Source organism: Psychrobacter sp. SWN149 (assembly GCF_015864565.1).
In the GTDB taxonomy this organism is placed as follows: Bacteria; Pseudomonadota; Gammaproteobacteria; order Pseudomonadales; family Moraxellaceae; genus Psychrobacter.
In genome coordinates this window covers 1-93,236 of the sequence record NZ_JADYWX010000009.1, presented here as the reverse complement: position 1 = coordinate 93,236, position 93,236 = coordinate 1, and the positions used below count along the sequence as shown (strand labels likewise).

Annotated in this window: 83 protein-coding genes and 1 rRNA gene; 51 read left to right on the top strand and 33 right to left on the bottom strand. The window is 44.2% G+C overall.

Annotated features, from left to right (window positions below):
• From rrf to I6E86_RS13245, 7 genes are all read left to right on the top strand, one after another.
• Positions 1–111: ribosomal RNA gene (gene rrf / locus I6E86_RS13275) — 5S ribosomal RNA — on the top strand; the annotation flags it as partial.
• Between the two features lie 367 nt (positions 112–478).
• On the top strand, positions 479–1,537 hold the full coding sequence (locus I6E86_RS13270) for a TRAP transporter substrate-binding protein (protein ID WP_197177857.1): 1,059 nt from the start codon (positions 479–481) through the stop codon (positions 1,535–1,537).
• Between the two features lie 18 nt (positions 1,538–1,555).
• The gene (locus tag I6E86_RS13265) at positions 1,556–2,083 is read left to right on the top strand and encodes a TRAP transporter small permease (protein WP_197177856.1); all 528 of its coding nucleotides are present in this window, start codon (positions 1,556–1,558) and stop codon (positions 2,081–2,083) included.
• Positions 2,080–3,369, top strand: coding sequence for a TRAP transporter large permease (locus I6E86_RS13260; RefSeq protein WP_197177855.1), 1,290 nt, complete (start codon positions 2,080–2,082; stop codon positions 3,367–3,369). Before I6E86_RS13265 ends, I6E86_RS13260 begins: the two co-directional genes overlap by 4 nt.
• Positions 3,370–3,513: 144 nt before the next feature.
• A complete protein-coding gene (locus tag I6E86_RS13255; RefSeq protein WP_194365218.1) occupies positions 3,514–3,732 on the top strand; it encodes a dodecin family protein in 219 nt (72 codons plus the stop codon).
• 162 nt (positions 3,733–3,894) lie between these two features.
• Positions 3,895–4,944 carry a 5'-nucleotidase gene (locus tag I6E86_RS13250; RefSeq protein WP_197177854.1) on the top strand — a complete coding sequence of 350 codons (1,050 nt, stop codon included), beginning with the start codon at positions 3,895–3,897 and terminating at the stop codon, positions 4,942–4,944.
• 38 nt (positions 4,945–4,982) lie between these two features.
• Positions 4,983–5,585 carry a rhomboid family intramembrane serine protease gene (locus tag I6E86_RS13245; RefSeq protein ID WP_197177853.1) on the top strand — a complete coding sequence of 201 codons (603 nt, stop codon included), beginning with the start codon at positions 4,983–4,985 and terminating at the stop codon, positions 5,583–5,585.
• 129 nt (positions 5,586–5,714) lie between these two features.
• Here I6E86_RS13245 and I6E86_RS13240 read toward each other — a convergent pair whose 3' ends face one another.
• The 4 genes from I6E86_RS13240 to I6E86_RS13225 all read right to left on the bottom strand — a co-directional run bounded on the left by I6E86_RS13240 (position 5,715) and on the right by I6E86_RS13225 (position 10,835).
• A complete protein-coding gene (locus I6E86_RS13240) occupies positions 5,715–6,263 on the bottom strand; it encodes a hypothetical protein (protein ID WP_197177852.1) in 549 nt (182 codons plus the stop codon).
• Positions 6,264–6,422: 159 nt separating this feature from the next.
• Entirely contained in the window at positions 6,423–8,291 is a 1,869-nt protein-coding gene (locus I6E86_RS13235) for a sodium:solute symporter family protein (RefSeq protein ID WP_194365222.1), read from the bottom strand.
• A 4-nt stretch (positions 8,292–8,295) separates the two neighbouring features.
• Positions 8,296–8,556: a DUF4212 domain-containing protein gene (locus tag I6E86_RS13230; RefSeq protein ID WP_194365223.1), complete on the bottom strand. Its 261-nt coding sequence runs from the start codon at positions 8,554–8,556 to the stop codon at positions 8,296–8,298.
• A 641-nt stretch (positions 8,557–9,197) separates the two neighbouring features.
• Positions 9,198–10,835, bottom strand: a complete 1,638-nt coding sequence (locus I6E86_RS13225) for an electron transfer flavoprotein-ubiquinone oxidoreductase (protein WP_197177863.1) — start codon at positions 10,833–10,835, stop codon at positions 9,198–9,200.
• Between the two features lie 546 nt (positions 10,836–11,381).
• Here I6E86_RS13225 and I6E86_RS13220 point away from each other — a divergent pair.
• From I6E86_RS13220 to I6E86_RS13205, 4 genes are all read left to right on the top strand, one after another.
• Positions 11,382–12,101, top strand: a complete 720-nt coding sequence (locus I6E86_RS13220) for a DUF1285 domain-containing protein (protein WP_197177851.1) — start codon at positions 11,382–11,384, stop codon at positions 12,099–12,101.
• A 341-nt stretch (positions 12,102–12,442) separates the two neighbouring features.
• A complete protein-coding gene (gene murI, locus I6E86_RS13215; RefSeq protein ID WP_227680664.1) occupies positions 12,443–13,336 on the top strand; it encodes a glutamate racemase in 894 nt (297 codons plus the stop codon).
• 160 nt (positions 13,337–13,496) lie between these two features.
• On the top strand, positions 13,497–14,498 hold the full coding sequence (locus I6E86_RS13210; RefSeq protein WP_197177849.1) for a DUF4062 domain-containing protein: 1,002 nt from the start codon (positions 13,497–13,499) through the stop codon (positions 14,496–14,498).
• 240 nt (positions 14,499–14,738) lie between these two features.
• Positions 14,739–15,038 (top strand): hypothetical protein, encoded by a 300-nt coding sequence (locus tag I6E86_RS13205; protein ID WP_194365227.1) that lies wholly within the window; start codon positions 14,739–14,741, stop codon positions 15,036–15,038.
• A 115-nt stretch (positions 15,039–15,153) separates the two neighbouring features.
• On the opposite strand, the gene I6E86_RS13200 is transcribed toward I6E86_RS13205, so the two are convergent.
• The 4 genes from I6E86_RS13200 to msrA all read right to left on the bottom strand — a co-directional run bounded on the left by I6E86_RS13200 (position 15,154) and on the right by msrA (position 18,967).
• Positions 15,154–16,614, bottom strand: coding sequence for a lytic murein transglycosylase (locus I6E86_RS13200; RefSeq protein WP_197177848.1), 1,461 nt, complete (start codon positions 16,612–16,614; stop codon positions 15,154–15,156).
• Between the two features lie 278 nt (positions 16,615–16,892).
• Complete coding sequence (locus tag I6E86_RS13195) at positions 16,893–17,588, bottom strand: DUF1499 domain-containing protein (protein ID WP_265090697.1); 696 nt, start codon at positions 17,586–17,588, stop codon at positions 16,893–16,895.
• Between the two features lie 77 nt (positions 17,589–17,665).
• Positions 17,666–18,325, bottom strand: coding sequence for a thiopurine S-methyltransferase (gene tmpT / locus I6E86_RS13190; RefSeq protein ID WP_197177846.1), 660 nt, complete (start codon positions 18,323–18,325; stop codon positions 17,666–17,668).
• A gap of 120 nt (positions 18,326–18,445) precedes the next feature.
• Entirely contained in the window at positions 18,446–18,967 is a 522-nt protein-coding gene (msrA, locus tag I6E86_RS13185) for a peptide-methionine (S)-S-oxide reductase MsrA (protein WP_197177845.1), read from the bottom strand.
• A 272-nt stretch (positions 18,968–19,239) separates the two neighbouring features.
• On the opposite strand from msrA, the gene cmoA reads away from it, so the two are divergent.
• The 3 genes from cmoA to I6E86_RS13170 all read left to right on the top strand — a co-directional run bounded on the left by cmoA (position 19,240) and on the right by I6E86_RS13170 (position 22,374).
• A complete protein-coding gene (gene cmoA / locus I6E86_RS13180) occupies positions 19,240–20,025 on the top strand; it encodes a carboxy-S-adenosyl-L-methionine synthase CmoA (RefSeq protein WP_197177844.1) in 786 nt (261 codons plus the stop codon).
• A gap of 50 nt (positions 20,026–20,075) precedes the next feature.
• Positions 20,076–21,134 carry a tRNA 5-methoxyuridine(34)/uridine 5-oxyacetic acid(34) synthase CmoB gene (cmoB, locus tag I6E86_RS13175; protein ID WP_197177843.1) on the top strand — a complete coding sequence of 353 codons (1,059 nt, stop codon included), beginning with the start codon at positions 20,076–20,078 and terminating at the stop codon, positions 21,132–21,134.
• 112 nt (positions 21,135–21,246) lie between these two features.
• A complete protein-coding gene (locus tag I6E86_RS13170) occupies positions 21,247–22,374 on the top strand; it encodes a DUF1176 domain-containing protein (protein ID WP_197177842.1) in 1,128 nt (375 codons plus the stop codon).
• Between the two features lie 46 nt (positions 22,375–22,420).
• On the opposite strand, the gene I6E86_RS13165 is transcribed toward I6E86_RS13170, so the two are convergent.
• Positions 22,421–22,639 carry a DUF2788 domain-containing protein gene (locus I6E86_RS13165; RefSeq protein ID WP_194365234.1) on the bottom strand — a complete coding sequence of 73 codons (219 nt, stop codon included), beginning with the start codon at positions 22,637–22,639 and terminating at the stop codon, positions 22,421–22,423.
• A gap of 601 nt (positions 22,640–23,240) precedes the next feature.
• Between I6E86_RS13165 and argS the strand changes: the two genes are divergently transcribed.
• The 3 genes from argS to I6E86_RS13150 all read left to right on the top strand — a co-directional run bounded on the left by argS (position 23,241) and on the right by I6E86_RS13150 (position 27,181).
• On the top strand, positions 23,241–25,070 hold the full coding sequence (argS, locus tag I6E86_RS13160; protein WP_197177841.1) for an arginine--tRNA ligase: 1,830 nt from the start codon (positions 23,241–23,243) through the stop codon (positions 25,068–25,070).
• An 87-nt stretch (positions 25,071–25,157) separates the two neighbouring features.
• On the top strand, positions 25,158–25,955 hold the full coding sequence (locus I6E86_RS13155) for an SPOR domain-containing protein (RefSeq protein ID WP_197177840.1): 798 nt from the start codon (positions 25,158–25,160) through the stop codon (positions 25,953–25,955).
• A gap of 131 nt (positions 25,956–26,086) precedes the next feature.
• The gene (locus I6E86_RS13150; RefSeq protein ID WP_227680660.1) at positions 26,087–27,181 is read left to right on the top strand and encodes a PTS transporter subunit IIC; all 1,095 of its coding nucleotides are present in this window, start codon (positions 26,087–26,089) and stop codon (positions 27,179–27,181) included.
• Between the two features lie 98 nt (positions 27,182–27,279).
• Here the strand turns inward: I6E86_RS13150 and I6E86_RS13145 are convergent, their stop codons facing one another.
• The 3 genes from I6E86_RS13145 to clpP all read right to left on the bottom strand — a co-directional run bounded on the left by I6E86_RS13145 (position 27,280) and on the right by clpP (position 30,677).
• Complete coding sequence (locus I6E86_RS13145) at positions 27,280–28,266, bottom strand: SDR family NAD(P)-dependent oxidoreductase (protein WP_227680659.1); 987 nt, start codon at positions 28,264–28,266, stop codon at positions 27,280–27,282.
• Between the two features lie 352 nt (positions 28,267–28,618).
• On the bottom strand, positions 28,619–29,893 hold the full coding sequence (gene clpX, locus I6E86_RS13140; RefSeq protein ID WP_194365238.1) for an ATP-dependent Clp protease ATP-binding subunit ClpX: 1,275 nt from the start codon (positions 29,891–29,893) through the stop codon (positions 28,619–28,621).
• Between the two features lie 109 nt (positions 29,894–30,002).
• Complete coding sequence (gene clpP, locus I6E86_RS13135; RefSeq protein WP_413786491.1) at positions 30,003–30,677, bottom strand: ATP-dependent Clp endopeptidase proteolytic subunit ClpP; 675 nt, start codon at positions 30,675–30,677, stop codon at positions 30,003–30,005.
• Between the two features lie 862 nt (positions 30,678–31,539).
• Between clpP and I6E86_RS13130 the strand changes: the two genes are divergently transcribed.
• From I6E86_RS13130 to I6E86_RS13100, 7 genes are all read left to right on the top strand, one after another.
• On the top strand, positions 31,540–32,625 hold the full coding sequence (locus I6E86_RS13130) for an urease accessory protein UreD (protein WP_197177838.1): 1,086 nt from the start codon (positions 31,540–31,542) through the stop codon (positions 32,623–32,625).
• A 140-nt stretch (positions 32,626–32,765) separates the two neighbouring features.
• A complete protein-coding gene (gene ureA, locus I6E86_RS13125; RefSeq protein ID WP_057761815.1) occupies positions 32,766–33,068 on the top strand; it encodes an urease subunit gamma in 303 nt (100 codons plus the stop codon).
• 50 nt (positions 33,069–33,118) lie between these two features.
• A complete protein-coding gene (ureC, locus tag I6E86_RS13120) occupies positions 33,119–35,308 on the top strand; it encodes an urease subunit alpha (RefSeq protein ID WP_197177837.1) in 2,190 nt (729 codons plus the stop codon).
• 107 nt (positions 35,309–35,415) lie between these two features.
• Complete coding sequence (gene ureE / locus I6E86_RS13115) at positions 35,416–36,054, top strand: urease accessory protein UreE (protein WP_197177861.1); 639 nt, start codon at positions 35,416–35,418, stop codon at positions 36,052–36,054.
• Positions 36,054–36,827: an urease accessory protein UreF gene (locus I6E86_RS13110; RefSeq protein ID WP_197177836.1), complete on the top strand. Its 774-nt coding sequence runs from the start codon at positions 36,054–36,056 to the stop codon at positions 36,825–36,827. The genes ureE and I6E86_RS13110 overlap by 1 nt, the downstream gene beginning before the upstream one ends.
• A 57-nt stretch (positions 36,828–36,884) precedes the next feature.
• Complete coding sequence (gene ureG / locus I6E86_RS13105) at positions 36,885–37,574, top strand: urease accessory protein UreG (protein ID WP_197177835.1); 690 nt, start codon at positions 36,885–36,887, stop codon at positions 37,572–37,574.
• A gap of 71 nt (positions 37,575–37,645) precedes the next feature.
• Entirely contained in the window at positions 37,646–38,398 is a 753-nt protein-coding gene (locus tag I6E86_RS13100) for a HupE/UreJ family protein (protein WP_197177834.1), read from the top strand.
• Between the two features lie 259 nt (positions 38,399–38,657).
• Here the strand turns inward: I6E86_RS13100 and tig are convergent, their stop codons facing one another.
• Both tig and rdgB read right to left on the bottom strand, forming a co-directional pair.
• The gene (gene tig / locus I6E86_RS13095; protein ID WP_197177833.1) at positions 38,658–40,001 is read right to left on the bottom strand and encodes a trigger factor; all 1,344 of its coding nucleotides are present in this window, start codon (positions 39,999–40,001) and stop codon (positions 38,658–38,660) included.
• Positions 40,002–40,409: 408 nt separating this feature from the next.
• Positions 40,410–41,072: an RdgB/HAM1 family non-canonical purine NTP pyrophosphatase gene (gene rdgB, locus I6E86_RS13090; protein WP_227680657.1), complete on the bottom strand. Its 663-nt coding sequence runs from the start codon at positions 41,070–41,072 to the stop codon at positions 40,410–40,412.
• 539 nt (positions 41,073–41,611) lie between these two features.
• Here rdgB and I6E86_RS13085 point away from each other — a divergent pair.
• On the top strand, positions 41,612–42,241 hold the full coding sequence (locus I6E86_RS13085) for a superoxide dismutase (RefSeq protein WP_197177832.1): 630 nt from the start codon (positions 41,612–41,614) through the stop codon (positions 42,239–42,241).
• A gap of 88 nt (positions 42,242–42,329) precedes the next feature.
• Here the strand turns inward: I6E86_RS13085 and I6E86_RS13080 are convergent, their stop codons facing one another.
• The 6 genes from I6E86_RS13080 to I6E86_RS13055 all read right to left on the bottom strand — a co-directional run bounded on the left by I6E86_RS13080 (position 42,330) and on the right by I6E86_RS13055 (position 48,078).
• Positions 42,330–43,070 carry an SDR family oxidoreductase gene (locus tag I6E86_RS13080; RefSeq protein WP_197177831.1) on the bottom strand — a complete coding sequence of 247 codons (741 nt, stop codon included), beginning with the start codon at positions 43,068–43,070 and terminating at the stop codon, positions 42,330–42,332.
• A gap of 209 nt (positions 43,071–43,279) precedes the next feature.
• Positions 43,280–43,792, bottom strand: a complete 513-nt coding sequence (locus I6E86_RS13075) for a hypothetical protein (RefSeq protein ID WP_197177830.1) — start codon at positions 43,790–43,792, stop codon at positions 43,280–43,282.
• A gap of 227 nt (positions 43,793–44,019) precedes the next feature.
• The gene (locus I6E86_RS13070; protein ID WP_197177829.1) at positions 44,020–44,796 is read right to left on the bottom strand and encodes a hypothetical protein; all 777 of its coding nucleotides are present in this window, start codon (positions 44,794–44,796) and stop codon (positions 44,020–44,022) included.
• Positions 44,797–44,877: 81 nt separating this feature from the next.
• On the bottom strand, positions 44,878–46,047 hold the full coding sequence (locus tag I6E86_RS13065; protein WP_197177828.1) for a metal-dependent hydrolase: 1,170 nt from the start codon (positions 46,045–46,047) through the stop codon (positions 44,878–44,880).
• Between the two features lie 95 nt (positions 46,048–46,142).
• Positions 46,143–46,961: a DUF72 domain-containing protein gene (locus tag I6E86_RS13060; RefSeq protein WP_197177827.1), complete on the bottom strand. Its 819-nt coding sequence runs from the start codon at positions 46,959–46,961 to the stop codon at positions 46,143–46,145.
• A gap of 70 nt (positions 46,962–47,031) precedes the next feature.
• Positions 47,032–48,078 (bottom strand): polyprenyl synthetase family protein, encoded by a 1,047-nt coding sequence (locus I6E86_RS13055; protein ID WP_197177826.1) that lies wholly within the window; start codon positions 48,076–48,078, stop codon positions 47,032–47,034.
• A 728-nt stretch (positions 48,079–48,806) separates the two neighbouring features.
• On the opposite strand from I6E86_RS13055, the gene fadB reads away from it, so the two are divergent.
• The 4 genes from fadB (at position 48,807) to I6E86_RS13035 (ending at position 54,074) form a co-directional block, all read left to right on the top strand.
• A complete protein-coding gene (fadB, locus tag I6E86_RS13050) occupies positions 48,807–50,966 on the top strand; it encodes a fatty acid oxidation complex subunit alpha FadB (protein ID WP_197177825.1) in 2,160 nt (719 codons plus the stop codon).
• 231 nt (positions 50,967–51,197) lie between these two features.
• The gene (fadA, locus tag I6E86_RS13045; RefSeq protein ID WP_197177824.1) at positions 51,198–52,370 is read left to right on the top strand and encodes an acetyl-CoA C-acyltransferase FadA; all 1,173 of its coding nucleotides are present in this window, start codon (positions 51,198–51,200) and stop codon (positions 52,368–52,370) included.
• 305 nt (positions 52,371–52,675) lie between these two features.
• Positions 52,676–53,251 (top strand): isochorismatase family protein, encoded by a 576-nt coding sequence (locus tag I6E86_RS13040; RefSeq protein WP_197177823.1) that lies wholly within the window; start codon positions 52,676–52,678, stop codon positions 53,249–53,251.
• A gap of 193 nt (positions 53,252–53,444) precedes the next feature.
• Entirely contained in the window at positions 53,445–54,074 is a 630-nt protein-coding gene (locus I6E86_RS13035; protein ID WP_197177822.1) for an HD domain-containing protein, read from the top strand.
• A gap of 97 nt (positions 54,075–54,171) precedes the next feature.
• Here I6E86_RS13035 and asd read toward each other — a convergent pair whose 3' ends face one another.
• Entirely contained in the window at positions 54,172–55,005 is an 834-nt protein-coding gene (asd, locus tag I6E86_RS13030) for an archaetidylserine decarboxylase (protein WP_197177821.1), read from the bottom strand.
• Positions 55,006–55,118: 113 nt separating this feature from the next.
• On the opposite strand from asd, the gene dtd reads away from it, so the two are divergent.
• From dtd to phoR, 3 genes are all read left to right on the top strand, one after another.
• A complete protein-coding gene (gene dtd / locus I6E86_RS13025) occupies positions 55,119–55,571 on the top strand; it encodes a D-aminoacyl-tRNA deacylase (protein WP_197177820.1) in 453 nt (150 codons plus the stop codon).
• Positions 55,572–55,682: 111 nt separating this feature from the next.
• A complete protein-coding gene (phoB, locus tag I6E86_RS13020) occupies positions 55,683–56,387 on the top strand; it encodes a phosphate regulon transcriptional regulator PhoB (protein ID WP_197177819.1) in 705 nt (234 codons plus the stop codon).
• Between the two features lie 176 nt (positions 56,388–56,563).
• Complete coding sequence (gene phoR, locus I6E86_RS13015) at positions 56,564–57,652, top strand: phosphate regulon sensor histidine kinase PhoR (RefSeq protein WP_197177818.1); 1,089 nt, start codon at positions 56,564–56,566, stop codon at positions 57,650–57,652.
• Positions 57,653–57,737: 85 nt separating this feature from the next.
• Here the strand turns inward: phoR and I6E86_RS13010 are convergent, their stop codons facing one another.
• The gene (locus I6E86_RS13010) at positions 57,738–58,328 is read right to left on the bottom strand and encodes a M23 family metallopeptidase (protein WP_197177817.1); all 591 of its coding nucleotides are present in this window, start codon (positions 58,326–58,328) and stop codon (positions 57,738–57,740) included.
• A gap of 197 nt (positions 58,329–58,525) precedes the next feature.
• On the opposite strand from I6E86_RS13010, the gene I6E86_RS13005 reads away from it, so the two are divergent.
• Positions 58,526–59,248, top strand: a complete 723-nt coding sequence (locus I6E86_RS13005; protein WP_197177816.1) for a putative quorum-sensing-regulated virulence factor — start codon at positions 58,526–58,528, stop codon at positions 59,246–59,248.
• Positions 59,249–59,281: 33 nt separating this feature from the next.
• On the opposite strand, the gene I6E86_RS13000 is transcribed toward I6E86_RS13005, so the two are convergent.
• A complete protein-coding gene (locus I6E86_RS13000) occupies positions 59,282–60,247 on the bottom strand; it encodes an alpha/beta fold hydrolase (protein WP_265090696.1) in 966 nt (321 codons plus the stop codon).
• Positions 60,248–60,551: 304 nt separating this feature from the next.
• Between I6E86_RS13000 and I6E86_RS12995 the strand changes: the two genes are divergently transcribed.
• Positions 60,552–61,235: a TIGR00730 family Rossman fold protein gene (locus tag I6E86_RS12995; protein WP_197177815.1), complete on the top strand. Its 684-nt coding sequence runs from the start codon at positions 60,552–60,554 to the stop codon at positions 61,233–61,235.
• 166 nt (positions 61,236–61,401) lie between these two features.
• On the opposite strand, the gene I6E86_RS12990 is transcribed toward I6E86_RS12995, so the two are convergent.
• Positions 61,402–63,018, bottom strand: a complete 1,617-nt coding sequence (locus I6E86_RS12990) for an FAD-dependent oxidoreductase (RefSeq protein WP_265090695.1) — start codon at positions 63,016–63,018, stop codon at positions 61,402–61,404.
• Positions 63,019–63,569: 551 nt separating this feature from the next.
• On the opposite strand from I6E86_RS12990, the gene I6E86_RS12985 reads away from it, so the two are divergent.
• Positions 63,570–64,004, top strand: a complete 435-nt coding sequence (locus I6E86_RS12985; RefSeq protein WP_197177814.1) for a hypothetical protein — start codon at positions 63,570–63,572, stop codon at positions 64,002–64,004.
• Positions 64,005–64,142: 138 nt separating this feature from the next.
• Here the strand turns inward: I6E86_RS12985 and I6E86_RS13860 are convergent, their stop codons facing one another.
• On the bottom strand, positions 64,143–65,234 hold the full coding sequence (locus I6E86_RS13860) for a GNAT family N-acetyltransferase (RefSeq protein ID WP_197177813.1): 1,092 nt from the start codon (positions 65,232–65,234) through the stop codon (positions 64,143–64,145).
• Between the two features lie 789 nt (positions 65,235–66,023).
• On the opposite strand from I6E86_RS13860, the gene I6E86_RS12975 reads away from it, so the two are divergent.
• Positions 66,024–66,302, top strand: a complete 279-nt coding sequence (locus I6E86_RS12975; RefSeq protein ID WP_194365264.1) for a type B 50S ribosomal protein L31 — start codon at positions 66,024–66,026, stop codon at positions 66,300–66,302.
• 117 nt (positions 66,303–66,419) lie between these two features.
• Here the strand turns inward: I6E86_RS12975 and I6E86_RS12970 are convergent, their stop codons facing one another.
• The 4 genes from I6E86_RS12970 to I6E86_RS12955 form a co-directional block, all read right to left on the bottom strand.
• Positions 66,420–67,241 (bottom strand): SGNH/GDSL hydrolase family protein, encoded by an 822-nt coding sequence (locus tag I6E86_RS12970; protein ID WP_197177812.1) that lies wholly within the window; start codon positions 67,239–67,241, stop codon positions 66,420–66,422.
• Entirely contained in the window at positions 67,235–68,632 is a 1,398-nt protein-coding gene (locus tag I6E86_RS12965) for a nicotinate phosphoribosyltransferase (RefSeq protein WP_197177811.1), read from the bottom strand. Before I6E86_RS12965 ends, I6E86_RS12970 begins: the two co-directional genes overlap by 7 nt.
• 135 nt (positions 68,633–68,767) lie before the next feature.
• Positions 68,768–69,835 (bottom strand): bifunctional nicotinamide-nucleotide adenylyltransferase/Nudix hydroxylase, encoded by a 1,068-nt coding sequence (locus I6E86_RS12960; RefSeq protein WP_197177810.1) that lies wholly within the window; start codon positions 69,833–69,835, stop codon positions 68,768–68,770.
• 181 nt (positions 69,836–70,016) lie between these two features.
• Positions 70,017–71,006 (bottom strand): alpha/beta fold hydrolase, encoded by a 990-nt coding sequence (locus I6E86_RS12955; RefSeq protein ID WP_197177809.1) that lies wholly within the window; start codon positions 71,004–71,006, stop codon positions 70,017–70,019.
• Between the two features lie 632 nt (positions 71,007–71,638).
• Between I6E86_RS12955 and nfuA the strand changes: the two genes are divergently transcribed.
• Together nfuA and I6E86_RS12945 are read left to right on the top strand one after the other, a co-directional pair.
• Positions 71,639–72,322 (top strand): Fe-S biogenesis protein NfuA, encoded by a 684-nt coding sequence (gene nfuA, locus I6E86_RS12950; protein ID WP_197177808.1) that lies wholly within the window; start codon positions 71,639–71,641, stop codon positions 72,320–72,322.
• A 175-nt stretch (positions 72,323–72,497) separates the two neighbouring features.
• Positions 72,498–73,820 (top strand): O-acetylhomoserine aminocarboxypropyltransferase/cysteine synthase family protein, encoded by a 1,323-nt coding sequence (locus I6E86_RS12945; RefSeq protein WP_197177807.1) that lies wholly within the window; start codon positions 72,498–72,500, stop codon positions 73,818–73,820.
• Positions 73,821–73,961: 141 nt separating this feature from the next.
• Here I6E86_RS12945 and I6E86_RS12940 read toward each other — a convergent pair whose 3' ends face one another.
• Positions 73,962–74,975, bottom strand: coding sequence for an adenosine kinase (locus tag I6E86_RS12940; protein WP_197177806.1), 1,014 nt, complete (start codon positions 74,973–74,975; stop codon positions 73,962–73,964).
• Between the two features lie 48 nt (positions 74,976–75,023).
• Positions 75,024–75,989, bottom strand: a complete 966-nt coding sequence (rsmI, locus tag I6E86_RS12935) for a 16S rRNA (cytidine(1402)-2'-O)-methyltransferase (protein ID WP_197177805.1) — start codon at positions 75,987–75,989, stop codon at positions 75,024–75,026.
• A 137-nt stretch (positions 75,990–76,126) separates the two neighbouring features.
• Between rsmI and I6E86_RS12930 the strand changes: the two genes are divergently transcribed.
• From I6E86_RS12930 to hisC, 8 genes are all read left to right on the top strand, one after another.
• A complete protein-coding gene (locus tag I6E86_RS12930) occupies positions 76,127–76,612 on the top strand; it encodes a YraN family protein (protein ID WP_197177804.1) in 486 nt (161 codons plus the stop codon).
• Positions 76,613–76,827: 215 nt separating this feature from the next.
• On the top strand, positions 76,828–77,622 hold the full coding sequence (locus I6E86_RS12925; RefSeq protein ID WP_227680656.1) for a BON domain-containing protein: 795 nt from the start codon (positions 76,828–76,830) through the stop codon (positions 77,620–77,622).
• Positions 77,623–77,824: 202 nt separating this feature from the next.
• A complete protein-coding gene (locus I6E86_RS12920) occupies positions 77,825–78,826 on the top strand; it encodes an alpha/beta hydrolase (RefSeq protein WP_197177802.1) in 1,002 nt (333 codons plus the stop codon).
• A gap of 154 nt (positions 78,827–78,980) precedes the next feature.
• Positions 78,981–79,232, top strand: coding sequence for a BolA family protein (locus I6E86_RS12915; RefSeq protein WP_010200621.1), 252 nt, complete (start codon positions 78,981–78,983; stop codon positions 79,230–79,232).
• A gap of 104 nt (positions 79,233–79,336) precedes the next feature.
• Positions 79,337–80,605 (top strand): UDP-N-acetylglucosamine 1-carboxyvinyltransferase, encoded by a 1,269-nt coding sequence (gene murA, locus I6E86_RS12910; protein WP_197177801.1) that lies wholly within the window; start codon positions 79,337–79,339, stop codon positions 80,603–80,605.
• A 110-nt stretch (positions 80,606–80,715) separates the two neighbouring features.
• Positions 80,716–81,408, top strand: coding sequence for an ATP phosphoribosyltransferase (gene hisG / locus I6E86_RS12905; protein WP_197177800.1), 693 nt, complete (start codon positions 80,716–80,718; stop codon positions 81,406–81,408).
• A 251-nt stretch (positions 81,409–81,659) separates the two neighbouring features.
• Positions 81,660–82,955: a histidinol dehydrogenase gene (hisD, locus tag I6E86_RS12900; RefSeq protein WP_197177799.1), complete on the top strand. Its 1,296-nt coding sequence runs from the start codon at positions 81,660–81,662 to the stop codon at positions 82,953–82,955.
• 75 nt (positions 82,956–83,030) lie between these two features.
• Positions 83,031–84,161 carry a histidinol-phosphate transaminase gene (gene hisC, locus I6E86_RS12895; protein WP_197177798.1) on the top strand — a complete coding sequence of 377 codons (1,131 nt, stop codon included), beginning with the start codon at positions 83,031–83,033 and terminating at the stop codon, positions 84,159–84,161.
• 98 nt (positions 84,162–84,259) lie between these two features.
• Here hisC and I6E86_RS12890 read toward each other — a convergent pair whose 3' ends face one another.
• A complete protein-coding gene (locus I6E86_RS12890) occupies positions 84,260–85,972 on the bottom strand; it encodes an anthranilate synthase component I family protein (protein ID WP_197177797.1) in 1,713 nt (570 codons plus the stop codon).
• A 3-nt stretch (positions 85,973–85,975) separates the two neighbouring features.
• Positions 85,976–87,211: a beta-ketoacyl-ACP synthase II gene (locus tag I6E86_RS12885; protein ID WP_197177796.1), complete on the bottom strand. Its 1,236-nt coding sequence runs from the start codon at positions 87,209–87,211 to the stop codon at positions 85,976–85,978.
• A gap of 493 nt (positions 87,212–87,704) precedes the next feature.
• Here I6E86_RS12885 and I6E86_RS12880 point away from each other — a divergent pair, with 493 nt between their 5' ends.
• The 5 genes from I6E86_RS12880 to I6E86_RS12860 all read left to right on the top strand — a co-directional run.
• A complete protein-coding gene (locus I6E86_RS12880) occupies positions 87,705–88,805 on the top strand; it encodes an EcsC family protein (protein WP_197177795.1) in 1,101 nt (366 codons plus the stop codon).
• Between the two features lie 556 nt (positions 88,806–89,361).
• Complete coding sequence (gene rpsL, locus I6E86_RS12875; protein ID WP_011281154.1) at positions 89,362–89,736, top strand: 30S ribosomal protein S12; 375 nt, start codon at positions 89,362–89,364, stop codon at positions 89,734–89,736.
• A gap of 233 nt (positions 89,737–89,969) precedes the next feature.
• Positions 89,970–90,443 (top strand): 30S ribosomal protein S7, encoded by a 474-nt coding sequence (gene rpsG / locus I6E86_RS12870; RefSeq protein ID WP_194365283.1) that lies wholly within the window; start codon positions 89,970–89,972, stop codon positions 90,441–90,443.
• A gap of 343 nt (positions 90,444–90,786) precedes the next feature.
• A complete protein-coding gene (gene fusA, locus I6E86_RS12865; RefSeq protein WP_194365284.1) occupies positions 90,787–92,913 on the top strand; it encodes an elongation factor G in 2,127 nt (708 codons plus the stop codon).
• Between the two features lie 223 nt (positions 92,914–93,136).
• Positions 93,137–93,236: GTP-binding protein (locus tag I6E86_RS12860; protein ID WP_227680485.1), on the top strand; the 100-nt coding region annotated here is incomplete at its 3' end.

Genomic DNA, 93,236 nt, shown 5'->3' with positions numbered 1-93,236 from the left:
ACGACAATAGCGCGATGGCCCCACCTGATCCCTTCCCGAACTCAGAAGTGAAACATCGTTGCGCCAATGGTAGTGTGGATTCGTCCATGTGAGAGTAGGTCATCGTCAGCTCTCTATACTTGAATACCCCCCAACGCTCATGCGTCGGGGGGTTTTCTTTGGCTGGTATTTTCTAATTTTGATTGCCTTTATGCTCTTAAATTTATGATTTTGAGTTGTCAATCAAGCTATGTATTTTGTAGCTTCTCTGATTGAAATATTTGCTTAAACCTTATATGATTTTATGAATATATTTTCTATTGATATCATCAAAATGATTTGACTTATATCATTATAGCTGTTAATTTTAAACTAGGTTTTTATTACAGGTATGTAAAATATATATTAAAACCTTGTAAATGATTGAATCTAGTATGGATTAAATTATTTACTTATGAGGTTTTACTCCTATTCTCATAATTATCAAAAGGAATTGATAATGAAGTTAGCTCCTCTTTTTTCAATTGGTGCTTTAGCCGCTATTAGTCTTTTCGGTTGCTCTAACCAGTCTGCTGACACTGCTGATGGTTCATCAGCCACCTCTCAAGAAACCACTGTATTGCGCTTCTCACATTTTTGGCCTGCTACCTCATCTATTAGTACAGAGGTCTTTGAACCTTGGGCTAAGAAAATAGAAGAAGATTCTAAAGGTCGTCTAAAAGTTGAGCTCTATCCATCAGCTGGTCTTGCTAAAGCAGATGTTACCTATGAGTCTGCTGCCAAAGGTACGATCGATATTGGCTCACAAGCCCATGGCTATACCAACGGTCGTTTCCCTTTAACTCAGATCACTGAGCTTCCAGGATTGTCAAACTCAGCCAGCCAAATGGGCTGTATGCTGCAGACTCTTTATGATGATGGGACGCTCGCTAGTGAGTATGAAGACTCTCATTTGCTATTTATGTATGGTGGAGGCCCTGGTGCGCTTCACACTACGGATAAGCTAATTCGTACACCTGCGGACATGAAAGGCATGCGCATTCGTCGTCCTTCCGCAGTCGCTGGTGACATTATAGAAAGTGCTGGTGCTTCACCAGTAGGTCTACCGGCAAATGATATGTATACCTCTCTACAGCGCGGTGTCGTTGACGGTTTGAGTTTCCCTTGGGAGGCGGTAACAGCCTTTAAGATTGACGAGATTACCAAATACCACACCAATATTCCTTTCTATAGCTCAGCACTGATGGTGACTATGAATAAGGATAAATATAACAATTTGCCTGATGATTTGAAAAAAGTTCTGGATGAAAATTCAGGAATGGCGCTTGCTAGCAAAGTTGGTGAGGTATTTGATAAACATGACAAAATGGCTATTCAAGCTGCTAAAGATAAAGGTGATGAAATTATCGAAATTCCTGATCCGCTTAATGATCCAGACTGGAAAGGGCCACTTGAAAAAGGAACGCAAAAATACCTAAGTGATGTCAAAGCTTTGGGTCTAGATGCTGATGGTGTTTATGCAAAAGCAAAAGCTGCTAGTGCTGCTTGTAAGGTATAACCCATTGGGAGGTATCACGTGGCATTTCTAGTCAAAATCAGCCAAACAATCTCACGCCTATGTCAATTTATTGGCGGCGTGAGTCTCATCATCATTGTCCTCACTACTATGCTCGACGTCGTCGCCCGTTATATCTTTAAACTTAGCGGCGGTGAGTTTGGTTTTACGGTTAAGGGCAGCGTCGAGATCGTCTCCTACTTTATGCTATTTGCATTGTTGGCCGCCTTTGCAGCCTTCGTTGAACGCTCACAAATCATCGTTGATGTGTTCACTCAGAAGATGCCTCAGTCTATCAAAGGCTACATGATGGGAGTATTCATGATGGGCTTCTTTATCATTGGTATTGTCTTTTCGTGGGGGCTTTATGAAAGTGCTGTTGATGCTGTCGAGTATGGCAAAGTCACCCAAGATTTGCGCATTTCTATGATGCCTATTTATGCCCTTAGTGCCTTTCTAAGCATTTTGCTTGCCATTCGCTCATTGATCGAATCTATCAACATCTTTAAAACAGGCGAGTTCTTTGACGCCGAGGAGACAGGCGCATGAGTCCAGAAATTATCGGCGCTATTGGCTTAATTGTCATGATCTTTCTCGTTTTGTTCCGTGTACCAGTCGCTCTTGCCATGTTAGGCGTTGGACTTGTCGGCTTTGGTGCTGTCACAGCCCCCAGTGGTGCTCTGCAAATGCTCAAAGACATTCCCGTTGATGTCTTAGCCAAATACGACTTTAGTGCCATTCCGCTGTTTATTCTCATGGGGGTGTTTGCTACCCATTCAGGTATGGCAGGTAAATTGTTTGAAGCCACTCGTACCATCTTTGGTGGAGTCAGGGGCAGTCTTGGTATTGCTGGTATCGGCTCGTCCGGTATCTTTGCCTCTATTTCAGGATCATCGCTCGCCACTGCTTCTACGATGACCAAAGTCGCGCTGCCACAAATGGAGAAGTATGGCTATCAGCCAGGGTTTGCCTGCGGTATTTTGGCCGCTGGTGGGACGCTCGGCATCATGATTCCGCCCAGTATCGCGTTACTGGTCTATGCCATCTTAACTCAGCAATCAGTAGGTGACATGTTCATCGCAGGGTTCTTACCCGGTATGCTGGGTATGGTGATGTATTCCATCACGGTGATGGTTATGGTGCGCTGGAAACCGCATCTAGCAAGACGTGGTGAGCCAACCACTTGGAAAGCAAAGTTTTTATCATTGACGGGTCTAATACCTTTTAGCTTTATCTTTATTGTGATTATTGCCGGTATCTTCTTTGGTCTATTTACGCCAACAGAAGGCGCGGCCGTCGGGGCGTTTGTCTCTTGGGCATATGCGTTTGCCAAAGGCATGCGTTTAGATGGTTTAAAGCAGTCGTTGATTGAGACGCTAGCACTCTCTGCGGTGGTATTTTTTATGCTACTGGGCGCAGAGGCATTGGGGTATTTTATCTCAGTATCACGTTTGTCTTATTCACTGGCTTCTTGGATTGGTGGGTTGGCAGTCAGTCCGATGATTGTGCTGATCTGTATTTTGATTATGTACTTCCTATTAGGGCTGTTTATGGATGCCCTAGCGATGCTAGTGATTACGATTCCTGTGGTCTATCCGATTATTTTGGCCTTAGGTTTTGATCCAGTATGGTTCGGTATCATTGCAGTATTGACGGTAGAGCTTGGATTAATCACGCCGCCGATGGGGATGAATATCTTTGTGATTAAAGCAATGGCGCCGCACATTAAGCTTAGTGATATGTTTCGAGGAGTGGCACCATTCATTGTGTCCGATGTGATTCGTCTGGTCATATTGGTGATGTTCCCTGCTATTTCGCTTGTGTTATTGGGATAAGTCATACATAAAATAACATAGAATCATTGTTGTGCATTCGGTATAGCGCTAGAATAATTGAGAGATAAAATGTTGAGTCTACGTTTTTATCATCATTTTATTTTAAAAAAACTATTCTAAAATCACATGGATGCGAAAAATATTATGACTATTGCTAAGAATGTTGAGATCAGCAGTACTTCTGAAACCAGTTTTGAAGATGCTATTCAACAAGGTATTGCGAGAATATCTAAGACCGTTAAAAATGTTGAAGGCGCTTGGATAAAAGAGCAAAAAGTAGGTGTCACTGATGGAAAAATCAGTAAATACCATGTCATTATGATTGTAAGCTTTGTCATTGATGACGGTACTGATATCAGCTAAATATTGATTAAGATCAAAAAAGACTGCCATTGCAGTCTTTTTTTTGCACAAAAAATGTGTATTAGCGGTCTTAATATGAGTGCGAGTAGCTACACGGCTAACTCATATATATAGTAAAATAAATTCTATAATTCTCATTACTTATCATAGAAGCACACATTTATGGCTGTCGATTTCAGCAATACACTCATCGTTGCAATTTCTGCGACGGCACTTTTTGATCTCACAGAGTCAGAAAATCATTTACTAGAACTATTAAAGCAGCGACCTGCAAGCGCAATAAAAGAGTTTCGTGACTACATGATAGAGCGTGAAAATGAGTCTCTGAGCATCGGCGCTGGCTATCCGTTAATCAAGGCCCTGCTAAACCTAAACAATTATTGCGAAGATAGTAAGCGAGATTTAGAGCTTGAAGCACCTCTCGTGGAAGTCGTGATTGTCTCAAAAAGTAGTCCAGATACTGGCATTCAGGTGCTTAATGCAATTCTAGACCGTAATATCAATATTTCACGTTCGGCATTTATTTCAGGCAGTCCGGTTGCCCCTTACATAAAAGACTTCAATGTCGATTTGTTTTTGACCACCAATCGTGAAGATGCGCAGCAAGTGGCTGATGCCAATATTTGCGCTTGTGCGATATTGAATGCGACCCCTGTTAATACTTATGAGCTGGATACCGATCAGCTACGTATCGCTTTCGATGGGGATGCAGTGCTGTTTGATGATTCAGGTGAGCTGCTCTATAAACAAAAAGGCCTGCGTGCTTTCCATGATCGTGAGTCACAGATGCGTGATTTGCCAATAGAAAAAGGGCCTTACGCTGAGTTATTGATTAAATTATCTAACTTACAAAAGCGTCTGCCTGCTGGTTTGCAATACTCTCCAATCAAAATCGCGCTTGTAACCGCTCGTAATGCACCAGCAGATCTGCGAGCGATCAAAACGCTGCGTGAGTGGGGTGTAAATGTGGATATGGCGTTTTTTTTGGGAGGATTAGAGAAAACAGCCGTGCTGAGAACGTTTGCGCCGCATATCTTTTTTGATGATTCTATTCAGCATATTGATGCTGCACGTCACTTTATCCCGACCGCACTGGTGCCTTATCATTCGACGTCTTTGCTGCATAGTAATAGTTATTTGAATGCGGATACAGACGCGTCACCTTTATCGTTTATACCCGCTGTGCGCCCACCATTTGCAGTAAATCATTAGCAGACATATAACATTAGAGCAAAGGAATAGGACGGTCTATGAATTGGCAGCAGTTGCTTAGCTTAGTGATGGCAAGACTGAAGCAAGTCGTTGGCTTGTACGCATTTGTACTCATACCAATGTGGGGCATGTTTTTATTGAATGAAGTGCTTCTGTTTGGACTGTGGAATATTTTTGGTATTGTCCCGCGAGCATTAGATGTGGGGAGTATGATAGGGGTATTTGCGTCATGGACGATGCATGGCAACTTGTCCCATTTGACTGGCAACACTGTGACGCTGTTGCAGATTTTATTTTTGTTTGGGCTGTTTGAAAAAAATGCCTATCGTACTGTGATTAAATTGGTGGTCGCATCAGGTTTAGTCACTTGGGTGCTTGGCTCACCTTCTTCTATTCATATTGGTGCATCAGGGCTGTGTTTTGCGATGCTCGGTTACATGATAGGAGGGGCTATATTTGCACGGCGTTGGGGTTATTTAATCGCTTGTATCGTTATGGGGGCAGGGTATTGGCTCACTATCAAAGAAGGCTTAATGCCGCAAGAAGGTATCTCTTTTGCCGCCCATTTCGGTGGTTTATGTGCGGGGCTACTGCTAGGTGCCAATTCTAAGCACACTTATACGACAACGTCTCATCAATGAAAAGCAAAGCATACAAATAAGGCGGTATTTTCAGATTTTTTATTCATCTAAAATACCGCTTTATCATCACATGTTTCTTTGAAGACTTTACTACTGATGGATTGCCTGTTCTAAATCTCTCTTAATTCGTTAGCTTTGTTTATCAGTGCAAATACTGATAAATAGCGGATCATCTGTTACTAGGTCTCGCCATGCAGTCGTTTGTTTCACATGTTCATCAATGGATAGCGTATTGCCTTTCTCAGGTATCACGTAGTCTGCACGTGCAGGAATACTACAATCGATAACTTGAGGGACTGTCTCTACGGCTCTTCGTCTTTCAAATAGATATAAATTGAATAAATGTATATCTGGATTATCGACTTGCACACTCGCATTTCCAATATCGGCAGCGATAAACCGTAATATTTGCGGCTTAGCGTAAGACCATGGGCGGAACCACTCCGTGCTTTCTGCTGTTTTGACAACTTCTACGCCTTCTGGTAGCTTCTCCACTTGTTGACCATACCAGCTGTACTCCTGATTTATCTGAAACGCAAACATACCAATAGCAGCAAATAAGGGGATCAGCCATTTAGGAGCGCGTTTGCCTGCCAGTTTGCTGAGGTGAGTTATGATAAGTGCTAATCCAGCCATGCCAAATGCGGCAGCGATGGTAGCGATAAACTCAAAAAGCATAAAATATTCCTTAATGCGTGAGATATGTTTAATTGAACTTATTGAATAAAGGAAGAATCTAAAATATCGTTATTATAGCGACCAGATAAAAAAATCACTCACAAGCAGTGACTGCCTGTGAGTGATATATTAACAGAAGATATATCCTCAGTTGCAAGCTTAGTGGTCGACTGCACCGCCAGCGCCACGTGGAGAACGTACGCTTTCAACCAACTCTTGGATATGTGCTGGTGGTGGCGCAGTAGCATAAGAGACAGCAAATGCTACGATGAAGTTAAGTAGCGCACCAATTGCACCAAATGATAGTGGTGAGATACCAAATAACCAGTACTCTTCGGTATCAGGGAAGTTAGCAGTACCACTGATAAAGAACCAACCTTTGAACATAAAGATATAGACAAGAACGACGATTAAACCAGTCAACATCCCTGCAATAGCACCAAGATTGTTGATACGCTTAGAGAAAATACCCATCATCAGCACAGGGAATAATGAAGAGGCTGCAATACCGAAGGCTAAGGCAACAACCTGTGCAGCAAACCCTGGTGGGTTAATACCTAAGTAGGTCGCAACGACAATCGCCACACCCATCGTAATACGAGCATATTTTAGCTCTTGTTTATCAGTGATATTTGGGTTTAGGTTACGTTTGATTAAGTCATGACTAATCGCTGATGAAATAGCAAGGAGTAGTCCAGCTGCTGTTGATAGAGCTGCTGCCAGACCACCTGCTGCGATAAGACCAATCACCCATGATGGCAGATTCGCGATTTCTGGGTTAGCAAGTACTAAGATATCAGCGTTTACATCAAGCTCGTTACCTGCCCATCCGGCATCAGCAAAACGACCATCAAGCTCTGCATCATGTGCAATGCGAGCTTTTTCTACCGCTGCAGTTGCAGTAGCAACATCGCCACCGTCAGCTTCAGCCGTATTAAGGGCTATTTGAGCGGCACCAAGTCCACTGTCGCTATACAACTGGATACGACCATCATTATTGAGATCGTTATACTTAATCAGACCAGTTTCTTCCCATGTTTTCATCCAGTCAGGACGCTCATCATTGAGAATAGGCTGATTTTCGACACCTTGTGGATAGATAGTATCTACTAAGTTTAAGCGTGCCATCGCACCCACAGCAGGCGCTGTGAAGTACAGTAGCGAGATAAATACCAGTGTCCAACCTGCGGTCCAGCGCGCATCAGCCACTTTAGGAACCGTAAAAAAGCGAATGATAACGTGTGGTAAACCTGCAGTACCGATCATGAGCGTCAAGGTGAATAGCACCATGTTTAGCTTGTTAGGCACATCAGCCGTATAGGATGCAAAACCTAAGTCAGTAACCACTTGATTCAGCTTGGTCAAGATAGGAACACCTGATTCAACATGATTTGAGAACAAACCAAGGCCTGGAATAGGGTTGCCCGTTAATTCAAGTGAGATGAAAACAGCAGGAATGGTATAAGCAATCATTAGAACGACATACTGTGCAACCTGCGTGTAAGTAATCCCTTTCATACCGCCGAGTACTGCATAAAAGAATACAACGACTGCAGCGATAATCAGACCAGTGGTACTCTCAACTTCTAAGAAACGCGAGAATGCAACACCAGCACCGGTCATCTGACCGATAACGTAAGTGGTCGATGCGGTAATCAAACAGACCACAGCAATCATAGCTGCTGTCTTGGAATAAAAGCGATCACCGATAAAGTCAGGAACGGTGAACTTACCAAATTTACGTAAGTAAGGGGCTAAGAGCATCGCTAGTAGAACATAACCGCCTGTCCAACCCATCAAATAGGTAGAAGCGCCATAACCACCAGCAGCAATAAGACCTGCCATTGAGATAAATGACGCTGCACTCATCCAGTCAGCAGCGGTTGCCATACCGTTAACGACTGGATGGACACCGCCGCCTGCAACATAAAACTCACTGGTCGAACCAGCACGGGCCCAAATCGCGATACCGAAATACAGAGCGAAGGATAGACCCACAAATATAAGATTAACTACAAATTGACTCATGGGGCTATTCCTCGTCTACGCCATATTGTTTATCTAACTTATTCATACGCCATGCGTAAAAGAAAATCAGAATAATAAACACTCCGATGGATCCTTGTTGGGCAAACCAAAAACCCAAGTCGGTACCACCGATCTTGATGCCAGCCAAGAGGGGACGTAATAAGATAGCAAAGCCGTACGAGCATAGCGCCCATACGATTAAGCAGCCTCTAATGAGACGGATATTGGCACGCCAATAACCGGATGGATCGTTATGATTTTCCATGGGACAACTCCTTTTGTCTTACCCAAAAAATACCAACAATATAAAAAGAACAGCGATTATTTCTTATCACTAACGAACAGCATAAAAAATAAATAGGTACTGCTTTATATGGTGAAAACGATGATGTGTCATGATCTATTTATCTGTCGTTTTTGCTAACGATAAATGTGTGTTTTGGCAGCATGCTGCGCACATAGATAAAAGGTGTTGAATGGTAAAAACAGTGTCTATCGAGGAAGGTAGGCATGACTATCCTATGTCTTTTTATGCTCTTGTCTTCCTAACAAGAAACTTTGCGCTTTCAACGCTTTAAATCATTGTACTGATTACAAATTATAAAACGGCATAAGTGAATATAGGATTTATCTGAGTACTAGTCAACAAATTTCATTGAAAACCATTGCATATTCATTTCAGAGAAAATACCGATAGGTGGTTTGGTGGATGATATTTAAAGTATCAGATGCACTAAAACGATACGACAAACCTCTGTTTTATACCACTGAACCATCATTTAATATATTTTGTAGCATGTAAAATATGAAGCATATTTATTTAACAAATAAAGGTATCGGTACAAAAAAACCGCCCTTATTATTAAGAGCGGTTTTTTATTGACTTCTATTTATCCAAATCGTGGCTTACATGTTTGGATAGTTAGGGCCACCGCCACCTTCTGGCGTTACCCAAGTGATGTTTTGTGACGGATCTTTGATATCACAGGTTTTACAATGTACACAGTTTTGCGCATTGATGACAAACTTGGCACCTTCAGCGTCTTTGACCACTTCATAGACACCTGCTGGGCAATACAAACGCGCAGGCTCAGCATATAGTGGCAAGTTGATTGAGATAGGCACGGTTGGATCAGTGAGCTTCAAATGCGTTGGCTGATCTTCTGCATGGTTGGTGTTAGAGATAAACACTGATGACAGTTTATCAAAGACCAGCTTACCATCGGGCTTGAGATACGTTGGCTGATAAGCATGGTTGGCACGCTCTAGCTGATCGTAATCTGGGATATTGTCATGTAGGGTAAATGGCATTTTACCTTTTAACAAGTTGTGCTCGATAAAGGTGAAAGCACCGCCCATGAACAGCCCCATGCGATGTATCGCAGGCGAGAAGTTGCGCGACTCATAGTTGTCTTGATATAGCCATGATTCTTTGTACCTGGTGCTATAGGCAATGACTTCATCGTGCTGACGACCGGCTTGTAGCGCCTCAAAGATAGCTTCGGCTGCGAGCATGCCTGACTTCATCGAAGTATGTGTGCCTTTGATTTTTGCAGGGTTCAAGAAACCAGCATCATCACCCACCAATACGCCACCTGGGAAGGTGAATTTTGGCAGTGAGTTTAGACCACCTTTGGTCAAGGCACGTGCGCCGTAAGAAATGCGCTTACCGCCTTCTAAAACATTTTTGATAACAGGGTGTGTTTTTAGACGCTGCATTTCATCAAATGGCGAGACATATGGGTTGTGGTAAGACAAGTCGGCCACCAGACCAAAGCTGACTTGGTTGTTTTCATCAAAGTACAACCACCAGCCACCTGTTGAGCCAGTTTCGGTTAATGGCCAACCGAGACCGTGCATGACCACGCCTTGCTCATGCTTCGCAGGATCGACATCCCACAGCTCTTTTAGACCGATACCATAATGCTGCGGATCAGAGTCTTTATCGAGATCAAAACGGCTGATGAGACGTTTACCCAAATGACCACGGCTGCCTTCGGCAAAAACAGTGTACTTGGCAACCAGCTCATAACCCGGCTCAAAGCTAGGCTTGGCCTCGCCATTGGCAGCCACACCCATATCACCCGTCAACACACCTCGTACTGAACCATCGTCATTGTACAAAATGTCATCTGCAGGGAAGCCTGGGAACATCATGACTTCTAACTCTTCTGCCTGTACGGCCAACCAGCGAACGACATTGCCTAATGAGACAATATAGTTGCCTTCATTGTGCATCGGCCCCGGAATTAATGAGTCAGGTACTTTGGTCGATCGAGTAGCAGAGTTTAGGTAATAAAAACGATCTTCAGTCGCTGGCACGTTAAGTGGTGCGCCTTTTTCTTTCCAATCTGGAATCAGCTCATTGAGGGCACGTGGCTCGATGACAGCACCTGATAAAGTATGGGCACCGAACTCAGAGCCTTTTTCGACCACACAAACCATAAACTCATCATTGCCCGCTTCAATAGCCAGCTGGCGCAGACGAATGGCAGTAGATAGACCGGCAGGTCCGCCACCAACGATAATGACATCGAACTCCATTGACTCTCGTTCGATCTCAGGCTCTGCGGCTACTGGCTCTACGACTGGCGTAGCGGCAACTGGTTTTGATGTCTCTGTCGCTGTTGTGGCGTCAGTTGTCACAGGGTTGCCATCAGTGACTGGCGTTTGATTGTCTTGCTCTTGCATACCTACTCCTAAACTTTTAGTGGCTTATCTCAGGGCATCATTAGCTTAACAACCGAATAATAGACTTGCGGTGCTAATGTCGCTCAGACATATGGCTGCCCGATAAAACTGTCTTTACGGTATTGGTTGATACGTTACTGCTGAGGATAATTTATTCAAAGATATCAACACATAACATGCGTCATCAATAAAACACCCGCTTGACCATTTCAATAAAAAATCGTTACTCATTATAAAAGAAAAGTCCTACAAACACGATACGCATTTATGAGTATAGGTGCTAAGGTAATATCAAGGCAATAAGGGTGTTTAGGCGATAGGGTTTTATCATACCCGAAACTAAAATTTATAGTAATAATAGATTTGCCAAACTTTGAATAATAAATAAAGGATTGAGTGATGAGTAACAACAATAGTAAGGTAAATAAAATTAATAAAAATACGGCTGAGCCTATGATGGATATGCCTTCTAGCTTAACTAATGTAGATGCATTGAGCCAGTATCTAAAGTCTACTGCTGGGACACGTGAAGGTCGCGCGATTCCACCACTTGAAAAATGGCATCCTAAAGAGATAGCTGACATGGATTTGACCATCAAGGCAAATGGGGAATGGTGGCATGAAGGCGGGCACATGACCCGTGAGTCATTAGTCAGCTTGTTTGCGACTATCTTATGGAAAGAAGACAATAATGGCGCGACTGAATACTTTTTAAAAACACCCGTACAAAAAATTCGTATTCAAGTAGAAGATGCGCCGCTCTTGATTAATGATGTCGGTATCGTAAAAGAGAATGATGTAAGTTGGTTGGAGTTCACAACGAACACAGGCGACGTGGTGCGCTTGGATGATGAGCATCCCATTACATTAAAAGCGTATGAGCCAGAAAATCAGGATAGTATAGAAAACATCAGTGCCAGTGAAGGTGCACAAGATACGGCCACTGAAGCGCAAGTACGCCCTTATATGCCCGTTAGAAATGGGTTGGATGCGCTTATCGGCCGCAATACTTTCTATCATTTGGCAGAAATTGGTGAATTGACAGAAGATAATGGCATGACCATACTGACGCTACAGAGTGGCGGGCAGTCTTATACTTTGTCAATGCCAGCTCACTGAAGACTAAAATTGGCGGTCTTTGAGTCCTTGTACTATAGTCAATCCTCTATAAAAAAGTTACAGCGTTAACCTCACTTGAAGTATTACATATACATCTGCGCTCGGTTACCTTGTACCTCTTTTAAACTGAATCAACTATATCAATAGTATTCACCTGTTTAAGCGGTAAAATTTTGACTGTAGCGATTAAAGGCTTGATGGATGAATGGTTTGAGAAAATTGATGGTTTATATATATAACATGGCGGCACAATAAAGATGGATATGACCGCAACTCATACGATAAAGAAAATGAAAGCAAGTTTAGATATCTTTAGCAAGGATTCTGTTGACGCTAATTCAATGGATAGACTTGGTCGTAATACGATAGTAACTGACAAAGACCGCAATGCCCCCATTGGCTTGTTTGATTCGGGTATCGGCGGCTTGTCCGTTTATCTACATTTAGCGCAGCAGCTCCCCAATGAGTGTTATGTGTATTATGCAGATACCCTAAATGTGCCTTATGGTGATCGGGATAGTAAGGATATCGAGACCCTGACGCTCAAAGCCGTAGAGTGGCTATATCAGCAAGGTTGTAAGATGGTTATCATCGCATGCAATAGCGCGTCAGCCTATGGCTTGGAGACAGCAAGGAGATGCTATCCACAGCTGCCTATTGTCGGTCTTGTACCCGCACTAAAGCCTGCGGTACTGGCTAGCAAAAGCGGCCATGTAGCAGTCCTTGCGACTAAGGCGACGTTGAATGGGTCACTGTTGAATGATGTCATCGTCAATGTAGCCAATCCTAATGGTACGGTGGTGGCTAAATACTTTGATCCCAAACTGGTACCTTGGGTTGAGTCAGGTATGTCAGAAGATGATGACACGGCTCAAAACCTACGCCATCAGCTACAAGTGTTTGTAGATGAGGGTGTGGATCAGTTGGTACTGGGCTGTACGCATTATCCTTTCTTTAAGACATTCTTATTAAATGAAATTATCCAAAAGCAATTACCCATACAAATCGTTGATTCTGGGCAGGCCATTGCTGAACGAGTCAAACAGCTGCTGATATTGAATCAGCTATCAGCCCCCTTAAATGATGCAGAGGGAACCCATGACGAAAAGTGTCAGACGGGTAATAAGATTAGATTGCCATTAACTTTTCATGCGACCAAGTATAGTGATAAACTAGGCGCGTTAGTTGAGCGCTTGCTTGGCGAAGAGACGTCATTGCACTACTATTCTGAATAATCATTCCCAAATGTACTGATATAGATGCCTGTATCGTCGTATTTGTCTAGCCAAAATAAACTGAGTGCATCTGGTTGATAGTGTGCTAGGCTGTGCAAAACGATACACTTGTACTCCGTTTCATACTTTTCTATGTCATAAGTCAAACCTAGAGGTAATTGTGCCAAATCGCCGCTATCATATTCATGTCATATGCGCTGACAACGATCAGTTGTTGGTTTTAGACAGCTTGGCGATATTTTTTCAGGCACGTGCATTTTTGACTTATGATGTCTCTAGCAAATTGTCAAAAGCCTCACTATACGGTCGTCAATGTATCGACGCTTGTGACTATGCTGTGATGATTATTGGAGACAGTTATGGAACTGTCCAAAAAAACGGCGTGAGTCAGATGCATTTAAGTTATCTGAATGCCAAAGCAAAGACCAAACCCTTATTTATCTTAGTTAAAAATCACTATCAAGAATCAGGCCTTAGCCGTCAGCTACAAGAGTTCATCAAGTCAGTCACTAGGCAAGAAAACCAAATATATTACTATGATACAGAAGATGACATTGAGCCGTTGATGGTGCAGGCTTACTACAAAGCAGTGGCCAATCATAAAGTGATGGGCGGCTGGGTGAGAGCCGACGAAGAGCTCATTAAGCTCAGCAGAAAATCCATTATTGAAAAAGCGCTGGATTCTGCGCCTACTGACATAAAAGCAGACAAAGACAGTGGTGACGATGAGAGTTTCGCGTCAGATAATGTCAGTCAACCAATTGCATTGCTGAAATCCTTTGACATTCAGTATAGCGCCCAAGCGTATGAAGGTGGCAACTTGACCGATGTGACTCGAGCAATGACCCTATCTTGGCAAGAAATACTAGATGCACTCATGAAAATTCCTTCCACTTTTTCCAGTTATGGACTGCAAAATACGGTTAATCGTTTGATCACTGAAAAAGCAGAAACAGACATTAAAAAAGACATGCCCAATGTCCATGCGGTTGCCCGTTGCCAAATCTCTCAATCCGATATGAACAGTTTACAGCGCCAGCTGGTGAGTGCCAACTGGATACAGCTCATGACCTATGGCACGCGGGTCTCACAAGAGCTATGGAAATTGACATTCTATGCAAAAAACTTATCCAAACTCAGTACGTCTCCACCCCGAGAATAACCCTCAGTATCTATTACCATCTCTCCAATCAGTTAATGGACGATCTGCTATAGACCATGATATCTAAGTCAAGGCTACGTTTTGTAATACAAAGCATACGTGTCAGCGGTTGTGAATCGATTCAAGACCCGTAATAATATGGGTTAGTAAATGATCGACAGAAAACAGACAAAATATGAGCGTATAAAAAGTATTCCTATAAAAAGTATAATGACATTCATTAATGAAGGAGAGCACACCATGAGCAATGCTAAAAATGATGCACTACTAACAGAACTTAATGGCTTAGAGAAAACCATGCATGATTCTGAGCAGTTTCATACATTAGAAGAGCAAGTGGCAGATATGAAACGCCGCGGTATCGATCCTAGCCAAGCATACAAAGATTTGGATAGTAAAGCTGAGAGTGAAGATTGGGGTGATGCGACGTGGAAAGAAAACGGTAAGTGGGAACCGAAAACGGCTGCTGACTTAGATGATAAAGCCCGCGAAAACTGGGATGGTGACAATGGCAAGCCAAATCCACCACCTATCGTTTAAGGGGTTACTCTAGCCTTTGACAGTCCATATGATTTATCGCATAAATCAAAATATAAAAAGGCCACGCTATGATTAGCGTGGCCTTTTTATATGCTAAAGATAAGATTAGTTAACCCTATGAACCTTCATCGATACGGACGAGCTTTATGTTTCCATTAGCATCAGTCACACGGCGATAGCGTGTATTGCCAGACGTTGATGGTTGAATAGTGGGTTGCGCCGAGTAGGTATTAGGGGTCGTTGTCTGTCGCTGGATTAGCTGTCCCATACGGTCGGCAGAGGCAGGGTTTAACGGTTGGCTATTTGCAGGCTGGCCATATTGAGTTTGATTTGGCGCTGCATTTCCAACGATTGCACGATAGAATTTTTGCCCTGCACGACCATCAGCGGGGAATATACCTTTGCTAGATTGGTACTGCTGGATAGCAGTACGGGTATTGTCGCCGATGATGCCATCGACTCCACCAATATCATAACCGGCATTTAATAATGCTTGCTGAATTTCTTTAGATTGCTGGCGGCTGATACCAGGGTCATCTGTTGGCCATGCCGTGACAAAGTCAGTTTTGCTACTGTCTTCGCGGGTGATTAGGTCTGATAAATGAGCGATGGCCAGTGCATAATTTTCTGAGGCATTATACGAGTAGAACGTATCAAAGTTTTTTCCGACCAAAAATGCAGGGCCTTCGATACCTGCAGGTAGTAATAACCCTGCGCTGCTCAAATCAGAAGGCAGCGAGCCTCCATTTGCAAGGGTTAGACCTTGATTACTCCAATAACTCATCGACTTTTTGTTTTTACGGTCAGAGGCTGCCCAAAACCCATCAGGCAGTTTGACTTCATAGCCCCAAGGCTCGCCAGTACGATAGCCACGGTTGTCCAAAAAATTGGCAGTAGAGGCAAGCGCATCAGGCACGCTATTGACCAAATCACGGCGGCCGTCGCCATCGAAATCAACGGCTAGCTCCAAGAAGGTACTTGGCATAAACTGCGTTTGACCAAAAGCGCCTGCCCAAGAGCCTGTCATGTCATTTGGCGCGATATCACCATTTTGAACGATTTTGAGTGCATTGGCGTATTCGCCTTGGAAGTAACTCTGACGACGATCAAAACAAGACAGTGTCGCTAAAGACTCAAACAAAGGCTTTTTGCCCAAGGTCTGACCAAAGTTAGACTCAACGCCCCATACCCCTAAGACGTGTTCAGCCTTTACGCCGTAACGCGATTCGATTTGGCGTAGCGTGTCGCCCCATTGACGCTTGGCGCGGACACCGTCTTCGACGCGCTCTTTATCGACCAGTGATGATAGGTAGTCCCAAACGTCTTTTTGAAACTCTGGCTGATAATTGAGCGACTGAATCACGCTAGGATCAGGCTGACTTGGGCGATAGTTATTAAAGGTAAAGCTGTCAACATCGCGAAACTTGCTAGAGTTCTTTAATCCATCTAGGCACTGTTGTAGCTCACTATTAGATAAGTCAGGTGCTGGGGGCTGAGCGGCTTGAGCGGTGCTGGCAAGGCTGAATCCAACTGCTAGGCTAAGCAGGGATAAAGTAGAAAATGGCGTCATACGCATGGGAATATCCTATAAGTGTTAAAAATACTGGTGCAAAAAAATAAATCAAGCATTCAATACGGTGGTCAAGCTTTAGAGTACCCAATATTTGGTACAAAGAAAAGATATCGCAGGGCTCAGACTATAAATCATTACTCTAGGTTGATATATGCGTGAGGTTGAGATTGGGTTGGACAATGTGATGTCTGTGCAATGCTTAGACATGCATGCCCTTGTGAACTCTCAGTACAATAAATAGGCTATGCTTTGTCTGTAATGAACTGATTATATAAAGTTCATTATTTATTCAAAACCCCATCCAACTCATCCATCAACGCATGAATACGCGCCGCATTTTTACCCAAATCGCTACCACCAACGCGTGATTTGCTGCGGATATCGACCAAGCGTTCGCTGCCATTGTCAGTCACACGAACCACCACATCATCTTTAAAGCCAAACCAAACAGTTGTATCCGTCGCTTCGATAATGCCTTTGTCAGCATCAGTGTTTACAAGCTCCCAACCCAAATTATTAATGGCTTGTTCGGTCGCCTTGACCAGCTCAGGCTGTGATTGAGAGTAAGTAAGCGTTTTCAGCTCTGGATAAGCCTCACGTTGCTGTTCTGCGACCTCGATGCCAGCGTATTCTACTGGGTTTGGCGCATCAGCGCGTAGGGGAGCGATGGCGACAAATGATGGCGGGTTGACTAAATCGGTTGAAATGTCATGGATAGGCGGTACGTCTTTGGCTTTGCTCATCATGCTAATAGGAACAATGATAGCAATCGCAGAACACACGACGGCTATGACCGCACTGCCAATTGTGATGGTTTTACGCTTGAGTATCACTTGTAGCGCAAACAGTACCAGTGCTGCAATACCGGTATAAACACCAAATTTGAATCCAGCAAATGCAGTGCCCAATTCGACAATACCATATTTATAAAGAGGGCCTGCCAGTGCAACCAGCAAAAACGCGATTAAACTTATCATACTTACTAAAACTTTCATTAGAACGCTCCGTTATTCTTTAATAACTGCTCAATCGCTGTGCCTATGTTCTCAGCATTTTAGTTAGGGTTTAACAGCCAAACATGCTCTGTGACCGTTAAATCAGGTATTGATCCTATCGAAGTAGGCTCACTCGCGAGTTTGCTGATTTGATAATGCTCGCCATAATACTGCTGTACTTGCTCATCACTGATAGAGAAGGGTGGTCCGTTTTTTTTACTTTGGTCATAATTGAGCGTGATTAATAATTGCGGAGCATCGCCACTAATTTTATGTATCTGCTCGCTATACGCTACCCGCATATCCGCAGGCAGCGCAATCAATGCCGCTTTATCATAGACGGCATCGATATCACCGATATCTTCAGCCGTTAGCGCAAAGATATCAGCGACCCATAAGGTAATAGTTTGACCTGATAACTGGCCTTGATAATATTTGAAAGTAGAAGTAGTGATGTGCTCATGTACGGTAGGTACAATATTTTGTTCAGCAAAAAATGCTTGTACTGCTGATTCAATCAGTTCAACACCAATCACATCGTAGCCTTGCGCTGCTAGCCATTGTATATCAATAGATTTACCACACAAAGGGACAAAGACACGACTGCCAGCTGGCAGCTGCAAATCTGGCCAACACTTTATGAGCAACAGATTGACGGCAGATTGGTTAAAACCAATGCGACCTTCTTGCCAGCGTGATTGCCAAAATTTGGGGTTCATAGATTATTCCTAACATATCACTGTCATAGATCATTGGTCACCATCATACCGCTAAACGCAATAAAAAAGCCAAGCGTATAAACCCTTGGCTTTTAAAACGTATAAGATGGCTTTCAGTGTTTAATCCACCATATATTGACTGAACTCTTTGCGCAATTTGATAAGCTTTGGCGGTATGGCAAAGTTGCAATACCCTTGTCCTGGATTTTTATTAAAGAAGTCTTGATGAGTCTCTTCTGCTTTATAAAAATCAATGGCAGGATGTACTTCTGTGACTACGTTCACGCCCATGTCGCGTAGTTTATTGATGGTACGGTCAACCGTTGGTTTTTGATCTTCGTCAGTGTAGAACACCACACTACGGTATTGACTGCCCACATCATTGCCTTGACGGTCTTTGGTGGTGGGGTCATGAGTGACAAAGAAGGCATCTAAAATCACTTCGAGCGGTACGATAGAGTCATCAAACTCGACTTTAATCACTTCGATGTGCCCTGTCGTTCCGCTACAGACATCTTCGTAATTGGCAGAGACAGCGTCACCGCCCATGTAGCCTGAGACGACAGATTGTACGCCTTTAACGGATAAAAACACGGATTCGGTGCACCAGAAGCAACCGCCGCCTAAGATAATGGTTTGCATAATTTTTCCTATTATTATAGATATGAGTTAAGGGCTATATTTGGTAGTAATGTGTTCGTTTTTCAATGCTTCTTTTAAACGCCTCACTACCTTCAGCCCTATTTATTCAGCTTAGCAGGTGAGCCAAACACGATAAGTAACAAACAGTAATGTTATAATGGGCTTTTGCTACGTTTCTTGGTTTGCAATCAATAATGACGAGCGAAACTACCAAGCAAAAACCACCACATATTTCCTAATTTAAGTTCTATTATCCAAAAACGAGCCACCCCATGAGCCAATCCAAGCCTACTACCAAACATGACACCCTATTTGACAAACCGTTTACCACACCGCTGGATAAAGCGTCGCGCTTTTCTTTTGATGAGCAAGTAGTGGCTTGTTTCCCAGATATGATACGCCGTAGTGTGCCCGGTTATGGTCAAGTGCTGGCCATGCTACCCATATTTGCTCGTCGTCACTGTAAGTATCGCCAGCAAGATGATAATGGACAACGCGTTAGCCGCATTTATGATTTGGGCTGCTCGCTTGGCGCCGCGAGTATGACGTTGGCAGGCGAATTTGACCCGCAGGACTTGCAGATTAAGGCGATTGATATCTCACCGGCGATGACGACAGAGGCGACCACGTTACTGAGTGAGAACTATCCTGAGCACGATATCGAAGTAATTACTGCAGACATTCGCGATGTGACGCTTGAGCCATGCGATATGGTGATTTTGAATTTGACGCTACAGTTTTTGCCAGCGGCCGATAGAGTCGCGGTACTAGAAAAGATTTATGCGGCATTAAGTGAAGGCGGTATATTGGTATTAACCGAAAAAACCCACGCGTTTGATGAGCAGTATGATGCATGGTTGGTTGAGCGTTATTATGACTTTAAACGTGCCAATGGCTACACCGAAATGGAAATCAGCGGCAAACGCAATGCATTAGAGAATGTCCTTATTACTGATACCTTAGATGAGCATCATGCACGTTTGGCGCAAGTTGGTTTCAAACGTCATCTGACGTGGTTTCAGTTTTTGAACTTTGTTTCTATTGTGGCGTTTAAATAATCCTTACTTTTAACACAGTTATTTCTCAATCAACACGGTATCCTGCTTTTATGCTCAACGACACTATTATCAACGCCGAACGCGAACTGTATTTAACCTTGCTAGAGCTGGCGCAACAGCAGCCGATCGCTTATGAGTGGCTTAAGCAATTACCCACTTGGCTAAATGCGATCAAAGACAAAGCCAATTATGCACATGCACCTGCCTATCAAGCGTCAGTCGCTCGTTTGCCAAACTTGACCGTCAATAATGTCGATCTAAACAGTAATACATTGACGATTGAGGCAGATCTAAATGAGTCTCAGCGCAAACAAACAACAGCACTATTAAAGCAGTTGATGCCATGGCGCAAAGGGCCATTTCAGATTGGCGGTCAAATCGGCGATGATGAGTCAGGTATTAAGATCGATACCGAGTGGCATAGTGATTGGAAATGGAAACGTGTTGCGCCGCATTTAAGTAGATTGGACGGTCGCCGCGTATTGGATGTGGGCGGTGGCTCTGGTTATCACGGCTGGCGCATGGCAGGTGCTGGCGCGGATACGGTTATTATTATTGATCCGTCATGTTTGTTTTATCATCAGTTTATGGCGATTCGTCATTTTGTTGGTGCGGCAGATGCTCATGCTCATACCCATGACAGGGGCCGTTATCGCACGCATTATATTCCTGTACCGCTAGAAGCACTGCCTGAGCACAGCCAGTTGTTTGATACCGTATTTAGCATGGGCGTGCTTTATCATCGCCAGTCGCCTTTTGAGCATCTGCAGCAGCTCAGAGGTCAGTTGGTCAAAGGCGGTGAATTGGTACTTGAGACGTTGGTGATTGAAGGCGATGCCAATACCGTACTGGTACCACACGACCGCTATGCGCAGATGAATAATGTGTATTTCTTACCGTCAGTGGCAGCATTAATTGGTTGGCTAGAAAAAGCTGGATTCTCAGAGGTGCGCTGCGTCGATGTAGCGGTCACCTCGACGGAAGAGCAGCGCAAAACGGAATGGATGACCTATCATTCGCTAGCAGACTTCTTGGATCCTGATGACTCGACTAAGACCATGGAAGGCTATCCTGCTCCCATGCGCGCAACACTGATTGCCAAAAAATAGCTTTTCAGGGTAGTAGAGATACCATCAGTCAGCATAAACAGTCGCCAAAATAAATGACAGTCATAACAGATATCAGTCGATACCAGCTGCAATCAAACAAGGGTGAGAGATTATGAAAACAGTAATGGCTTTGATGACGATTGGTTTGTTTTCGCTACCCGCTGTGGCATCAGATGCGTATGGCGATCCCTTTGAAGGCTGGGGTTTTGTCAAAGATGATTGGCAAGTGGTTTGCGACAACACGCTGACCTGCCGAGCAGCAGGATATGCAGGTGAGGAGCAGTGGGATACGCCAGCCACTATTTTAATGACTGCTATACCCAAAAAGGCTTTGCCCACGGGTCTGGTTCAGCTTTTACCAGAGGCTTCAGAGAAAAGCCAAAACAACGTTACGCTTTGGCTAAATGGTAAAAACTATGGCCGCCTGCAACCAAGTTCGGACGGCGGTCTATACGATTTAACAGCTAAGCAAACTAACAGCTTGATCAATAGTGCTCGCTTGAATACTAAAATAGAGATAAAAGCAAGTAGCGACAGTTGGACGGTCAGCGACAAGGGTATGGGCGCTGTGCTGCTAAAGCTGGATGAGGTACAAGGAAGAGTGGGCACACCGATCGCATTGGTCAGTAAAAACAGCATGCACAAGCAAACACCCAAATCTGCCAAGCCAAAGCCAATTATCAAAAAAGCATTTTCGTATTCAGAAAAAGACAATAAGACATTATCTGCAGCAAAACAGGCGTACTTTCAGGCCAATATAAACAGATGGATAAATATTGATGATGAGCAGTTTGTAGGATCTGAAAATACGACGGGGAACTGTGAGCTTATAAATCCTAAAAGTGAGACTTCTATAAACTTTGCAAAATATGCTGGCAACAGTTCTGGTTGGGACTTTATCCCTATTGATGCCACTCATACTTTAGCTGTCCATAGCTGCTGGATGGGTGCTTACAACGCAGCTAGCGGATATTGGCTTATAGACAATGCAAAACCTCGTAACCCTCAGCTAATTACCACCGCAGGCAATGATTATTTTGAAGGTGAGATTTCGGCCAATCATAAAGATAGAGGCATTGGCGACTGCTGGAACAGCAAAACATGGGTGTGGAATGGTACCACCTTTGCAAAAATGGCAGATGCTAGTACAGGCATGTGCAAAGGCTTTGCGGGTGGCGCATGGGACTTACCCACTTATGTGAGCGAAGTCATTGAAGGCAATCGCACAAGTGATAAATAGCCATAGGCTTTATATAGTCGTTTCAATGTAATTTATAAAAGATTAACTATATCAGCCATCTTTTAAACGCTACTTCTAGTAATATTTTTAGTAGAAAGCCCACAAACCCTGCACCCAGCGCTAAAAATATCCAAAAGGTACCAGCGCGCCCAGCTTCAGATTTTTTAGAGATATCCCATACGATAAAGAACAGAAAAGTGATAAAAATAGGCAACAAGACATATAGTCCCCAACTGGTGACGGTACTGGCAGCAATCGCAAACATGGCATAATCCTATGTAGTAGTCACGCATCTTCTATATTTAGAAGCGTCATACAAACGGTGATTATAACGCGGAAGTACGCATGTATAAACTACTGCCCAGTACGAGGCAACAGTAACGCTACAATTGACAAGACAATCAAATCGCTAATGCTTGAGGGTTAACATCGTCTTAGGTTTATGTATTCAAAAAAAGGCGTCAATAAGGCTTTTCCTTGTTCTAGGGCGTGTCTTCAATTCAAAAATGGTAATAAAAATGAGATAAATTGCCGTCAAACAAGGAAAATAGCGCAGATAATATCGGGATATTAACCAGATATTTGACGATGTTTGGCAAGACTTAGCCATTTTTAGCCCATTGAGATGACTATCGAGTGAATTGAAGACACGCCCTAGCTGCTAAGACGAATTGCCATAACGATAAGATTTTAGTGCTAATTTTGGCGCAAATAGTGCAATAACGTGCAAAGATTGTTATATTTACAGGTTACTTATCTTTTTACACCCTTCTATCCCTACAATGTCGGTTGCGATTATCATCAGCCGTTATCGACTGCTCGCATTCATACCGTTTTGTTGTTTATTTAATTGAGTTCAAATCCTTATGTCACAAGCCCAAATTGATACGCTTGCATCACTATTCAATGATGCGATTAAAACCTTACAAGCAGATGGCACGCTACCAAGCGATTGGCAGAATAACAGCCAAATCACTCGTACCAAAGATCTAAGCCACGGCGATTTTGCCAGCAACATCGCCTTGACTGCGGCGAAAGCGGCCAAAGCCAATCCACGACAGCTTGCCGAAAAAATCGTCAGCGCACTGCCTGAGAACCAAGATATTCGCCAAGTAGAAATCGCAGGGCCAGGATTTATCAATGTGTTTTTAAATGCAGAAGCCAAGTTTTCGGTATTAGACGATATTTTCACCTTACAAGATCGTTTTGGTTTGAGTAATCAGTTTGATGGTCAAAAAGTCCAAGTTGAGTTCGTCTCTGCCAACCCAACGTCGAGCTTGCACGTCGGTCATGGGCGCGGTGCGGCGTTTGGCATGAGCGTGGCCAACTTACTAGAAGCAATCGGCTACGATGTCACGCGTGAGTATTATGTCAATGACGCGGGCCGTCAAATGGATATTTTAGCGACCAGTACGTATCTGCGTTATTTAGAAGCCAATGGCGAACAAGTGACCTTTCCGGTCAATGCTTATCAAGGCGACTATGTCAGCGATATCGCCCAAACGGTCAAGTCACAACATGGCGATAGCTATGTGCACAGCTTTGCAGATATCGCAAAAGATGTGCCAGAAGATGCTCAGTTTGAAATCAATGCTGACGGCGAAAAAACGCTGGTCTCTGGTGATAAAGAAGCGCATATTGATGGGCTAATTGCCAATAGTAAAGCGTTGCTTGGCAATGGCTATGAGCTGTTTTTAAATGCTGCATTGAGCAGTATTTTGGCGGACATCAAAGACGACTTAAATGACTTTGGCGTGAGCTATGAGTGCTGGTTTAGCGAGCGCTCTATCGAGAGCGAGATTGCGCCTGTCCTACAGATATTGGACGAAAAGGGCTACTTATACGAAAAAGATGGCAATATCTGGTTTAAATCAACTGATTTTGGTGATGAAAAAGACCGTGTTGTACGCCGTGCCAATGGTCAGTCAACGTATTTTGCTTCTGACATTGCCTATCATAAAAATAAATTCGATCGCGGCTTTGATAAAGTCATTAACGTGTGGGGCGCCGACCATCATGGTTATGTCCCACGTGTAAAAGCAGCGTTAACCGCACTGGGTATTGATGCCGAACGCTTAGACGTGGTGCTCGTACAGTTTGTAGCACTATGGCGCGGTTCTGAAAAAGTACAAATGTCATCGCGTTCTGGACAGTTTGTGACTCTGCGTGAGCTGCGAGCAGAAGTCGGCAATGATGCTGCGAGATTCTATTATGTGGCACGTAAGCCTGAAGTGCATGTGGACTTTGATTTAGAGCTTGCCAAATCACAGAGCAAAGACAATCAAGTGTATTACATTCAATATGCGCATGCGCGTGTTTGCCGCGTGCTAGAAAAACTGGCAACCTATGACTTAACAGTAGATGATGCCGTTGGTTTGGCACATCAAAACCTGCTCATTGCACCAAATGAAGATGAGCTGATTAAACTGTTGGCAGGCTATCCTGCGACACTGTTACGTGCAGCGACCGGTTATGAGCCACATGTCTTGACCAACTACCTAAAAGAGCTAGCGGCATTGTTCCACGGCTGGTATGACAGCAATCGGATTTTGCCGATGAGTTTGACCTCTGGTGACACGCCAAGTGCTGACGAGCTGGACTTAATGCAAGCCCGTCTACGCTTGTCTAAAGCCACTAGGCAAGTACTGGCAAATGGGCTTGGTCTGCTAGGTTTGTCTGCACCGTCTAGCATGTAGTAGCCATTTAACATATAGAATGAGTATAGACAGCTGATAGCAGTAATTCGATGATGACAGTTAAATTCAGTAGGGAGAACGAGATCCATGCTAGCCAAAAAACCTAAAGGTGCAACCGAAAAGCGCAAATCCAGTAGCGTATCAGGCTTATTGTGGATGTTTGTTGGGGCCGTATTGACCCTTATGATTGGGGTATTTATCTACCTCTCACCATTATTCAATTTCAGCCCTGCTGATGGTAGCGCCGACAATGATCCTGATCGTCAAGTGCAGCCACGTGTGGATACCGATACCGATAATGGCGATTATGAGTTCTACGATATTTTACCCAATCAAGAGATGGCAACGATTCCTGATGAAGACATCGCTGACATTGATAATGATCGAATAGGTGATATCGGCGCGTTTGAGCCAGACGTTGTGGTGACACAGCCTGATGCGGCAGGCACCAGCGTTACAGAAGGTACGGGTGGCTCTGAAAGCGCGGCGGGTGAGTCGGGCAGTGGTAATGCTGCGGGCGACGATATCGTTGTCGTTGAAGAAGATGCGACATACGACGGCACGCCACCTGCTAGCACCAGTAACGCGACAACCCGCAATAATAATGCAGGCGCAGGGACGGCGAGTGTTCAAGCAGCCAAACCTGCGGCGACCTATATTTTGCAGATCAATAGCTTTAGTGATGCAGACGAGGCAGATCGTCGCCGTGCGCAAGTACTGATGGCAGGCGTTGATGCTCGTGTGGTCAAAAACACGACGGGCAATGGCTTACCTATCTATCAGGTCATCTCTCGTCCACTGAATAACCGTCAAGCAGTGACGACCGCACAGCAACGTCTACAAAACAATGGTATTGATTCTATCATCGTTGAGCAGCGCCGTTAGAGTCAGCAGTTTGCAGTTGTGGTATTTATCAATAAAAAAAGCGTCGTCATGACGCTTTTTTTATCGCTTTATTTTGTCAACAAGCTTTCTAATTGTTTTGTCCCATCAAAATATTCACGAAGAGTATGGTTATGACCGTATCTAACTCAGTAACACCGCAAATAGGTATTATTAAAGCATTCTTTCAGAAGTATTTTATCGATGCATTTACTGGTATGGCGTTAGGCTTGTTTGTCACGCTGATTGCTGGACTGATAATCTCGCAAATCGGTGGCTGGTTCGATTTGCCCGCATTGGTCGCTGTCGGTAAGCTTGCCTCCATATTAATGGGCGCAGGTATCGGCGTAGGTATTGCTTACTACCTAAAAGCGCCAACGTTAGTCATGCTCAGTTGTCTAGTGGCAGGTATGCTTGGCGCGCATTCCGAGGCATTAATGGCAGGGACGCTTTTCACCCCACAAGTGGGTGGACCTGCAACCTTTGTAGCACTGCCGGGTAACCCGATAGGGGCATATTTGACATCTGTATTCGCTTATCGCGCTGGCACTTGGATTGCTGGCAAGACTAAGCTTGATATTTTACTCGTGCCGCTACTGGTATGCGGCGTTGCGCTATTGGTCTGTGCGTTACTGAATCCACCTATTGTGGCAGGGGTCGCTGCTATCGGACAGGGTATTCATGCAGCGACTGAATTACAGCCACTATTAATGGGTATTGTCATTGCTGTGGTAGTTGGTATTTTATTGACCCTTCCAACGTCGAGTGCCGCCATTTGTATTGCGATTGGACTTGGTGGGTTGGCTGGCGGGGCAGCAGTGGTTGGCTGTGCCGCGCATATGATTGGCTTTGCGGTTGCCAGTTTCAAGGACAATGGCGTGAGTGGGGTGATATCTCAGGGATTAGGCACTAGCATGCTACAAATCCCCAATGTACTAAAAAAGCCGATTGTTCTATTGCCTGCCGTTATTGCTAGCGCGATTGTTGGCCCTATCGCGACTGTCGGGTTTGGGTTAGCTTGTACGGCGACAGGTGCGGGCATGGGTACGGCTGGTTTGGTCGGTGTATTTGGGGTCATTGAAGCATCACAAGAAATCATGAGCACAGGTCAGCTATGGACGGCGATTATCTTATTAATGTTTGTGTTACCTGCGCTGATTGCAGGATTGGTTGCCTATATCATGCGCCGTATGGGCTGGTTGGTCGCAGGTGACATGAAGCTGCCCTAATATACGGGAAACTCAATCCACATGCCTTAGCCAACCTTATGAAAACCAGACAAAAAGCCTAGCTACGATAATAGCTGGGCTTTTTATATGTGAACTCTTTACTTAACGGTCTTTAGTTTTTTATGACGACGAGGCTTTAGTTTTAGAGACAATTGATGAAAATCGTTTAGTATTTGGCTGTAGTGAGAGGGGAAGACGCGTTGGATCGCATCAATCATCTTGGCATCATTACCAATCAAGCAGCGTTGCTGATTGGTTGCTGCTGCATGCAGGATAATCCAAGCCGCTTGACTGGCATCGAACTTTAGAAACTTATTAAAACTTCTGATGGCTTTGGGCCCAGTGCTCATGCCAATATCATGGATGCTGTCATTGCCACGCGCACTGTTGGCAATATTCGTTTTGATACCACCTGGATGGATACAAGTGGCTGATACGCCACAGTTCTGAATATTTAGCTCTTGGCGCAAGCTCTCTGTGAAGCCGCGTACGGCAAATTTGCTTGAATTATAGGCGGACTGCGATGCCTGAGCAGTCAGACCAAAGAGACTTGAGATATTGATGATATGACCATGCTCACTAAACTGGCTTTGTTTAACGCTATTTTTAATCAAAGGTAAAAACGCTTTGGTGCCATATACCACGCCCCAAAAGTTGATGTTCATCACCCATTCAAGCTCACTAATACTACTGCCTTCAACGGTGGAATAAAGCGCGACGCCTGCATTGTTAAAAACAAAATTTACCTTGCTATGCTCTGCCATCACGTTATCAGCCCATGCTTGCACTGCTTTATTGTCTGACACATCCAGTACGGTCATAGTGACATTGACATCATAACTGGCAAGTAACTGTTTGGTCGCTGCTAGCTGTTCAGGATTGATGTCAGATAGCGCAACATGACAGCCCATTTTTGCTAAATGAATCGCCAACTCACGCCCCATACCAGAGCCGGCCCCTGTGATAGCAGCGACATGATTTCGGTAGTAAGAGGCAACGTCCGACTCATCTAAGGAGGCATGAGATGAAGAAAATGGCAGATGCTGGCGTAATGAGGTTGCCATAGCGGTCACAGGGTTCAGCATAATAAACAATCCTTTGTATTATTAGTAGGGTCTGTTGAACATTCAAAGCTGGTGCTGGCAGTAGGATAAAGCTCGAAACAGACACTATCTACAGTAGCATGATTTGTGATGATGCTTACTCGCGATTGATAAACGCTGCTGTCATTTTATGATAGATACCTGTCACTTCAACTTAGGACATGCGCTAGTATTTGAGTCATCACAAGCTCGTACTAGCGTTATGCATAGTCAGGTCTTGATGGCTAAGTTGGTTAATGAGTCGGCATAAAAAAAGCGCCTTAGCTTATGCAGCCAGACGCTTTTTGTTGTCATCACTCATTAATCATAATGAATGATGTTAACGGCACGATAATTAAGAAATTTCAGGCGTTTTACCTTCATTGATGACTTGCTCATCAACCAATACCGTTTTTGCATTTTCCATAGAAGGCAGCTCGTACATAGTTTCAAGTAGCGCGTTTTCTACGATAGAGCGTAGACCACGAGCACCAGTTTTACGCTCCATTGCCTTCTTAGCGATGGCATCTAGTGCTTCTTGCGTAAAGCTAATCTCAGCACCTTCCATGTCGAACAAGTACTTGTACTGTTTTACCAGTGCATTCTTAGGTTCAGTCAGGATCTGTACCAATGCCGCTTCATCCAGCTCTTGTAGTGCAGCAAGAACGGGCAGACGACCAATCAGCTCAGGGATCAGACCAAACTTGATCAAATCTTCTGGTTCAACTTCTTGTAACAACTCTGAGCTACGACGACTGTCGTCTTTTGAGCTGACATCAGCATTGAAACCAATACCACCTTTTTCGGTACGTTGCTGAATGACTTTGTCTAGGCCAGCAAACGCGCCGCCCACGATGATTAGGATGTTGCTGGTATCGACTTGGATCAGCTCTTGCTGTGGGTGCTTACGACCACCGTGCGGCGGAATAGCAGCCACGGTGCCTTCGATTAGCTTGAGCAGTGCTTGCTGCACGCCTTCACCTGACACATCACGGGTAATAGATGGGTTGTCGCCTTTTTTACTGATTTTGTCGATCTCATCGATATAGATGATACCTTGCTCAGCTTTGGCCACATCATAGTCAGAAGCTTGCAGTAGCTTCTGCACGATGTTTTCAACGTCTTCACCGACATAACCTGCTTCAGTCAGTGTTGTAGCATCAGCCATCGCAAAAGGCACATCAAGCAGACGAGCTAAGGTTTGGGCAAGCAATGTTTTACCAGAACCAGTCGGACCAATTAGCAAGATATTACTCTTAGCCAATTCTACCATTGCATCATCAGCGCCGATCTTAGATTTTTTGCTGTCATTAGCCAATGTTTGGCTAACTTTTAGGCGCTTATAATGGTTATAAACGGCAACGGCCAATGCTTTTTTGGCAGCGTCCTGACCGATGACATATTCATCAAGTTTGGCACGCAGCTCTTTTGGGGTTGGTAGCTTTTTATTGATCCAAGAGGTATCGATATCGCTATCGTCATCGCCGTGCTCGGCACTGTCTGCGATTAAGTCAGTACATAGCTCGATACACTCATTACAGATATTGGCATCGTCAGCCGCAATCAGTTGCTTTACATCGCTTTTGGCTTTACCGCAAAACGAGCACTGCGGGGTGTTATCTTCTGCCATAAAAGGCGCTCCTAAAATTTAAAACTTACAAATATTTTGATTGTTTGCATCAATGCCAAAACGCATCGCGCTCAGGCAGTTGATACCCATCAAGGCTGTTATATGCTAATTATAAAGAAGTAGGGCGGCGCTCTAGCACTTCATCAATCAAGCCGTATGCTTTTGCTTCGTCTGCATCTAGCCAGTAATCACGCTCAACGTCTGTTTCGATTTTTTCTACAGTCTGACCTGTACGCTCAGCCAATATCTTGTTCAAACGTGCACGAGTTTTTAGGATTTCACGAGCGTTAATCTCGATATCTGTTGCTTGACCTTGCGCACCACCTGAAGGCTGGTGAATCATCACACGAGCATTAGCAAGTGCATAACGCTTACCTTTTTGACCAGCTGCTAACAAGAATGAGCCCATGCTGTAAGCACCGCCCATACAGATGGTCGATACTTCTGGCTTGATAAAGTTCATGGTATCAAAAATCGCTAAACCAGCACTGACTGAACCACCTGGTGAGTTGATATATAAGTGGATGTCTTTGTCTGGGTTCTCAGCTTCTAAGAATAGCAGCTGCGCGACGATTAGGTTGGCCATATGGTCTTCAACTTGACCAGTCAAAAAGATAACGCGCTCACGTAACAAGCGTGAAAAAATATCAAACGAGCGTTCACCGCGTGAAGACTGCTCGACAACCATAGGCACTAATGCAGCTTGGGTAGTTTGTACTTCTTTGTGCGCACTCATCAGCATATCAAAATGTGGATTGGCAGTGATGCGATCATAATCTGTCATAGAAACGTCCTATCGATAAATGTATAAAATAAAAAAGGATTGAATGATTTTATTGTCTGGTAGTTTTTGACTAATGGGTTGTTTATAAGGGGGCTGCGCTCACTATTCAAGCCTATAAAACCGGTTTGTGCATAAAATAGCGGAAAAAGTGACCCGCCTATATTTCTAGTACTCGTTGCTTGTGCTGAACATCTGCACCAAAAGCCAGTAACGAAAGTATGTCTAGAAACAGAGTGATACTATCTTATCTCTCATGAGATCGCACAGATATTGATAAGCGCATACGGATACAAATGGCGCAAATCATATGCGACCTTACTTTTTATCATAGAATACCTGATTAACAGCATTACAATCTACCTATCTTACTGACTAAGTCTGAGAATAATAAGGTATCTTATTCTTTTACTGATCAGGTATCACCATAAACTATCCAGTCAAAAGTTATACCAACAAAGTGCACTGTTATAGATAAGATGTACTGTTTTGGTGCAAGTAAACACTAAGCTAAGGGATAACTGACATCAAAAAACTGATGAGGTAAGGGTTAAAAATATATTGCTGTTTTCAATGTTGGATATAAATTGAGAAAAGAACAAGTAAATCAAAGTTTTGAGCCGATACGGTTAGTTCAATGATTATTTTCTATTCATAGTTGGCACGATGATTGTATCAATCAATATATTGACCCTTTATTTGTCGTTAGGCGCTACGTTCAATACGCTATTCGCGCTCTACGGCGCTGAGATTGTTTAGCTATTATTTTAGCTAAGGCTTTAAAGTATGACGTTGAACAAGATTTTGGGTGATGATAAACCGGTAAGATATTGGATTATGTTTAATTGGTACATGAGTATATAAAATGAGTTGGGCTTCTTCCTTAGCATTAAGTTTTGACAGCGTTAAACGCACGAGTACGGCCCAAGATAAGGCTGCCGATTCTAAGACGCGGCTATATCACCGCAAGCACACTGGTGCCTTAATGATACAGCGTGCCCTGTATCCTGAGCCGCGTGTGCAGCAGGGTATTTGTCATGTATTGATGCTATATCCGCCAGCAGGTATCGCAGGTGGTGATACGTTGGCTATAGACCTACGTTTAGATAGTGAGAGTCACGCTGTCATCACGACACCAGGGGCAGGTAAATGGTATGGCAAAGACAGTGTCAGCCAAAAAAGCAAAACCTCGCATCGACAGTCGCCCACACAAAGCGCTTGTGATAACACCATGCCAGTGAATCAGGGCAGTGTGCATAGTAATGATACTGACCAAATAAGCTCAGTGCCAAACGACATGGCTGAATATGCTAGTCAAAAGGTATACGCCACATTAGACACAGGTGCTCGCCTAGAATGGTTGCCGCAAGAAAGTATTATTTATAACGAAGCCAATATGCATGCGACGAGTCGCTTTGATTTAACGGACTCATCTAGCTTACTGACGTGGGAGATTAGCGTCTTTGGGCGGCAGGCCTATGATGAGCAGTTTTTGCAAGGCTATTACCATACAGGGCTGAATATCTACCGTGAAGGTAAAGTCATCGTTGCCGAACGTGTGGCACAGTCTGCCCAAAGTCGCTGGTTTACGTCACATTTAGGACTGGCAGCGCAGCATATCTATGGGTCGTTTTGGGCAGTGCCTAGTTTAAGTGACGTACACAATAAAACTTTATCCTCATCAAAAGTACGAGAAACGACGGAGACGGCGCAAGCGACGACCAAGCAAGCATTAACCCGTTATTTGGACAGTACGATACTGACTTTACGGCAAGCAATCGCTGAAGCAGGGCTACCTGTCTATTGCACCCATAATTATCAAGCGATTAATATCCGCTATATTGGCTCAGATGTGCGAGGCTGTTTTGAGGCGTTTTATCAGCTGAGAGAAGTCTTACGTAAGCACTGGTGGCAACTTGAGCCGTGTCGTCCACGGATTTGGGACACCTGATTTAGTGCTGTATTCTACTTAATTTATTATGACGTTACTCTGATATAAAAAGACACAATAGCCATTTTGGTTAAGGTATTAAACGTTTGAAGGTCGCTACTCTGCGACACAGAACATTATAAATACAATAAGGAAATTCCATGCATTTGACCCCGACAGAAAAAGACAAGCTCATGCTATTCACGGCTGGCATGGTGGCTGAACGCCGCAAAAACCGAGGTGTAAAACTGAACTATCCCGAAGCCATCGCTTATATCAGCATGCTATTGATGGAAGGTGCTAGAGATGGCAAAAGAGTTGCCGAATTAATGAGTGAAGGCGCTACCTATCTGTCGGCTGATGATGTGATGGAAGGTGTCGCAGAGATGGTAGATGAAGTGCAAATCGAGGCGACGTTCCCTGATGGCACCAAGCTGGTTACGGTACATAATCCCATCGTGTAGCACTGTTATATATAGCACTAAAATGATAACTATAAAATAAGGCGACTCCCATGCAAGCAGGCGAATACCATATTCAAGATGGCGATATCATCTTAAACCAAGGGCGACAGGTACAGACCATTAGTGTTAGCAATACTGGTGATAGACCTATTCAAATCGGCTCGCATTATCACTTTTACGAAGTCAATGATGCCTTAAGCTTCGAGAGAGAGCAGACGCGTGGTTATCGCCTGAATATTATCCCTGGTACAGCAGTGCGATTTGAGCCGGGGCAGTCACGTGAAGTGGAACTGGTCGCTTATGCTGGTAAGCAGGAAGTATATGGCTTTGCAGGGCGAGTGATGGGTGCCGCTAGCTTAGATGCAGTATCAGATAACAGAGATGCTGAAAACCCGCCAGTTACCTCGCAGAAAAAAGTGAGTCGGCATATTTATGCTGAGCATTTTGGTCCGACAACAGGTGACAAGGTTCGCCTAGCCGACACTGAATTGTGGCTACAGGTTGAGGCTGACTTAACGAGCCAATTGAGTACTGATACCGATCAAGCGGCGGCACTGAAAAATGGTGAGCAGGCTAGCAAACCTACCGAGATAAAAGGCGAAGAAGTTAAATTCGGTGGCGGTAAAGTCATTCGTGACGGTATGGGTCAAGGGCAACTACTGGGAGCCGACGTTGCCGATACGGTCATTACCAATGCGCTAGTCATGGATTATACGGGCATCTACAAAGCAGATATCGGTATCAAAGACGGTCGTATTAGCGGCATTGGCAAAGCCGGAAATCCTGATATTCAGCCTGCCATCGATATTGCGATTGGTGGTGCTACCGAAATAATAGCTGGTGAAGGCAAAATCCTGACAGCAGGCGGGGTTGATAGTCATATTCACTTCATAGCACCCCAGCAATGTGAGACAGCGCTTATGTCAGGCGTGACCACAATGCTTGGTGGTGGTACAGGGCCTGCACAAGGTACGCTCGCGACTACCTGTACACCAGGGGCTTATCATATTGCTTCAATGCTAAAGTCTACCGACAGTATTCCCATGAATATCGGACTACTGGGCAAAGGAAATGTGAGTGTACCAGAACCCATCGCTGAGCAAATAGAAGCAGGCGCAGTTGGACTAAAGCTACATGAAGATTGGGGTACCACTCCGCAAGCCATCGATAACTGTTTGAGTGTCGCTGAAGAGTATGATGTGCAAGTGGCGATCCATACCGATACTTTGAATGAAAGTGGCTATCTTGAAAGTACGCTAGCAGCGTTCAAGAATCGCTGTATTCACACCTTCCATACCGAAGGTGCGGGTGGTGGTCATGCACCCGATATTCTAAAGGCGATTGGTGAATCACATGTTTTGCCATCATCTACCAATCCAACTCGTCCTTATACTGTTAATACCATTGACGAGCATCTCGACATGCTGATGGTCTGCCATCACCTAAGCCCTGCTATCGCTGAAGATGTCGCCTTCGCTGAAAGTCGTATTCGCCAAGAAACCATTGCTGCAGAAGATATCTTGCATGATTTGGGCGCGATTTCGATGATGAGTAGTGACTCGCAAGCCATGGGGCGAGTGGGTGAGGTTGTTATTCGTACGTGGCAAACTGCGCATAAAATGAAAGTGCAACGAGGACATCTAGCACCTGATGCAACAGCAACCATAGAGGATGAGCAGCAGTTCATCACGCTGACGGACTATGACCAAAGCGCGGACAACGATAACTTCCGTATCAAACGTTACATCGCAAAATATACGATAAATCCTGCTATTACTCATGGTATCAGCGATATGGTCGGCTCTATCGAGGTGGGAAAATGGGCAGATATGGTGCTATGGTCGCCCAAGTTTTTTGGGGTAAAGCCTGAATGCATCATCAAAGGCGGGCTTATCGCTGCTGTGCCGATGGGCGATATTAATGCCTCTATTCCCACCCCGCAGCCCGTACATTATCGTCCTATGTTTGCCACGTATCCAAAATCAGTTGCCCAAACCAGCATTATCTTTATGTCGCAAGCAGCTATCGACAAGCAAGTGGATAAGCAGCTTGGACTGACCAAAGTCATTCAGCCAGTACACGGTATTCGTAGTATTCGCAAAAGTGATATGCGCTTTAATAGCTACTGCCCTGATATGGATATTAACCCTGAGACTTATGAAGTACGTGCCGATGGCGAGATGCTAACCTGCGAGCCTGCTGACATATTACCCATGGCGCAGCGCTACTTTTTATTCTAAGCACTTTTTATTCTAAACACTTTGTTATTCCAAGTGTTTTATTATCCTACGTATTGTGAGTTTTACGCCTTAATAGTTTGAGCAATAACAGCCAGAGTATAATAATGATGAAGATATTTAATACCCGTTTAAATGCCCCAAATGACGCTCAAAAAATACAATTAGCAAAACAGCATCAAACCGATGACTATCTACTTTTAGATTTTGATACTCGCCAGCATTCTCGATTTAAAGCCACCACTGTTTCAGGTGAGAGTGTCGGTATTGACTTACCTCGGACAGGTACTCTCAAAGGTGATGATGTGCTAATCAATGAAGCAGGCGAGTTGATTCAGGTTATCGCTAAGCCTCAGGTCGTTACCAAAGTTACTGCTGATGATGTTTTTACGTTGATGAAAGGCGCATATCATTTAGGCAATCGACATGTGCCACTGATGTTTGACCAAAGTTTTGACCACGGTGATGCAGGCTACGCGTTATATTTTGAAAACGATCATGTACTTGCGCAAATGTTAGAGCGTCTTGGATTGCGTGTTGAAGATGCTTCAGTACCGTTTGAACCTGAAACAGGGGCATATCAGTCAGGGCAAGGGCATTCACATGGCCATTCTCACTCACATGCGCATGCGGATTCAGGTAGTGATTCAAACAGTGACTCGCATAGCCATTCGCACAGTAATAAGCACGAACACAGCCATAGCCACGAACACAGCCATCATGATGAGACTGTAGGGCAGCCAAAGTGATGGTTGATACCAATGCCCAGTCTGCTCAGCCGGACCAACTTGGACAGCTGCTGATGCTGGCATCGAGCAACTTACCCATCGGTAGCTATACCTATTCGCAAGGTGTTGAGTCAGCGATTGAGTCAGGCGTAATCTCTGATGAAGCCAGCACGCTGGTATTTATGCAGGACTATCTAGCGCTTGCTGTTATCGGCTACGAGCTGCCTATATTAGGGCTAATAATGCTCGCACTTGGTCAAGGTAATGATGTGCTAGCCGCAAATCTGGCACACGATTATCATGCCAGCCTAGAGAGTAAAGAGTTTGTGCTTGAGTCTCAGCAACTGGCTCAAGCAATGGTGTCTTGGCTCAATGAAGTGCTGAGCCTTGGTATACCTGCTGAGATACCTGAAGACGGATACTTGCCACTTTTTGCTCATATTGCACAGCACTGGCAGCTACCATTGGCACAATCAATGACCACGTATGGCTTTGCCCAACTAGAGAATATGGTGTTGGCTGCGGTTAAGACGGTACCGTTAGGACAGATGGCGGGTCAGCGTATCCTGTGGCAATTACAAAGCGATCTGGGTGCTCAGATTGATGCCGTTAGCACTAACATACAGCATACTTTTGATACATTGATGACATCGCCAGATTCGCTTAAAGAGCAAGACTGTCAGCAGTTGTGCCAAGACCTCTATGAAATACTCAATATATCGAATAACTTGCCCAATTTGGCTATCCTCTCAAGTATGCATGAGGAGCAGTACAGTCGATTGTTTCGTTCATAACTACACGCTTATTTCTATTTATACTTATTAATATACAAACTGTTTTAGGAATTCAATATGTCTCTAACTCCGCTCAAACCAAAAAACTCTCAATCTATATCAGACTTACAGACTGATAATGACCGCCAAAATCAGCCCTCTGCTTTATCGTGCCTACGCCTTGGCATTGGTGGCCCTGTTGGTAGTGGTAAGACCGCGTTGACGTTGCGTTTGTGCCAAAACATGCGCGACACGGTCAATATGGCAGTAGTGACCAACGATATCTATACCAAAGAAGATTCAGAGTTTTTGACCCGTAATGATGCTATGCCTGCTGAGCGTATTCGCGGTGTAGAAACAGGTGGCTGTCCGCATACCGCTATCCGCGAAGATGCGTCTATTAATCTGACGGCTATTGCCGAACTGCAAGCGACTTTTAAAGACTTAGAGATGATTATCATCGAATCAGGTGGTGATAATTTGGCGGCGACGTTTAGTCCAGAGCTGTCTGATTTGACCCTATACGTTATTGATGTTTCAGCAGGCGATAAGATACCTCGTAAAGGTGGGCCGGGAATTACCAAGTCTGATTTATTGATTATTAATAAGACTGATCTTGCACCTATGGTAGGGGCTTCGCTAGAAGTCATGGCAAGAGATGCCAAAAAAATGCGCGGTGACAAACCTTTTATCTTTAGCAACATGAAAACAGGTGATGGGCTAAATGAGATTATCGCCTTTATCAAAGAGCAGGGCATGCTTGCTTAGTCAATAGAATCTCACTAACTATGAACAACAAGCTACGAACAACCAAATTATTAATATTAAGGAGCACTCCCATGACAGCCTCTACCAATACAAAAACTATAACAAAGACGCATTTTTCACAGGCTTTATCCGCTCGTAATATAGTGGCTGGCTCAACGGTGATGACCTCATTAATGTTACCGTCATTGGCTCAGGCACACTCAGGCCATATCCATTCAACGACTGCGCACACATCATCGCTGTTAGGCACGTTGCAAGCAGGGCTGATGCATCCACTGACTGGCTTTGATCATTTGTTTTTAGCAGTCGGTATGGGTATGTTGTTTTATGGACTGCAAAAGCAGCGCTTGGGTATGATGTCGTTGGCAGGAGGACTATCACTGGGAGCGGTATTAGCGACTATCGGTGCTTTGGTAGGTGGTGCTGCGTTTGGTTCGGCCGCTAGCATGGTTGAGATGGCGATACTATTGTCAGTGGCGGTATTGGCATTTGTATTAATGGGGCAATGGCGCGGAAAAGCCGCATCATTGAATACGTCTGCATCGAGCACGGCAACTACAAGTGACGTCCCATTACTGAGTATGACTTTTGGCGGCTTGGCAGTATTTCACGGTATGGCACATGCGATGGAATTGCCAGCACAGGTTAGCGTATCAGGTCAGTTAGGTTTTTATGCTGGTATGATGGTTTCTATGTTGGGGCTATATGCGGTTGGTATGGTGATCAATCAGCAGTTGCAACAGCGTCTCGGCGGTCATTTTTGGTTCCAACGTGGGTTGGTGGTGCTAGGTCTAGGGGTAGTGTTCATTCCTGTTTTAACCTAAATATAGTCAATCCTCTATAAAAGAGCTACAGCGTTAACCTCGCTTGAAGTATCACATATACATCTGCACTCGGTTGCCTTGTATCTCTTTTAAATTGAATCAACTATAGAGTATCAGTTTCTATTACATGATTTAGCTATTCACTGAGTTCGTTATATTTACCCATAAAAATACGGCCCCAATCGATGATCGGGGCCGTATTTTTATGAGCCAAAAACGTGAGTGCTATCTAACTAAAGTAGATAGCGCTCAGTTTAGACTACATGCCTTGCTGCTGTTGTTGCTGAGCAGCTAGCAAGTCTTGGTAGCTCACTTCTTTGTCAGTTACTTTACCTTGATCGATTAGATAATCAACCACTTGGTCTTCTAGTACAACAGACTCAATGTTCGCGCGCTGTTGCTTATCAGTGGTGTAGTACTCGATCACTTCTGCTGGATCTTCGTAGTTTTCAGCCGCTTCTTTGATGAACGTCTCAACGCGTGCTTGATCTACTTCTAAGCCTTTGGTATCGATAACACGAGCAACGATGATACCAAGACGGGCAGCACGTAGCGCTTGCTCTTCAAATAGCTCATTTGGCAGCATGTCTTTATCGAAGCTATCAGCATTCGCACCGAACTGCTGAGAAAAACGTTGCATCATCATGTTGCGTTGACGCTCGATTTCTTGCTCTAGCATCGCGTTTGGTACGTCAAACTCATTCTTTTCTAGCAATGCATCAAAAGTCGCTTGCTTAACTTGGCTACGCGCAGCGTTTTTGATTTCGCGTTCCATGTTTTTACGTACGTCGTCTTTTAGTTTTTCAACGCCGCCTTCTTTTACGCCGAATAGCTCAAGGAACGCATCGTCGATTTCAGGTAGCTTAGATTTTTCAACCAATTTTACGTTGATTTTGAACTGAGCTTCTTTACCAGCTAAGTTTTCAGCTTGGTAATCTTCTGGGAAAGTCACTTCGATAACTTTTTCGTCGCCAGCTTTCATGCCTTTGATACCCGCTTCAAAGCCAGGAATCATTTGGTTGCTACCGATAACTAGTTTGAAGTCTTCAGCAGAGCCGCCTTCGAATTTTTCGCCATCGATAGAGCCTTCAAAGTCAAAAGTCACTTGGTTGTCTTTCGCAGCCATGCCTTTTTTCTCAACGAATTCTTCACGTTGCTTTTGTAGGTTTTCGATCATGGTGTCAACGTCAGCTTCATCAACCTTGGCAGTATGACGCTCAACTTCGATCTCATCGATACCTTGTACGTCTACTTCTGGGAAGATTTCAACAGTCGCTTGATAAACCAAGAAATCATCTTCAAGTTTTACGTCGTCGATGTTAGGCATGCCAACAGCGCGAATGTCTTCAGATTTGATCGCTTCAAAAACAGTATCACGGATCACATCGTTGATAACTTCTTGTTGAATGCCAGCACCGTACTGAGAGCGGATGTGTGACATAGGGACGTTACCTTTACGGAAACCGTCAATCTTGGCAGTTTTCGCAACTTGGCGAATACGGCCTTCGACTTTATTTTGAATTTTTTCGACAGGTACTTTAACTGTCAATTGGGTTTCTTTGTTAGATAGCTTGTTGGTTGTGACTTGTAAATCTGTAGCCATGTTAATTACACCTTTAGGATTAGATAGTACTTAAAATTAAGCAGTACTTAGGATTAAATGGTAATAGACAAACCGAGCCTCAAAATACGGGCGTGTACAACGGATTGCCGTTGGAATAAATAGGGGATAATGATAGCCCGCAACGTCCATATCAGTGTCAGTAGCAATCGCTGCCAGCACAAAATATAAAACCGCTGAGGTTGTAAATGCTATCAAATATCAATAATAAACCGTTAATGCACCGCATAATAACGCTTTTTGGTGAATTATACAGACATATAACGGTTTTCGACAAAATTTTTAAAAGTAGAACAGTATAATCTATCTGATTATTAAAGTAAAAATTATCTGTTTGGTGTCATGTTTCCTTATGTTGCTCACCTTTATAAGCGCACTTATTAAGGACACTTATAAAGGCAGTTGTGCCAATAGCTGCTGAATGGCCTGACCACGATGGCTGATGCTGTTTTTATCAGCCGCGCTTAAGCTGGCTGCACTCGCTTGCAAGTCAGGTAACCAAAACAATGGATCATAACCAAAGCCGCCGTCACCATGCGCTGTCTCTGAAATCTCGCCATGCCACAATCCTTGGGCGATGATTGGTAATGGATCATCAGCATGGCGCACCATTGCCAGTACACAAACAAACAACCCTTTAATAGGCTCGCTCGCGTGCTCAGTACGGATAGGCTGCAAGTCAGCGATGAGCTTGGCGTTATTCTTACTATCGTTACCATGCTCACCAGCATAGCGAGCAGAGTAAATTCCCGGTGCGTTACCAAGTGCAGGCACACACAGTCCTGAGTCGTCAGCGATAGCAGGCAATCCGCTGATATGGCTAGCATGACGCGCTTTGATAATGGCGTTCTCAACGAAGCTCAAGCCGTCTTCGATGGCATCTTCGATATCGAGTTGACCTTGCGGGATGATGGTCACCTCTAGATTGGCCTCAGCGAATAACCGTTTAAACTCAGCCAACTTGCCTTTGTTATTACTGGCGAGCACCCATTGGGTACTTGGTGCTGATTGTGTGGCGCGTAGGGGAGTGTCGATGGTGTTTGTGTTGGTCATAGTGTCTTTCCATTAAATGATTACGTAGAGTCTGGTTAATTTAGCTTTTATTTTTAGTGTCTTTTACTATGTCTATAAATCTAGCTGACCGTCATATTTGCAGTAGTCATTGATGTCTGTGAGGTAGCTTGGGCTATCCGCTAATACATAGCCAATGGCTATACTGATTGTACGGTCTATAACATTTGGTAACTGATACTTTTGGTCATTGTTGCTATAATACTCGCCAAGCTACAGCAAGTTATATCCTGTAACTTTTGAATATTTAATTAATAAATGCTTATGAAGTCAAACACTTGGCTTTTAAGCAAAGAATAATAGCAAGCAGTAACCGCTAGGTTCATTTTGGATTCATAATAATACGTGATATTGTATTGAGCAGTACCGTGTATCAAGCAATAATATTCGTTTCAAACAATAAACTCAGCCAATTTAGTCCGCTATTTTATAGTGTTTTTTGCGGTGTAAAAATAGCGTAAAATTCAGTTTCTATAATCAGTTTTATAAACTAACGGCTAAACAGCAAGGATAAAATAACTATGTCAAACATTACATTGCCAGAACTACCATATGCAAAAGACGCACTAGAACCACATATCAGTGCCGAGACGCTAGAGTATCATCACGACAAGCATCATAATGCATACGTGACCAAGCTTAACGAGTTGCTACCAGGTTCTGGTCTAGAAGACAAAACTTTGCCAGAAATCATCCTAGCAACTGCTAACGATGACAGCAAACAAGGTATGTTCAATCAAGCAGCTCAAGTATGGAACCATACGTTCTACTGGAACTGCATGACGCCAACAAACGGCGGCGGCGAACCTACTGGCGATCTAAAAGCTAAAATCGAAGAAGATTTCGGTAGCTATGACAAGTTCCGTGAAGAGTTCAAAAACGCAGCATTGACTCAGTTCGGTTCAGGTTGGGCATGGCTAGTCGCTGATAAAGTCGGTGGCAAACTGTCTATCGCTAAAACTGCTAACGCTGATACCCCACTTGCACATGACCAAATTGCTGTATTGACTTGTGATGTATGGGAACATGCTTACTATATCGATTACCGCAATCGTCGTCCTGACTATGTAGACACGTTCCTAGACAAACTAGTGAACTGGGACTACGCAAACGCAAAATATAAAGGTCAAGATGCTGGTGTTGAAGAGTAATCTTTAACCACTAAGTATTTGATTGATAAAAAAGGACACCGCGAGGTGTCCTTTTTTTGGCTTGATAATTCTTAATAGAACAATGATATTACGCGATACCGCCGTTAGCACCAATATTTTGCCCTGTGACCCAAGTGGCTTCTTCACTCACCAAAAATGCCACCACACGAGCGATATCGACTGGCTCACCGATACGGTTGAACGGTGACATGCTAGCGAGGCTTTCTACCGTGTCATCTGCTTTACCTTCATGGAACAGCTCGGTATCGGTAGGGCCGGGAGAGACTGCATTGACCGTAATTCCTCGCGTGCCAACTTCTTTAGAGAAAATTCTGGTCAGCTGATCAACTGCACCTTTGGTAGCACAGTAGGTGCCGTAACTAGGTAGCAGCATACGAGTAGTTGTACTTGAGAGGTTTACAACACGGCCGCCGTCATTAAGTTTAGTCGCCGCCTCACGCAATGTATTAAACGTGCCTTTTACATTGATAGCAAATATACGGTCAAAGTCTTCGTCTGTGGTCTCGGCAATGGGTTTATTGATCATTATGCCTGCGCTGTTTACCAAGATATCTGGCTTGCCAAACGCATCAATGGTGGCATCAAACATCGCTTCGACTTGCTTGGCATTACTGACATCGGCTTGCACAGCGATGGCTTCACCGCCCGCCGATTTAATTTGGTTGACGATATCATTGGCTGCTGTGTCATCGTTTGCATAGTTAATAATTGTTTTGGCACCTGCTGCCGCAAGTAATATAGCTATCTGTGCCCCAATGCCTTTTGATGAACCGGTTACAATCGCGACTTTATTTTTTAGTGTTTTCATTATTATTCTCTCTATTATGGTGGATAAATATCAGAGTGCTTATATTGCATTTTGACTAATAATTTTTAATTAACGATACAGACATTACCAGTGTGCAAAGACAATGAGTAGAGCGGTTACGTATAATTATTTTAGGATAAGCTTATCCATTGTGTCTACGTAGATGCAAAGCATAAAGGTTAAGAGGTTGGCGTTGAAAGCCAGTCTTTTTAATCTCCAATAACCCATTCGATAATTTTTTTCTTGTATTCTTCTTCTGTATAATTTGGTAAAGGCTCTTTATTCAAGATAGATAATATGGTTGAGATTAAATAATCTCCAACTGCAATTTGAACTATTAGTGATGAAATATGTGTTTTGAAAACACATTCGTCAATTTTAATATCTAAACAGCCAGTAAGGTCAATCGAGAGGTTATGAGCTACTTCATTACGAGCTTTACGTGCTATATGAAGTATATCTTTTGCCTTTTTTTCAATAGGTAAGAATTCAATATTATTATTAAGTGTTGAGAATTTCTTGTACAGTAATATAATAAAGTCGTTGTAATCATCTTCAGGTAATAAAGATAATGGAGCTATTTTAAGTTTTAGAGATTTTGCAACGATATCGCACAAATTATCAAACCTTGTAGACATGATGAGGGAGCGCCCTAAAATAGCGTGTAACTCTTCAGTATTTTCAGTTAGCTCAAAATCGTCAATAAATATATCTGGGCTCATATAGCTTTCCTTTAATATATATGGTTTAGACTTACGACACCTCAAAACAAAATTCCCCCACTGCATGCCTCAGCATCACAATCTTATAATAAGCATGCACCTTAGTGTTTTCAAAGAAAATATATAACGTATCAAAGTTCTGATTTTGATTAGCAATCGCTTGCACCTAGTATTGTCTCAGCCTCGCTATAACGATAAATATGATTGTCAGTAGTACTCGAGGCAACCTACCAATATTCAGCACCGAAAATCTGATTATCTCCTAGTGAGTCCATTGAATCATCTGTTATTTCACTAGCTTTTTCTATTAGTTTTTCAAATAACTTCTGCTCTTTAGGATCCAAATAATATCTTGTAATAACAGTTTCGTAGTCAGCAGGGTAATATAAAAATGCTAAGTAATGGAGACAAATCTTTTCTTTTTCATAAGATAATATAAGCTCAAAGCTAGATTCGGACTCTACCCCATGTAGATACAAGTAGTCTCCTACTTTACATTTTTCAAGGTCTTGAACGTTTTCCCAAGTTGACGCCAAATTATCTTTATATTTTAGAAAATAGGGCACATAGACACTTTCTGTTTCATGAATGTTGACAAAGTAATCAATTAGCCTTGTACGACTCACAACATGAAAGTCAAAAAAATACTCACGATTCTCGTAGTTTGAAGTGGCATTGTATAAATCACCTTCTAATACATAAGATTTTAGGATTTCAGAGGGTCTTTTTTCGTACCAACCATTAAGCTCTGAATGTGGTGGTAGCCATAAAATGTATGCTTTTCCTTCTTTAGCATAGTTTTCATTTTCATCAAGTTTTATAGAGTAGGTTTTACCTACTTCTGGTAATAAGCCTTCTAGCGCTATCACTTCTTCCCAGCTTTCATCCCAGCATAATTTTGACCACTGCATCGTTTGCAAAAGCTGAATAGCCTTTATTTGGTTATGTTCTGGTTCTTTATTAGACTGAAAAAACCCAATCAAATTTGCTAGCTTTATCGACATCACAGCACCTCAAATCTAAATTTCCCTAATGCCTTTCTAGGGATCGTATGTAATAAGCATGTGTTTTATTCTTAGCCAGCATTAATCTTCATCAACCAAAACCCAACCGCTATCTATATCCACAACCGACTCATCGAACACTCTTACAAATCCTTGCTTCACCAATTCAATGCGCGATACTTCGAGTTCATCATCCGTTTTGACAATGGGTGCGTCTATAGGTGTAATCGATTGCCACGGCAACGTTTGTACTGTTTTATTAGCCAATACAAAACTAAAAAATGCGGTGTCGCCCGCCATCATACGTAGGTCATCAACGACCAACTGGATGTCTTGCTTGTTTGGCTCGGCAGCGTCATCAAGCATTGTTTGAGTTCGGTAGCCTGTCCAATCACCAGAGAACCAATCCAGCCTGTGTGCATAGGGCTGGCTCGCGGTTGGCAGGTTTGCACGTAGCATCTGCGAGTTGTCATACTGCGTCAGATAGCGATACTCAGGCAAGCGACTGTCTAAAACGCTACCGCGTATTTCAATCAATCTATTTTGATCGTCTTCAGCGACCGTACGCCACATCAGGATAGTCGGTAGCACAGGCATGGTTTTGATACGGGCTATATTGTCTATTTTGGCAGCCGCTAACGTTTGCTCAGCTTTGTCTTGCGCGTAATATTTTAACCCTAACGAAAGCATCAAATAACCACTACTGATAACCAACATCCAAATGGCAAACCGTTGACAGTGGACTAATACACCAGTTTTAAAAATACCAAGTTTGCTGCCTTTTATCAGCCCTATAATCATGACGATGAGCAGTGGCAACGTATATAGTGGATCGATGATGAACATCGAGGCAATGCTAAAAGGCGTCAGCGCTAATGACTCTTGTAGCGGCCACAACAATTGCGTGCCATAGACCGTGAAGCTGTCTAAAATTGGATGGGTCGTGAGCGCTAGCGTCATGGCCGCTGCCAAGCGCGCAGTGGAGTAAGGCAGTGGCATGTTACGCCATGCATGATAGCGGCTAATCAGCAAAGCGCCTACGATGCCGACTGCCGTCAGGACAATTAGCGAATGACTAAAACCGCGGTGATACGTCATATTGCTGATGGGATCAGGATAATTTATTAAGACATCCAAATCGGGCAAAGTGCCCAGCATGGCCCCATATAGATAGGCTTTGCATCCTTGGTATTTACCCAGTACCGCACCTTGTACACTAGCGCCTAAAACAATCTGACTGAGTGAATCCATGGTTATCTACTTATATGGTTTTTTATTTGCTTTTTTATTTGCTTTCTTATTTGAGTGTGAGTAATGATTGACTGTCACGCAAGACAGTTTCTGGTTTAAAGAACCTCAAAATGGTGAGTGGATAAAGCTTCACGCAGCATCGCAATATTATAATAGGCATGTGCTTTAGTGGTGTTTTGAAAGAAGATATAGAGCGTATCAAAGTGCTGATGCTGATTGGCAATCGCTTGAGCCCAGTCCTGCATCTCCGCCTCACTATAACGATAATCATGACGGTCAGCTGCGCTCATCGCATCCCACCAGTTTAGATTATTGCCATGCATGCGCAGATAGCCAGTGCGTTCGGTAAATATCAATCGTGACGGTGGTAATCCGCTGACCTTTGGGTAATCAACGCTGCACCAAATGAGACCTTGCTGCCGAAAGCTATCGACCACTTGCGGCGTGTGCCAAGCGTTATGACGAAACTCAATGGTGAGTGGGTAGTCTTGAAACCAACTGACAAGCTCTGCCAGATAGAGGCGATGCTCACGAGTACGATCAAAGCCGTGTGGGAACTGGAGTAATAAGGGCGCTAAAGCATTTGCTTCGATAAGTGGAGATAAAGCGTTTAGAAATGCTTGTGCATGCTCGGCAGTGCCTTTGCGTGCATGAGTAAAGTCTTGATGCAGCTTAACGGCGAACTTTAACTCGCTGTCGGCTTGTACATAAGCTTTATCAACCATACCAGCAAAGGCCTTTTGTCCAATAGGCGCATAGAAGCTGCTGTTGATCTCCACTGCGCCATATTGCTTGGCGTACTCACGTAAAAAGTCGGTCTTTTTTGTGCCAGTAGGATACAGCGTACCGAGTAGATCGGTATCGCTATAGCCACCAGTGCCAAGGTAAATACGCGGGGTAGGGTTACTGTCCATGTTGACCACTCACTGCCGTTTGGGTAATAAAGTTTGCTACGATATTTTTTGTCTTCGGCTATTCGCTAAACTATTTTTTACGCGACCATAGCCATTCAATTAATGCCAATAGCGCGTCGTTGTCTGTGTCAATGTTGTCGGTACTACTGCTCAATTCACGCATAATCGCTGCGCGCCCGTCATTAAACAGCGATTGTGCATAGTCGGTCGCCTTATCAACGCCCATAAATTTTACATAGGTAGATTTGTCCAGTTTTTCATCGCTACCAGCAGGCTTGCCAAGATTATCGGTAGAGGTGGTCACATCTAAAATATCGTCCTGAACTTGAAAAGCCAGACCAATGTGTTGGGCGCACTCTTGTAGTGCCATGCGCTGCGGAGCCGTCGCGCCAGCACAGATGCCGCCCATGAGCATGGCCGCTTCAATCAATGCGCCTGTTTTGTCACGGTGAATGGCTTCCAAATCGGTTTGTGTGATGCTGTCACTGGCTTCTGCATTGAGATCTAGCATTTGACCTGAGACCATACGTCTGGCACGCGGCGCAAATATTGCTATGAGCTGGCTTGCGATAGCCGTATCGAATGGTGCAAAAGTGGGCATCTCTGCGGTCAATACTTCAAAGGCGAGCGTTTGTAGCACATCCCCTGCTAGCAGCGCTGTCGCTTCATCAAAAACGATATGAGCCGTTGGCTGACCACGGCGCAGCTCGTCATCGTCCATACACGGCAAGTCATCATGCACCAACGAATAAGTATGCAGCAGTTCTACCGCCAATGCGGCACGGCGCGCCATATCATAGTCTGAGTCGTTTTCTAATAGTGACGCTAAGTCATCGCTGACTGCAGTGTCTGTATCAAACTTATTATCAACATTCTTATCACTGTGATCATTCACGTTGACAAAAGCACTGGCGACCAACAGTGGACGCACCAGTTTACCTTGTCCAGTCATGACATAGCGGCAAGCATCGACTAGTGGGCTGGGGAGCTTGGCATAAGCAAACAGCACGTCGATATCTTGCGCCAATTGCTCGCGCACCGTGCTATGAAATTGTTCATTATTATCGAACGATATAAAGCCAAAAGGAGTAGGGTTTAGCGTAGAAGAAACAGTCATAATCCAACCATTTATAGGGATACAGTTTATAGGAATGCAGTAAAAATTATCAGGGATAAGGTAAAAACGACATTAGTGTAGCATGATAGAGCGTATGGCTTATGTGTGACAAAGTATCAATCGATTGTTTTTTGCGACTGTTTTTTGCGACCGTAATATTCCAACAATCTCTCGTTACCTATCATTGATTTCACTGACGGATTGAATGTGTTCTGATAAAGGCGTATGTTTGATGGTTGCTGCTATTATTTATGCGCTGCTAGACAATATTTACCCAAAGCCTGATAGTGCCGCGTTTGATTTGAGTATACAAACATTCACTAAAACACTTTGCGCACAAGGTAAATGCTTACAGGTGATTTAAGAGTGACTTGTGAGTATGGCATTAGCTTGTGACAGTAAGGGGCATAATCCCCTACACTAATTGACGTGGCAATGGTCTGGTAATGACAGTAATTGGTGTTAGGCTGTATCTCAGCCAGTATTTTTTATCAGTACCTGCACCAATAGTATATAAACAAAGCGCCATATGATGTCATGCAAGAGACGCAAAATAAGTGCATCATTATGAGCGCTGGATAATAAAGACATCTTCACTGGTGCGCTCGTTATATGTTTGTCTTTATAACATGACAAGCGCACCGTGCTATTACCCATTTTACTAACAGTAACTGGCTATTTATTTTAATTCAAAACGTAGCTTTCGTTATAATAGAAAGGAGTTCCACATGGTATACCAAGGAAATCGCATCACGGTGACAATGCTAGAGGATGGCATCGCCAATATGCAGTACAACGCCGAAAATGAGAGCGTGAATAAATTTGATGCCGAAACCAACAAGCAGTTTGGTGAAGCGGTCACCGCTTTAGAAAAAGCGGACGACGTAAAAGGTCTTATCGTTACTTCAGCCAAAGGCGTGTTTATCGCTGGTGCTGACATCACAGAATTTGTGGGTTCTTTCAAAAAATCAGAAAGCGAGATCAAAGATTGGGTCGTTCATGTCAATGACGCTTTCAATCGTTTTGAAGACCTGCCATTCCCGAAAGTTGCTGCCATCAATGGCGCTGCGATGGGCGGCGGTTGTGAGATGACCTTAGTATGTGAATACCGTGTCATGAGTGACAAAGCGATCATCGGTCTACCAGAAACCCAATTGGGCATCTTCCCAGGTTTTGGTGGCACGGTCCGTAGTACACGTATTATTGGTATCGATAATGCACTTGAGCTTATCGCGACTGGCGCTCCTAAAAAAGCACTAGCAGCACTAAAGCTAGGCTTGGTTGACGCCACCGTTCCTGCTGATGACTTGCAAGATGCAGCGATTGACTTGGTCAAAAAATGTATCTCAGGCGAGCTTGATTGGAAAGCAAAACGTGAAGAAAAACTGTCTCCAGTTAAGCTAAACCAGCTTGAGCAAGCCATGGCGTTCAACAGTGCCAAAGGTGCTATCTTCGCTAAAGCCAATCCTAAGCAATACCCAGCACCAGCGCTAGCAATCGAAGCCATTGAAAAACACGTTAATTTACCACGTGATAAAGCGATCGAAGTAGAAGCGGCTGGTTTTGCAAAAGCGGCTAAAACGCCACAAGCAGAAAGCTTGGTTGGTTTGTTCTTAAACGATCAATTGGTTAAAAAGTTAGCAAAACAGCATAGCAAATTAGCACATGAAATCAATGAAGCCGCCGTATTAGGTGCTGGTATCATGGGTGGCGGTATCGCTTATCAGGCAGCTAGCAAGGGCTTGCCAATCATCATGAAAGACATCAAGTCTGAGCAATTAGATCTTGGTATGGGCGAAGCCAGCAAGCTACTAGGCAAAATGGTCGATCGCGGCAAAATGACCCCAGCAAAAATGGGCGAAACCTTAAGCCGTATCCGTCCAACGCTTAACTATGGTGACTTTAGCGAGACTGACATCGTTATCGAAGCGGTAGTCGAAAATCCAAACGTGAAGCGTGCGGTATTAAAAGAAGTAGAAGGCTTGGTTAAAGACGATTGTATCCTAGCGTCAAACACCTCGACCATCTCTATTACCTTCCTAGCAGAAGCGCTTGAGCGTCCAGAAAACTTCGTCGGTATGCATTTCTTTAACCCAGTACATCGTATGCCATTGGTAGAAGTTATCCGCGGTGAGAAGTCATCTGAAGAAGCGGTTGCGACCACCGTTGCTCTTGCAACTAAAATGGGCAAAGTGCCAGTTGTGGTCAATGACTGCCCAGGTTTCCTTGTAAACCGTGTTCTGTTCCCATACTTTGGCGCATTTGACTTGCTACTTAAACAAGGTGCTGACTTTGCTCATGTTGATAAAGTCATGGAAAAATTCGGCTGGCCAATGGGTCCTGCATATCTAATCGACGTCGTCGGTCTAGATACAGGTGTACATGGCGCAGCAGTGATGGCTGATGGTTTCCCTGATCGCATGAAGCCTGATTATAAAGGTGCTATTGAGCTTTTGTATGAAAACAAACGCCTAGGTCAGAAAAATGGCGTTGGTTTTTATAAGTATGAGATGGACAAACGCGGCAAGCCAAAGAAAGTCGCTGACGAAGCCACTTATGAGCTACTAAAAACCACGACTGATAGCGAAAAGCAGACGTTTGACGATCAAGCCATCATTGACCGCACCATGATTGCATTCTGCAACGAAACTGTTCGCTGCCTAGAAGACAACATCGTGAGCACGCCAAGCGAGGCCGACATGGCGATGATCATGGGCGTAGGTTTCCCGCCATTCCGTGGTGGCCCTTGCCGTTATGTCGACCAAATGGGTCTAGATAACTACTTGGCACTATGTGAAAAATACGCATACCTTGGCAAAGCCTATGAAGCGCCGCAAAAAATCCGCGACATGGCAGCCGCTGGCGAGACTTTTTACTCAGTCGCTTAATGAACATACCGTATTAGGATAAGTGTGGTACGTCTACTAAAAGAGAAATAGTAATGGATATATCGATATTTTCTAAACGTAGACGTACTGTTTTAGCCAGTTTATGTCAGATTTGATAAACGGCATCAAGCGTCAAGATACATGACACATCATGATTGACGCTCGATGTATAAATCATAGCGCTGGCATAAACTGACTACACTGACAATAAAAATTGAAAAGGAAGATAGTATGACAACTTTAAGTCCAAAAGATGTGGTCATCGTAGATGGCGTACGCTCGGCAATGGGCAAAACCAAAAACGGTATGTTCCGCCATGTACGTGCTGATAGTATGTCAGCTGAATTGGTACGTGCCTTAGTAGAACGTAATGACTTTGATGCCAATGACATCGAAGACATTATCTGGGGCTGTGTGAACCAGACGCTAGAGCAAGGCCTAAACATCGGTCGCAACATCGGTCTGCTAGCTGGTATTCCAAAAACGGCTGGTGGCCAAACGGTCAACCGTCTGTGTGGTTCTTCTATGCAGGCACTTCATACCGCTGCGGCGCAAATCATGACCAACCAAGGTGATATCTTTATCATCGGTGGTGTTGAGCATATGGGCCACGTCGGTATGATGCATGGTGTTGATCTAAACCCTGCTGCTTCTAAGCATTATGCAAAAGCGTCAAACATGATGGGCTTGACTGCTGAGATGCTGGGCCGTATGAATGGTATCACTCGCGAAGAGCAAGATGCTTTCGGTCTTGAGTCACATCGCCGTGCATGGGCTGCAACTACCGAAGGTCGTTTTGACAATGAAATCATCGGTATCGAAGGTCATGATGCTGCGGGTCGTCTGCAACTGTGCACGGTTGATGAAGTAATTCGTCCAGATGCAACGATGGAGCAAATGCAAAAGCTACGTCCAGCGTTTGATCCAAAAGGCGGCACGGTTACTGCCGCTACCTCATCTGCATTGTCTGATGGTGCATCTGCGATGCTAGTCATGAGTGCACAAAAAGCCAAAGACCTAGGTCTAAAGCCACGTGCTCGTATTCGTAGCATGGCTGTTGCTGGTTGTGATGCTGCTATCATGGGTTATGGTCCTGTACCTGCGACCCAAAAAGCACTTAAGCGTGCTGGCATGAGCATCAGTGACATGCAAACCATCGAGCTAAACGAAGCATTTGCAGCTCAAGGCTTGTCAGTACTGAAAGCGTTGAACTTGACCGACAAGCAAGACATCGTCAACATCAACGGTGGCGCGATTGCATTAGGTCATCCACTAGGGTGTTCTGGCGCTCGTATCACGGTTACCTTGCTAAACGCAATGGAGCAGTCGGATACTGAAATCGGTCTAGCAACGATGTGTATCGGTCTTGGCCAAGGTATTGCTACTATTATTGAGCGTGTCTAATATTGTCATCACTGATGTAAACAATATTATTTGAATGCTCAATGATTTGAATATGCAATAAGCAGCTACTTGCTAATAAATAAAACCTCTAGTCATCATGGCTGGAGGTTTTTTTATGGGTAACTCAATACTTAGCCAATGAATAATTTTCGAGGTCAAAAAGAGCACATGTACCATGATTAAAAATTATCTCCATTGACGCATTCATGAAACTGTGACTAAATAAGAGTTGGCTTAATAGGGATAATATAAATAATAGAACTAACATAGATTTTAATGATAAATGTCAGTACAAGGAGTGTGCTATGTCTACTATGATTACCGATCGTACTTATCGAATCGCTCGCGAAGACACCCAAGCGATGATCGTCGATGTACAAGAACGCCTAACACCGCATATCTATGATCACGAAAATATCGTCAAAAAAACAGTCACTCTAATCAAAGGGCTGCAAGCACTTAATATTCCCATCATGCTCAATGAGCAATATAAAAAAGGACTGGGCGATACCTTGCCAGAGGTACGGGAAGTATTAGAAGGTAATAACGCCAAGGGCTTTGAAAAAGTCACGTTTAGCGCTTGTGATAACAAGGACTCATGGAACCATTTAGCACAGCAGAACCGTAGCGTTGTTTTGTTGTTTGGGGTAGAAGCCCATGTCTGCGTGCTACAGACCGCGCTTGATTTGCTGGATAATGGTATGCAGCCAGTTATCATTGGAGATGCCGTTGGATCACGTTTTCCTTATGACAAAAAGCAAGCCATCCGCCGTATTCGCCGTGCTGGCGGGGTGATTACGACGGTCGAAACCATTTTGTTTGAGCTGTGCCGTAGCAGTGAAGACCCTGCATTCAAAACTATTAGCAATCTGATTAAGTAAATGGCTAAATAATAAAACAATCATTTATTTGCAAACTCATAATCGATAGCGCTTGATACAATAAGCGCTATTTTTTTGCTAGTAGTTATAGCTTACCAATCATTGAAAAAAATAATTATCGAAGCAAATCATCACCGCAAAAAATTATCATCGAAATTTATCAACGTTAAAAACACATAACCAGAGAAAACCAATGTTACAAGCCAGCTCTATATCCTTAACCAACCCAAAATCTGCTGCAAATATCGACATAGATGATGTCACCCATTTCTTATTAGAACTTGATGCGCTTAAACGCGTTAATCGCCGCAGCTATGTAACGAATACGACTCGCCATGAAAACTCTGCTGAACATTCTTGGCATTTGGCCATGGCATGTTGGTCAATCGCTGAGCAGTTTGAGCTAGATGTCAGCCATGAAAAACTACTTAAAATGGCATTAGTACATGACTTGGGTGAGATTGATGCGGGTGATACGTTTTTATTCGCAAACAGTCGTAGTGAGGCGCACATCGAAGAGCGCGAAGGTATAGCTCGATTGCAAGCAGAAAGGGGCAACGGAATTGCTAAGTTAGGCGAGATTTGGGAAGCACAAGAAACAGGCGATAGCAAAGAGAGCCAGCTGCTCAGAGTTGTCGATCGCTTATTGCCATTTTTACTCAATCTCAACACTGAAGGAAAAACGTGGGTGGACGCTAAGGTTACGCGTTCGCAAGTGGCTGGAGCACTTGCTTTTATCAAAGACAGCTTTCCACCTATCCATGATTGGCTCTCAAAGAATATTGACTACGCGACCCAGCAAGGGTGGTTGATTGATGCCTAGTACGGATATGATTGACTGACCTAAAAAAGCCCAACCATACATGATCTGTCATGCGTGATTGGGCTCTGTTTTTATGGGTATCAGTACCGTCAGTGTACTACGCGTTGGCTGTGCCGAGTAACTGTCCCATTTGTACGATGCTATCGGCTTGCATGCTGTCTAGCCAGTCCGATTTTGCTGCTTTTGGCATGACCACGATAGCGGTTGAGCCTAGATAGAAGCGTCCAAGCTCATCACCTGCGGCAAACGGCATATCATGATCGGCTTCTTGAATGTCGTCAGTACGAGTAATTTTGCCAGTTGCGACGGTTTCGATACCAGCGACGATCATCGCACCAACCATTACCACAGCAGCTTTGCCATATTTGGTATCAAACATACAGACCAGACGCTCATTGCGTGCAAACAAGTCTGGAACGTTAGCCGCAGTAGTATTATTGACCGAAAACAGCGTACCAGGTACGTAGCGCGTTTTGGTCAAGGTACCAGAAAACGGCATATGAACACGGTGGTAATTGCTAGGTGCTAAGTAGATAGTCGCAAAGCTACCATCAGCAAAATAATGGCCATCTTCGCTATCCGCAAGCAGTTGGCCGACATCATAATGACGACCTTTGGCCTGTAACAGTTTGTGATCTTCGATCTTTCCGATCTGAGAGATGATACCGTCAGCAGGACTAACAATGCCATTTGCAGTGGCATCGATGGTGCGCGCATCGTCTCTTAATTCACGGGTAAAAAAGTCATTGAAGCTCTCATACGCATTGAGACTTTGGCGCTCATACTCGTCCAAGCTGATATTATAAGCTTTGGCAAAGCCACGGATAAAGGTACGCTTGACATAAGGGTGGCGGCTAGCAGCTAGACGTCCAGCGACTTTACTCAGCTTTTGCTGCGGCACCAGCTGTTGTAAGGTGGTAAATACATTCATAATAGAGCTACCAAAATAGGATGTGGTGTAATAATAAATAGGCAAGTGAATGTCAGTATTTTATCATGGACAGCATATTATTGTCTGACCATAATCTGTTAAGGAATGAGTAAATGAAAGCACTTATACAAAGAGTGAGCCGTGCCAGTGTCACTGTCGATGAACAGTGTATTGGTGATATTGAGCATGGCATATTGGCCTATATTGGCTTGGGTCATGAAGATGACTTTGCCACTGCTCAGCGTATGATTGATAAGATTTTGACCTATCGTATCTTTGAAAATGCCGAGGATCCTGCCAAATTTGGTAAACTGGACAAAAACGTCCAGCAAGTCGGCGGTGGCCTTCTCTTAGTCTCACAATTTACGTTGATGGCAAGGACGGACAAAGGCCGTCGTCCTGACTTTGGCGCGGCGATGGCACCTGATATGGCTCAAGCGCTATTTGCACAATTGGTCGCTTATGCCAAGACTCAGCATCCAAACGTGGCGACAGGTCAGTTTGGCGCTGATATGCAAGTGTCGAGCGTTAATGATGGACCACTAAACTTTTTACTCGATGTCTAAGCGTTAAGTGTCATGAAGCTGTCATAATTAATCCGTTTAATAGATAGAGACTGGTGAGCGACTATCACCTTTTACATAATAGATTGTGCCCTCTAACACTGAGAATATCGTATGTATAATGAGCAAATTTTGATTGTTGAAGATGAGCCAGCGATTCGGGAAATGGTCGTAATGACGCTAGAAATGGCGGGGTTTGAGAGCTTGCAAGCCGCTGACGTGTCAGAGGCGCATCAGCAAGTGGTCGATCACAGGCCATCACTGATTTTGCTTGATTGGATGCTACCTGGAGATAAGAGCGGCGTTGATTTTTGTCGTATGCTCAAAAACGACGAATTGCTCTCCGAGATTCCCGTCATTATGTTGACTGCCAAAAGCGAAGAGGATAGTAAAGTGCATGGCCTCGATGCGGGCGCAGATGACTATATGACCAAGCCATTCTCGACGCGTGAGTTGATCTCAAGAATAAAGGCAGTGCTGCGCCGTAGTAGTGCGCTCAGTAGTGATAAACCAATAGAGGTCGGAAAGCTGAGTCTCGATACCAAAAGTCAGCGCGTGACCGCTGCTGGTCAAATCGTGGATGTGGGTCCAACAGAATATCGTTTGTTGGCGTTTTTTATGAGCCATCCAGAGCGTGCCTATACACGAACACAGCTCCTTGATCAGGTGTGGGGCGGCAACGTCTACATCGAAGATCGGACCATCGATGTGCATATCAAACGCCTACGTAAATTACTGCGCCCTTATGACTGTGATACATTGATACAAACGGTACGCGGTACAGGCTATCGATTCTCTAGTATTATTGAGCCAAGTTAATTCCGTATATAGTCGATTCAATTTAAAAGTAATACAAGGCAACCGAGTGCAGATGTATATGAAATATTTCAAGCGAGGTTAACGCAGTAATAATTTTATAGTGGAATGACTATAGTGACTCTTGGATAAAACATGCCGCCGTCATACTAGATAGCGGATAGTGGTAAGGATGAGACATGGAAAAGAGTGCGCCAGCAGAAAATAAGCAAGAGAGCGTAGTACCAATCGCTAACCAAGATGCAGCAGCGCAATTACAAAAAATCAGAAGCGCACTGTTAGCACTACGAGATGCGGTGATTTTGCTCAATGAGGATGATGGTCTAGAGTGGTGGAATCAGGCGGCGCAGAGTTTACTGTCGTTACAGCCAGATGACAAAGGCCAGAGCATTTTTGATTTTATTACAGTGCCTGCGTTCCGTCAGTATTACGAGGATACAACCCTGCCTAACGATGGCGTCCATATAGAATCATGGCGCGATCCCAGTCGCTATCTAAAGTGTGAGCTCACGCCTTTCGGTGACGAGAAGCTGTTGTTTATTTATGACGTGACTCGCTTGCAGCATTTAGAGCAAATGCGTCAAGATTTTGTGGCGAATGTCTCGCATGAACTACGTACGCCATTGACAGTGATGACAGGCTATTTAGAAAACTTCACTGATCAGCCGGATATGCCGCCCCATTGGCGTCGCGGTTTTGAGCTAATGACTCAGCAAACTGCTCGCATGAACCGAATCGTCAATGACCTGCTACTATTGTCTAAAATCGAGATCGAAGAGACGCATGAATTTAACCATATAGATATGACCAAGCTGCTGACCAATATCTATGATGATGCGCAGGCTTATAACCAAGCATACAAGCACACCATTCATTTGCAAATAGATACCTATGACGGCCTATATGGATCAGAGATGTACTTGAACAGTGCCTTGTCTAATCTGGTCATTAATGCGATTAAATATACGCCAAAAGGTGGCAATATTACCATCAGTTGGACGCGGACATCGGATGGGTGCCGATTCGCAGTCGAAGATGATGGGCTGGGTATTGCACCAGAGCATATTGCCCGTTTGACAGAGCGCTTCTACCGTATCGATAAAGGCCGCAGCCGTGCCACAGGTGGTACAGGGCTGGGGCTGGCTATCGTGAAGCACGTCCTGCATCAACATGAAGCGCACTTGCAGATTGACTCAATAGAAGGAGCAGGATCGACGTTTAGCGTGGTATTTCCAGACGCTTATGTACGATCAGCTGCGACAAATTAATACTGTGCTCAACTGGTATTATTTAAATTCAGCCATTCTTAACCTCAACCTATTTAGAGCGTCATGCTCAGAGTGAGTGCAGACTCTAGTCTTTTTGCAAAAGCGGGTAAGGATTGACCGCGCTGCCATTGATATAAATGCCGTAATGGACATGGGGCGGTGTGCCTTTCGCGTTACCGCTATCACCCACGTAGCCAATAACATCGCCTTTATTAACCCAGTCATTGGGCGCGATATCAGCATAATCCTCTAAATGCGCATAGTAATGTCCTGCGCCGCCAGGACCAACGACCACTACCACACGTCCGCCTAATGTATTCTCACCAACTTTTCTCACGATTCCTTGTGTCGTCGACTGTATCGGTGTGCCTCGGGCTGCAAAAATATCAATACCCTCATGCGAGCGCCCTTGGCTGCGTGCCGCGCCCCACGTATCGGTCAGATTTTGCTCTGGTAGCGGACTGGGTAGGCTGTTTTCTGTCGGCAGTTCTTGCTGCAATAGACTTAGCTGCTGCCACTTGGCAACCACAAACGATTGGGTCTGTTGGCTGATACTAGGCAGCAGCTTATCAAAGACAAATAACAGCCCCAGCAATACAATGGCCTTAATCAGTACGCTTAGTATACGACTGAAAAAAGAAGGCGTGGGTTGTTGGTTTTTCCCATCTGCTAGCATTGATGTCTCTTATCTGTTTGACATTGTCTGAGCCCCTATTATAAAAGCCCTATATACAAAGGTATGTATCGCATTGTTATCTATGGTTTTTATCCCCATAAATACAGTTGTGGTTAAACATAAGTACAGTAAATATAATCTTACCTACTCAATGCTTCTGTTGAGCGACAAGGGCTGCTACTGATGGCTAATATTTTATGAATGATGCTTTGAACAATACGGACGCTGCTACTACGGCTGAAACGGCACTTATTATCGATACTGAAACAGATCAGGGCCGTGATCCCAGACCTATCCAAGTTGCCACTATCAATGTGGCAACTGGATTTGAGTGGATGAAATACTTTAATAGTGGTCGCTCGATATCGCCCATTGTTATAAAAGTGCATGGCATTACTGATGAAGATGTGGCTGGTCTGGAACGTTTTGATTTAGATAAGTTTGAGCTGCCAGCGTACTTGATTGGACATAATGTACGCTTTGATTGGCGCGTAATTGGTAGGCCGTTAGCCAAGCTGATTTGTACCGTGAGACTCGCGCGCGCCGCCTTTCCAGAATGGAGTGCTTATGGTCAGTCCAAGTGTATCGAGCAGTTATTGGGTAAGGGCGAGGCGAGTACAATGACGATTGCTGCTCATGATGCGCTTGGCGATGCACGGATGTGCTATCTGCTCTATCAAGCATGTTGTACGCGCCTAAAGATTGCACCGACGGACTTTGCGGCAGCACATGCCATCTCCAATAAGGCGACTCCGGTCAGTAAGATGCCCTTTGGCAAACATAAAGGCAAGCCGATCAATGATGTGCCCATCAGCTATGTGAAATGGATGATAGGCAATATTCATAATATGCAGCCGTCGCTACATTCTGCTTTGACCAAGCGTATAGAAGTAGAAAAAACCAAAGATGCTAAGTCATAAAAACTCCTTCACAACTTCTGAGCTTTCACCATCCTATTCAGCTTTGCGCAGCGAATCAACGGCCATCTGCCACAGTGCAGGCGCTTTTGCATTGGTCTTACTGCTAAAATAACGCATATGACCAATGCTACTAACCCCAAAATCTTTGGGATCTAAAAAGCGTTTTTCTATGGGCATTCTCGTGAATACCCGTATCATATCGTCCATGTTTTCACTGTTGGCAATGTCGTCATCGCTAAAGCCGAGCCATAATGCTGGCATGCTGATTTCATCATAAAAATGCGTGTGTATGCTTTTACCAAAAGCGGTTTTGATATAGCCTGCGCCATTGCACCATTCACGCCACTGACGAGCCACACCGCATGGCAATGGCTCACCCATCCCCATTTTGTCCGAAGGCGTGTAGCCCAGCGTTAAATTGGCAATAGGAATAAGCGCATCCATAAAAAACATGGCTTTGGCTCGATACGGCATGGCCATGTTTTTGATTTGCCCTGATGAGCAGGCTACGTTAAATACTGAGGCAAGCACGTTATGATTGGGCATGAGACCAATCAATTGACCACCAGCACTATGACCGATAAGATGATAAGCGGCATCTGCAAACTCATCTTGCAAAGCGTCTAATACGGCTGGCATATCATGACGTCCCCAGCTAATCAGCGATGCATCACATTTGGCCAAGTCAGTGGTTAGCGATTCACCGATACCTTCGTTATCAAAGGTCAGCACGCCAAAGCCATGCTCTGCCAAGTAAGTCGCAAAATTATGATAAAACTGGCGTTTAATGCCTGTGGCTGGAGCTATCATAATCGCTGTCTTTACCGCATCGCTTGGACGATATACAGTGGCTGCCAATGTTTGATTGCGGTCGGTCATGATGGTTAGTGAGTAAGTGTCGACATTGGCAGCAGCATCAGTATTGTTTTGACCACTCAGATGGCTGTCAGTCATAGTATCTAAATGCTCTGTAGTCAAAGAAGCGCTGTTATTATCCATTGTGATACCTTAGGTTTTTTATGAGTAGATAATGACTATCGAACTGCGATAAGCCATAAATAACTATCTTGGAGATGTAGTCGTTGCATAGTGATAAATCGTTGTGACTATATGGTAGCATTGCTTATGTTAAGATAAATGCTGGCGAGGCAGGCGCTCAAATATGACTTCCAAGTTTTGTAACACTTGACTGAGTGCCCTCTCTTAAATCATGTGCATGACAATATCAATTAAGGGGTCGGTATATGATCCTCACTAATAACAAGCACTCAATACCACCTGATACAAAAATTAAGGAAACTATATGCAAATGAAAATCGATAACGACACTTATGAAGTCATTACTAGCCAAGATATTAGCAATATTGAAAAAGCGGTAGACAAGTCAATGCTGACCATGCCTTTGGTTGCGGTATATTGTGGCTCGCGTTTGGGCAATAGTGATATTTATGAAAAAGCCGCGCGTGACTTGGGTCAAGCATTGGCTGATAGTGGCATGGGCTTGGTTTATGGCGGCGCTAGTATTGGCCTGATGGGCGCAGTAGCAGATGGGGTGATTGATGGCGGGGCACAAGCGGTTGGGGTGATTCCGACTTTTATGTTAAAACACGAAATCGCACATAAAGATTTGACACGTTTACACCTGACAGACACCATGCACACGCGTAAAACAGTCATGGCAGAATATGCCGATGCATTTATTACCTTGCCGGGCGGCTTAGGTACGCTAGAAGAAATTATGGAAATCGCCACGTGGCGTCAGCTGTATCAGCACGAAAAACCCATGATTATTCTCAATATTAATGGGTTTTATGACAAACTGATTGAGCATCTAAAATATACCACCGAGCAAGGTTTTATGAAGCAGCAAGACCTTGATCGCCTGGTAGTTTGTAACACGATTGGCGCGGCGATTGATATCCTACAGACAGTAGTGACCATCGATGACGCTATAGATACAAAAAAAATGGCTGGTAGTAATAGCTAGGCCATATCAAAACTATTAATCTACAGCGGTAATAGTGGGCTCAACAGTATTGAGCCCTATTAAAAAAAGGAGCAGATAACCAAATAATGGTTGTCTGCTCCTTTTTTACGGCTATTTTTCTGTCACTATCAGAATCTCAAAAAATCTTAGCAATGCATGATAATGGCTATACATCAGCAGGTGATAGATCATCCAACACCGCTCCACAAATGCTGTGATTGACATCCGCCATCGCTATGGGAAACCCACGCTGTTCAGCGAGTACCCGTGCAACTTTATCAACCGCTAAGCTATCATTGTGTGCGAGATATGACCACTCATGTGCATAACGACTATGATTCATCGGTGTGTCGTTGCTTATTAAACCTAGCTCCGTTAGCTCGTTGACGATTTGATCCGCCGCGATTAAGGTTGAGGAAGCTTTGACGTTCTCTGCACGAGCGTAGCGTATATTGGAATACAAACTCACATCAGCGACTCGCAACGTATCATCTTGTCCAGGAATCTGCTGCCCACCGTATAGCGCATTACCGACCGTACGGGCACTATTAAATGTCGGTACAAACTCAGCAATATACTCAATCGCTTGCTGGCTACGTGCCTGTAGGGGAGCTTTGTCCCAGCCATCTTCGATATAATGCACGTATTGCTGCGGTAGCTTGGGCTGTGCGCTATCAGTGTTAGATGCCACCAAACCATCATTAAAGAGGGTAATGGCTTTACTCATGCCATGAATCTGAAAGTAGCCACCAGGATAAGGTGTCAGCTGTGCCATGCCTTCTGGCGTACCTCGTTGACCATAGACGATAATCTCTGGTATCTGTCCACCTGCATCACCCCAGTGCGTGACATAAGAGGATTTGAACTCAACCATACGCGTGACTTCAACCCCGACCATATCATCGATGATACCTGTACGAAAACCACAAGCATTGACCAAATAATCGACTTCGATAGATTCAGCTTGCATGCTATTGGCTTGCTGATAGTCAATGCGCCATTTGGTGACATGGTGGTCAGCGTTGGTACAGTTCTCGCAATCTACCGGCACTACTTTTTGTACAGTCGTATCGGTAAAGACATGCGCATGGTCATATTCTTGTAGCGCCAATTGCGCAGAGGCGGCCAAGCGAAAAATGTTCCAGCCATATTCTTGTACGACAATCAATGGAAACTTGACTTTATTTAAGTCCAAATATCTGGCAACTGGTATCACCCATTCATCGACTGTACTGGGCACAGCAACTTGTTCACGCTCAGACAGCTCGATCAATTGCTCATGACTATAAAGCTGATAGTAATCTTCAGGATCGCCCAATACCTTATTGTTACTGTCTTGCTCAATCAGCTCACGGTAAGCCTCTGTCAAAATATCCAAGCGCGGTAACAAGTCCTCAGGCAACCCTTCGTCGCGTGTCGGCACCGCAAACACGGTTGGACGAACATCGATGGTATAAGGATAGAGGCGTAGTATATCGATACACTGTTTGAGCAGTGCCACGCAATCTTCATCGGGTATCTCGCGATACAAATTACCACCAGCATGCAAATGACACATGGGCGGGCCATCGATAAGGGATTTTTTCTTCTCAAACAAATGGGTTTCAAGTCCTAGTGCTGCAAGGCGAATAGCAATCGTTGCCCCCGCAGTACCGCCACCCAAAATGCCAACACGTTTGGTAGGGGTGTTATTTTTGGCGCCGTAATATAGGACATCAAAAGCAGCGTCTTGTTTGCCAGAGTGAGCGCGATTTTTATTAGAAGACTGAGTCATTGTCGTCATTATATCCTTAGTAGCATTTGCATCAGGCTATGCTCGGTGTAATCGTTAAATGTCTTATAGCTATTGATATGCGTGCGAAGGTCGCTAAGTTCAACATTTATGTATGAGCGGAAGTGGGTACACTATCTGTGAGTAATCTATCTATTGTGTAGTCGTGCTTCATTTCTATAAGACTATTTTACGAATAACTACAGATAATATGATGGCAAATACGTAAGGGGATGCATGAGTTTTGTCAACGGAGCATTAAGTTCCAGACGCTACATATGTAGATGAGCATCAGTTAGAGATTAGAAATGGACAATATGAAAGGTATAGTAAGGTCAGTTTTCTGTAGCCAAAAAGCCCGTTGTTTACTCGTTTTGTAAGCGCTAGCCACTTTTGTAAGTTTACATATCGATGATCTAAATAGCCTAAAATCATATGCTATATTTTTCTCGCTTGAGTAAGGTATAAGTTTTGCTTTCAATATGGTTTGATTTAAAAAATATCTAAATCAAAAAACTCATAAAATTTATTATTACAACTATTAACATGACAAGGAAGTTACTATGAAAAATATCATGATGTTATCGGCATTAACAGGCGTATTGGCAGTAACAGGTTGTACAACATTAAAGAATGCGGTTGGTAACGATATGTCCGGCACGCATGAAGTCCAAGCGACCAGCAATAATACTGCGCCAGTCACTAGCAAAAACGGTATGTTGGTTGATGCGACCAATCATATGACGCTTTATACGTTTGATAAAGACTCAATAAACAAGTCAGATTGCGGTGCGGCTTGCCAAGTTGCTTGGCCAATCTTCATGGCACCAAGCAATGCAAAAGCATCTGGCCAGTTTGCGGCAGTCAAGCGTGAAGACGGTAAGTATCAGTGGGCAATGAATGGTAAACCGTTATATTTCTATGCCAATGACACAAAAGTCGGTGACAAAAACGGCGATGACAAGTTTGGTGTTTGGCATATTGTTCCAAGCAAGTAACATACGCTCAAGTAATATCTAATAGCATTATATTGAGACAAAAAAAGCAGCCCCTATCATAGGGCTGCTTTTTTATTTAGATTTAAAATGTGATCGCTGTCTTATTGAGTACTTATGACAGTACAAGCGTTATCTCTACTACGATAGGGTTGCCAAGGATTCTGCTTGATCGATTTCAAGCACTTCTTCTTTCGTAGGTTCTTTTCTATACAAAGGAAAGAAATCAGAGCATAAATCACTTTCGGTAAACCAGATATCTGCTACTAAATCTGAATATTTTTCTGCATTGACGACAAGTCGGTAAGTCTTAAAGATTAATTCTTGTGAGCTGAATCCTTTCTTGTATTCATACAAAGAGTCTAGGTTAGAGCCGACACCGCCACCAAGATGTAATACTTTATAGCCGCTCTCTCGACCCCAGTCTCGTGCTACATGAGTGATGAGTTTGGACGGTTGCAGGTGAGTGTAGGCGTTGAGTGTACCGCCAAGGTGAAACTGCATAATGCCGGATTCTTCGCAAATCGTATAGATAGAGGAGCCGATGGCTTCATTGTCTTGATAAGCCGTTATCAAGAGTATCTTATCTTGAAGATGCTCAAGCAAGTTGAAAAAATAATCATCATCAAAAAAGTAATAGTCGCTCGCCTTGACGTGTAACATCGTCTCTTTATAAATGCTCGAGAACATCATGGCATTTTTTTTGGTTAGATACTCTGTTTTTGTCACGACATCCATCTTTAATGCTTTTTTGATGCCCCTGCGATGTCGATTTTGAGTTTCACTCCAGTGTTCTTCTTCAGACTTACTCAGATCAGACATCAAGGTTAGACCATGGGTCAGTGCTTTGCCTACCGTAGGAATCCATTCCTTATTAATGATTGGGTGCAGCCTCATAAACAGAGACACACAGCCTTTTTCAAAAAGAAAGCCTTTAATCTCATCGAGGACGGTATCTATTTCGGCATCCGTGAAGGTTTTATCCATTAAAGGACCACCATAACCATAAGTAGAAGTAGCGTCCCAACATGTCGAGTCGATGTCTCTTATGATGATAGGTAACAGCACTTCTTTGTTTTTATAGTGGGCAATGACTCCTTGGGGTTTGCCTTTATCAACAGTCGCTGAGGCATGAATCCAACCAGATAAATGATATATATCAAAATGATGGTTTGAGACCTTTTTGTCCCAGTCGGTATCTATCGCTATAAACTCTACTTGAACTGTATCCACGTTGCTGCTCCCTCAGTCTTGCGTTATATATTCGTAAATCCTTATATATGAATATAACAACAAATTATGAAGCCTTCAAGTATATAAAAACCTTTTATGTTAAATAATGAATATATAGATTAGAGCGTAGGAGTATTTGCAAAACACTAAAAAGCCGCCCACATAGTAGGGCTACCTTTTCGCTTTGATTGAAAGAGACTGGCGTTAGAGGGCGGTTGGACTCACTTTGTTCTCTTTTGTACTCGTTCACCGTTTATGCTGACTAATAGCGATTTTGTGATCGTTTTTATAGTAGTGTTTAATGAATTTCAGCAAATAGCCAGTACAATGATTAGAGCATTGGTAAATAGAGTTAACATAACTGCCTGACCACTGACTAAATATATGAGTAACAGCTGATAGATAAGCGCTAGAGAGTAAACTATCAATTAAGTAATTTATTTAAAATTAAGTTGTTTATTATTTAATTTAAATAAAAAATAGTTGTACTAACATCTGGGTTTTATCTCGATGGACTCATCTGATTAGTGATAACTTATCAACTATGTGTATGACAACTACGGCTTGCGTTGAGTGCTAAAAACCGTTAAAATCGCGTTTTGATTTTCCCGCTGGGGAAAGGCTAAGCGAGCAGAAGCGTGGTATTGGATGCTGGAATAAGCCAGTGATGCAGTTGCCATACTTGTAATGTCCTTAGTGCCTCAGTTACGTATGTCGTTATTTGTTTGATACATCATCAATGGTGCTGTATCTAGACGTTGTACATACATCGGACCTAGAGAGTATATTATGCGTAAAGATATCCATCCTAATTACCAAGAAGTTTTATTCCATGACACTAACGCTGACGTGTTCTTTTTGACTCGTTCAACTGTTAAAACCAAAACGACTCGTGAATACGAAGGTACAGAATATCCGTATTACCCACTTGATATCTCAAGTGCGTCGCATCCGTTCTACACAGGCGAGCAACGTAAGAGCTCTACTGAAGGTCGTGTTGCAAGCTTCAACAAACGCTTTGGCGCTTTTGGTGGCCGTAGCAAGAAAGCTGCAGACGCTGCTGAATAATTTACACTCATGGTGTAAATGTATTTTGCTAAGCAATAAAAAACCGCTGATTATTCAGCGGTTTTTTTGTTTTTAAAATGACGTTTTGAAGATGAGTGGCATCAAGATTTAGGTAGTCTATGATGCCAATAACTGAACAGTGGTCTCTGCTACCTGCTGCGCCCAGTAGCCATACATAAGGCTGCTAGGATGAAAGCCATCGCTGGCAAACATGACCGTGATATCAATCGGTGATCCATTGGCATGCTCCTCCATCATACGGCTAAAGTCAGTTGCCATATAAGTAACCCCGTCATGAGCTAAGCAGGCTCGCTGCAATATACCGTCCAGTATTGACGCTTTTGCACCCACAAAACTATTGAGTGGTGCAGGTATTGCAGGCATTTGTGCCATCGGCGGTAAGCTCAAAAAAATTAGCTCACGTACGCCAAATTTACGTTGAGTAATAGCAATAATGTCTTCAATACGCTGTTGCCATTTATAAATAGAGACATTAGCGGTGGTGTCATTGACGCCCACACTCAGCAACATCACATCGATAGGATGGGTAGGGGCAGGTAAAATATAAAGCCGACGCAAAATATCAAAGCTGGTATGGCCAGTCGTCGCTTGCAGCGACCAGTTCAGCTGAGCAAAGTTAGATTGAATATGCTCGTTATCTGCCAATATAGGAATGAGCTTGCCGACCAGTGCTTCTTGCTGCGTTTGACTGCCGACACCTGCTGCTGCTGAGTCACCCACGACCATTAAATTGAGCGTTTGCTTGCGATCAGCCGATAGGCTATTGGTTGAGCAACTCAACTCAACTATTCCGTGCCGCTCACCGTTTGGCTCAGGCAGGCGAACCGTATCACGTTTAATCTTACGACCCTGATAAAAATACACAGGGGCAAGTAAGACATCTCTTGCAACAGAAGTCAGTTTGCTGGTATCTACCATCCTGCACGTTCCCTAATAGTCGTGAGGCTGTCGTCAATCAATAGTTGGCCATCGATATAGACATCACGCAATAGGTTGTCCGCCACATCGCTCATTTCTTGCTGCTTGATGGTTTTGAGCTGGCCGCTGTCGTCTTTTACTAGTGCCAATCGTCCTTTTTTCGAACGCTTTGAGCGACTGGTGATAGGGTCTTTGTAGATATCTTTCCATACACCATCGATACAAATAGCGCTAGATTTCATCGCCCAACTCATGGTGTCGCGGTTGACTTGTTGTAGCAGTCCGCCGCCCATGCCAAATGTCACGTTTTCTGCGCTAAAGCCTGCTTTCATGACCACATCGATGATATTGCTCAAGCTTTGTGCGCTGATACCATCACCTTGGATAATCCGCACGTAATCGGGCAGTACTTTATAGCCCTTACTGTTTATAGTCGTGCCAAATTTCACCGCTAGACGCTCTAAGGCTTCACGGACCACTTTGGTAGGCTCACCACTGTCTGGCCTGATGACCAGCGTACCACCCATGTTTTTGACGTCTTCTTTTAAGGTATCGCCCCAGATATTATCAATCGCGTTCCATAAGTCATAGCTGTCAGAGACGACCGAAAACGCTTTGTCTGTGCCGCCAAACTGTTCAATCATATTGGCAAACGCAGCGGTCTCTCCATCACGTCCCCATGCGGTCATGGTGCTGTGCTCAGCCGCTGGAATCGAGAACGCGGGCATGTCTTTACCCATCTGATACCAACGACTGGCAGCAACCAGCGCGGTCATCGAATCCGTACCAGCAAAGTTGACCAAATGTGCCAAACTACCGAGTGACACACTCTCTTGGCTTGAGGCACCACGCGCGCCAAAATCATGCAGGCGAAAAGGCAGAGACTCTGTGTTGTCTGCTGATTTTTCTAACGCCTGACGGATGATGTCTTTGCAGTAACGTGAGACGCTAGCGACCGTCGACGGATACCAAATCGCACGTAATAGTGCCGTTTCGATATAGCTTGGCAGCCAATAAAACTCAGGATCAGTATTGGTAATCTGACAAACCACGTTAGATACGGGTACGATGCTGCCTTCGGGGACGGCTTCGATGCGTAATGGCAAGTAGCCGTCATGTTTGTCGACCAGATGCTCCCAGCCTGCTCGATTGAATGTCAAGCCGTGTGCTTGAATGACCAGCTCGGCCTCATCGATATCTTGGTGAGTGATAGGCGTGCTTAGGTATTCCTTGATAAAGGCTTGCAGGCCAAAAAACACCACATCATAGTCGCCTTTACGCGCTTCGATGTAGCTTGACAGATATTCACTCCCGCTTGGATATTGCACCCAATGTGAGGTTTTATAGCTGTCGCTGTTTAAGATTAGGTTGTTTAGATTGCTGGTGTACATCACAGAACTCCTCTGCTTTGAGATGCCGTCCCTGCTTTGATAAAAGAACAGTGGCGGCGATAAACCATCGTCGTCTATCGACTCAGGTGCTAATAAATGGCATATAAGAGTGATAAATCATGATAGAAAATGACGCTACAACCCAACCATTTTAGTGATGATTGCATAGTGATCTTCAAACATCATGGTCGCGTCAAGCTCCGCCAATGGTAACCAAAACGCCTTGGCAGCGTCATCACCGCCTTTTACTTTTGGCAAGCCTTTTGGATCATTTTTCAGTTGAAAATAAAAGGCTTGAGTAATCGTACGACCGCGTGCTGAGCGATAGGGATCATCAAAAGTATGCTGACTGTGGCAAGAGCCACGCAATACAGCCTCAGGCACTTTGAGGCGTGTCTCTTCACGTAGTTCACGAATACAGGCGTCAAACAACGTCTCTTTTGGGTTCAAAAACCCGCCCGGTAGTGCCCACAATCCGCGACCTGGCATACTGCGCCGCTCAACTAAGAGGATATGACCTGACTGTACAATCAACGCATCGGCAGTCATAAAGGTGGGTGGATAAGGTGCTGATTCCCATTGTCTTTTGTATTTATCGATAAAGTCGGCTTCTTCGTGCAACTGATGATAGTCGTCAGTTTTTTTGAAATCGTTGAGCACTTTGCGTGTTGACTCAGGCGTGCGCTCAGGGGTCGGCGTGGCCCCCATGAGATAGCTGTCGCGGATAGGAGTGGCTGATAAGTTATGGTAGTTGGGCACTGACACCGATGCCCAATTGGGGAATAGTGACAGATAGTAGGACGAGCTGTCTTTTGAATGTCCAATCAGGCCGATATCTGTTTGCAAGTCACCCGTGACAGATTTTACACCCGCTTGGACATACTGTAGCCAACGTGTGTCATTGTAGAGAGCATCGTCTAGCCCAACGCAGTGGATACGCGCAGCGTCTGATGCTGAGTAAGCGCCCTTAATCATCGCGGCACGCTCAGTGACACTAAATGGATTGCGTAAGCTGCGTGGCAAATTGGCCGAGCCAATGAGCATGATGACCTCATCCGAGCGTTTAAGCGCCTCATCAATAACGGCTTTATGGCCAGCATGAAATGGCTGAAAGCGTCCAATAAAGACCAAATAACGATAGTATTGTTTGTCCTGATTGTCTGCGCTTTGTTTATCTGGATTTTGCTCTGATAATTCACTCATAGACGCCATTTTCCTACGACTTATTTTTATTGGTTAAAAATTGATGACGCTAATACTGACACAGCCTGTGACTGGCTGACAAGTACAAAGATGTTTAAGGGTGTGTCCTCATCTCTATTGAAACGCCATAATACCTATCGACAAGCCAATAAGGTCAATGCATATGGCAATACGAGCATCGCTAGCTTGCATGTCTCTCTATCCATGCCGTCACGGTTGGCCAAATTTCTGTGGCAGCATTGCGGCTGATCATGATGCGGCTGTGGGTATAATCGTCCAAGTCTCCATTGCTGAGCGAGTATTCTCTAAAAACATTGGTTGAACGGTCGAAGCCATCAAAAAACAAACGGCAGCCGTGAGTGGGAGAGATGAAGTTATCGCCTTTCGCACTGATGGCGTAAATAGGCGTGGTAATTTTTGGCATATACTGTCGATAGTCAATAAAGTCATTGCCAGTATTTTTTTGCTGTTGAATGCTTCTGCTCGCTTCATCTGTATTCGTATCGCTTTTATCAAAATCAGCCTTGTTCAAGAAGCTGCTATTAAAGTTTTTTTGCAGATTCCAGTCATACCATTGAGTCATTGTGTAGTAGCTCTCGTTAAATGGGCCGACTTTGAACTGTTTGGCGGGGATAAAACCAACCACTTTTGTGACCAGTTTGGCTGCAAGGATTTTCGTGTAGCTGAGAGGGTTTGTGACCGCCCCATAAGCTTGGCAAGCAAACATACTGATGCTATTGACCTTTGCGACATACTGCGGATTTTGGATCAAAAACATGATCAAACCAACACCGCCACCGCTATGGGTGACGCAGTGCAGATTATCGAGTTTTAACTCCTCAAAAAAATAGCGAAAAGTTGCTTCATAATCATAAGTGGCAACCGTCTCAAAATTGAATTTTTTGGTGGGTTTTGAGCTGTCACCATGACCACGCCATTCCATGATGTAACAGTGATGCCCCAGACTCGCTAAATACTCAGCAATTTTTAGGCAGGTTTGCTTGTCAGAGAAAGTCCCGTGCGTCAGAAATATGTTTTGAGATTTTATACTAGGCAAGCTGTTTTCTAACGTATGGGCTACAGTACCGTCTTCTAAAGTATCAACTACTTTCCAAACGGCAATTTTCTCATCATCCTTGGTAGTTATTAAGTGCAACGTCCGTGTCGTCATAAAAATCATCCTATCCGAAAAATACGTCATATTTATACCAGGGCATCAAAAGCTACCATGCTCATAAAGCCAGTGCACAAAATTATTCAAACTATCAATACTACGTCAAAACTAAATGACTTGCTCGGACGAGATGTGAACGGTATCGCACGTTCAATATGCAACTGTCCTCTCTCAAAGCGTGCAGCATCTCACCACTGTCTTTACTTATTTATCTTATTGCTAGATGCGTGAAAGATTTTTTGTGTGCTTGATAAGTGATACTACTGTCTTTATATAGAGGATAACTTATCGCCTATTACACCAAGCAGGTATGTCTGTTTTTATCTGGGTTGAGTATTTTATTTGTCCGTCACTCAGTAGCGTCATTAAAAAAATCAATGACAACCATTTGTAGCGGTGGCGATTCAATTCACAGTAGCGCGGTCGGAATTATGGTGCGATTCAGGTATAATGACCGTTATAGACGGATAAATTTTTGTGAGCATTGCGGTCAGTGTCATACAATAATAAATACCAACCATTGATGGCTCATATAACTTATATCATTCGTAGAAATTTAAAAAATCCAAATTCACGACACAGTAGCCATAATAGATATAGCATTTGTGTCATAACGCATAGGAAAGATTATGAGTGAGCAAAACCAAGCTGATAGCCAACTAGACCAATCTACAGGTTATGAATCAGCACTAGATACTGAGCAAGTTGAAGCAAAAAGCAACATCACCATCACTGAGTCTGCTCAAGGATATTTGGCAGATTTGTTGTCTAAGCAAGACACCGATGGCATTGGCGTCCGTATTTTCGTTGAGCATCCGGGTACCCCGCGTGCAGAGTGCTGCATGGCTTATAACCAGCCGGGCGAAGAAGACAGCGCTGACTTGCGCTTTACTTATGAAAATTTCTCGGCCTTTATCGAGGCGTCGTCAGTACCTTATCTAGAAGATGCGGTCATCGATTATAATAAAGACCGTTTCGGTGGTCAGCTGACCTTCCGCGCACCAAACTCTAAAGTACCGAAAGTGGGTGCTGATGCCAGTGTTGAAGAGCGCATCAACTACGTATTACAGTCGGAAATTAATCCAGGTCTGGCCGCGCATGGTGGTGATGTACAGTTGCTTGAACTGATTGATGAAGAAGGGGTTGGCCTCACGGCAGTATTGAAATTCGGCGGTGGTTGCCAAGGCTGTTCAGCAGTCGACATGACCTTGCGTCAAGGCGTTGAAGTACAGCTCAAGCAGCAGATACCAGAGCTGACGCAAGTGATTGATGAGACCGATCACACTCGCACAGAAAACGCTTATTACAAATAAAATCCTAGCTGCAAGTTACAGACTTAAGTAATAGCAAAGAGTTATTTTAATTAAAAAGCCAAGTTTTGATGAACTTGGCTTTTTTTATTGCTATGATTTGGTAGATTGTTTTTTAGCTGAATTTTCAGTGGTAGATTATTGATTAATAACTTTTATCGAAATAAAGGAATATATAATGAGTGATGGACAAGCAGACCAGCAAGCAGCCCAAAAATCAGAGACCTCTCAACGTCTTGAAACCTTAGCGATTCATGCGGGTTATAGCGTTGAACCCACCACCAAAGCCGTCGCCGTGCCGATTTATCATACCAGCTCGTATGCCTTTGATAATACGCAACATGGTGCAGACTTATTTGATCTAAAAGTTGCCGGCAATATTTATACCCGTATCATGAATCCGACCAATTCTGTGCTAGAAGAGCGAGTCGCAGCACTAGAGGGCGGTATTGGTGCGCTTGCCGTGGCCTCTGGTATGGCAGCGATTACTTATGCGATTCAGACCATCTGTGAAGCGGGTGATAATATCGTTGCTGTGTCGACGCTATATGGCGGTACTTATAATTTATTTGCCCATGCTTTGCCGCGTCAGGGCATCGAAGTGCGCTTCTTTGACCACAAAGATCCTGAAGCGATTCGTAATCTAATCGATGATAAGACGAAGATGGTCTTTGCTGAGAGCATCGGTAATCCATTGGGCAATATCGTAGATATTCAGGCATTAAGTGATATTGCTCACGAATATGGCGTGCCAGTCGTGATTGATAGTACGGTTGCAACGCCTGCGCTATGTCGTCCGTTTGAGTTTGGTGCGGATGTTGTGATTCATTCACTGACCAAATACATGAGTGGTACAGGTACCTCGATTGGTGGCGCGATTGTCGATAGCGGTAAATTCGCATGGGGTGATTATCCTGAGCGTTTCCCATTATTAAACACGCCAGATCACAGCTATCACGGTGTGAACTTTGTCAAAGACGTGGGCGCAGCGGCATTTATCGCTCGTGCTCGTGTGGCACCGCTGCGTAATACTGGCGCGGCACTTAGCCCGCTCAATGCTTTTGGTATCTTGCAAGGTATGGAGACATTGAGTCTACGTATGGAGCGTCATGTGCAGAACGCGCAGGCTGTTGCTGAATATCTACGTGACCATGATAAAGTCGCTTGGGTTAAATATGCGGGTCTGTCTGACCATCCTGAGCATGAGCTTGCCAAAAAATACATGAAAGGCACGCCATCTGGTATTTTAACCTTTGGTGTTAAAGGCGGTCTGGAAGCAGGCGCGCGCTTTATCGATGCACTGCAACTGATTACTCGCTTAGTCAATATTGGTGATGCCAAATCACTGGCCTGTCATCCAGCGACGACCACTCATCGCCAGTTAAATGAGCAAGAACTTGCCAATGCAGGCGTGAGTACAGATATGGTACGACTCTCGATTGGTATCGAACATATTGAAGACATCAAAGCCGATTTAGAGCAGGCGTTGGCTGGTGCCTAATATAGAGACGCAGCACTAAGAAACAGGTCTGAGAAGTAGCTGTTTCAATCAAACGAAAAACAAAAAGCCCCTATCGAATGCGATAGGAGCTTTTTTTAGCATGAACGGTTTTGAAACCGTATCTACTTTATATAGGAGTGACTATAGGACGCGCTGAGCGATATCTTGATAATCTTGTGAGGCAAGTCGTGGCCCAAACTGTTGGATGACTTGCGCTGATATCTCGCTGGCAAGACGACCACATTCTGGCAAGCTATACTGCTGCGACAACCCATAGAGGAAGGCACCAGCATAGTTGTCACCTGCGCCATTGGTATCGATGACATTGGCCACTACTGGCGTCGCAATCTCATAAATCTCAATCTCGGCCTCATCATTTGACTGGTGGGCGATAACGGCTCCGTTTGCGCCATCTGTTACAACAGCCGTTTGACAATGCTCAAGCAGGGCACGTGCAGCAGCTTTAACTTGCTTCTCATCCGTAAATAGCTTGGCTTCTTCACTGTTGCAAAATATCACCGCGACTTTATTGCCCAGCATGTTGAGCAAGCCGTCTTTGGCAAATTTTACTACCGCAGGATCAGCGAAGCTCACCGCGATTCTTGCATTATGAATGCCTGCTTGTTGACGTAACTGCGTCATCGCGGGTTGGATGCTCTCAGACATCGCCAGATAGCCTTCCAAGTACAGCCATTCTGCTTGCGTCAACGCATCAAAATCGACATTATCAGCGGCGATATCGCTTGAAGTGCCCAGATAGGTCTGCATGGTACGCTCGCCATCTTCTGTGACCGCGACCACACATGAGCCGGTCACGCCGCCCTCATGGATAGATTCATCTGAGGTAGCCACGCCTGCTTCGTGCAAGTCTCTGAGGTAAAATGCGCCCTGATCGTCATCACCGACGCGGCAGGCATAAAAAGGCTTGCCGCCTAGACTTGCAAAGGCATACATCGCATTGGCTGCTGATCCGCCGCCCGCTTGTTTTGACGGCTCAATGTTAGCCAGCTTAAAGTAGGCCAGTAATTGCTGTTGCTCCTCGATACCTACCAGTGTCATATTACCTTTGGTCAGCTCAGTTTCTTCTAGGGCTGCGTCCGACAGTACATATTCGTGATCAACCAGCGCATTACCTATTGCCATTACATCGTACATTGCTTATTTCTCCTAAATTGATTTATAGACATGATTTTTTATTAAAAATTAGTCAGCTTGTAATTCTAATAGGCGCTGATAGAGCGCATTCTTTTTGACGCCTGTGATATCAGCGGCCAATGCAGCGGTTTTTTTAACGGATAAGTCTTCTAACAATCTGTGCAATAATTTGTCATGAATACTGATGTCATCGCTGTCTTTTGCCACGCTGACACCTGCGACCACCACAACGATTTCACCGCGTTGTTGATTGTCATCAGCTTTGACAAACTCGACTAGATCACCAAGTGTGCTCTTACGAACTGTCTCAAATGTTTTGGTTAATTCACGACAAAAAGCGACTTCGCGGTCTGCACCAAATATTTCAGTCATATCTTCTAGGCTAGATATGATGCGATGCGGTGCTTCATAAAATATCAGGGTTTCAGTACGTTCGATTAATGCTGCGAGCTGTTTTTGACGACCATGAGTTTTGGCTGGTAAAAACCCAATAAAGCTAAAGCGATCTGAGGGTAGTCCTGCCACTGACAACGCACCAATCGCCGCCGATGCACCAACGATAGGAGATACCGTCACACCAGCATCATGTGCTGCTTGTACCAGCTGATACCCTGGATCACTGACCAGAGGTGTACCCGCGTCACTAATCAAGGCGACCGAGTGACCTTGCTGAATCATCTCAATAATCTTGGGTGTCTGAATCGCGCTATTATGTTCGTGATACGCCCACAGCTTGTTGTGACCTTTTTGCTTTGTCGTTGTATCATCATCTGCGTTATCTGAAGCATGGCTTTTAGTGTTAGGAGACGCTGAGTCTTTTGCCTCATCAGCTTTATTGCCTTTGGTATCGATACCAAAATGTGACAACAGCTTACCTGAAGTGCGGGTGTCTTCGCAGGCGATAATAGCGACTTGCTTTAGGACATCAATGGCATGCGGTGTCATGTCGGTTAAGTTACCAATCGGCGTGGCAACGATATAGAGACAAGCTGGCATCGCAGTAGGGGTAGACATGAAAACCTCGGGTCGTTAAAAAGAATATGGCACAGTTATCCATACCGTCATCATCTATTATATTTTTCAGTCAAATAGTGAGTGATTAAATATCTATCGATGACACAAGTAGGGCGTGCGAAAGTGGTTAGTTTAGCATGATGTGCTATGATAATTATCAAATGTTAATCAGACCCACGACCTTTATGGCGAACCATAAACCATTAACACTTACTTCACCCAAACAGCGCCAAGGCAGTCTGTTTGAGCAGCAGGCCTGTGAGTTTCTGCAAGCTAAAGGGTTAAGGTTAATTGCACAAAACTGGCAGCAGCCGAAGGTGGGTGAGCTGGATCTAGTGATGATTGAGACAGGATCCGCATGGTCGACGCTAGTGTTTATCGAAGTTCGTCAGCGTAAGCGCTCTGCCTATGGCGATGCTGCCATTAGCATTACAGCAAGTAAGCAGCGCAAAGTGATTAAGACCGCTCAGTGCTTTTTGCAGCAGCATCCTGAGTATGCTGATTATGACTGCCGATTTGATGTCATTGCCTATAATACGTTGGACAGTACACTGTTAAAAGATGATGCGTCAGATATTCAGCCTGAGTGGATAAAAGGGGCTTTTGTAGCCCGTGCATGGTAGTCATCAAACAGCTTAGTAAGCCTGACTCGTTACCAAAAACCTAACCGCTATTCATTAAAATTAAGTAAAGTAGTTGTTAACGAGATTTAGCACAAAGTTATTCAATCAAAATATCTAATTAAGGTATCTGATATTCAGTCAAGCGCTCTGAATTCATTGAACTTATCCCATCGTCACAATCATGCTTTAAGAGGTAAATAATGACACGGATGCATATGCGTACTGCTATTCTTGGTTCATCACGTCGCACTGCGGTAGGCGTTATGCTTGCAGCTTGCGTTGTCAGTACAGGCTGTACCACCAATTACCTGACCAACAGTACCGAGGGGACGTATGGTGTGCCGATGACCGAGCGCACGATTCCGCAGCGTCTGCTCGATCGTAGCATCGAACATACTGCTAAAATTAATGTGTATGGTCTAAAAGAAGACTTGCAGCAAACCAGTCGCATGGGCGTCGATAGCTTTAATAGTGAGGTGCTGCTCACAGGAGAAGTACCAACTGAGGCGCTCAAAGTAGAAGTGGAAAAAGTAGTCAGCTCTATGCCTGATGTGCGCCGTGTCTACAATGAGATGGAAGTGAGTGCGTCAAAAGGCTATAGCTCGACAGTCCACGATGGTTACATTACCTCAAAGCTGCTGGCTAAGGTCGCTGCCAGTGATGGCGTCAAAGCCTCACAGATTAAAGCGGTCACCGATAATGGTGTGGTCTATATTCTAGGCCGGATGACACCGACTCAGCAGAGTCATTTGATTGATATTGCCAATACCACCGTTGGTGTGACCGAGCTGGTACTACTGACCACGGTCGTCGATGACAGAGGCGTCAAGATTAACGATGACGATATCATGTATGAAAATAACCTATCTGATCCTGCTCTGACCCCTGTTGCCCAAGAGACGGCTATCAGTAGTGCCAATAGTGCCACGCCAATCGTGATAACAGAAGAGGACGCTGCACAAAGTCAGCCGTCATCAAGTCCTTATATTGAGTTGTATCGAAATCAGTAATGAATGGCTCAGAACAGTAGGGTTTTGTTATCTAGCACAAACTGTTTTCAAGGTTAATCACAATAAGCATTAATAGTAACAACAGTAAAAGCACGAGAAATCCTTAGCCAGTAAGTACTATATTCATAGTAAACCGTCGCAGCATGCTAGCCTCGATGCTATGCATTATTGCTACATACATAAATATAATAGGATACTGGCAATGAAGGATTCAAAAAATCATGTTCAACAGAGTGAAGACACTAGTGGAAGCGCCCTTAGTAGCGTAGGAGTACATAAAAAATCTCCTTATAAAAAAGCACGCTCGCTAAAAGTTGGCGGTGCGGCAATACTAGCATTTGGCAGCATAGCCTTAGCCAGCCAGAGTGCCCAAGCCTTATCACCGCTTGCAATCGTTAATGGTATCACCTCTAGCGGTGGCGTTGGCGTCAGCAAAGATATCTTGTATGGTGATGAGCCGTCACAAGACTTAGATATTTATTATCCTAAGCCGCTCGCAAAGGCCATGAAAGATCAAAGCGCTATTAATATTAGCTACCCGATGGTGGTGTTTGTACATGGCGGCTCATGGGAGAGTGGCAATAAAGAACAATATGCCTTTGTCGGTCAAAGTTTGGCGCAAGCAGGGTATGTCACCGCAGTGATCAATTATCGTAAAGCGCCTGAGCATGTCTATCCTGACTATGTCAAAGATGCGGCGCAGGCTATCGCTTGGAGCATTAATAATGCGGCAAGTCTACACGCTGATCCCTCGCGTCTTGCGGTAATGGGACACTCGGCTGGCGCGTTCAATGCCGTTGCTGCCGTATCTAACGAAGACTTTTTGGCCCCTTATGGTATTAAGCCAACAGACATCGCCACAGTGGTAGGTATTGCAGGGCCTTATAGCTATGATTTCCGTAAGTTCGATAGTGCGACAGCCTTTGCTCCAGATGCGACCCCAGAGCAGGTGATGCCAGATCGTCAGATTAAGGGTAAGCAGCCACCCTATCTATTACTGACGGCCGAAAAAGACAAAATAGTCTATGACACTAATACGACTAAGATGACAGCTGCACTGAAAAACGCAGGCGTTACAGTTGAAACTGGCGTAATCGAGGGTGCCAGTCATGCGACCAGTATTGGGGCAATGGCACCGCCACTACGCTGGGTCAACGATGTGCGTGCGCAAGTGCTCACGTATTTGGACAAAGCGCTTAAGTAGATTTGAACGCCTAATACATCAAAACTGATGTGCGGAGTTATAAGCTCTTGTGTGCGTTCATACCAGTTCAGTAAGACAGTACTGTAAGATACGCAAACTCTTGTTATAATGTCGCCATTCAAACAAGAAATCTCTATATAAGACAGGATATTTTATGAGCATGAACGCTGACGATTTGATCGCATTTTTACAGACTCACTTCCCAGACGCTTTTATTCAAGCTGCCAATCAAGGCAACAAGTTTGACGTGCGCGTGGTCGATGCCAGCTTCGAAGGCAAACGCGCCGTTCAACGTCAGCAAGCAATATACGCACTCGTCAATGATAAAATAGCCAGTGGCGATATTCACGCATTAAATATTCAAGCACTAACGCCTGCTGAGTGGGATGTTCAATCAAAAGGCTAAACGGCTCTCTATACAACTGACTCCACTAGGCTGACTGATGAAATAGTCGGTCTCGCCATGTCAGTTTTTACCATTTCTTATACTCATTGCTAGGTTGTCACCTCATGGATCAATTTTTAATCACTGGTAGTAGTCGTATCGCAGGGGAAGTTACTATCTCAGGCGCCAAAAATGCCGCTTTGCCATTACTTGCAGCTATGATACTGGCCGAGACCCCAACCACATTGCATAATGTGCCGTCACTACAAGACGTGCGAACATTGATTGAATTGATCGGTGGCATGGGTATCGATATTCAAAAACAGGGCGATACCGTCACTTGCGACACCAAAAATATCGATAATTTCTATGCACCGTATGACTTGGTCAAAACCATGCGCGCATCGATTTTGGTACTGGGTCCATTGCTGGCACGTTTTGGCGAGGCAGAAGTCTCATTGCCAGGCGGCTGCGCTATTGGGTCACGCCCTGTTGATCAACATCTAAAAGCCTTTGAGGCGATGGGTGCTGAGATTAGCGTCGAGAACGGCTATGTAAAAGCGCAAGCCCCTAAAGGCGGCAAGCTATTAGGCTGTAATTTCTCCTTTGACATGATCACTGTTGGCGGTACTGAAAACGTCATCATGGCAGCTGCGCTTGCCAAAGGTACGACTGTGCTAGGTAACTGTGCATTAGAGCCTGAAGTGGTTGATTTGGCCAATATGCTGGTTGCGATGGGTGCCAAAATAAGCGGTATTGGTACGTCAACGATGACCATCGAAGGGGTAGAGCGTCTACATGGCTGTGAGTATTCAGTCGTACCTGATCGTATCGAAACAGGCTCATACCTTGCTGGTGCCTTGATGACACGAGGTGATGTATTGACCAAAAACACTTCTGCACTATTATTGACGCCAGTGCTAGAGAAGTTTGAAGACATGGGTGCCACTATCACAAGCGGCGATGACTGGATTCGTGCACAAATGAAAGGCCGTCCAAAAGCGGTGGATATTCGCACGCAGCCACATCCTGGTTTTCCAACTGACATGCAAGCACAGCTGATGGCGATTGCTTGCTTGGCTGAAGGCACCAGTACCTTTATCGAAAACATCTTCGAAAATCGCTATATGCATGTTCCAGAGCTCAATCGCTTAGGGGCTTCTATTCAAGTAGATGGTCACACTGCCGTAGTCAGAGGTGTTGAGAACTTCACCGCAGCTCCTGTGATGGCAACAGATTTACGCGCGTCTATGTCATTAGTGATGGCAGCCGCGACCGCTGAAGGCGAGAGTCTCATCGACCGCATTTATCATATCGATCGTGGTTATGAGCATGTCGAAGAAAAACTACGTGCTTTGGGTGTGAATATCGAACGTATCAATACCAATAATTAGCTTAAATAGGCTACTGAAGCTTCTAGCCAATTAGGCGTTTATTAATATTGCGTTATCAATCAAAGCCCCTTTTATGAGGGGTATTAACTGCACATGGACACGATGTCATTATGACTGAGACAAGCAAACCTTTACCAACCGATGGTTTACTAAACGAAGTAAACGATGAGTTTTCAGGTCTAACACTGGCCTTATCCAAAGGCCGTATTTTAGAAGAGACCATGCCACTGCTACGTGCCGCTGGTGTTGAGCTTTTAGAAGATCCTGAGGCCTCTCGTAAGCTTATTTTTCCAACTTCAAACCCAAATGTGCGTGTGCTTATTTTGCGTGCCAGCGACGTGCCGACCTATGTAGAACACGGTGCAGCGGACTTTGGGGTAGCGGGTAAAGATGTACTACTAGAGCATGGTGCCAATCATGTTTATGAGTTGCTTGATCTAAAAATTGCTCAGTGTAAGCTCATGACGGCTGGTGTTAAAGACGCACCATTGCCCAATCGTCGTCTGCGTATCGCGACCAAATATGTCAATGTGGCACGTGCTTATTTTGCTAGCCAAGGTCAGCAAGTAGATGTGATTAAGCTATATGGATCGATGGAGCTTGCGCCATTGGTCGGCTTGGGTGATTTGATCGTCGACGTGGTTGATACTGGTAATACGCTGCGTGCCAATGGGCTTGAAGCACGCGATCATATCTGTGATGTGTCATCACGTTTGATTGTCAATCAAGTCAGCTACAAGCGCAAATTTGCTTTGCTCGAGCCAATCTTAGATAGCTTTAAAAACAGTATCGCTAATGCCTAGTACGCTGATGTTTATCATTGGTAATATCAAGCATGATGATACGAATTTTTAAACCAGTTTAGCGCGCTATGATAGATATAGCATGCTAAACTGGTTTTATTGTCTTTGCTTGCGAAAAAATAAAATCTCAGTAAAATCTATATAACAAGACATCGAATAAATCGTAATATTTGCGAGTCTTAAGCCCGTTTTTATTGCTTTGAAATCATTTAACTTTGTTAGTACTCCATGCTCAGATATAGGATTAGGTCATGCGCCAGTTAAGTACCCAAGATGCCGATTTTGACAGTCAACTAACCCAGTTGCTGGCCTTTGAAACAGTCAACGATGCTGAATTATTACATACCGTCGATGATATCATCGCCCAAGTCCGTGCTAATGGTGATAGTACAGTGCTCGCCTTAACGCAGCAGTTTGATCAGCATCCAGCGACGACGATACAAGCATTAGAATTGTCTAAAGAAGCATTGGCTGAAGCATTTGCCACGCTTGATGAGACCGTAAAAACAGCGTTGACCACGGCCGCGACTCGGGTACAGACATTCCATGAGCGCCAAGTGCAAGAGACATGGCAGTATGAGGACGAGTTGGGCAATCGCTTAGGTCAAAAAGTCACACCACTTGATCGTGTTGGTATCTATGTACCGGGCGGGTTGGCTTCGTATCCTTCATCCGTGCTTATGAACGCTATCCCAGCCAAAGTGGCTGGCGTTACCGAAGTGATTATGGTTGTACCAGCGCCCAAAGGTGTACTGAACCCATTGGTATTAGCGGCCGCGCATTTAGCCAAAGTTGATCGCGTCTTTACTATTGGCGGCGCCCAAGCAGTTGCAGCATTGGCTTATGGTACTGAGACGATTCCAGCTGTGGACAAAATCACAGGGCCTGGAAACAAGTATGTCGCCGCTGCCAAGCGTGCGGTATTTGGGCAGGTTGGTATTGATATGATTGCAGGCCCTTCAGAGGTGTTGGTCTACGCAGAAGGCGAGGCACAAGATCGCGCTGATTGGCTAGCCATGGATTTATTGTCGCAAGCAGAGCATGACCGCATCGCGCAAGCTATCTTTGTGACCACCAGTGAGGATCAGCTAGCTGAGGTGGCCATTGAGATAGAAAAAGCACTGGCCGAATTGCCAAAGGCAGATATCGCCCGCGATTCATTACAAAATCGCGGCGCACTTATATTGGTAAAAGACCGTAGCGAGGGTATGGCACTTATCAATCGTATTGCCCCTGAGCATTTAGAATTGTCTGTTGATAATCCTGATGCATTATTAGACGATATTCGTCATGCGGGTGCTATCTTTATGGGTCGCCACACCCCTGAGGCGATTGGTGATTATTGTGCAGGGCCAAACCATGTGCTGCCAACATCAGGCACTGCACGGTTTTCTTCACCGCTTGGGGTCTATGATTTTCAGAAAAAATCATCAATCATTTATTGTAGTGAATCTGGTAGCAAGCCGCTGGCTGAAACGGCAGATATTTTAGCGCAGCATGAGGACTTAGAAGCCCATGCGCGTTCTGCTCGTTATCGCTATCAGTAAGATTTTTGAAGGTTTTAGCGTTTACTTTTGATCGGTATTTTTAATAGTCTATTTAGCTAATTAGTAGGATAATTTATGAGTGAGGCAAAGATGGATACCAGACTGTGGTCCTCTAAAGCACGCAACTTATCACCGTATGTGCCAGGCGAGCAGCCGGAGCATGATAATTTGTGCAAACTGAACACCAATGAAAATCCGTTTCCACCGTCGCCAAAAGTCGCGGAAGCCATCGCCAAAGTACTCGTGCAGCAAGCTGAAGAGCTGCGTTTGTACCCAGCGCCTGAGTCTAATGAATTACGTGCTGCACTGGCACAGTCATATGACCTTGATATCAATCAAGTATTTGTGGGTAATGGTTCAGATGAAGTCCTGGCGCTGATATTTGCCAGCTTCTTCTTAAAAGAGCGACCACTACTGTCACCTGATATTGGTTATAGTTTTTATCCTGTCTATGCCCAGACCTTTGGCATAGAGCTTATAAAGATTCCATTAGAAGAAGACTTCAGTATTGATCCTGATACGTATCGCCAGCCTTGTAGCGGTATCATCATTGCCAATCCCAATGCCCCAACTGGGCTGCTATTATCACTTGCCGATATTCGTAAACTGGCAAGTGAGCACTCGAATGCTGTGATCGTGATTGATGAGGCTTACATCGACTTTGCTCAAATAGAAGAGGGTGATATAGGCGCTCAAGTCTCAGCAGTGAGCCTAATAAATGAGTTTGACAATGTCATTGTGACCCAAACCTTTTCAAAATCGCGGTCGCTTGCAGGTTTGCGCGTCGGTATGGCGTTTGGTAATGCGTCATTGATTGAAGCACTGACACGTATGAAAAACAGCTTTAATAGCTACCCATTAGATAAATTGGCGCAAGCTGGGGCGACTGCCAGTGTCTTAGATCATGAGTATTTTGAGCAGACTCGCCAGCAAGTTATCGATTTGCGCACAGTACTGACAGCTGATTTGACTGAATTAGGCTATAAAGTATTGCCATCACACGCCAACTTTGTTTTTGCGCGACCCAAAGATGGTGAAGCGCGTGATGTGGCCAGTACGTTACGTGAGCAAGGCATTATTGTCCGTCATTTTGATAAGCCACGTATCGCAGAGTACCTACGTATCACCATTGGTACTGCTGAGCAAAATCAGCGTTTGATCGACGCGTTGAAAGAGCTGCAAGCAAGTGCTGAGACGGTAGAATAAGTATCAAGAATATAAAGAAGTGTCAATAAGCATGAAAATAAAGCCTGCCAACGTTATGTTTGGCAGGCTTTATTTTTAGTTACTTTTTTTGAAAATGCTTAATGTTGATTGCTTAGATTATCTTGAGTCAGTACTGCTAGTAGGTTACCCACTTTATCTAAGCATTCTTGATATTCTGCATCGCAGCTAGAGGCAACCGTGATACCGCCTCCTGCCCATAAGCTGACCATTTTTTTGTCATCAATGGAGCTGCTGTTAGCTTGTAGGGTACGAATGAGGACGTTCCATTGACCGCTGCCATCAAAATTCATATAGCCCATGGTGCCGCAATAGGCTCCGCGCGGCACAGATTCCAATTCAGCAATAATCTCAACAGCACGCTTTTTGGGTGTACCAGTGATAGAGCCCGCTGGCAAACTGCCAAATAACACGGTCAGCGGATGTGTCTCGGCTTTTAGTTCAGCGGTGATGGTGCTGACCATATGATGCACGTTGCTAAAGCTCTCAATCGCAAACAGCTGTGGCACTTTTACGCTACCTATCTTGGCATACTTGCCCAAATCATTACGTAACAAATCCACGATCATCACGTTTTCAGCACGGTCTTTTTCGCTATCCATGAGTGTTTGTTTGTACGACTGGTCTTGCTCGTCAGAGCTGCCACGAGGCATAGTGCCTTTGATAGGCTTGGTCAGAATATGATGTGTGCCAGTGCCCTTGTCTTTAGTGAAAGTAAAAAACAACTCAGGCGAACAGCTCAATAGCTCAAAATGGTTAGGGTTTGCATTAGCGTGATTATGATTTAAATCCCCAATATCAAGGCCATCGATGCTTAAGTAACCGGCGAAAGGTGCTTGTGTATTGCGATGTAGTGCAGGCAAATAATCGATAAGCGCTGAGTTGGATTGGCGAGAGTCATTATTTGAGGGCAGCCAGCCAAACCATTCTTGTGTCAGATTGATCTGATAACAGTCGCCTTGCTGTAGGTAGTTCTGAGTTTGTTCAAAGGCTTGTTGGTAGTCACGTTTGTGCCATCGTGCATCTAGAATCACAGGGCTTGTATTGGATATAGTGTCAGATTGTCTGTGATTAAGAGAACTATCAGACAGATTTTTATCTAGCTCATCTAGATAAGAGATAAGCACCGATACAAGAAGGCTCTCATTAGTGACGCCATTATTATCGTCAAGGGTTCTAATGACCATTAATTCCCAACCGAGAGCATGGTCTACTGAAGGTGTCAGATAAATATCATAGTGCCCTAATGAGGCACAAGGCTGCGTTGCTAACTCAATACTATCTGCTGGACTCAATTCATAAGCGGCCATATCGTAACCGATATAGCCTATCAAGCCATGAGAGTAGATAGATTGAGAGTTTGCCCCGCTACTTGATTTATTAATTGTATTTGATGAAATGCTGTCAGCTTCACAGGCATTGCTGTAAGTAATAAGCGCATCTTGCCATGCGAGATAGCTCATAAATGTTGTCGTAATGACATTATCATTACGAGAGCAAGTCTCACGGCAGGTTTTGATGACTTTGTAGGTATTTGATGGCGATTCAGAAGGTTGGTTGTCAGCAGGATACACCAACCAACTGACTTTAGGGAGCAGGCCAATCACTGGTTGGTTATCATTATCTAGCCAGACTAATTGCCAGTTTGCTTGGTTATCCTGCTTGGATAAATGACGCTGCAGGTGCGGCATCAGCTCGGCTGCCGTCAAGTCACCAAAACGCCAGCTACGATGAATAGCTGGCGATGGCACAGAATCTGTCTGCTCAGTGGTATGTTGATTTGGTACGAGCATGATTTAAGCGTCAAACTTTTTGATGATTAGTGTGGCATTCGTACCACCAAAGCCAAAGCTGTTACTCATTAGCGTCTTAAGGTTGGTCTCGCGCATCTCAGTGACGATATCGAAACCTTCAGCCGCAGGGTCTAAGTTGTCGACATTGATACTAGGCGCAATAAAACTGTCCTGTAGCATCAGTAGGCAATAAATCAGCTCTTGAGCACCAACAGCGCCCAAACTGTGACCTGTCATCGATTTGGTTGAGCTGATAGCGGGTACTTTACTTGGGTCATCGCCGAATACTTTTGCAATAGCTTTAAGCTCAGTAATATCGCCTAGGGGCGTACTAGTACCATGACTATTGATGTAGTCAACGCTTTCTAGACCAGCTTCTGCTAGTGCTTGTTGCATACAGCGCACTGCACCTTCACCACTTGGTGCAACCATCTCTGCACCATCAGAGCTGGCACCGTAGCCCACGATTTCGGCCAAAATATTGGCACCGCGTGCTTGAGCATGTTCTAGACTTTCGACCACAACCATCGCGCCGCCCGCCGCAATCACAAAGCCATCACGATCTTTGTCATAGGCTCTTGAAGCCAGTGTTGGCGTGTCATTGTACTGAGTGCTGACCGCGCCCATCGCATCAAACATACAAGACTGCGTCCAATGCTCAGCTTCACTACCACCAGCCAGTATCACATCAGCTTTGCCCAATTGGATAAGCTCGGCGGCATGACCGATACAATGCGTTGACGTCGCGCAAGCAGAGGCAAGTGAGTAAGAGACCCCTTGGATTTTTAGCCCCGTTGCTAACGCCGCTGATACTGAACTGCCCATGGTCTTTGGCACTGCCATGGCACCGACACCGCGCAGACCTTTTGCACGCATGGCATCTACAGCATTAATGATGTTTTCGGTTGATGCACCGCCTGAGCTTGCGACCACACCCACTCGCGGGTTATGGTTGATGGTTTCAAGTGACAATCCTGAGTGCTCAATGGCATTTAACGCACTGACATAGGCATAGAGGCTGGCATCACTAAAAAAGCGTTTGAGCTTACGGTCGATACCACTGGTATCTAGCTCTGACTGATTGATACTACCGCTCACATGAGACTTGAACTCATGCTCAGCATAGGACTCATTAAATGTAATGCCAGACTGTCCTGTTTTTAGGGCATTTGTGACAGTGGCTAAATCATGTCCGATACAAGAGACGATCCCTGCTCCAGTGATAACGACGCGGCGCATATTCTATTCCTTATGAGTAACGATTTGCTGATAATAACAGGCAATAATCGTTGTAAATCTATGTATGATATTTAGGTTGGTTTGAGCATTATAGGCGGTAAGATAGTCCATGTAGACAGCGATGGGTTCAATCAAAGTCACGCCGTCGTACCAGATTAATAGCATCAAATAAATGCTATATTAATTCGGTGTACAATTATGCTCTCACTTACGGCACATGATAACGTATCAAGCACTTAAAATCTTTGAGCAAATGTAAAATAATGACAAAATAGCAATCATGAGCAAGAGTAGGGCAAACATTGAGTTTATAGAGGACTGACTATACTGTTATAGTTACTTGCTTGATGCTACTTTTAGATACAAAGTTTGTGACTGCGATAACATTGTTCGCACTGACATAGCCGATCATCACTCGCTAAAATGATAGTTTAACGACTATTATTAATATTAAAATAAAATCAATTATCATCTCTACATTAAGGACATCACGATGGCAAAGCGTAGTACTCTTTCTAAAAGCATCACGACTATTGGCTCTTTTACTCGAAGCAACCTAGAACGCATGGGTGCTGCAATTGATAGCATGAATGCCAAAACAGGCAAACCGCGTCAATATAAAGCCGTCAACTTAGGTGATAAAGACTATCAGCAAGATTTGTTTCGTGAGCAAACCCTAAAGGCCACACAACAATTACTAGGCACACGTTTTGCTACTTATGGTAAGTATGCCAAAAAAGTCGTGCCAAACAGCTTTTTTCAGTCAACGGTCGATAGCGCGTTTGCACAAGTGGCCAACCTTGCCTCAAGTTGGAGTCAGCTAGACTTGCCCAACGAACATCGTTTTGCCAATATCGCCACCTTAGACGATCAACAACGTTACGCGCTAGCGACTGACATCGCCAACCAAAACCGTGCACTTGCCGCGATTGGTGGGTTGACGGGTCTAGCGGGCCTGCCAGGTTTGCTTGCAGATACTCTATGGTTATTATTGGTGTCATTACGTACGGTTTATCAATTGGCTGCTGTCTACAATAAGCCACTGACAGGTAAGCAAGGCGTCAAAATGGCCTATGAGCTACTGTCAAATGCTGATCTGAGTAAGATGCAAGAAAAACAAGCATTGCTTGCAGGATTAGGCGTAGGAAAAGGCTTACTTGATAATGCTCAAAGCAGCGGATTGCACAGCGAGCTCAAAAACCTTGGGCTAAAGAATAAAAACGTAAATTACTATGCCGAGCAAGTAGACAGTATCGCCAGCCAAGTAGGCATCGACTTAGACCAAATCAACTTGTCATGGATTCGTCGCTTTATTCCGGTTACAGCAGTGGCAATCGGTATGCGCTACAACAGTCAGCTTATCGATGAAGTCATCGGCGTTGCTCAAGCGACTTTTGCGCCAGAGACCAAACTTGCCAATCGTTCTATTACTGATGATAGCAGTAGCGAAGCTGAAGTAAAAAAAGCGAGCAATGATGATTCAGAAAACGATACTGAAGATAAAAGCACTGAAAATCAAGATATCAAAGACGACGAAGAGAGTAAGGATGTAGAAGTGTCAGAGCAGCAAACCACTAATAAGAAAACCAAGTAATAGTGAAGAAATAGTGCTGATAAGGGATACTGATAGAAGTTGCTTATAAAAGCTTAGGTGTCTATCAGCATCCCTGTCTGTCAGTATTATGGATAATCTAGATTGCCATTTATTGATATTGATCAAAGTATTCGTCAAGCAAAGTCGTCATAATGACATATTAGGTGAGTACTATTACCTTTATATAAATAACAGTGCTTTTTTCGGCTATCCAAGATGCGCGACTTGAAAATGACAATGCATAGCACCATCTAGTCTATTATCGAGTACTACTTACTAACTTTCTTTTCTAAACAATGCGTTAGTCTGCCTTATATGCTTTATTTATTGCGCTATTTTTTAGCGAAAAACGATTAAAGTGTTACTGTGATAGGCTCGATGCATATCTATTGAATGTTGTAAAGTAAAACCACTCATAAGTGGTTGAAATAGCAGCAACAACTCTTTATAATACACTGTCCTAAAAATGGGTGCTCCGAAAATCTGCAATTATTGTCAGATGGCTGGTGCATTGCCCCATTTTTTTGTTTTATACCAAACGGGAGAAGGATGCCTTATGGCAACAACTAACCAATTGATTCGTAAAGGTCGCAAAACCATCAAGGAAAAGTCAAAAGTTCCTGCGTTGGAAGCGTGCCCACAGCGTCGCGGTGTATGTACTCGTGTATATACTACCACGCCAAAAAAACCTAACTCTGCCATGCGTAAAGTATGTCGTGTACGTTTGACTTCAGGCTATGAAGTATCAAGCTACATCGGCGGCGAAGGTCATAACCTACAAGAGCACAGTGTTGTTCTTATCCGTGGTGGTCGTGTAAAAGATCTACCAGGTGTACGTTATCACACTGTTCGCGGTGCATTGGATTGCGCAGGCGTTAAAGACCGTAAGCAAGGTCGCTCTAAATACGGTGCTAAGAAGCCTAAAGTTTAATAACCAAACGTTATTAACCAAGCTTTTTTGCACTACCCAATAACTGTGCATGGGTTAGGTGTCAGCGGTAATGTTACTTTTGCATAATGATGCATCAGTTATTACTTCTAAAACATACCACCATGCAGTAAGGCTAACTGATAACTCACTATTATATTTTTGATGATATGTCATCTTTGATAAGTAGTCGATGTTGTGAATGTTAGACACTCCTGAAGATAAGGAAAATTATTATGCCAAGACGTCGCGTCGTAGCTGCCCGTGAGATCCTACCGGATCCTAAGTTTGGTAGCCAAACTGTTGCAAAATTCATCAACCATGTAATGAGTCATGGTAAAAAATCTACTGCTGAGCGTATCGTTTACGGTGCACTTGAGACAGTAAGCGAAAAACGTAAAATCGAAGATCCAGTATCTTTCTTCGAAGACGTTTTAGAAAATGTACGCCCAATGGTAGAAGTGAAAGCTCGCCGCGTTGGTGGTGCAACCTACCAAGTACCAATGGAAGTACGCCCCTCCCGTCGTACTGCCTTGGCTATGCGTTGGATAGCTGAAGCTGCTGCAAAGCGTTCTGAAAAATCAATGGCTTTGCGTTTGGCTGGCGAATTGAATGATGCTGCTGATGGCAAAGGCGCTGCTATGAAAAAGCGTGACGAAGTTCACCGCATGGCAGATGCTAACAAAGCATTCTCTCATTACCGTTTCTAAGCTACTTTTTAACAGTAGCTTGAGATTGATGGCTCACGCCAGTTAGTCTTACATTGTTTTTTATTCTATTGATTGCCGCCATCATGCATTTAGTTGCCAATAGCCAAGAGCTACTTACAACTAAGATGGCGGACATCTATCAAGATGTCTCTCCTAACCGCGTAATCTAAATGGGAGAGCATCCCAAATTTGATGCCGCACTATTCTTAGTATTTGCTCTTTTTTTGTCCGTATTAGGCTTAATAATCAGTAAGTAATATTACGAAGCTGACCGCTTTGTCATAGAGTATGAGGTAGAGACACAATACATTATTATATACACGACTTTTCCTAGGAAAACACTATGGCTCGTAAAACTCCCCTAAAACGCTATCGCAATATTGGTATCTCAGCGCACATCGATGCTGGTAAGACAACCACTACCGAACGTGTTTTATTCTATACCGGTGTTAGCCACAAAATTGGCGAAGTACATGATGGCGCAGCCACTATGGACTGGATGGAGCAAGAACAAGAGCGCGGTATTACTATTACCTCAGCGGCTACGACTTGTTTTTGGTCAGGTATGGCAAAACAGTTCGACGAACACCGTATTAACATCATCGATACCCCAGGCCACGTTGACTTCACGATCGAAGTTGAACGTTCTATGCGTGTACTTGATGGCGCTTGCATGGTTTACTGTGCAGTAGGCGGCGTACAGCCACAGTCTGAGACCGTATGGCGTCAGGCGAACAAATATAAAGTTCCACGTCTTGCATTTGTAAACAAAATGGATCGCGTTGGTGCTGATTTCTATCGTGTAATCGAGCAGATCAAAACTCGTCTTGGCGGCAAGCCAGTACCATTGGTTATCCCAATTGGTAAAGAAGAAGATTTTGAAGGTGTTGTTGATCTAGTAACCATGAAAGCTATCTATTGGGACGAAGCGTCTCAAGGCATGGAATACGACGAGCGCGACATCCCAACTGAACTACAAGACAAAGCCGCAGAATATCGCGAATATCTAGTAGAAAGTGCTGCTGAAGCAAACGAAGAGCTCATGAATGAGTATCTAGAAAACGGCGAATTGACTGTAGATCAAATTAACAGTGCTATCCGTGAGTTGACTATTGATAACCAAATCATTCCACTTCTTTGTGGTACTGCCTTTAAAAACAAAGGTGTGCAGAAGATGTTGGATGCGGTTATTCAGTATCTTCCGGCACCAATGGATGTACCGGCTATCCGCGGTATCCTTGATGACAAAGATGAGTCAGAAGGCTTCCGTGAAGCATCTGATGATGTACCGTTCTCAGCACTAGCATTCAAAATCATGAATGACAAATTCGTTGGTAACTTAACCTTCGTTCGTGTTTATTCAGGTGTTTTGACTCAAGGTAGCAGCGTTTATAACCCAGTTAAAATGAAGCGTGAGCGCGTTGGTCGTATCGTACAGATGATGGCTAACTCTCAAGAAGAGTTGCAAGAAATCCGTACTGGTGATATCGCTGCATTGGTTGGTATGAAAGACGTAACAACTGGTGATACGCTATGTGATGAGCAAAACGTTATCACGCTTGAGCGCATGGAATTCCCAGATCCAGTTATCAGCCTAGCGGTTGAACCTAAGACCAAAGCTGACCAAGAAAGAATGTCAATCGCTTTAGGTCGTTTGGCTAAAGAAGATCCATCGTTCCGTGTACACACTGACGAAGAATCTGGTCAGACAATCATCAGTGGTATGGGTGAGCTTCACTTAGAAATTCTTGTTGACCGTATGAAGCGTGAATTCAACGTTGAAGCTAACATCGGTGCACCACAGGTTGCTTATCGTGAAACGATTCGTAACACTGTTGAACAAGAAGGCAAATTTGTACGTCAAACAGGTGGTCGTGGTAAATTTGGTCACGTTTGGCTACGTCTTGAGCCACTTGATCCAGCTGGCGACAAAGAATACGAATTCGCTGAAGAAGTTGTTGGTGGTACGGTACCAAAAGAATTCCATGGCGCTGTAGACAAAGGTATCCAAGAACGCATGAAAAACGGCGTACTTGCTGGTTACCCAGTAGTTGGCGTAAAAGCGACTTTGTATGATGGTTCTTATCATGATGTCGATTCTGATGAATTGTCATTTAAGATGGCTGGTTCTATGGCCTTTAGAAAAGGTTTCATGGCAGCTGACCCAGCACTACTTGAGCCAGTAATGAAAGTAGAAGTTGAAACGCCTGAAGATTACATGGGCGACATCATGGGCGATCTTAGCCGTCGTCGCGGCTTAGTACAGGGCATGGAAGACTTGCCTGGTGGTACTAAGCAAATCCGTGCCGAAGTACCATTAGCGGAAATGTTTGGTTATGCCACTCAAATGCGCTCAATGTCACAAGGCCGTGCAACTTATTCAATGGAATTCCAAAAGTACGCTGAGATTCCAAAATCAGTTGCTGCTGAAATCATCTCTAAGTTCAACAATAAAGATGATGACGAGTAAATAAAACTTACTGAAGGTGACAATACAGCGTATATCTGTGTATTGTCATCAAAGAATACGCCAATAACTTGTTAAAAGACTTGTTATTGGTTGCGATTTTCTTATAATATCTGCACATCAGTTTGTGCAACCTTTTAACAATTATCTTAATGCGGCCAAGACAGTCTTAATAGTCATATTTATATGAGTTAAGCATTGGACCCCAAAAAAAGAGGAAATACTCATGGCAAAGGCCAAGTTTGAACGTCTAAAACCACATGTCAACGTTGGTACCATCGGACACGTTGACCACGGTAAAACAACCCTAACAGCTGCTATCGCGA

What these genes read in the sequence shown, in the direction of transcription:
- I6E86_RS13255 (WP_194365218.1), top strand. Translation starts at nt 3,514, where the DNA reads ATGACTATTGCTAAGAATGTTGAGATCAGCAGTACTTCTGAAACCAGT.
- nfuA (WP_197177808.1), top strand. Translation starts at nt 71,639, where the DNA reads ATGAGTGAGCAAAACCAAGCTGATAGCCAACTAGACCAATCTACAGGT.
- murA (WP_197177801.1), top strand. Translation starts at nt 79,337, where the DNA reads ATGGATCAATTTTTAATCACTGGTAGTAGTCGTATCGCAGGGGAAGTT.
- I6E86_RS13230 (WP_194365223.1), bottom strand. Translation starts at nt 8,556, where the DNA reads ATGGAAAATCATAACGATCCATCCGGTTATTGGCGTGCCAATATCCGT.
- I6E86_RS13155 (WP_197177840.1), top strand. Translation starts at nt 25,158, where the DNA reads ATGCTAGCCAAAAAACCTAAAGGTGCAACCGAAAAGCGCAAATCCAGT.
- tig (WP_197177833.1), bottom strand. Translation starts at nt 40,001, where the DNA reads ATGGCTACAGATTTACAAGTCACAACCAACAAGCTATCTAACAAAGAA.
- I6E86_RS13240 (WP_197177852.1), bottom strand. Translation starts at nt 6,263, where the DNA reads ATGCTTTTTGAGTTTATCGCTACCATCGCTGCCGCATTTGGCATGGCT.
- I6E86_RS13245 (WP_197177853.1), top strand. Translation starts at nt 4,983, where the DNA reads ATGAATTGGCAGCAGTTGCTTAGCTTAGTGATGGCAAGACTGAAGCAA.
- I6E86_RS12880 (WP_197177795.1), top strand. Translation starts at nt 87,705, where the DNA reads ATGGCAAAGCGTAGTACTCTTTCTAAAAGCATCACGACTATTGGCTCT.
- I6E86_RS13005 (WP_197177816.1), top strand. Translation starts at nt 58,526, where the DNA reads ATGAATGATGCTTTGAACAATACGGACGCTGCTACTACGGCTGAAACG.
- I6E86_RS13170 (WP_197177842.1), top strand. Translation starts at nt 21,247, where the DNA reads ATGAAAACAGTAATGGCTTTGATGACGATTGGTTTGTTTTCGCTACCC.
- I6E86_RS12920 (WP_197177802.1), top strand. Translation starts at nt 77,825, where the DNA reads ATGAAGGATTCAAAAAATCATGTTCAACAGAGTGAAGACACTAGTGGA.
- I6E86_RS12940 (WP_197177806.1), bottom strand. Translation starts at nt 74,975, where the DNA reads ATGTACGATGTAATGGCAATAGGTAATGCGCTGGTTGATCACGAATAT.
- I6E86_RS13040 (WP_197177823.1), top strand. Translation starts at nt 52,676, where the DNA reads ATGTCTACTATGATTACCGATCGTACTTATCGAATCGCTCGCGAAGAC.
- I6E86_RS12925 (WP_227680656.1), top strand. Translation starts at nt 76,828, where the DNA reads ATGCGTACTGCTATTCTTGGTTCATCACGTCGCACTGCGGTAGGCGTT.
- I6E86_RS13205 (WP_194365227.1), top strand. Translation starts at nt 14,739, where the DNA reads ATGAGCAATGCTAAAAATGATGCACTACTAACAGAACTTAATGGCTTA.
- I6E86_RS12945 (WP_197177807.1), top strand. Translation starts at nt 72,498, where the DNA reads ATGAGTGATGGACAAGCAGACCAGCAAGCAGCCCAAAAATCAGAGACC.
- asd (WP_197177821.1), bottom strand. Translation starts at nt 55,005, where the DNA reads ATGAATGTATTTACCACCTTACAACAGCTGGTGCCGCAGCAAAAGCTG.
- I6E86_RS13100 (WP_197177834.1), top strand. Translation starts at nt 37,646, where the DNA reads ATGACAGCCTCTACCAATACAAAAACTATAACAAAGACGCATTTTTCA.
- I6E86_RS12985 (WP_197177814.1), top strand. Translation starts at nt 63,570, where the DNA reads ATGAAAAATATCATGATGTTATCGGCATTAACAGGCGTATTGGCAGTA.
- I6E86_RS13075 (WP_197177830.1), bottom strand. Translation starts at nt 43,792, where the DNA reads ATGAGCCCAGATATATTTATTGACGATTTTGAGCTAACTGAAAATACT.
- dtd (WP_197177820.1), top strand. Translation starts at nt 55,119, where the DNA reads ATGAAAGCACTTATACAAAGAGTGAGCCGTGCCAGTGTCACTGTCGAT.
- I6E86_RS13200 (WP_197177848.1), bottom strand. Translation starts at nt 16,614, where the DNA reads ATGCGTATGACGCCATTTTCTACTTTATCCCTGCTTAGCCTAGCAGTT.
- clpX (WP_194365238.1), bottom strand. Translation starts at nt 29,893, where the DNA reads ATGGCAGAAGATAACACCCCGCAGTGCTCGTTTTGCGGTAAAGCCAAA.
- ureE (WP_197177861.1), top strand. Translation starts at nt 35,416, where the DNA reads ATGAAGATATTTAATACCCGTTTAAATGCCCCAAATGACGCTCAAAAA.
- I6E86_RS12975 (WP_194365264.1), top strand. Translation starts at nt 66,024, where the DNA reads ATGCGTAAAGATATCCATCCTAATTACCAAGAAGTTTTATTCCATGAC.
- I6E86_RS12915 (WP_010200621.1), top strand. Translation starts at nt 78,981, where the DNA reads ATGAGCATGAACGCTGACGATTTGATCGCATTTTTACAGACTCACTTC.
- I6E86_RS13070 (WP_197177829.1), bottom strand. Translation starts at nt 44,796, where the DNA reads ATGTCGATAAAGCTAGCAAATTTGATTGGGTTTTTTCAGTCTAATAAA.
- hisG (WP_197177800.1), top strand. Translation starts at nt 80,716, where the DNA reads ATGACTGAGACAAGCAAACCTTTACCAACCGATGGTTTACTAAACGAA.
- I6E86_RS13195 (WP_265090697.1), bottom strand. Translation starts at nt 17,588, where the DNA reads ATGATAAGTTTAATCGCGTTTTTGCTGGTTGCACTGGCAGGCCCTCTT.
- fadB (WP_197177825.1), top strand. Translation starts at nt 48,807, where the DNA reads ATGGTATACCAAGGAAATCGCATCACGGTGACAATGCTAGAGGATGGC.
- I6E86_RS12995 (WP_197177815.1), top strand. Translation starts at nt 60,552, where the DNA reads ATGCAAATGAAAATCGATAACGACACTTATGAAGTCATTACTAGCCAA.
- I6E86_RS13235 (WP_194365222.1), bottom strand. Translation starts at nt 8,291, where the DNA reads ATGAGTCAATTTGTAGTTAATCTTATATTTGTGGGTCTATCCTTCGCT.
- clpP (WP_413786491.1), bottom strand. Translation starts at nt 30,677, where the DNA reads ATGACAGATTATGATCGCATCACTGCCAATCCACATTTTGATATGCTG.
- I6E86_RS13165 (WP_194365234.1), bottom strand. Translation starts at nt 22,639, where the DNA reads ATGTTTGCGATTGCTGCCAGTACCGTCACCAGTTGGGGACTATATGTC.
- cmoB (WP_197177843.1), top strand. Translation starts at nt 20,076, where the DNA reads ATGCTCAACGACACTATTATCAACGCCGAACGCGAACTGTATTTAACC.
- I6E86_RS13055 (WP_197177826.1), bottom strand. Translation starts at nt 48,078, where the DNA reads ATGACTGTTTCTTCTACGCTAAACCCTACTCCTTTTGGCTTTATATCG.
- rdgB (WP_227680657.1), bottom strand. Translation starts at nt 41,072, where the DNA reads ATGACCAACACAAACACCATCGACACTCCCCTACGCGCCACACAATCA.
- I6E86_RS13150 (WP_227680660.1), top strand. Translation starts at nt 26,087, where the DNA reads ATGACCGTATCTAACTCAGTAACACCGCAAATAGGTATTATTAAAGCA.
- I6E86_RS13225 (WP_197177863.1), bottom strand. Translation starts at nt 10,835, where the DNA reads ATGGAGTTCGATGTCATTATCGTTGGTGGCGGACCTGCCGGTCTATCT.
- rpsL (WP_011281154.1), top strand. Translation starts at nt 89,362, where the DNA reads ATGGCAACAACTAACCAATTGATTCGTAAAGGTCGCAAAACCATCAAG.
- I6E86_RS12960 (WP_197177810.1), bottom strand. Translation starts at nt 69,835, where the DNA reads ATGAGTGAATTATCAGAGCAAAATCCAGATAAACAAAGCGCAGACAAT.
- rpsG (WP_194365283.1), top strand. Translation starts at nt 89,970, where the DNA reads ATGCCAAGACGTCGCGTCGTAGCTGCCCGTGAGATCCTACCGGATCCT.
- argS (WP_197177841.1), top strand. Translation starts at nt 23,241, where the DNA reads ATGTCACAAGCCCAAATTGATACGCTTGCATCACTATTCAATGATGCG.
- I6E86_RS13145 (WP_227680659.1), bottom strand. Translation starts at nt 28,266, where the DNA reads ATGCTGAACCCTGTGACCGCTATGGCAACCTCATTACGCCAGCATCTG.
- phoR (WP_197177818.1), top strand. Translation starts at nt 56,564, where the DNA reads ATGGAAAAGAGTGCGCCAGCAGAAAATAAGCAAGAGAGCGTAGTACCA.
- I6E86_RS12885 (WP_197177796.1), bottom strand. Translation starts at nt 87,211, where the DNA reads ATGCGCCGCGTCGTTATCACTGGAGCAGGGATCGTCTCTTGTATCGGA.
- rsmI (WP_197177805.1), bottom strand. Translation starts at nt 75,989, where the DNA reads ATGTCTACCCCTACTGCGATGCCAGCTTGTCTCTATATCGTTGCCACG.
- phoB (WP_197177819.1), top strand. Translation starts at nt 55,683, where the DNA reads ATGTATAATGAGCAAATTTTGATTGTTGAAGATGAGCCAGCGATTCGG.
- hisC (WP_197177798.1), top strand. Translation starts at nt 83,031, where the DNA reads ATGAGTGAGGCAAAGATGGATACCAGACTGTGGTCCTCTAAAGCACGC.
- I6E86_RS13010 (WP_197177817.1), bottom strand. Translation starts at nt 58,328, where the DNA reads ATGCTAGCAGATGGGAAAAACCAACAACCCACGCCTTCTTTTTTCAGT.
- fadA (WP_197177824.1), top strand. Translation starts at nt 51,198, where the DNA reads ATGACAACTTTAAGTCCAAAAGATGTGGTCATCGTAGATGGCGTACGC.
- I6E86_RS12970 (WP_197177812.1), bottom strand. Translation starts at nt 67,241, where the DNA reads ATGGTAGATACCAGCAAACTGACTTCTGTTGCAAGAGATGTCTTACTT.
- I6E86_RS13000 (WP_265090696.1), bottom strand. Translation starts at nt 60,247, where the DNA reads ATGGATAATAACAGCGCTTCTTTGACTACAGAGCATTTAGATACTATG.
- I6E86_RS13065 (WP_197177828.1), bottom strand. Translation starts at nt 46,047, where the DNA reads ATGGATTCACTCAGTCAGATTGTTTTAGGCGCTAGTGTACAAGGTGCG.
- I6E86_RS12990 (WP_265090695.1), bottom strand. Translation starts at nt 63,018, where the DNA reads ATGACGACAATGACTCAGTCTTCTAATAAAAATCGCGCTCACTCTGGC.
- cmoA (WP_197177844.1), top strand. Translation starts at nt 19,240, where the DNA reads ATGAGCCAATCCAAGCCTACTACCAAACATGACACCCTATTTGACAAA.
- I6E86_RS13035 (WP_197177822.1), top strand. Translation starts at nt 53,445, where the DNA reads ATGTTACAAGCCAGCTCTATATCCTTAACCAACCCAAAATCTGCTGCA.
- I6E86_RS13080 (WP_197177831.1), bottom strand. Translation starts at nt 43,070, where the DNA reads ATGAAAACACTAAAAAATAAAGTCGCGATTGTAACCGGTTCATCAAAA.
- msrA (WP_197177845.1), bottom strand. Translation starts at nt 18,967, where the DNA reads ATGCAAACCATTATCTTAGGCGGCGGTTGCTTCTGGTGCACCGAATCC.
- I6E86_RS13260 (WP_197177855.1), top strand. Translation starts at nt 2,080, where the DNA reads ATGAGTCCAGAAATTATCGGCGCTATTGGCTTAATTGTCATGATCTTT.
- I6E86_RS12965 (WP_197177811.1), bottom strand. Translation starts at nt 68,632, where the DNA reads ATGTACACCAGCAATCTAAACAACCTAATCTTAAACAGCGACAGCTAT.
- hisD (WP_197177799.1), top strand. Translation starts at nt 81,660, where the DNA reads ATGCGCCAGTTAAGTACCCAAGATGCCGATTTTGACAGTCAACTAACC.
- ureG (WP_197177835.1), top strand. Translation starts at nt 36,885, where the DNA reads ATGTCTCTAACTCCGCTCAAACCAAAAAACTCTCAATCTATATCAGAC.
- I6E86_RS13060 (WP_197177827.1), bottom strand. Translation starts at nt 46,961, where the DNA reads ATGGACAGTAACCCTACCCCGCGTATTTACCTTGGCACTGGTGGCTAT.
- fusA (WP_194365284.1), top strand. Translation starts at nt 90,787, where the DNA reads ATGGCTCGTAAAACTCCCCTAAAACGCTATCGCAATATTGGTATCTCA.
- I6E86_RS13270 (WP_197177857.1), top strand. Translation starts at nt 479, where the DNA reads ATGAAGTTAGCTCCTCTTTTTTCAATTGGTGCTTTAGCCGCTATTAGT.
- I6E86_RS13250 (WP_197177854.1), top strand. Translation starts at nt 3,895, where the DNA reads ATGGCTGTCGATTTCAGCAATACACTCATCGTTGCAATTTCTGCGACG.
- ureC (WP_197177837.1), top strand. Translation starts at nt 33,119, where the DNA reads ATGCAAGCAGGCGAATACCATATTCAAGATGGCGATATCATCTTAAAC.
- I6E86_RS12955 (WP_197177809.1), bottom strand. Translation starts at nt 71,006, where the DNA reads ATGACGACACGGACGTTGCACTTAATAACTACCAAGGATGATGAGAAA.
- I6E86_RS12890 (WP_197177797.1), bottom strand. Translation starts at nt 85,972, where the DNA reads ATGCTCGTACCAAATCAACATACCACTGAGCAGACAGATTCTGTGCCA.
- tmpT (WP_197177846.1), bottom strand. Translation starts at nt 18,325, where the DNA reads ATGAACCCCAAATTTTGGCAATCACGCTGGCAAGAAGGTCGCATTGGT.
- murI (WP_227680664.1), top strand. Translation starts at nt 12,443, where the DNA reads ATGGATAGACTTGGTCGTAATACGATAGTAACTGACAAAGACCGCAAT.
- I6E86_RS13085 (WP_197177832.1), top strand. Translation starts at nt 41,612, where the DNA reads ATGTCAAACATTACATTGCCAGAACTACCATATGCAAAAGACGCACTA.
- ureA (WP_057761815.1), top strand. Translation starts at nt 32,766, where the DNA reads ATGCATTTGACCCCGACAGAAAAAGACAAGCTCATGCTATTCACGGCT.
- I6E86_RS13220 (WP_197177851.1), top strand. Translation starts at nt 11,382, where the DNA reads ATGAGTAACAACAATAGTAAGGTAAATAAAATTAATAAAAATACGGCT.
- I6E86_RS13130 (WP_197177838.1), top strand. Translation starts at nt 31,540, where the DNA reads ATGAGTTGGGCTTCTTCCTTAGCATTAAGTTTTGACAGCGTTAAACGC.
- I6E86_RS12930 (WP_197177804.1), top strand. Translation starts at nt 76,127, where the DNA reads ATGATGTGCTATGATAATTATCAAATGTTAATCAGACCCACGACCTTT.
- I6E86_RS13110 (WP_197177836.1), top strand. Translation starts at nt 36,054, where the DNA reads ATGGTTGATACCAATGCCCAGTCTGCTCAGCCGGACCAACTTGGACAG.